Raw genomic sequence first — 111853 nt, 5'->3', positions numbered from 1 at the left:
CCCGGGATCCGATGATCACTTTCTGTCCGGCCCTCGCCAGCCGGTAGGCGAGCCCGCGCCCCTGGTCGCCGGTGCCGCCGAGTACGCCGACGACGAGACCTGAGACGTCCGGGAGGTCCCAGGGGTCCTTGGCGGGGGGCTTGGGGGTGCTGCCACTGTCCGTTGAAGTCATGGTCACGACCCTACTTGCCGGTACAAGGTCACGTTCGGGTGAGCCGCCTCCGACCGCCCACGCCGCGTATCCGACTGCGGCAGGATGCGGGCCCATGGATGCCGTACGCGTCGCACTGCTGCGTGAAGTACTCGCCGGAACGGAATGGCCGTCCGCGACCCGCCGGTTCGCGGGGGCGCTGCGTGCCTCCGTCGTGTCGCAGGGCGGCGGGCTGCTGCTCGTCGGGACGGAGGAGTACGAGCCGTGGCATCTCACCGCGCATCTCGTGGACGAGGCGGCGTGGTCGGGGCAGCCGGAGCTGACGCCCACGCTGGTACGGCACCGGGTGCGCTCCGGGGACCCGGCGCATCTGGCCATCGGCCTGGGCCGTCTTGAGGCGGCCGGCCGGGGCGAGACGCTGCTCGTCGTGGCGCCGGAGCGGCCGGACACCGGGCTGCTTGAGCGGGTCCACGGCGCGCGCCGGGCCGGGGCGACGGTGCTGTCGTTGGACGGCGGGGACGAGGAGGTGCGCGGGCTGGCGCACGACGCCCTGTCGGTGGACGCGGTGGCAGCCAACGGCGTGGATCTGGACACCGTGCAGCATCTGGTGAGCGCGGCGGCCGGGGAGAACAGCCTGCCGGGGCCGCGCGGGCGGCGGCGGTTCCGGGACCGGCTGTCCCGGCTGGCCGACCAGCTGACGGCGCCGCCGCCGGCCCGCTGGTGAGCCCCACCCGCCGGTAAGCCCCACCCGCTGATGAGGGCCGGCGGGACCTAATTCGGTTGCCCGATCCACGCGTCCGCACCGAGCATGGCCTCTCGTGACCAAGAAGCTCGGCGCGATACTGCCGGATCTCTCCCCGCTGCGTTCCTCCCGGGAATTCCGGCTGCTCTGGGTGCAGGGGCTGGTGACGAACTTCGGCAGTTTCATGGCGATGATCGCGCTGCCGCTCCAGATCAAGGACCTCACCGGATCGCCGCTCGCCGTCGGCGCGATGGGCGCGGTGGAGCTGGTGCCCCTGGTGGTCTTCGGGCTGTACGGCGGAGCGCTCGCCGACGCCGTCGACCGGCGCAAGGTCATCCTGCTCACCGAGGCGGGGCTCGGGGTGCTCGCCGCCGTCCTGCTGGTGAACGCGCTGCTTCCCGAGCCGCTGCTGTGGCCGCTGTACGTGGTGGCGGCCGGGGTGTCCGCGCTGGCGGGGCTGCAACGGCCGGCGCTGGACTCGCTGATGGCGCGGATCGTCCCGCACGACCAGCTCACCGCGGCCGCCGCGCTCAACGCCGTGCGCTGGCAGCTCGGCGCGATCGCGGGGCCCGCGCTGGCCGGGCTGGTCGTCGCGTACGCCGGTCACGGCACGGCGTACGGGGTGACGATCCTGGGCTTCGCCGTCTCCGTAGTGCTCTGTCTGCGGCTCTCGCCCGCGCCCGCCGCGCACGACGCGGAGGCGCCGTCCCTGCGGGGCATCGTGGAGGGGGCCCGGTACGCCTGGAGCAGACCGGTGCTGCTGGGGACGTACGCGATCGATCTGGCCGCCATGTTCTTCGCCTTCCCGAATACGGTCTTCCCGTTCCTCGCGGACGATCTGGACGCGGAGTGGGCGCTCGGTCTGATGTACGCGGCGGGGTCGGTCGGCTCGGTGGCGCTCAGTCTGACCAGCGGCTGGACCTCACGGGTCCGCAGACACGGCCTCTTCGTGGTGTTCGGCGCGGCGGGCTGGGGGCTGGCGATCACGGCCGCGGGGTGGTTCTCGAACATCTGGGTGGTGCTGGTCTGTCTGGGGCTCGCGGGCGCGGGCGACATGCTCAGCGGTCTGGGCCGCTCGACCATCTGGAACCAGACGATCCCGGAGGAGCTGCGCGGCCGGCTCGCGGGCATCGAGGTGCTCTCGTACAGCGTCGGACCGCAGCTCGGCCAGATCCGCGCGGGCGCGATGGCGGGCTGGACGGGCACCCGCCCCGCCATATGGGGCGGCGGGCTGGCCTGTCTGGCCTCGGTGGGGGTGCTCGCGGCGGTGCTGCCGAGGCTGGTGACATACGACGCGGAGACGGACGAGGACGCCCTGCGCCGCCGCGCCCAGAAGGAAGCGGCGAAGGCGACGGCGGCCTGATCCGGTGCCTCGTATCCCGTCAGGCGGGCGGGTTCGTGTCCTCCCCGGCCCCGGCCTCACCCTTGGACGCGTCGTGCCAGCGCGGATCCGTCTCCCACTCCAGATTGCGCTCCTGGGCCGTCTGCATCGCGTGCTCCGCCTCCTGGCGGCTCGCGTACGGCCCGAAGCGGTCCTTGGCGGGGCATTCGGGCCCCTCCTCGACCTTCTGGTGCTTCAGGCAGTAGTACCACTCGCCGGGCTTGCCGACCGTGCGCTTCTTGAACAGGGCCATCATCGGCTCCTTCCTCTGACGCCATGCTGCCCCACCGCCGCTCGTTAGACTCGCCGGCATGTCTGGCCAGTCACTGCTCGTACCAGGCGAGCTCTCTCCCGTCCGTTCCGTTCCCGGAAACATCAGGCGCCCCGAATACGTCGGGAAGCCCGCTCCCACCCCGTACACCGGGCCGGAAGTGCAGACCGCCGAAACCATCGAGCTGATGCGGATCGCGGGCCGCGTCGCCGCGCAGGCGATGGAGGAGGCCGCGAAGCACATCGCGCCCGGCGTCACCACGGACGAGCTGGACCGGGTCGCGCACGAATTCATGTGCGATCACGGCGCCTATCCGTCGACGCTCGGCTACCGAGGCTTCCCCAAGTCCCTCTGTACGTCCGTCAACGAGGTCATCTGCCACGGAATCCCGGACTCCACGGTGCTCCGCGACGGCGACATCGTGAACCTGGACGTGACCGCGTATCTCAACGGGGTGCACGGCGACAACAACGCCACCTACTTCTGCGGGGATGTCGACGAGGAGTCGAAGCTCCTGGTGGAGCGGACCCGCGAGGCACTGAACCGCGCCATCAAGGCCGTACGGCCCGGCCGGCAGATCAATGTGATCGGGCGGGTCATCGAGTCGTACGCCAAGCGGTTCGGCTACGGAGTCGTCAGGGACTTCACCGGGCACGGGATCAATGCGTCCTTCCACTCCGGGCTGATCATCCCGCACTACGACAGCCCGCACGCCACCACTGTCATCCAGCGGGGCATGACCTTCACCATCGAGCCGATGCTCACGCTCGGTACGTACGAGCACGACATGTGGGACGACGGCTGGACCGTCGTGACCAAGGACCGCAAGCGGACCGCGCAGTTCGAGCACACGCTGGTGGTGACGGAGACGGGGGCCGAGATTCTCACCCTGCCCTGAGGTTGCCGACCCGCTGGGGCGGGGTAGCGTTTTTACCGACAGGACGTCGGGAACTGGTTGACTTAGGTAAGCCTAAGTAAGAGTATCGGTCATGGCGGTCGCCCGTGCCGCCGGCGCCGGCACCCGCCTGCTCCCGTCCCCCTCGGTCCCCGGAGGCCCGCCTTGGACGCACCCGCCACAGCCACCCCGTTCTCCACGCTCATCCGCGTCGCCTCGCACGCACAGCACACGGAGGCGGAGACCTCGACATTCATGAGCGATCTGCTGGGTGGCAGGCTCGGGGTGGACGCGTACACGCGCTACACCGAGCAGCTGTGGTTCGTGTACCGCGCGCTGGAGGGCGCCTCGGAGGCGCTGCGGGAGGACCCGGTCGCCGGGCCCTTCATCCAGCGCGAGCTGGAGCGCACGCCCGAGCTGGAGCGCGATCTGGCGCATCTGCGCGGGGCGGGCTGGCGTACGGGCCTGGAGCCGCTGCCCGCGACCGCCGCGTACGCCGCGCGGGTCGAGGAGTGCGCGCGCTCGTGGCCGGGAGGCTTCGTGGCGCACCACTACACCCGGTATCTCGGGGACCTGTCCGGCGGCCAGATCATCCGTGCCAAGGCGGAGAAGACCTGGGGCTTCGCCCGCAAGGGAGACGGCGTCCGCTTCTATGTCTTCGAGGGGATCGCCAACCCGGCCGCGTTCAAGCGGAGTTACCGCGAGCTGCTCGACCGGGTGGCGGCGGACGATCTGGAGAAGCAGCGGATCATCGACGCGCCTGACCGCGTGAGCGCCTGACCGCGTGAGCGCCTGACCGCGTGAGCGCCTGACCGCGTGAGCGCCTGACCGCGTGAGCGCCTGACCGCGTGGGCGGCGTCAGTGGGCCGTGAGCAGCCGCACACGGCCGCCGATCTCGATCGATCCATCAGGGCCGGGGGCCGTGATCAACTGCGACCCGCGGCCCTGTGTGATGTTCAGGGCGCGGCCCAGCTCCGCCGTGAGCAGCAGCGCCGCCGCGCCGGTCGCCTCGTCCTCGGCGATGCCGTCGTCGCGGCGCGGGAAGGCGCGGGCCCTGACCCGCCCGGCGGCCTCGTCCTCCCAGGCCCAGGCGTAGAGCCAGCCCTCACCCGGCGGCGGGGCGGGCAGCGCGTCGACCTCGGCGGCCGTGGCGTACTGCCGGAGCGTGCGCGGCGGCGCCCATTCCGGGCGGGCGGTGATCCAGGTGAACTCGCCGTCCTGGCGCACCCACACCTCGCCCGCGGGCGGGTTCACGGTCTCCAGATCCAGCAGCCAGGCCGCACCGACGAGCGGATGCCCGGCGAAGGGCAGCCGCAGCCCCGGCGTATAGATATCGACCACACCGCGCTCGGGGTCGTCGACGAACACGGTCTCGCTGTAGCCGAGTTCGGCCGCGATGGCCTGCCGGGCCGCCCGGTCGGGGTGATGACGCCCCTCGCGGACGACACCGAGCGTATTGCCGTGCCGGCCGTCGGCCCCGCAGAAGACGCTGAGTACGTCGATGTCAGTCACGCAGGCATTTAAGCACCGCCGTTGAACGGCGCGGATTCGACCGGCGCGCGGCAGGGCACCGCGTGGTGCCCTGCCGTGGCGTGGGGGGCCTGGTTACTCGGCCCGCCAGCCCGTCGAGTTCTTCCCGCCCCCGCACCGGCGTTCCGCTGGTCGTCCCGAAGCGCAGGCCTTGACCTGCGCTTGACCTCGCCATGGGGCGCTCTGGGTGCCACCGTGACCTGCTCGTATCCGGGGCAAGGCAGTGAGAGCCGAATCACTGCGTGGACGGTCACGGCACAGGTAAGGCTCAGTTAAGTTAGGGCCGCCTCACTTCCGTACCAGCCGTATTCCCGACCTCTTTCCCGCCCGATTCCAGCCATCGTGGAGCCCCGCATGCGACCTGTCCGCCTCTCCGTCGTCACCGCCACCGCGGCGGTGGCCGCCCTGACCGCCGTGACGGGCTGCGCAGAGAAGAGCGACGCGAAGGCCGGTGACGGCGCCGTCCAGGTGACCGCCGCGGACGACTCCTGCGAGGTCTCCAAGAAGGAGTTCCCGGCGGGCCATGTGGAGCTGGCCGTCGAGAACAAGGGCACGAAGATCACCGAGGTCTATCTGCTCTTCCCTGACGACCGGATCGTCACCGAGCGCGAGAACATCGGCCCGGGTACGAAGGCCAAGATCACCGCCGAGGTGAAGGCCGGTTCGTACGAGATCGCGTGCAAGCCCGGGATGAAGGGCGACGGCATCCGCCAGAAGGTCACGGTCACCGGCGGCACCGCCGCCGCCAAGCGCAGCCCGGAGATGGACGCGGCCGTCGCCGCGTACCGCAAGTACGTCCAGACGCAGGCCGACGAGACGCTGCCGAAGGTCAAGGTCTTCACCGACGCCGTGCGCGCCGGTGACCTGGAAGCCGCGAAGAAGGCGTACGCGCCCTCCCGTATCGGCTGGGAGCGCACCGAGCCGGTCGCCGAGTCCTTCGGCGACATCGACCCGAAGGTCGACGTACGCGCCGACGGCCTGGAGACCGGGCAGAAGTGGACGGGCTGGCACCGGCTGGAGAAGGAACTCTGGCAGGACAAGAAGCTCGGCCCGGACGCCAAGGCGCTCGCAAACGCGCTCGACAAGGACCTCGCCGACTGGCAGCAGCGGGTCGGCAAGGCCGAGATCACCCCGACCTCGATGGCCAACGGCGCCAAGGAACTCCTCGACGAGGTCGCCGCCGGCAAGGTCACCGGCGAGGAGGAGCGCTACAGCCACACCGACCTGGTCGACTTCAAGGGCAACGTCGAGGGCGCGCAGCACTCGTACGAGCTGCTCAAGCCGGTCGCCTCGAAGAACGACCCGGCGCTGGTGACGGAGCTGGACAAGCGGTTCGCCGCGCTCAACAAGCTGCTGGACACATACCGCGACGGCCCGGACTCGTACGAGTTCACCTCGTACGAGAAGGTCGGCAAGGCGGAGCGCAAGGAGCTCTCGGACGGTGTGAACGCACTGGCCGAGCCGCTCTCCAAGCTCGCCGCCGCCGTCGTCAAGTAGGGCCGCGCACCATGCCTTTCGACGACAGCACGGACGACACCACACCGGACGAGAAGCCCGACAAAGAGCACGACGCGAAGACGGCACCGACTCCGCCGTCCCGCCGCGCGCTGCTCGGCTGGGGCGGTGCCGGGCTCGCGCTCGGCGCCGCCGCGGCCGGTGGCGCCATGGCGGCGGTACGGGACGGTGACACCGCCGCGCCCGCCGCCGAGTCCGGTGCGGCGGTCCCCTTCCACGGCCGTCACCAGGCCGGAATCGCCACCGACGTCCAGGACCGGCTGCACTTCGCCGCGTTCGATGTGACAACGGAGGACCGCGCGGAGCTGGTCCAGCTGCTCAAGGACTGGACGCGGGCCGCCGAGCGGATGACGGCGGGACACGCCGTCGGCGAGGGCGCGTACGGCGGTCTCCCCGAGGCCCCGCCCGACGACACCGGCGAGGCGCTCGGCCTCAAGCCGTCCCGGCTCACGCTCACCGTCGGCTTCGGTCCCGGCCTCTTCGCCAAGGAGCGGTTCGGGCTGGCGGAGCGGCGCCCGGCCGCGCTCGTCGAGCTGCCCAAGTTCCCCGGTGACAACCTCGATCCGGCACGCGGCGGCGGCGATCTCTGTGTCCAGGCGTGCGCGGACGATCCGCAGGTCGCCGTGCACGCGATCCGCAATCTGGCCAGGATCGGCTTCGGGAAGGTCGCGGTGCGCTGGTCGCAGCTCGGCTTCGGCAAGACGTCGTCGACCACGCCCGGCGCCCAGACCCCCCGTAATCTCTTCGGCTTCAAGGACGGCACCAGCAATATCGCCGGTACGGACACCGCCGCCCTGGACAAGCATGTCTGGGTGTCGGAGGCGGACGGCCCCGGCTGGCTGGCCGGCGGCTCGTATCTGGTCGCCCGCCGGATCTCGATGCGGATCGAGACCTGGGACCGTACCTCCCTCCAGGAGCAGGAGGACGTCTTCGGCCGGGACAAGGGCGAGGGCGCGGCGGTCGGCAAGGCGCGCGAGCACGACAAGCCCAACCTGAAGGCGATGCTGCCGACATCGCATGTACGGCTGGCGCATCCGGACTCCCACCACGGGGCGCGGATGCTGCGCCGCGGCTACTCCTTCACGGACGGTACGGACGGCCTCGGCCGGCTCGACGCGGGGCTGTTCTTCCTGGCGTACCAGCGCGACGTACGGGACGCGTTCATCCCCGTACAGCGGTCACTGGCGCGCTCCGACGCGCTCAACGAATACATCCAGCACGTGGGTTCAGCGGTCTTCGCGATCCCGCCGGGCGTCCGGGACAAGGACGACTGGTGGGGCCGGGCCCTGATCTCCTGATATCGGAAAGGGAGTTCCGACGTGTTCGGAAACTATCTGATCGGTCTGCGCGAGGGCCTTGAGGCCAGTCTCGTGGTCTGCATCCTGGTCGCGTATCTGGTCAAGACGGAGCGGCGCGACGCGCTGCGCCCCATCTGGCTCGGGATCGGCGTCGCGGTCGTCATCGCGCTCGGTTTCGGCTTCGGGCTCGAATTCGGCTCGCAGGAGCTGACGTTCGAGGCGAAGGAGGCGCTCGGCGGCTCGCTGTCGGTCCTCGCGGTGGCGCTGGTGACCTGGATGGTCTTCTGGATGCGGCGTACGGCGCGGCATCTGAAGACGGAGCTGCACGGCCGGCTGGACGCGGCGCTCCAGATGGGTACGGGCGCGCTGGTCGCGACGGCGTTCCTGGCCGTGGGCCGGGAGGGGCTGGAGACCGCGCTGTTCGTCTGGGCGTCGGTACGGGCCTCTTCGGACGGCAGCCACGCGCCGCTGATCGGGGTGCTGCTCGGTATCGCCAGCGCGGTGGTGCTCGGCTGGCTCTTCTACCGGGGCGCGCTGCGCATCAATCTGGCCAAGTTCTTCACCTGGACCGGCGGGATGCTGGTGATCGTCGCGGCCGGTGTGCTCGCGTACGGCGTCCATGACCTCCAGGAGGCGCGCTTCCTGGGCGGCCTGTCCAGCAAGGCGTTCGACATCAGCACGACGATCCCGCCGGACAGCTGGTACGGCACGCTGCTCAAGGGCGTGTTCAACTTCCAGCCGGACCCGACGGTCCTTCAGGTCATTGTCTGGTGCCTGTATCTGATCCCGACGCTCGCGCTGTTCCTGGCGCCGGTAGGGTTGGGGCCGGTCAGTGGGGGTCAAGGAGCAGAGGCGGCCGATGAGCAGGCTGGGAAGGCCGATTCGGGCAGCGGCGGGGCTCGCGACGGTGATGGTGCTGTCGCTGACGGCGAGCGGGTGCGTGACGGTGCACGGGGAGCTGGCGGTTCTGCCGTCGGCGGACCGGAGTGAGGCCGCGCGGGCGCTGAAGGATTTCACCGACGCGTACAACGCGGCGGACAAGGCGTACGATCCGGCGCTCGACGCGGGCCGGGTGACCGGCGCGCTGGGCGCGATCAACCAGGCGGGGCTCAAGGCGCGCAGCATCACGAGCCCGGACGGCAACCCGGCGCATCAGCCGCTGGAGCTGGCCGACGCGAAGTTCACCATCCCCAAGAAGGCGGGCTGGCCGCGCTGGTTCGTCGCGGACACCGACAGCAACCGCGACACGGACGACGGCGGCCCGCAGGACACACGCTGGGTGCTGGTCTTCGTGCGCAACGGGCCCGACGAGCGGTGGAAGGTGCCGTATCTGACGATCCTCGCCGCGAACGAGGTCCCGGACTTCGCGACCGACAAGGACGGCTGGGGCGAACCGGTGGCGCCGGACAGCGAGGGGCTGGCGTTGGCGCCGGGGAAGCTGAGCGCCGCGTACGCCTCGTATCTGCGCGACGGTACGGCGAAGACCTTCGCTGACGGGCCGCATACGAACGGATGGCGGGAGGCCCGGGAGAAGAACGCGCGGCTGCCCGGTCTGGTCACGCAGTATGTCGACCAGCCGCTGGCCGAGGGCGACTTCGCCCCGCTGGGGCTGGCGACGAAGGACGGCGGGGCGCTGGTCTTCTTCGCCACGCGGCACTTCGAGCGGCAGACGGGCGCGCAGGGTGTGACGCCGCGGGTGAACGCGGATGTCAAGGCGCTGCTGACGGGCGAGATACGGAACACGGTCACCAAGGAGTGGGTCTCCAGCCAGGTGGCGCTGGTCCCGCGCGCCGGGTCGGACACGCCGACGGTGGAGGTGGCGAGCCGCCTTCAGGGGGTCACGGGCGCGAAGGGGTCGTAGTCGGGCTCCGCTCGGCCGCTACAGGCCGAGGTCCTGTCACGCGCGCGGGTTCCGCCGGCTGGGCCGCCCCGTGTCAGCGGCCCAGCGGCCAGGCCACCGCGTGCGGGTCCAGCTCGCCGTTCTCGCCCGCGTACCGGGCACACGCGTCGGTCAGGGTCTCCAGCAGCGTCAGCGGATCCGGCAGCGGATGCTCGGGGCCGCGCAGCCACCGCACCGACAGCTCGCCGGGCAACTGGGCCGGGGGTACGAGCACATAGCTGCCCCGGCAGTGCCAGCGCAGCCCGGGGTGCTCGTCCATCGTCTCGGGGTGGCAGTCCAGCTCACAGGGCCACCACTCGTCCTCGTCCTCGGGGGTGCCCCGGGTCGCGGTGAAGAAGAGCATCCGGTCGCCGCCGGAGTCCGCCACGGGACCGACGTCGATGCCCTGTTCGAGCAGCCGCTCCAGCGCCCGGCTGCCCGCTTCGAGCGGCACGTCGAGAACGTCGTGGATCATGCCCGTCGCGGTGATGAAGTTGGCCTCGGGCTGGTTGCGCGCCCATCGCTCGATCTGTGCGCGATCGGTCGTGGACTGGGTCTGCCAGGCGAAGGAGAGGGGGTGCCTGGCCGGGGTGGGACAGCCGATCCGTTCACAGGAACATCGGTAGCCGACGGGGTGGGCGGCGGGCGAAATGGGCATACCGGCGTCCGCGACAGCGAGCAGCAGCGCCTCCCGGCCGGCCACGTCCCCGTCGAACGCGGAACCGTCGGCGCTCTTCTTGGGGCGCCTGCGCAGCCACTGGGGAATCCTGCTCTCCGTGCCGCGGTAGCGGCCGAAATCGTCGCCCATCGATCCCCTCACACCTCATGCTCGTCCCTGCGGACTCACCCCATGGTCCCACCATCCTGCTCCCCGGGTGGCCGCGAGCCCCCACCGGGGTATGGGGAGCCACCCGCCAGCACGGGGCGGATCGCGGCTTATGCGGCGATATATGGCCCCGCGCGGGGGCTCCGGGACCGGTGGCATTCACCACACCCGCCCCGTATGCATCGACGCGCCCCCGCGCGCCCCCCGGCGCTCGGGCGGCCCGGGGCGCCGAGAACCCCTCCTGGCACTCAGTGCCGCGCGGGCGGGCGCGGGGCCAGTCCATGCAGCGCGTACTCGACGATCGTGTCCGCGTACGCGTGCGTCAGCGGCAGCGTCCGCAGCAGCCAGCGATGGGCGACGGGACCGACCAGCAGCTCCAGGGCGATACGGGGATCGAGGTCCTGCCGTACCTCCCCGGCCTCCTGGGCGGCTCGCAGCCGCTTCACATAGAGCTGGAGCTGCGGTTCGAGCATCTTCCTGGCGAATTCGACGCCCAGTTCGGCGTCGACGATCCCCTCGGCGGCGAGCGCGCGGGAGGGCACGTCGTACTTCGGGTCGTTCATCTCGTCGACCGTGGCGCGCAGGACCAGCCTGAGATCGGCCTCCAGATCACCCGTGTCGGGGATCTCGTGGATCCCCTCCCCGCCGTCCGCCTCGCGCGCCGCCTGGTCGCTGAGGTCGAGGAACGCCTCCAGCAGCACGGCCCCCTTGGAGGGCCACCAGCGGTAGATCGTCTGCTTGCCTACTCCGGCGCGGGCCGCGATGCCCTCGATCGTCGTCCTGCCGTAGCCGACCTCGCTCACCAGCGCGAGGGCCGCGTCGTAGATCGCCCGGCGAGAACGCTCACTGCGCCGGGTGGAGTCGGGTGCCCTGCTGTCAGCCATGGCCTCAATCTACAACCGGGGAGGCGGTACGTATCGTCTCGTAGGCCGCGTATGGGAACCACCCGAACGGTTGACAGCGCGCGGGCCCCACGGAGCGGACCATGGCTTCACGCACACCACGCTTCACGTACAACGTGCTTCCCCCCACACACCCTGTGCGCCCCGCAGCTCGTGAGGAGCCCCCCTTGCCTCGTGACGCCTCGCCCCGCCGCTATCTCATGTGCCCGCCGCACCACTTCGCGGTGACGTACTCGATCAACCCCTGGATGAACCCGGCGAAGCCGGTGGACCTGCCGCTGGCCCTGGCCCAGTGGGAGGACCTCCGCGACCGCTACACGGCGCTCGGCCACACCGTCTCGCTGCTGGACCCCGACCCCGGACTGCCGGACATGGTCTTCGCCGCGAACGGCGCCACGGTCATCGACGGCCGCGTGCTCGGCGCCCGCTTCGCCCATCAGGAACGGCACGGCGAGGCGCGGGCGCATCTGGACTGGTTCCGCACCCATGGCTACACCGACATCCGCGAGCCGGTGCACATCAACGAGGGCGAAGGCGATTTCGCCGTCACCGCCACGTATCTGCTGGCCGGACGCGGCTTCCGGTCCAGCCCGCTCTCGCACGGCGAGGCACAGGAGTTCTTCGGCCGGCCGGTGATCGGCCTGGATCTGGTCGACCCGCTCTACTACCACCTGGACACGGCCCTGTGCGTACTGGACGACGCGGCCGACGAGATCATGTACTACCCCGACGCCTTCTCCCCCGGCAGCAGGACCGTACTCGCCCGGCTCTTCCCCGACGCCCTCATCGCCGAGGAGCCGGACGCGGCGGCGCTCGGACTGAACGCGGTGAGCGACGGCCGCCACGTACTGCTCCCCCAGAGCGCGGCCGGTCTCTTCGACTCGCTGCGCGACCGGGGGTTCGAGCCGCTGGGCATCGACCTCGGGGAGCTGCTCAAGGGCGGTGGCAGCGTGAAGTGCTGCACACAGGAGCTGCGCGTCTGAGGGGCACGGACGGTGGAAAGCGGCGGGCCGCCGCCCCCGAACCGCCGGTGACAGTGGCTCCTTGCTCGCGGGAACGCGCCCGTGACAGCCTCTCGGACGTGCGTGGAAACGGGGATGAGACATCAGGGCCGGACCGCCCGTCGAAACTGACCGAGTTGCTCGACTGGACGGAGGCGGAGCGGCCGACCGCGCGCCAGAAGGGACCCGGGCCGGCGCCCGGCGCCGAGGAACATTACTACTATGACCCATCCATGGATTGATCTGGTGAGAAATTCAGATCCGCTCACCGCCCTCTATTCAAAAGTCCCCCCTCTCAACTCCGTCAGACTGCGGTCAATCCATCTCAATTGGCGCGGCCCCACCCTGACGCTGCGGATCGACCTCCCCTCCTTTCCAGATAATGCACCGGCCGACTGGATCGAGTCAGGAAACGATACGTTCCAGTGCCACCTTCAATTCTTGGCGGTCGATCATTTCACAATGAGCACATGGGCGCCTCCTGCTCTTGCCGACATCTCTATTTCACCAACTCACGGCCACAGGATCTCCGTTAGCGCCACGGGAGACAGGGCCACATTTTCTTTCGACAGCAGCGACTCAATCCTTGTCGGCCACTTGAGCGCGTTCACTGCCTGTGAAACCGGGCGGGACAGCGGCCCGCGCAACTTCCTGGGGCGAGTCGACTCTCGACGATTCACATCCCTTCCCAACATTTACGAGAAGACCTTCTATGAGCACCTCTAACTGGCCTTCCTTTCTGGACGACCCGCAGAGCATCTACAACCTGTACGATCAGGAACCGGATCTCAATTCATGCGACCTGTTCTATTTCCTCATAGATGAACGCGGGACCAGCATCACTCTCGGATTCGAGACACCGCACATGCCACAACACGGACGCCACGAACGGGAGTCTCCAAGAGTCAATTCATTCGAGTTCTATCTCGCGTTCGTTGATGTGCGGCAACTGGACATCAAGGGATGGAACGGCCCCGCCGGCAAGGACATTACATTCACGCAAGGCCCTGACGGCGACATCCTGGCGAAAATTGAATCAAGAGGAACCTCCGTAGCCTTTCAGGCGAAATCGCTTTCACTCATCAAGTCGCACGTGAGCCTTGTATCAAGAAATGATTGAGAAATTAGGAGTCACGACGACAACTGGCAGCAATGGTCTGCGTTGGGCGGAAACCCTTGAAGCATGCGGTCTGACCGTCCTTGACAACGGGGTCCCGGCAACGGCCCCATCAGCCCTCGCCGCCATCCAAGCCGTAACAGGAATCGACGTCGAGCCAACCGTTGCGGTGCGAGAGTCACTGGCAGACGCGATGGGCGAATTGGACCGTCAATGGCATACACAGATTTCCAGATCACTTCAAACTTCAGACAATGACGAGTTTTTCATACTGCCACCCGTAAAAGGAGGCAGCAAAATCGGATGGGTCCGCGTCAAGGATTCCGGGGGAACCAACCTCCCCTCCCGCGTCGCAGCCGCAGCAGGCTCACCGGAATTCCTGACGCTCTCTACGGACGGCCATATTTTGTTTGCTGTTTCGGTCGAAGATGACGAATACTGGATTGTCGTCCACAAATTCAAGTGACGCGCGAACTTCCAGACGAGGCAACGGGAGCATTTCAGGCGGGTTCGATGGAGTTGAGCGAGAGCCAGTAGCTGGCGTTTCTCGTACTGCGTGTGTTCACCCGGTCCCGGCCGCGATATCGGGAGTGGTCGGGCGAGAGGGCCCACCAGTCCCCCGAGCGGCGGCGTGGGTGATTGCGGAGTTCGTCGTTCCAGTCCCGGACCATGCGGCTATTGCCGACGGCCCGTGCTTCCGCGCACGACCGGGGTTCGAACTGCTGGGCATCGACCTCGGGGAACTGCTCAAGGGCGGTGGCAGCGTGAAGTGCTGCACACAGGAGCTGCGCGGGCTACGCGCCTGAGCCACCGGGCTCGCGGTCGGCGTGTAGCCCGGCAACCGGAAGCCCCCACCGAGTCGGCGGCTTCACTCCGTTCAGCGCCTACGCCCCGCCGACGACATTACGCGGGTCATCCAGCCAGACCCGCTGACCGTCGCCACCGACCGACAGCCCGAAGCGCGACCGTTCCGGCTGCCCCAGGTCGTACCACCCCAGGAACGCCTTCCTCACCTCGGCCCACAGCGCACGGGGGCCGTACTGCTCCACCTCGTATGTCTCCGCATGCGGGATGTACTCCACCGTTGCCCACGACTTCCGGTCGTCAGCGAAGAGCCAGAGCGTCGCTTCCCCGCTGTCGTCGTCCGCCTCGTACCAGCGATACCAGGCGTCGGTGACACTGAGGCCGATGAAGAACGCGGGATGGTCCTGGATAACGTTCTGCGGCGCGATATCGGTCGTGCTCGTCTCGCCCTTCTCCTCGTGGTAGATATCCGTAACGCGTCCGGCCCCGCCCCGCTGCGTGCGGTCCCACATGAAGGCCGGATATCCGGAGAACGTGCCCCGGGCCTTCCCTCCCACCACGTCCAGCGTGGCGTACGAACCGCTGAAGAAACTGCTGCCCCACGGCGTGACGATCCGCCCCTCGGGACACTGCTCCAACCACGCTCTCGGGACATCCCGCATCGTGCACGTACAGAGAACACGGTCGTACGGAGCGCCCATTCGGTGCCCCTCGCGGCCGTTCCCGAGAACAGTGGCCGGGCTGAACCCCGCCCGCTTCAGATTCCCCCTTGCGGACGTGAGGACCGCCTCATCCAACTCCACGCTGGTCACGGCGCGTTCGCCCAGCCGGTGACACAGCCAAGCGGCGTTGTAACCCACTCCTGTGCCGATCTCCAGCACGCGTTGCCCTTCCCGCACATCGAGCAGGCCGAGCATCTCAAGCATGACCGACGGCATCGAAGAAGACGATGTGAAGAGCTTGAACTCCCCATCAGCCGTGGGCTTCCCGTCATTGACCTGCGTCACGACCGGCGCGTCCGAGTAGACCGCCCGCAACCATCCCTCGGGATCCGCGGTGAAGTCGCCACCCTCGAATACGTCGGGGATGAACAGCCCCCGGTCCACCGAGGCCACCGCCTCTCGCCACTCGGCCGACAGCGCCCCCTTGTTCTCAAGGGCCTGAACGAGTCCGTGCTGTCTCTGTTGCATCGTCATCCGACCTCACTTCTTCGGCGGCTCGTACGGCTTGGTCGGACCCGGCGGTTTGTCGCGGTGGCCGTCACTGCTGGAGGTGTCGGGCTTGCCGGAGTGGTCTCCGCCCTTCTTTCCCATTGCTGCCTCACCTTTCGTCGCTCCTTGTACGCCATCGGCGTGGAACCCATTGTTGTACCGAAAGCAGCCACTCGGTACCGTCAGTCGCGTTCCCGCATGGATTCGGCCCTGTAACCGTCGGCCCAGGACTCCAAGATGGCTCGTGCGTCCTCTTCACCCGCCGAGTGTTCAGCAAAGAAATCGAACAACTCTCGGTAATAGTCAGCGTCCTTGGGATCACGCAGGACAACTTGACCACTGAACAGTTCGACCGTGACGAGCCGGTTGTCGTAGGTGACGAACGTATGAAATGGCGCGTCCGTTACTCGGCGCGTCAAAGGCAGCACTGATAGGCGCACGTTGGGAAACCTCGAAACCGACACGAGGTGATCAATCTGCACGGCCATGACCGAGGCATCGCACAGCTGCCACCGCACTGCTGATTCCGTCAGCAGGAACTCGAATCGCTTGGACTGGTCGTGGAGTACGCCCTGCCGCTCCAGCTTCAGGGCCATGGCTCGGGAGATGTCACCTCCTGCGGGTTCCACGGCAGGGGACATGGCTTGCCGCATGTAGTCCGGGGTTTGGAGCAGGCCGGTGACCATGGCCGGCAAGAAGTGCCGCATATGGCGAGCACCCAATTCCAGGGCGGCGAGTTCCCGCTGACGATGGTGCAGGCCGCGTCTCACAGACGTTCTGACGTCCTCGTACTCGGCATTCGCGACCTGGGCCATGCTCAGCAGGTCCGCCGCCGTGGGGTCGTCCACGCCCAGTGCGCGAAGAATCTGCTGTACGTCCACGACAGACGGCAGGAATCGCCCCGTCTCTATTCGAGAGACCTTGCTCTGCGACATGCCACAGCGCACGGCCAACCGCTCACCCGAGAGGCCGGATGCACGGCGTAGCTCCTTGAGCGCTGTTGCGAGGTCGAGGCGGTCCTGCCCGGCCTGTTGCGGGTCTATCTTCAATCTGCGCCGTACTCCGAGAACGGAACCGACAGGGAAAGAGCCAATTCCTTCCATTGCCGGTACTGGTTGAGGTCCGGGACCTCAAGAAGGTCCCGGCTGATCTGTGTGCCATCGGACCGATAGTTCATGGCGACGACCTTGGAACTGTCGAACAGCCAGAAGTCTCGGTCAGGCAGTCCCGGGTTCTCACGGTCGGTGAGATCAAGGATGCGCACATCCTCTCCGGCCTCGACGTTGTAGCGATACGCCGCGAATTCGTACCGGAGGTAGTCCGAGAGTGGGCGGGTGACGACGTGCACTCGTCGAATCCGACGTCCGGAATCACGGAAGCTCCGAACCTTCACCAGCCATGGATCGTCCTCGGGGAGTTCCAGTTTTCCCGTGGCCTGGAACGTCTCGAACTCCTCCTCTTCACCCTCCATGGAATATGCAGGGAGGGTTTCGAGCCGGAACGCTTCCCGCTCGAACGAACCGAAGAAAGCGGTCCACTGATCACCATCCAAGTGCACGCATAGCCTCCCTCAACACGTCTTCGGGGATGGAGACCACCGCTTCACCCTCAGGCGTCGTGTGCTCGACGATGTAGCCCTGAACCGCTAGCGTCTTGGGCTTGTCCGTGCGGTAGACCGTGGGGCAGTCATCCGTCCGGCAATCAGGGTCTCCGCCGGAGATCCGCGTCAGCTGCATGATTGTTCCCCCTTGCCTCTATGCCGATATGCACCTAGGACGCTAGAGCGGTGATCGTTGGGGAGCATCAGTTACCCGCGTTCCTGCATAGACCCGCCCACCAGATGGTCGGGTTCGTCAGTGGGCGCTGAACGGTACTGCGCTTTCCAGGGCGAGATCTCGCCATGCGAGATACTTGCCGATGTCCGGGTCTTGGATCAGTTCCCGATTGATTTGCGTCCCGTCGGGGCGATAGTTCAGATGAACCACGGTCGCCTCGTCGAACAGCCAGAAGTCCTGCTCAGGCAGTCCGGGGTTCGGTTGGTCCGTCACATCAACTACTTGGTAGTGCTCCCCGGCTGCCACATTCCCCGGGATACACCACTCGAACAGGTAGCGGCTGTAGGGCGTGAGCGGCCGACGGACGACCTTGGCACGGGTCATCGTCCTTCCGGCCGCCGCATGATCCCGGATGGTCCGGTGCCACGGCACGTTGAAGCCGTCCGGCTTCGGCGCTCCGGCCAGGAAGTCGCGGACGGTCGCGTCCTCTGTCGGCATGGTGTACGTCTGGTGCACTTCCAGGCGGAACGCGGAGCGCTTGAAGTCGCGGAAGTACGCCTGCCACTCGTCGCCGTCCAGCAGCATGGGGCTAGAACCGTCCACGGGCACGGGCCGCCTCCTTCAAGACGTCTTCCTATCTGTGTGCTCAGCACGCTACGGATCGTCGCATCAGCTCGGCAAGGCGGGCGGATACTCAAGTCACGACGTCGCATAGAACGGTGTCAGCGGCCCTTCAGGCGTGTTCTGTGGAGGACGGCGAGCGCCAGTAGTTGGCGTTTCTCGTACTGCGTGGCCGGGCGGACCGAGATGTGGTGGACCCGCCAGTGGAGGCCGGTGGGGCGGGTCAGGAGGACCATCGGGTCGGCGAAGCCGCTGATCTCGGCCGGCATGTCGTAGTGGCGGTCGAACACCGCCATGCCGACGCGGAGTTCACCCGGTCCCGGCCGCGATACCGGGAGCGGTCGGGCGAGAAGGCTCACTTCCAGTCCCCCGAGCGGCGGTGCGGGTGATTGCGGAGTTCGTCGTTCCAGTCCCGGACCATGCGGCTGTTGCCGACGGCGCGTGCTTCCTCGCGCTGGCGGCAGAGCGCCGCGCACACGTCGCAGTCGGTTGCGGGGACGGGCTCAAGTTCCGGTAGCGATACGGTCATTGCTCGCCCTCGCCGTCGCCGAAGCGGGGTGCGGAGTCGGGGCACGACGGGTCGCCGCACTCGCACGGCGGCCACCTGAGCGCGTCCCCGGGGGCAAGGTCCGCGCCTTCGGCGCCAGGGTCGTACGTGTATGTCGGTACGACGAGCGAACCGTCCACTCCGTACGCGGCGATCAGCAGCGACAGACGCCTGCGCGCCTCACTTCGCTTCATCGGTCAGCCTCCGCAGTCCGCACGCCACACGCTCCGTCAACTCCGGTGTCGGCTCGGCGAAGTCGCGCGGTACACACCCGGGGACCAACCGGTCGACCCAGTCCTCGTCTTCGGTGTTCGCGACCGTGTCCGTGGCCGGTGTTTTCCGGTCATCCATCTACGCACCCCTACGTCGTCGGGCAACTACTGTCTGTGCCCAACAATCGGCATTCGCGCGTACGCTGACCAGAGTTGAGAGCACGACACCAGGTCTGGGGTGGAGGAGGGACGACACATGTCGGACGGTCTGAAGAGGGCGACGGGGCCGGTCAGCGGGGCCGCTTACTTCGGTGCCGAGGTGCGGGAGTGGCGGCTGGGCAAGGGGCTGAGCCAGCGCGAGGTGGGCGCTCCCGCGCGGTACGGGCAGCAGTACGTAGCGAAGGTGGAGGCCGGGGACCGGATGGCCAGTCCGGAATTCGCCGACGGGTGCGACCAGGTGTTTGGCACTCCGGGCATGTTCGCGCGGCTACGGGATCGGTGCGCCGAGAAGGGTGGGTATCCGGACTGGTTCGAGCCGTACAGGCTGCTCGAACTGCGGGCGTCCGCAGCCCTGACCTTCAGCAACGGGCTGATCGCCGGTCTGTTGCAGACCGAGGCGTATGCGCATGCGATGTTTCGGAAAGGGTGCCCGACCGACGACTTGGACGAGACCGCCGCGAAGGTTGCACGCCGGTTGAAACGGCGTGAGGTACTGGAGCGCGAGAACCCCCCACTGGTGTGGGTCGTCCTGGATGAGTCCTGTCTACGGCGCACGATCGGTAGTCCGGCTGTCATGGCTGAGCAGTTGGCGCACCTGATCAAGGAAGCAGAATCCCCTCGCTTCACGATTCAGTTGCTCCCGTTCAGTTCGGGGGCTATCTCGTGGCATTTGGGGTTTACGCTGCTGAAGTTCGACGATGATGAGCCGGACATGCTCTATCAGGAGACTCTGGGAGCGGGCCATGTCACCGACTCCCGGAAGGTCGTGGCGGAGGCGAGCTTGATCTACGATCGGATGCGTGCCGACGCGCTCTCCCCGGCAGCGTCACTCAAAAGGTTGCGCGAAGTGATGAAGGACTGGACACGATGAACACATTCGATCTCTCCGACGCGCAGTGGGAAAAGTCCAGCTACAGCAGCGGCCTGGGAGGCGAGTGCGTCGAGTTCGCCCGCAACCTCGTCCCCTCCGGCATCGTCCCCGTACGCGACAGCAAGACCCCCACCGGGCCCGTGCTCCTGCTCACCCCCACCGCCTGGAACGACTTCATCGCCTTCGCCGGGCGCACCCGTGAGGGGACGGTGCTCCCTCACGGGTGACGGCCCGGCCCTCGGCCCTGGTTAGTCCTGGTACACCTTGTTCTTGCCCGGGCCGCCGGAGAGCGTGTCGTTGCCCGGGCCGCCGTACAGCACGTCGTCGCCGCTGTTGCCGTACATCGTGTCGTTGCCTTCTTCGCCGTAGAGCGTGTCGTTGCCCCTGCCGCCGTAGACCTCGTCGTTGTCGCCGCCGGCGCGCAGGATGTCGTTGCCGTCGTCGCCGTACAGGGTGTTGATCTCGCCGGTTCCGGTGACGGAGTCGTTTCCGGCGCCGCCACGGCATATGTACTGGCAGGCGCCGGTGAGGATGTCGTCGCCGTTGCCGCCGTCGGCGCCGAGGCCGTTGCCGCCGTCGATGCGGTCGTTGCCGTCGCCGCCGTTGAACTGGTTCTGTCCGGTGCCCTTGAGGACATCGTTGCCCGAGCCGCCGTGGATCGCGGCGATCGCGCTGCTGTCGGAGGTGATCGTCGCCGTGTCGTCGCCGTCGCCGAGGTCGACCGCGTAGGTGGTCGAGTCGTCGGAGCCGAGAGGGGCGGCGATCGTGCACTGGACGACGGTGCGATCGGTCGCCGAGGGGTACGTGCAGCTGTCCCACTCGCTCGCGGACGCGTCGATGGCCATCTCGACCCGGTCGCGGAAGGTGATGAGGTAGTCGGACCCGAACTCGGAGGGGTCGACGTCGATGTCCTTCACGGAGACCTTCAGTCGGTTCTTCTGTCCGTCGGCGGCCTTGTACCAGAGCGCGCCGTCGTCGTGGACGAGAGTGGCCGGGCCGGTCGCGGCCGATGTGTCCGCCTGGGCGGCGGGCGCGATGAACACGCCCCCGCTCAACGCGAGGGCGAGGGTGGCGGCGGCGATGATTCCGTGCTTACGCATGCAGAAGTGTCCCTTCTCGGAACTGGTGGTGGTCAAGCACCTGGCGCAGCGGCGCCGGCGGTCCGGAGGTGGTCGGTTGCTGTCTCCGAACACACGCTTAGACGGCGCTTCAGGAACGGCGGTTGTGCCGAAGAGCCACTTCAGTTGCCTGGGGCGAACATGTCATCCCTGGGTTTCCTGGCGTTCCACTGGAGAGCACCGCGAGGCAACCCAAGCCCCGCTCAGGCACCCGCTTGCGGCCAGGCGTCGCCCCACGCCGTGTCCCTGGCCGCCCGGTAGAGCGGTCCGTGGCGCTTGGTGACCGTCTCCCGGCGCAGGCCGTCATCCTTCGTACACAGGTCCAGCAGCACCTGGCCCTTGCGGATCTGCGGCTTCCGCGTCACCCGGGCCTCCGCCGGGCGCGCCTCGAACCGCACCGCCGCGACATAGCTGAACTTCTCGTCCTCGTACGGCAGCGAGCCGCCCTTGACCTGGCGGTGCAGGGAGGAGCGGCTGACCCGGGCCGCGAAGTGGCACCAGTCCGTGCCCCGTTCGATCGGGCAGGCGCCGTCGTGGGGGCAGGGGGCGGCGACGCGGAAGCCCGCCGCGATGAGCTGATCGCGGGCCTCGATGATCCGCAGATAGCCGTCGGGCGTACCGGGCTCCACGATCACCACGGCCTGCCCGGCCCGCGCCGCTTCCGTGACGAGTGCGGTGCGGTCGCGTTCGGTGAGTTCCTTCAGTACGTACGAGACCGTGACGAGGTCGCTCTCCGGCAGATTCAGCTCCCCGCCGATCCTGGCCCGGCGCCAGTCCGTGGCACGCAGCGCGGGCGCTCCCGAGGCCGCCAGCTCACGCCCCAGGGCGAGTGCCGGCTCGGCCCAGTCCAGGACCGTGGTGGCGCGGCGATCCACCCACGTCGCGTCCGCCGCCCAGACCGCCGCCCCCGTACCGCCGCCCACATCGACATGGCTCCCGGGCGCCCAGCCGGGCGCCGCGTCCGCCAGGGCCGCCAGCGCGGCCCGTACCGCCTCGAAGGTGGCCGGCATCCGGTACGCGGCGTACGCGGCGACGTCGGAGCGGTCACGGAGTACGGGCGCGTCGGTCGGAGTCGTGCCCCGGTAATTGGCGATCAGCCGCTCGACGGCCCCTGCCGCCTGCTTGGGCGGCAGCCCGTCGAGCACTCCGGCGAGCGCGGCGCGCAGCGCTTCGGCGGCGGGGAGGGCGGCGGCCCCGGTGGCGGTCCCGGTGGCGGTCCCGGTGGCGGTCCCGGTGGCGGTCCCGGTGGCGGACTCGGTGGCGGACTCGGTGGCGGACTCGGACTCGGCGGGGTTCACCGTCGAATTCTGACATGCGGCCCGGTCCCGGCCGTGCGCGCCGAATCGGGCAACCTCACCCCCCGAAGCGGGCAGTCATAACGGTCATGCAAACTGCGGTGGGCACAGGCGCAGTTGCTACGCTGGCGCTCCTTGTCCGGCAGCCGCGCTCACGGGGGGACACTTGAGCCGGCTCGTGAGACAGCCGTGAGACAGCAGGGGAACCATGAAACAGAGGTTCGTGCGCCGGCCCCGACCGGACGACGTACCCAGCGGAGGACGCTTCTCCCGCGTAGGCCGCTTCTCCCGCGGCAGCGGTTTCTCTCGCGGGAGCCGTTTCTCGCGTGGAGGCGGCTACTCGCCCGGGGGTAGCCGCTTCCGTGGCGGCGGTCGCTTCCGTGGCGGCGGCGAGGGAACCATACGGCAGCGGATCGTACGTCTGACCCTGGTCGTCGGGGTGATCGTGCTGGCGCTGCTGCTCCTGCTCAGCACCTGCGGCGGGAACAAGGCCGCCAAGACGAAGGACGACGGCGCGGCCAAGAAGGCCGTCACGAATGTCGTGGACCGGGCGCCGCGGCTCAGCGTGCCGGACGGATACGACGCGGCGCGCGGCTGGGAGATCGTGGACGGCTCCCCCGACTTCGCCCTCGCCCATGACACGAACCGGCTCGCCTATCTGGAGCGGGCCGGCGCGGACCGGTTCCGGCTGCGGACGCTCGATCCCGAGACCGGGGAGCGCGGCTGGGACGGGGAGCCCTGGCGGCCGCTGTTCACCCCCGACCGGTTCCCCCGGCTGCTGTCCGTCGCCAAGGACGACCAGGAGTACTTCGTCACCTGGTCGTACGGGAAACTCGACCCGGACGAGCTGCGCCCCGCCGACTCCATCGTCTCCCTCGACATCTACAACGCGGCCGACGGCTCCCGCCTGCGGGTCGAGACCCCCTGGGTGGACGCGCCGAAGGTGAGCGCCGCGGGACCCGCCATTCTGATCAGCGACGGCAAGGCCACCAGCGCGGTCATCGATCCGGAGACCGGCGATGTGGTCAAGGTCCCGCCCGGCTCGCTCGGCTACCCCAAGGGCTGCAAGGAGTGCCGCAAGCTGACCGAGGTGCACGGGGTCACCGCGAAGGGGCTGCTGGTCGGCGGGGCCAAGGAGTTCTGGGTACGCGGCGGCTGGTTCAGCCGGCAGAGCGCGCCGAAGGACACCGACACCGCCTCGGGTGTGCCCGCCTCGATGGCGAGCGGCTACATCCTCGCCAAGTGGCAGAAGAAAAGAGCTGCCAAGGACGCTCGTACGCACGAGGTCTGGGCGGTGCACGACGCGGCGAACGGCAAGGTCGTGGCGCAGGTGCGGTGCCGTAAGCCGGCGATCAACCCGGCCGAGGACCCGCGCCTCATCGCCTCCCCCGACGGCCGCTTCCTGATCGCCGGGCGGCTCGCCTTCGACCTGGACGCGAAGAAGGCGTACTGCTTCGAGGAGGCGGACGGCACCCAGCCGCTGACCCTGACCACCGTGTCGGACGACGGCACGGCGTACGGCGCGGTGAGCGCCCGCAACACGGCGGACGCGCTGGCGGGCGGCGGCAACCCGGTCATGGTGGACCTCACGACCGCGACGCCCGAGGCCCTGGCCACCAATGTCCGGCTGCCCAGCGCGGAGGCGTCGGGAGTCGGGCTCTTCCGCTGGACAGACTCGAAGGACCGCCCGCATCTGATCGGCTACCCGCGCCGGGGCTGAGGGCCGAGGGCGCTGAGGGCCGAGGGCCCAGCCCCGGCGCGGGCAGGCAGCGAAGCGACCGTCAGGCGCCGGCGGCCGGGCGCTCCCTCGGCTGCTGGTGCTGCCACGGCCGTACGAAACCGAGGAAGCAGCCGAGCGAGCCGACCGCGCACACCAGCTGCACGACCGCCATCGGAACGGCCGTGTCCTCGCCCGCGATGCCCACCAGCGGCGAGGCGATGGCGCCGATCAGGAACGACGACGTACCGATCAGCGCGGACGCCGAGCCCGCGGCGTGCGGGGTCCGCATCAGCGCCGAGGCGTTGGTGTTGGGCATCGCGAGCCCCATCGCGGACATCAGCACGAACAGCGCCGCCGCGACCGGGAAGAGCCCCACGGAACCGAACACCCCGGAGGTCATCAGCAGCAGGGCCAGCGCCGCGACGGTGATGACCAGGAGCCCGAAGCCCAGCACCCGGTCCATGCTGACCCGGCCGACGAGCACCTTGCCGTTGATCTGGCCGACGGTGATCAGACCGATGGAGTTGACGCCGAAGAGCAGGCTGAAGGTCTGCGGCGAGGCGCCGTAGATCTCCTGCACCACGAACGGCGAGGCCGCGACGTACGCGAACAGCGCGGCGAAGGCCAGACCGCCCGCGAGCATGTAGCCGGTGAAGATCCGGTCCGCGATCAGCCCGCGCATCGTACGCAGCGCCGCGACGGTACCGCCGCTGTGCCGCCTCTCCGGCGGCAGCGTCTCGTGCAGCCACTTCCAGACGACCAGCGTGAGGATGACGCCGACCACCGTGAGGACGGCGAAGATGCCGCGCCAGTCGGTGAGGCGCAGCACCTGGCCGCCGATCACGGGCGCGATGACCGGCGCGACCCCGGAGATCAGCATCAGGGTGGAGAAGAAGCGCGCCATCTCCACACCGTCGTAGAGATCACGCACCACCGCGCGGGCGATCACGATGCCCGCCGCGCCCGCCAGCCCCTGCAAGAGGCGGAAGCCGATGAGGAGTTCGGTGGTGGGCGCGAGCGCGCAGATCGCGGTGGCGAGTACGTACACGATCATGCCGAGCAGCAGCGGCCGGCGCCGCCCCCACTTGTCGCTCATCGGTCCGACCACGATCTGGCCGAGCGCCATGCCCGCCAGACAGGCGGTGAGGGTGATCTGCACCGTCGCCGCAGGTGAGTTCAGCGAGCGGGTGACCTCCGGCAGGGCCGGGAGGTACATGTCCATGGACAGCGGGGGCAGCGCGGTGAGCCCGCCGAGTACGAGGGTGACCAGCAGCCCGGCACGGCGCGCGCCCGCCACCTGGTCCTGCGGGGGTGCCTGCTGGGGTGCCTGCCGCTGTTCCGGAATCGGTGCCGAGCGACGCTGCTCGGGCGGTATATGTCCTTTACGTCCTTCGGTGGTTCGGCCGCCGTCCGGCATTCCTGTCTCCATGTCGTTGAATCCGTACCTATGCTCTCAGCTCAGCGGGAGCGGTCGAGACCTTTATGTGGGGCAGCCATGACAACAGGACAGATGTCACAGCAGGTGTCGCAAGAAATGTCGCAAGGGATGTCGCAGGGGAGAGCCGTCCGGTGGGGCGTGCTGGCGACGGGCGGGATCGCCGCGCGGTTCACCACGGACGTACGGGAGCTGCCGGACGCCGAGGTGGTGGCGGTGGCCTCGCGCAGCGACGCGTCCGCGAGGGAGTTCGCCGGCCGGTTCGGGATCCCCCGGGCGTACGGCGACTGGTCCGGGCTCCTCGCCGACGAGGAGGTGGACGTCGTCTACGTGGCGACCCCGCACTCCGCGCACCGGTCCGCCGCCGGACTGGCCCTGGCCGCTGGGAAGCCGGTGCTGTGCGAGAAGGCGTTCACACTCAACGCGCGCGAGGCCGGGGAGTTGGTGTCGCTCGCCCGGGAGCGCGGTCTCTTCCTGATGGAAGCCATGTGGATGTACTGCAACCCCGTCGTCCTGCGGCTGGTGGAGCTGGTCCGGGACGGTGCGATCGGGAGCATCCGTACCGTCCAGGCCGACTTCGGCCTTCAGGGCCCGTTCGACGCCGGCCACCGGCTGCGTGACCCGGCGCTCGGCGGTGGCGCGCTGCTCGATCTCGGCGTCTATCCGGTCTCCTTCGCGCAGTTGCTGCTGGGCGAGCCCGACCGCGTCCAGGCCGACGCGCTGCTCTCGCCCGAGGGCGTCGATCTCAACACGGGGATGCTGCTGGGCTGGGACTCCGGGGCGACGGCGCTGCTGACCTGCTCGGTGACGGCCCGCACGCCGGTGACGGCGACGGTGACGGGCACGGCGGGCCGGATCGAGGTGCCGTCCGGTTTCTTCTCGACGGAACGGTTCGTACTGCACCGGGCCGGTGCGGAGCCCGAGGAGTTCACCGGTGACGGCGCGCTCCACGGCCTGCAGTACGAGGCGGCCGAGGTGATGCGCTGTCTGCGGGCCGGCGCGACCGAATCCCCGCTGGTGCCGCTGGACGGCACACTCGCGGTGATGCGGACGCTCGACGCGGTACGGGACCGTATCGGCGTCCGCTTCCCCGCGGACGACGCCAGAGCCGCCTGAGCCCCGGCAGTCCGGCCTGAGCTCCGGCAGTCCGGCCTGAGCCCGTCAGGCCGACCAAGCCCGGCAGTCCGGCCTGAGCCCGTCAGGCCGACCAAGCCCGTCAGGACGGCCTGAGCCCGTCAGACCGGCCTGAGCCCCGGGTTGCCCACCTCGGTCACGAAGGACGCCGCCGTCGTGACCGGGGCGCCGGGCGTCGTGATGACCTTGACCGTCTTGAAGTCCGCCCGCGCCTGCCGCTCGCCGAGCGTCACCGTGACGTATCCGCGCCGCCCGTTGTAGAACCTCATGTGCGGGTTGGCCTCCATGAACGTGGCCCAGTTGGACGGCCGGTCCGTGCCGTCCTTGCCGCTGGAGACGGAGGTCGCCACGATCTCGGTGCCCAGCGTGCGCGACCCCGGGTTGTCCCAGTCCTTCTTCAGGTCGTACGCGTAAGCGGTGTGCACATCCCCGGTCAGCACCATGAAGTTCTTGAGACCTGCCGCCTCGACCCCGTTCAGCAGCCGCTGCCGGGAGGCGGGGTAGCCGTCCCACGAGTCCATCGACAGCTTGTACCCGGCCGTCGGCAGATTGCGGCGCCGGGCGAAGGTCACCTGCTGCGGTACGACGTTCCAGGTCGCCTTGGACTTCTTCCAGCCGTCCAGCAGCCACCGCTCCTGGTTCGGGCCGGTCATCGTGCGCCCCGGGTCCTCGGACTCCGGGCCCGGCAGCTGCCAGCCGTCGCCGTACGCCTGGTCGTCGCGGTACTGGCGGGTGTCGAGGATGTCGAACTGCGCGAGCCGTCCGAAGTGCAGCCGACGGTAGAGCCGCATGTCGGGTCCGTCGGGCCGCTGCGGGGCGCGCAGCGGCTGGTTCTCCCAGTACGCGCGGTAGGCGGAGGCCCGGCGCAGCAGGAACTCCTGCGGCGGCACGTCGTTCTCGGGGACGTCCCCCGCGTAGTTGTTCTCGGTCTCGTGGTCGTCCCAGGTGACGACGAAGGGGTGCGCGGCGTGCGCGGCCCGCAGATCCGGGTCGGACTTGTAGAGCCCGTACCGCATCCGGTAGTCGTCGAGCGTGACCGTCTCGCGGTTGAAGTGAGCGGGCAGCTCGCGGTCCTGGTAGTTGCGGGCGCCGCCGGCGGAGTTGACGGCGTACTCGTAGAGGTAGTCGCCGAGATGGAAGACCGCATCGAGATCCTCGGCCGCGAGGTGCTTGTACGCGGTGAAGTAGCCGTCGTGGTACGCCTGGCAGGAGACGGCGGCGAACGTCAGCGCACTCGTCCTGGCGCTCGCGGCGGGCGCGGTACGGGTGCGGCCGACCGCGCTGATCCAGCTGCCGGTGCGGAAGCGGTAGTAGTACACGCGGCCGGACTCCAGCCCGGGGACCTCGACATGCACGCTGTGGTTGAACTCCGGGTGCGCGTCGGTCTCCCCGCGCTTGGCGATCCGGCTGAAGGCCGCGTCATGGGCCAGCTCCCACCGTACGGAGACCCTGTTGGCGGGCAGGCCGCCGTCGGCCTCGTACGGGCGGGGCGCGAGCCGGGTCCAGAGCAGCGCGCTGTCGGGGCTCGGGTCCCCGGAGGCGACGCCGAGGGTGAACGGGTCCTCGGCGATCTTCCTGGCGTCCAGCTCGGCGGCGCTCGCGACACCCGCCCGCGGCAGATTGACGGCGAAGGCGAGCGCGGCGGCGGCAGCGGTGCCGGTGAGGAGGCGACGGCGGCCGAGGTGCGCGGCGGCGGCTCTGAGCTCGGGGGAATGCGCGCTGCCCGGTGGAGGGCCGGCTGGTGCGTGGCGAAGTACAGGTGTCATGTGCCCCTCCCCTGACGGCGGCTGTCTCTCGCATTGCAGTCGGGGGCGAAGACGCCCTGCTGTCGTGTGCACAACATGCGCATGGCGGCTGGATGAGGACCGCGTGCTGCGCCACGTTGTACCCCACGTAACGCATTTACCCCGTCCGACCATGAACGCCATGCGGAACATCAACACCAAGGGGCGAATCGCCGTGAAGGAATGCACCGGACCGCCCGTGCTGTTGGGTGAGGCATGAGCCCGCACTTCGCATCCGCAGCCAATCCCGGAGCAGTCCTCCGGTACACCGCGTTCTCGACCGATCCCGAGGGCGGCAACCCGGCCGGTGTCGTCTTGGACGCGGCCGGGCTCGGTGATGACGCGATGCTCGCGATCGCGGCGGAGGTGGGGTACAGCGAGACCGCGTTTCTGACCGCGCCGCCGGAGGGGCTCGGTGAGCCGGGCCGGGCGTTCACCGTGCGGTACTTCAGCCCGAAGGCCGAGGTCCCCTTCTGTGGACATGCCACGGTCGCCACCGCCGTCGCGCTCGCCGAGCGGGCCGGCCCCGGCGATCTCGTCTTCGAGACCCGCGCCGGGACCGTCCCGGTGACGGTCACCGAGCAGGACGGCGCGCTGCGGGCCACGCTCACCAGCGTCGAGCCGTACGTCACCGAGGTCGGCAGCCAGGACGTACGGGAGGCGCTCGCCGCGCTCCGCTGGCCGGCGACCGATCTCGACCCGGCGCTGCCGTCCCGTATCGCCTTCGCCGGGGCCCGCCACCTCGTCCTGGCCGCCGCGACCCGGGCCCGGCTGGCGGATCTCTCGTACGACTTCGAGCGCCTCGAAAAGCTCATGACGCGGCTGGATCTGACGACCATTCAGCTTGTCTGGCGGGAGTCCGCGACCGTCTTCCATGTCCGCGACCCGTTCCCGGTGGGCGGCGTCGTCGAGGATCCGGCGACGGGAGCCGCGGCGGCGGCGTTCGGTGCGTACGCGCGTGAACTCGGCGTCGTACCGGGCGAGTCGGTGCTCACCCTCCACCAGGGCGCGGACATGGGCCGCCCGGGTGTGCTGACGGTGGAACTTCGGCCGGGCGACCCGCGCGTCCGGGTGGGCGGCGCGGGCGCCCGGATCCCGGAGCGGTCCCAGGGATAGCGCTACGCGGCCAGCAGGTCGCGGATCTCCTTCATCTGGCTGTCGCGCAGCGGCCCGTACGCGAGGGCTCCGGCGTTCTCCTCGGCCTGGGCGACCGAGCGGAAGCCCGGGATCGGCACCGTATGCGGGCTGCGCGCCCACAGCCAGGCCAGCGCGCCCTGCGCGAGGGTGCGGCCGTCGCTGGTGAGGACATCCCGTACGGAATCGACGCGCGCCGCCCACTCGGGGGCCGGCACCCCGCCCTCCCCGAACCAGCGCAGCCAGGCCGGGGGCACGGTCCGGATGTCCCGTCCGGCCTCGGACACACCCCGGGCGCCGACCCCGGACCGCCCGGCCAGCAGCCCCATCGCGAGCGGACTGCGGTTGACGCTCGCGAGGTCGCGCTCCGCGCACAGCGCGAACATCTCCGGCGCGTCCTCAAGCACATTGCAGGCGTGCTGCACGGCCGCGCAGTGCGCCCCCTCGGCGAAGAGCGCGGCGCGCTCCGCGTCGTCGGTGCTCCAGGCGTACGCGCGGATCAGCCCCTCGCGTACGAACTCCTCGCAGAGATCGCGGAGTTCGGTTGCCCGGTCGAGTGCGGCGTCGGACAGATGCAGCTGGTAGAGGTCGATGTGATCGGTGTCGAGCCGGCGCAGCGACGCGGTGAGCGCGCGCCGCGCGTACGCGGGTGTGTCATCGGTGCCCGTCAGGGTCTTGGTCGCCTCGTCGCACACGATCCCCCACTTGGTGGCGATGACGACCTCGTCCCGCCGCCCCCGTACCGCGCGCCCGAGCACCCGCTCGCTGTGGCCCGTGCCGTACGCGTCGGCCGTGTCGAAGAAGGTGACCCCAAGCTCGATCGCCCGCCGGATCGCAGCCACCGACTCCTCGTCGTCGACCGCGCCCCAGCCGAGCGGATTGCCGGCGGTGTCCTGCCACTCACCGCCGATCGCCCAGCACCCGAAGCCGAGCGCGCCGACGGTGATCCCGCTGTGTCCCAGTGTTCTGCTCTCCAAGGATTCCATGGAGGGAACGCTAGGAGTTGAAGCGCACACGAAGACAAGCGGCGCCCACGAAAACAAGCCCACGCGTGTGAGGGGGCCCGTCACGCCTGCCCGGTCTCGAACCGCTCGACCTTCCCGTCCTCGACCGTGAACCGCCACGCGGTCCGCATCTCGCCCCAGGTGTCATTGCTGTAGCGCGCGACCAGCGCCAGCCCGCTGTCCGACTGCGATTCGACGTCCATGCGCCCGCGCGAGGTGAAGATCTCCCGGTCGGTCCACTCGTCGAGATCCCGCTCGGACCCGTCGTCCGACATGGTCGCCCCGGGCGCGAGCGCGTCCCGGAACGCCTCACGGTCACCCTTGTTTACCGCACGCACGAACGCGCGGACCGCGGGGTCGCTGAGCTTGTCCACAGAGATGGTCATGGGCTCTCCCTCGATGCGTCGATGCCTGGGTGTCCGGATACCCGGGTGTCCGGATACCCGGATGCCTGGATACCCGGATGCCTGAATACCCGGATGCCTGAATACCCGGGTGCCCGGATACCCGGGTGCCTGGGTGCCTGGGTGCTGGAAGCGCTGCGGAGTCCTCTCCATCCCTACACCGTCCGGCGCCGCCCCGCCCCTCGGGCGTCACCCCCTTGGCCGCACCCCCGGCGTCATCCGAAGAACCGGCGCAGCAGCCAGTCCGGCATCACATCCGCCTCCCGGATGGGCGGCCCGAACTCGAATCCGTGCCGTCCCGCGTGCCCCTCCGGAAGACAGCAGCTCTCCTCCGACACATTCCCGGCCAGGAACTTCTCCGGACACGACTCCAGCCGAAGCAGCTCCCGCTCCGGCCCGTACTCCCCCGTATCCGGCCAGCGCGCCCACATGACCCATGGAGCCGCCGTCTCCGACCCGCGCACACACTGCGCGATCACATGATGCAACCCCTCATGCCCCGCCTCCAGCGCACACCACAACACCCGCTCGGACCGGAACCCGCCCTCCAGCCTGTCGAGCGCGGCCATCTCCTCGTCGAGAAAGAGAATCCGCTCCGGACACGACACCTGATGAATCGACACTGCCGACCACCTCCGGTCCGTCAGTGTGCCCCCGCCCCCCGCGCCCGTCAGCGAATCGTCCCCACGTCACCCCTGAGCGCGGCCCCTCGACAGCCCGTACGTGTGCTCACACAGCCGGCCCGCGGCGCCCGCGGTCCCAGCGGCGGCTATCGGGACACGCGCGTAAGCCGCACATACTCGTCCGCGACCACGGGCACGACTTCTTCGGCGACGGCCACGAGGGCATCCAAGGACGCCGCCCAGCCGGCCAGGTGCAGAGCCTCCGCGACCCAGCGCTCCGCCCGCGGGCCGGTGTGCGCTGCCTCTGCCAGCTCCGCGAAGGCGAAACCCTTGGCACGAGGGTTGGTGATGAGGCGGGCGCTGCGCTCGGCGAGGTCGAGGTCACCGGACTTCACGGCGGCTCGGGACAGCCGGGCGAAGGACCAGTTCCGCTGGTTGTGCCTGGTGACGGAGTTGGCCGTGGCCTCCAGATCGGCCAGCAGGCCCCGGGCGCGTTCCTGATCACCCGCCTCGGCGATTCCCTCGGCCACGGCCGCGAGAATACGGACCGCGTAGTCCGAGTCCCGGTCCGGATCCGCGTGGGTGGCGACATAGGCACGAGCCATGCCTTCGGCGCGATCCGCGTCGGACGACGCCACTGCCCGGACCAACTCCGCGAACCGCCACTTCTCTCCCCCAGCTCTCCCAGCACGACAGTTTTACCGCATCGGGAGCCTGGGGCGAGAGCGGCAGACGAGTCGGGCTGTACGCCGGATTTTGTCGCCGGTCGGCCTCGCGGCCGGCCGGGAGACGGCCATCCATCTAGGACCGGCGTTGCCACCGGTCTCGTGCGGTCTACCCGCGGACTCGGGCGGGCAGCCCTCGGTCGTCCGCGCAGGAGCACCGGGGTGCTCCCTTTTGACCTTGCTCCGGGTGGGGTTTACCTAGCTGCCCAGGTCACCCTGGGCACTGGTGGTCTCTTACACCACCGTTTCACCCTTACCGAGGCCCGTACGGATACGGTCCCCGGCGGTCTGTTTTCTGTGGCACTGTCCCGCGGGTCGCCCCGGGTGGCCGTTAGCCACCACCCTGCCCTGTGGAGTCCGGACGTTCCTCGGGAAGCCCCAGGGGGCTCCACGCGGCCGTCCGCCCGGCTCGTCTGCCGTGTCGGCCATGTTACCCGGCGGGAGGGAGGCCGAGCGCATCGGCGCCGGTGGGGGCCGGGGGCGGGGCGGCGGGTGGCTTGACCTTGCCGCGACGTCATGGTTTGTACTGGCTCCATGCGGATAGCGGAGATCGCCGCCCTCGTCGGGGTCACCACGCGGGCGGTACGGCACTACCACCACCTGGGCCTGCTGCCCGAGCCCGCCAGGCGGGCCAATGGCTACCGTGACTACTCGGTACGGGACGCCGTCCTCCTCGCCCGGATCAGGCGGCTGACCGAGCTGGGGCTCGCCCTGGACGAGGTGCGGGATGTGATCGCCGACGACGCCGGGCGCGAACTCACCGAGGTGCTCGGTGAGCTGGACGCCGATCTGGCGCGGCAGGAGGCCGAGATCCGGGCCCGGCGCGCCAGGCTGGCCGGGCTGATGGAGAGCCCGCCGTCCGCCGAGGGGCCGGTGTCCCCCGCGCTCGCACGGCTGCTGGGTGCCGCTCCGGTGATCGACTCCCCCATGGGTGCCAAGGACCGCGAACTGCTGATCTTGTTCGACACCGCCGGGGGCAGCGAACAGTTCTACGAGGCGCTGCACCCTCTCGCGGAGAGCGCGGAGCTCCACGGTCTCTACCGGCGGCTCGACGAGCTCGCCGACGCGGCGCCCGACGACCCCCGGATCGCGCCCCTCGCCGACGCCCTCATCGCCGCCATTCCGGACGAGGTGCTGGCCGCGATACCGACGGCACCGGGGCAGCCCGTCGTCACCGGGTTCGGGGAAGCCCTGCTCGCCGACTTCGCCCCGGCCCAGGCCGAGGTCGCCCGGCTGGTCATGGAGGCGCTGGTGGCGCAGACGCGGACAGGGGAAGGGGGATCGTCGTGAAGTGGGCCGTACCGCTCGTCATCGCGGGTGAACTCGGGCTCGTCAGCTGTCTGTTGGCGGGGGTAGCGGTCCCCGCCCCCGTGCTCCTCGGCGCCGAGGCCGTGGTGCTCGTGCTCCTCGCGCTGGAGGCCGTGGTCCTGCGCCGGCACTACGCGCGCGCCCGGCGGACCGGCGCCGCCCGCCGGGACGCGGTCGCCTCGGCGGTCCGTACCGGCGTGCCCGAGCCCGTACGGCGGCTGATCGCGCACGAGATACGGGCCCTGGCCAGCCTCGGGCGGTGGGTCACGGGCCGTACGCACGGCGTACGGGAGGGTGATCACGCCGCCCCGTACACCGGCCCGCAGACGGCGATGATGTACGGCCTGCTCTTCGTCGCCGTCGTCGAGACGGTGGCGCTGGCGGTGCTGATCCCCTGGCCGGTGGTGCATCTGATGGTGCTGGTGCTGGACGTCTATACGGTGCTGATGGTGCTGGCGTTGCACGCGGGCTGTGTGACCCGGCCCCATGTGGTGGGCGCGGACGGGTCGTTGAGGATCCGGTACGGCTCGCTCTTCGACCTGTCCGTAGATGCGGCGCGGATCGCCTCCGTACGGGTCGACCGGCGCTACCCGGAGAGCGGCGGGCTGATCGGATTCGATCCGGCGGACGACGGGGTCCTCGATCTCGCGGTGGGCGGCCAGACGACCGTACGGGTGGAGCTGACCGCGCCCGTCGCGTTCGTACGGCCCCTCGGGCGGCGCGGGCGGGCCCGGGTGGTCCGCTTCCACGCGGACGGACCCGCCGAGCTGGTCAAGGCCCTCACCCAGGCACTCACGCGGGCGCGAACAGCACCTTCGCAGACCCCGGACCGGCCCGGGTGAGCCGTACCCGCAGCCGCTCCCCCAGCGGGAGCGGGGTGGTGCCGCCCTCGATCCGGGCGATCACGGCCGGGTCCTCCAGATGGACCGTGCCGACGGCCGGGTCGTGCTCCCGCACCTCGATCACGTACCCGTCGAAGATCTCCCCGACCCGGTCCCTGAGCAGCGCCGCCTGCACGATGTCGACGCACTCGCGCTCCACCGTGTCGGCCCGTTCCGCCCCGTCGGCCATCTCCTTCGGCAGCCCGTCCAGGGCCGCGAGCACCCACTCCGGCGGGTCCTGGCCCGCCACCGCGCTCACACAGATCTCCCCCGTGTACCGGTCGACGAGCCGCCGCAGCGGGGCCGTGCAGTGGGTGTACGGGGCGGCGACCGCCGCGTGGACGGCGGGCCGCGGGATCCGGCCGCCGGTGAACACGGTGTAGCCCGCGCCGCGCAGCAGTGCCGTGCACTCCTGGAGGAAGGCTGCGTGGCGGGCGTTGTGGGGGTCGAGGGAGCGGACGGTCTCGGCGTACGCGACGTGGTGCGGCCAGTCGATGCCCAGTGCCTTCGCCGAGCGGCGGAGCCGGCCGACCGCGCCGCCCGGGGCGCTGGGCAGCGTACGGAGGATGCCGGTGCCGGCCGTCAGCATCAGCTGGGCGGCGGCCATGCCGGTGAGCAGGGAGATCTGGGCGCTCCAGCCCTCGACGGGGAGCGGGGCGCGGTACGCGACGGTGTACGAGACGCCGGAGGCGCTGTCCGCTTTCGGTGGGTGCTCCACGATCTCCTGCTCGGGGACGATGAGAGAGATGCCGCCGCGCTCCCGTTCCAGCCGTTCGCGCAGCACCCCGATCTCCTTCAGCAGGGCGAGGGACTCCGGGGCCGTCCCCGCGTCGATCTCCCGCTGCGCGCCCGCGTAGTCGAGCCTGGCCCTGCTCCGTACGAGCGCCCTGCGGACCTCGGCCGCGACGGTCCGGCCCTCCGCGTCCAGGTCGATCTGCCAGAGCAGGCCCGGCCTGGTCCGTTCCGGCAGCAGACTGGCCGCCTCCTCGGAGAGTACGGCGGGGTACAGCGGCACCCTGGCGTCGGGGAAGTAGAGGGTCTGTACGCGACGATGGGCCTCGGCGTCGAGCGCGCCGCCCCGGGTGACGAACGCGGCGACATCGGCGAGCGCGTAATGGACCCGGAAGCCGCCGCCCGGCCGCCGGGCCAGTCGCATCGCCCGGTCGAGGTCGGCGGCGGCGGGCGGGTCAAGGGTGAACAGTTCGACGGCGGTGGCGTCGTGGTCCGGCGCCCAGCCGTCGTCCGGCGGGCGTGGGGCGCGTACGGCCCGCCCCGTCTCGGCGAGGACGGCGGCCGAGAAGGCCCCGGGCACGTCGAGCGCCGTACGCAGCTCGCCCAGGGCGGCCCGCAGCGGAGCCTCGGCTGCGCCGGTCGTGTGCAGATGACGGCGGGGCATGAACCGAGCGTATGGCGGACGGAAGCGGGCGGCGCGGCGAGCGCGGGCGCGCCGCCCTCTCGGGCCTGTCTGCAAAAGTGCCGCCTGCCCGGCGACGCCCGAGCGGCTCGGCGCGGGCCGCCCGTCGCCTACGCTGGCGCGGGGGCCACGCCCCCTGTCCCCCCAGGTCGTCCGAGGAGAACCACCGTGCTCGTGCTGTTGCCGCCGTCGGAAGGAAAGGCCGCTTCCGGGCGCGGCGCTCCGCTGAAGCCGGAGTCCCTCTCCCTGCCGGGGCTGACCGCGGCCAGGGCCGCCGTGCTGGACGAACTCGTCGAGCTGTGCGCCGCCGACGAGGAGAAGGCGCGTCAGGTGCTCGGGCTCAGCGAGGGGCTGCGCGGCGAGATCGCGAAGAACGTGGAGCTGCGTACGGCGGGCACGCGCCCGGCCGGCGAGATCTACACCGGTGTGCTGTACGACGCGCTGGATCTGGCCACGCTCGACACCGCCGCGCGACGGCGGGCGGCGAAGACGCTGCTGGTCTTCTCCGGGCTGTGGGGCGCGGTACGGATGGGCGACCGTATCCCCTCGTACCGCTGCTCGATGGGCGTCAGGCTGCCGGGGCTCGGCGCGCTGGGCGCGTACTGGCGCGGGCCGATGGAGTCCGTCCTGCCGGAGGTGGCGGGCGGCGGGACCGTGCTCGATCTGCGTTCGTCGGCGTATGCCGCCGCGTGGAAGCCGAAGGGCGAACTGGCGGGGCGTACGGCGACGGTACGGGTGCTGCACGCGCAGATCGATCCGGTGACCGGGGCGGAGAAGCGGTCCGTGGTCAGCCACTTCAACAAGGCGACGAAGGGCCGGCTGGTACGGGATCTGCTGACGGCGGGCGCGCGGCCGAAGGGCCCGGCCGAGCTGGTGGAGACGTTGCGGGAGCTGGGGTACGTGGTGGAGGCGACCGCTCCGGAGAGGGCGGGGCGCACCTGGGCGCTGGATGTGGTGGTCACGGAGATCCACTGAGCCCCGCTGAGCCCCCGCACCTCCATCTCATTGCACCCTGCGCAACGGTCGTTGCGTGGAATGGCACGGGCGCGGCAGGATGTCGCCATGACCTCCGCGCCCGTGGCTTCCGTGCTGGACCTCGCCCCCGTCATCCCTGTCGTCGTCCTCGACGATGCCGCCGACGCCGTGCCCCTCGCCCGCGCCCTCGTCGCGGGCGGACTGCCCGCGATCGAGGTGACGCTGCGGACGCCGGCCGCGATGGAGGCGATCCGCGCGATCGCCTCCGAGGTGCCGGACGCGGTGGTCGGCGCGGGTACGGTCATCACGGCCGAGGCCGTGGCCGGCTCGGTGAAGGCGGGCGCGCGCTTCCTGGTCAGCCCGGGGTGGACGGAGGCGCTGCTGACCGCGATGCGGGACTCGGGCGTGCCGTTCCTGCCGGGGGTGTCGACCACCTCCGAGGTCGTGGCGCTGCTGGAGCGCGGGGTGACGGAGATGAAGTTCTTCCCGGCGGAGGCCGCGGGCGGCACGGCCTATCTCAAGTCCCTGGCGGGTCCGCTCCCGGGGGCCCGGTTCTGCCCGACGGGCGGCATCACGGCGCAGAAGGCACCGTCGTATCTCGCCCTGCCGAACGTCGGCTGCGTCGGCGGGACATGGATGCTCCCGGTGGACGCGCTGGCGGCCAAGGACTGGGACCGGGTCGAGTCACTGGCCCGCGAGGCGTCGGCCCTGCGCGAGCCGCGCCGCTCGTGAGAGTGCGCGCCGTCGGGTCCGCCAACGGCGCGCGCATCAGCGCAGATGCGAGGTGTCGTTCAGCAGCCGCACCGACACGTTGCCGTCCGCGTAATACGCCACCGCCGAGAGCGAGGCCGCCGACAGTTCCATCCGGAACAGGGACTCCGGCGGTGCGCCGAGGGCCAGCCGGACCAGGGTCTTCACCGGCGTGACATGCGTGACCACCAGCACCGTGCGGCCCCGGTAGCGCTCCAGCAGCCGGTCGCGGACGGCCGCGACGCGCCGTCCCACGGCCGTGAAGCTCTCGCCGCCGCCGGTCGGCGCGACATCGGGTGAGGCGAGCCAGGCACTCAGATCGTCGGGGTACCGCTCCCGTACCTCCGCGAACGTCAGCCCCTCCCAGGCGCCGAAGTCCGTCTCGCGCAGGCCCTCTTCGGCGGTGACGTCCAGACCGAGCCGGGCCGCCACCGTCCCCGCCGTCTCGCGGCAGCGCCTGAGCGGTGAGGAGACGATCTCCTGGATGGTGCCGCGCGCGGCCAGCGACGCGGCGACGGCCTCGGCCTGCCGGCGGCCGGCCGCCGACAGCTCCGGGTCGCTGCCGCCGCTGCCCGAGAAGCGCTTCTCCGGGGTGAGCGCGGTCTCGCCGTGCCGCAGCAGGACGAAGGTGACGGGGGCGCCGAGGTCGGCGGAGGATCCCCAGCCGACGGACGCGGAACTCGCAGGCGCGGAAACGGACGGCGCGGAGTCGGAAGACGCGGAAACGGAAGACGCCGCCTCCGTCCGCTCCGTCTGTGCCGCGCGCCCCACGGCCTCGCCCGCCTCCGCAGCCGTCGTCGCGGCCCGCGCCGCGCTCGCGTCCAGCGCCGCCGTGGACGCCGACGGGTCCCACTGACCGCCGTTCCTGCCCGCGTCCATCGCCTCGTTGGCCAGCCGGTCCGCGTGCTTGTTCCGCTCGCGCGGGATCCACTCGAAGGTGACCTGTCCGGCGGGGAAGATCCGCGCCGCCTCGGCGGCCAGCGGCTTCATGTCCGGGTGCTTGATCTTCCAGCGCCCCGACATCTGCTCGACGACCAGCTTGGAGTCCATCCGGACCCTGATCCCGGCGGCCGGGTCCAGCGCCTTGGCGGCGTTCAGACCGGCGATCAGGCCCTTGTACTCGGCGACGTTGTTGGTGGCGATACCGATGTACTCGGCGGCCTCGGCGAGCGGCTCACCGGTGCGGCCGTCGAGGACGACCGCACCGTATCCGGCGGGCCCCGGGTTGCCCCGGGAGCCGCCGTCCGCCTCGACGATGAACTGCCGCATTACAGACCCGAATCGGCGGTACGCACCAGAATGCGGCGGCAGTTCTCGCACCGAAGCACGGCGTCGGCGGGGGCCGCCTTGACCTCGTTGACCTCGGTGATGTTCAGCTCCAGCTGGCAGCCCTCGCAGCGGCGCCGGAACAGCCGCGCGGCGCCCACCCCGCCCTGCTGGACGCGCAGCTTCTCGTACAGCTTGAGCAGGTCGGCCGGTACGGACGCGGCGACGACCTCACGCTCCTTCGTCACCGTCGCGGCCTCGCGGTCGAACTCCGCGACGGCGGCGTCCCGGCGCGCGGCGGCGTCATCGGCCTTGGCCTGGACGGAGGAGACACGTTCCGTCAGCTCGGTGACCCGCTCCTGCGCGGACTCGCGGCGCTCCATGACTTCGAGGACGACGTCCTCCAGATCGCCCTGCCGCTTGGCGAGGGAGACGATCTCGCGCTGGAGGTTCTCCAGGTCCTTGGGCGAGGTGACCGCGCCGGAGTCCAGGCGCTGCTGGTCGCGTACGGCGCGCTGGCGCACCTGGTCGACGTCCTGCTCGGCCTTGGTCTGCTCGCGGGCGGTGTCGCTCTCCTCGGTCGTCGAGGCGACGAGCAGGTCGCGCAGCTGGGCGAGGTCCTTGGTGAGCGACTCGATCTCGGCGTGCTCGGGCAGCGCGGTGCGCTTGTGGGCGAGCTGCGACAGTCGTACGTCGAGGGCCTGGACGTCGAGGAGTCGGATCTGGTCGGCGGGCGCGGCGTTCAGTTGGGGGCTCCTGAGGAGTCGGAGGAGTGGTGGGCTGACCAGGGGTCGGTGACCGTCTTCGAGACATGGACCCGCAGGTCCCAGCCATGGCGGTCGGAAATCTCGTCGAGCTGGGCGGCGGCCTGCTCGCACCAGGGCCATTCGGTGGCCCAGTGCGCGGCGTCGACCAGCCCGAGCGCGGTCTGCTGGGTGGCCTCGGAGACCGGGTGGTGGCGCAGGTCGGCGGTGAGGAACGCGTCCACGCCCGCCGCTCTGACCTGGTCGAAGAGGCCGTCGCCCGAGCCGCCGCTGACGGCGATCGTACGGACGGGCGCGTCCGGGTCGCCCGCGATCCGGATGCCCTGGGCGGTGCCGGGCAGCCGGTGCGCGACGCGTGCGGCGAAGTCGCGGAGGGTCGCGGGGCGGTCCAGCTCGCAGATCCTGCCGAGGCCGCGCCGTCCTGCGGGGTCCGTGGGATCGGGTACGAGGGGCCGTACGACCCGCAGGTCGAGCGCGCCGGCGAGGGCGTCGGAGACGCCGGGGTCGGCGGTGTCGGCGTTGGTGTGCGCGACGTGCAGCGCGATGTCGTGCTTGATGAGGGTGTGCACGACGCGCCCCTTGAACGTGGAGGCCGCGACCGTCGTCGTACCGCGCAGATAGAGCGGGTGATGGGTGACGATCAGCTCGGCGCCGAGCTGTACCGCTTCGTCGGCGATCTCCTGGACGGGGTCGACCGCGAACAGCACCCGGGTGACCGTGGCTCCGGGGTCACCGCAGACCGTGCCGACGGCGTCCCACTGCTCGGCCCGCTCGGGCGGCCAGAGGGCGTCGAGCGCGGCGAGGACATCCGCCAGACGGGGCGCGGAGGGAGCGTCGGCGGGGACGGCTGAGGGGACAGGGGGCACGGTGCAAAGGCTACCTGCCCCAGGTGCCCCACCCACCATGGCTACGACGACCACCGGCCACCTCGACGGGGCTCGTTACTTGACGAGGTAGCCGCGCAGGTCGTCGAGGACCTGGTCCGCCGCCGTCACGCCCAGGCCCAGGTACCAGGTCTCGTCCTTGACGTCCTTCGCCTGCCCCGCCTCGACCGCCTTCAGGTTCTTCCACAGCGGGTTGGAGCGCGCGGTGTCCCGCTGGGTCTTCGCCGGGTCGCCGTACACGCCCGTGAAGATCCAGTCCGCGTCCGCGTCGTCGATCTTCTCCGGGCTGATCTCCACGGCCAGATCGTTGATCTGCTGGTTCTTGGGCCGCGGCAGGCCGACGTCGTCGAGGATCGTGCCGATGAAGGACGCCTTCGCGTACAGCCGCAGCCGGTCCGGCATGTAGCGCACCATCGAGACGGTCGGCTTGTCGGGGCCGATCTCCGTGCCGAGGGCCGCCGCCTTCTTGTCGTACGCGGCGAGTTCGGCCTTCGCCTCCGCGGTGCGGTCCAGCGCCTGGGCGTTGAGGAGGTAGTTCTCCTTCCAGGTGAAGCCGGGGCGGATGGAGAAGACCGTCGGGGCGATCTCCGCGAGGGCCTTGTACTTGTCGGCCGCGCGCAGTTGGCTGCCGAGGATGAGGTCGGGCTTGAGTCCGGCGATCGCCTCCAGGTTGAGGTTGTTGATCGTGCCGACGCTCTTGGGGCTGCCCGCGCCCTTCCGCAGATAGCTGGGGATGGACTCGTCGCCCTCGGTCGGCGCGTACCCGACCGGTTTCACGCCCAGGGAGACGACGTTGTCGAACTCGCCGACGTCCAGCACGACGACCCGCTCGGGGCGCTTCTTCAGCTCGGTCGTGCCCATGGCGTGGGTGATCGTGCGCGGGAACTGCCCCGGCCGCGCGTCGGTCCCGTAGGCGGCCGTCTTCTTGGCCGCTTCGGCGAAGTCCTTGCCGCCCGTGGCGACGGCGGCTTTCTTGTCGCCTCCGTCCGACGCGGCGGAACCGCTGTCGGAGGAGTCGCCGCTGCCGCAGGCCGCGAGGGAGAGCGCGGCGGCGAGAGCGACGGCGGCGGCTGTGCCACGGCGTCTTATGGACATGCTGTTGCTCCTGGGAGGCGGTACTCGGCGGTTAGTAAGGCGTGCCTTACTTTATCCACCGCCATCCCGGCCAGCACACCCGCCCCCGCGCTATCTGTGGAATCGCGCGATGGCCACCCTTATGTGTGAAGTGCGAGGTCTCGTGTTGTTCGGCAGGAAGTACGAAAACTAGCTTCGTCGCCGGAGGTGACAGACCGATGACGGCCTGTGCTATCGAGACGGCTACTACGGCTACTGAGGACGGGAGCGGAACGGAAGGAGCGGACGGGGCGGACGGAACGGGGCCGAACGGCCCGGGTGGTCCGGGTGGCCCGAGAGGAGGGGGCGACCCGGGCGGCCCGCGCCGGGCGGTACGGCATCCGGAGTTCGCGATCACGGCGGACGGTGCCTATGCGGCGCGGCTGACGCTCGGCGCGCCCCGCCAGGGCCATCCGGCCGCTCAGGGCGACGCGTGGTTCCCGGAGAGGTGGACCCTCGACGGACCCGAGCCCTATGCCGTGCCGCTCCCCCTCGACCAGCCCGAGGAGCCCGACACCGAAGTGCTGCCGCTGTCCGACGGCAGGGTGCTCATCCGCCGGCTGGTCGCGGACCGGCACGACTTCTCGCTGCTCTACCCCACCGGCCCCGGCACGGGCCAGCTGCCCGTGGGCGCGGTGGGCCGCACGGACGAGCACGCCGAGCTGACGCTGCTGCCGCCGTCGCCGGACGGCAGCCGCGCGTACGCCCTGTCGGCCGGCCCGCGCACCACCACGGTCTGGCTGGTGACGGGCGGCGCGTTCGGCCCCGAGCGGGTCGCCGAGGTGCCCGGCCGCTGCTCGGGCGGTGTCTGGCTGGACCGTACGGGCCGGATACTGGCCCTCGACCGGGAGACGGACGGCGTGGTGAAGGCCGTCGCCGTCGATCTGGGGCGGGGCGGCGAGGTGACGCCGCTGCTCCAGATCACCGAGGAGAGCAACGACCGGCTGCTGCTGGCGGACGCCGACAGCGGACTGCTGCTGATCCGCTCGGACGCGCCGGGCCACGACCGGCTGGGCTGGGGCGTCCTGGGAAGTCTGCGGCCGGTGCGGTTCCCGGAGTGCCTGCGGCTGGCGGACTGCGCGGTGACGCCGTTCGCCGTACAGCCGGGGCAGGTGCTGATGCCGGAGAGCTGCGCGGTGGCGCTGCGGATCGACGGGGCGGCGGGCAGCTGGCTCGGGGTGTGGCGTCCCGCGGGCCGCCGGCTGCATCAACGCCGGGCGCCCGAGGGATGGCTGGCCGGATCCGGCGTGTGGACCAGGGACGCCGTGCTCCAACTGCCGTATGCCACAAGGGCGGTGCCGTGCGGAGTGGCACGCCTCGACGCCCCCGCCGATGTGCTGCTTCCCGTACCGGACGGCCCTCAGGACCCGGAGCGGGACCCGGACCCGGCCTCGGACCAGGACCGGGCCGCGGACCGGGACGCGGACCGGGACGCGGGACCCTGCGCCGGACCGGATCCCGGACTGATCACAGAACCGGCACAAGCGGAATCCCCGGACGGGGAACCGCCCAACGCCCCCCGCACTCCTGTGATGTGCAGGCCGGTGCCGCTCCAGCAGGCTCCCCTCACCGGCCGTGTGGCACCTGGATAGACTTTCGGCCGGGGCTTCGCGGCCGTACCGACCGGATGTGTCGGTGACGGTGATGCGGACGCGTGACCGTAACGCTGTCGTGGCGGTACGGGGCGGCCGGAGTCCCTGCGCCACCACAAGCAGCGATCACGACGGGGTGACTTCCCACATGTCTGAAGCCCGAACCGACACGACCCAGGAGCGTCCGCGGGGAGCGGCGGCCGCCGACGGGGACGACAGCGGCGGTATCGGAACGCACGGAAAGCACCGGGGAGGTGCGGCATCGACGGAGGACTCGGCGTCCCCCGTCCACGGCCGTCACCGCCGCCCGGAGCAGAGCAGCTACGCGGCCTGACGATCTGACGCACCGTCCGATCGGAACATATCCGCACACATGAGGAGAGGCCGCCACCAAGTCCGTGGCGGCCTCTCGCCATGAGGCGGCGGGACTTTTGTCATGCGCGAGTTGGTACACGCGTAATCTGTCGCGGCGGTGGGTCGGATCCGTAGCGTCGTGGGCATGACGCAGACAGCCGGTACGCCGGCGACAGACACTCCGGACAGGGGCACGCACACCGCGAGCACGGGGCCCGCCCACGCGACGGACGCCGCCGCGACGGACGCCGTGAGCTTCACCGGTGTCGTCAAGGCCTTCGGCGCGGTCCGGGCCGTGGACGTCATCGATCTCCGTGTCCCGCGCGGGGAGGCCGTCGCACTGCTCGGCCGCAACGGCGCGGGCAAGTCGACCGCCATCGGGCTGCTCCTCGGCCTCGACGAGCCGGACAGCGGGACGGTACGGCTCTTCGGCGGCCCGCCCGCGCGTGCCGTCACGGCCGGACGGGTCGGGGCGATGCTCCAGGACGGTCGGCCGATCCGGCGGGTGACCGTAAGGGAGTTGCTCACGTTCGTCGCCAGTACCTACCCGCACCCGCTGCCCCTCGCCGAGTCGCTCGGCCTCGCCGGGCTCACGGAACTGGCCGGCCGCCGCGTGGACAAGCTCTCCGGCGGCCAGCTGCAACGGGTCAGGTTCGCGGTCGCGCTGGCCGGCGGCCCCGAGCTGCTCGTCCTCGACGAGCCCACCGCCGCCCTCGATGTGGAGGCCCGCCGCGCCTTCTGGTCCTCCATGCGCGCCTACGCGGACCGCGGCAACACCGTGCTCTTCTCCACCCACTATCTGGAAGAGGCCGACGACAACGCCGACCGGATCGTCGTCATCGACCACGGCCGGATCGTCGCAGACGGCACCAGCGAGCAGATCAAGGGCTCGGTCGGCGGCCATCTCGTCTGCTTCGACCTGCCGGAGGGCTTTACGGCGGAGCTGACGCGGCTGCCCGGCGTCGTCTCGGCGGAGGTACGCGCGGGCCGCGCCCGGCTCCGTACGGACGACTCGGACGCGACCGTCGTCGCCCTCGCCGGACTCGACGCGATCCGCCGGCTCGAAGTCGCCCCGGCGACGCTGGAGGACGCCTTCCTCGCGCTGACGCACACGACGCGCGACGCCAAGGACGAGATGAAGGACGACACGAAGGACGGCCTGTGATGCCCGCCATGCTGGAGTACATCAAGCTCGAAGTCCGCCGTACGCTGCGCGATCCCGGCTTCGTCATCTTCGGCACCGGCATGCCGGTCCTGATGTATCTGCTCTTCACCAATCTCGGCGGCGGCGCCGGTCCGGATGACATGGAGTGGAAGATCGCCTCCATGGTCGGCATGGCCGCGTACGGCGCGCTCGGCGCGGCCGTCGGTACGGGCACCGGGATCGCGGAGGACAAGTCGCTCGGCTGGCTGCGCCAGCTGCGGATCACCCCGATGCCGCCCCGCCAGGTGGTGCTGGGCCGGGCGTTGGCCGGTTCGGTGACCGTCCTGCCCGCGCTGCTCGCCGTACTGGCGGCGGGCGGTCTGGTCAACGGCGTACGGCTCGCCCTGTGGCAGTGGGCCGCCCTGGTCGCGCTGTTGTGGGCGGGCGCGCTCCCGTTCACCCTGCTCGGCATCGGCAACGGCTACCACCTCTCCGCGCAGACGACCGGCGTCGTGAACGTGGGCTGTCTGATGGTCCTGGCCCTGGCCGGCGGGCTCTGGTTCCCGATCGCCGCGTTCCCCGGCTGGTTGCGGACGATCGCGGAGTACACCCCCGCCAACCGCTTCGCCTACCTGGGCTGGTCCACCACGCAGGGCACGGCCCCGGGCGCGACGACGATCGCGGTGCTGGCCGGCTGGCTTGTCGTCTTCGGCTCGTACGCGGTGTTCTCGTACCGCAGATCGGCGAGGACCACATGAACGCGGCGAGGACCGTGCGAGGGCGGCGCGGGCCCCGGCCGCTTGACGAGCCGTACCCGGGGTGGTGGAATCCCGGCTCAGCGTCGCGGTGCATCCGGCGAAGAGACCGCCGTGGGCATGGAGGCGCCGAATCATGGGACAACCATGGACACAACCCCTGAATACCCTGAACCGAACAGCCGTCTGACGGCTCTCGGGAACCAGCTGATCGATACGCATATGTGGCTCCGCGAGGAGTTGGCCAGGATCCGTGAGGATCTCGCCGCCGCGGAGCCCCGGGGCCCGCGCGACACACGCGGCGCACGCCAACTGCGCGCCCACTGCCTGGCCTTCTGCTCGGCCCTGAGCCGGCACCACACCGACGAGGACGACGGAACGTTTCCCGCCCTGGCCGCGCGCCATCCCGGACTGCGCCCGGTCCTGGAGCTGTTGCGCCAGGACCACGAGGTGGTGAGCGGAATCCTGCGGAGCGTGGAGGACCTGCTCGCCAACGCCGACGCGGCCGGCCTCCCCGGAGTACTGCGCGAGCTGGACGGCCTGTCGGCCCTGCTGGAGTCGCACTTCACCTACGAGGAGAAACGGATCGTCACCGCCCTCAACGCGCCGGCCGCGCCGGACCGCGACGATGGCCGACTTACGTGGTCGAGGAGCCGCGCGGCAGCCACAGCAGCATCAGGACGACCCCCGCGAGCAGTACCCCGCTCCCCGTCCTGAACGCCAGCGCGTACCCCTCGGTCAGCGCCTCCGGGCTCATGCCGCCCGCCGTACGGGACGCCGCCACCGTGGAGAGGACCGCCAGGCCGAGCGCGCCGCCCATCGTGCGGGAGGTGTTGATGAGGCCGGAGACCAGACCGGCGTCGTCGGCCGCCGCGCCCGTCGTGGCCAGCGCCGCCAGCGGTGTGGCGGCCAGGCCCAGGCCGGTCATCATCAGCAGGCCGGGGCCGAGGATCGACGAGAGATACGTTCCGTCAGCGGTCATCGTGGACTGCCAGCCGAACCCCGCCACCGCCATCAGCGTGCCGGACACCGCCAGATTGCGGGCACCGACCCGTGGCATCAGCCGGGGCGCCAGTTTCGAGCCGAGCACGATGCTCAGCGAGCTGGGGATGAGCGCGAGCCCGGCGTCCAACGGCGTGTATCCCAGCACGTTCTGGGCGTAGACGGTCATGAAGAACCACATGGAGAACGACGCCGCGCCACAGACGAACATCGCCGCGTTGGCGGCGGACACGGCCCGTACCCGGAACAGCCCGAGCGGCATCAGCGGTGCCTTCGTCCGTGCCTCCACCGCCACGAACGCGCCGAGCAGCAGCGCTCCGCCGACCAGCGGCAGCAGCGTCGCCGCCGCTCCCCAGCCCTGCTCCTCGGTCTGCACGATCCCGTACGCGACCGTGGCGAGACCGGCCGTGACCAGCACCGCGCCGGGCAGATCGAGGCGCCGTACCCGCTCCGTACGGGACTCGGTCAGCCATACCGCCGCGCCGGCCAGCACCAGCACCCCGACCGGCACATTGATCAGCAGCACCCAGCGCCAGGACAGCAGATCGGTGAGCACACCGCCGACGAGCCCGCCGGCCGCGCCACCGCCCGCGCCGACCGCGGACCAGGTCCCTATGGCCCGGGTCCTGGCGACGCCTTCCGGTACGGCGGACGTCAGGATGGTGAGCGTCGCGGGCGCCAGTACGGCCGCGCCGAGCCCCTGTACGGCGCGGGCGGTGAGCAACTGCCAGCCCTCCTGGGCGAGTCCGCCCGCGAGGGACGCCAGGGTGAACACCGCGAGCCCGGTCAGGAACATCGCCTTGCGGCCGAAGAGATCGGCGGCCCGCCCGCCGAGCAGCATGAAGCCGGCGAACGCGATCGAGTAGGCGTTGAGCACCCACTGCAACCCGCTGCCGGAGAGCCCGAGGTCCGTGCGCATCGACGGCAGGGCGACATTCACCACGGACACATCGAGGACGACGAGGAACTGCCCGGCGCAGGCGGCGAGAAGCACCGCCCAGGTACGGGACGGTCCTGGGGGCGCGGATATGTGGACGGCGTCGGTTTCTGCGGGGGCTCGGACCATGGCGGTCATGGTCGCAGGCGTCGAGCGGCCCGTACATCGGGATTTCGGCGTAGGGCCTGTCTTCAAAGTCCCGCCTCCGGCGCGGGGCGGCGCGGCGCGGATTCCACGGCCGTGGTTCTCCCGGTGACCGTGGTTTCCGCGAATTCGCCGACGGCAGAACGCAGTTCCCTTCCCGTCGGGCGCGACGCTCCTACTCTGGGGAGGTGAGCAGCCACGCGACCGACCAAGCCCGCGTCATTCCCCTGCGCCCGGTGGCGGCGGCTGCCGCGCCGGCCCCGGACGCCGCCGCCTCGCCGCCCGCAGGGGCCGGGGAGCCGAGAGAGCCGCTCTGGCGGCACCTCGTGGGAGACGTCCTGCGGCGCGAGCGCCTCGCCCAGGAGCGCACACTCAAGGATGTCGCCGAGGCGGCCAGGATCTCGATGCCGTACCTCTCCGAGCTGGAGCGCGGCCGCAAGGAGGCTTCGTCCGAAGTCCTCGCGGCCGCCGCCCGCGCTCTCGGCCTCGGGCTGGCCGATCTGCTCGCCCTGAGCCACGGCGAACTGACCCGTCTCGGCCGGACGCACACGCGCCAGACCCGAATCGGTCAGGAGAGGCCGGGCATGGGACGCGGCGGCTCCGGGTCGTACGAGGCGCGTCTCCTCGCCGCCTGACGGAACCCGCTACGCGCCCCGGACAGCAAGCGCCCGCTTGCTCAGCACCTCGTCGGCCAGCCCGTACGCCACCGCCTCGTGCGCGGTGAAGACCTTGTCGCGGTCCATGTCGGCGCGGAGGGTCGCGGGGTCGTGGTGCGTGTGCCGGGACAGCACCTCCTCGATCTCCGAGCGGATCCTGAGCATCTCCTTCGCCTGGAGGCTGAGGTCCGAGACCGTCCCCTGCCGGCCGCCGCTCGCCGGCTGCCCCAGCAGCACCCGGGCGTGCTCCAGGACGAACCGCCGCCCGGGGTCGCCGCCCGCCAGCAGCACCGCCGCGGTCGAGGCCGCCTGTCCCACGCAGAACGTCGAGATCGGCGCGCCGACGAAGGTCATCGTGTCGTAGATCGCCATGAGTGAGGTGACCGAGCCGCCCGGCGAGTTGATGTAGATCGCGATCTCGCGCTCCGGGCTCGACGACTCCAGATGGAGGAGTTGGGCGATGACCACGTTGGCGACGCCGTCGTCGATCTCGGTGCCGAGGAAGATGACCCGCTCGGACAGCAGCCGGCTGTAGATGTCGTACGCCCGCTCCCCCTGCGGGGTGCGCTCCACGACGGTCGGGATCGTGTACTGGCTCATCTCAGAGTCCGATCCGTCGTCGCGTACCGGCCGGGCGGACGTCGTCGAGCGACTCGACCACGCGGTCGACCATCCCGTACTCCCTCGCCTGCTCGGCCGTGAACCACCGGTCGCGGTCGCCGTCGCGGGAGATCGTCTCCTCGGTCTGGCCGGTGTGCTCCGCGGTGATCCGCTCGATGGCCTTCTTCGTGAATTCGAGGTTCTCGGCCTGGATCGCGATATCGGCGGTGGTCCCGCCGATGCCGGCCGACGGCTGGTGCATCATGATCCGCGCGTTCGGCAGCGCGTAGCGCTTGCCCCGCTCGCCGACGCTGAGCAGGAACTGCCCCATGCTGGCGGCGAACCCCATGGCGAGTGTCGAGACGTCGTTGGGGATCAGCCGCATCGTGTCGTAGATCGCCAGCCCCGCCGTCACGGAGCCGCCCGGACTGTTGATGTAGAGGCTGATGTCGGTACGCGGGTCCTCCGCCGAGAGCAGGAGCAGCTGGGCGCAGACCCGGTTCGCGGAAACCTCGTCCACCTGGGTGCCGAGGAAGACGATCCGCTGCATGAGCAGCTGGGCCGCGAGCTGGTCGTCGAACCGGCTCGGAGGTGTGTCGTCGGCGGTGGCCCGCGGGTCGAGGGCGGGGTTCCCACCGGTGAGGAGTGCGGTCATCGGTCCTCCGGAAGTCGTCGGGTGGCGCGGCCGGTGTGGTGGCCGCGGTCATCCCACTCTCGGTCCGGCCGGGTGCCCGCCCAAGGGTTCTCGGCCCGTGGCAGATTCGCCCATGGCAGAGCCGGGGGGCGCGCGTCTCACTTCTGACGGTGCGTCAGGAACGTGCCCGGAAGAACCGGCGTCTTCTTCCGGTGCCGTTTGCGTCGCGTTCGCCGGAATATCGCGGCCGACTGGAAGGTTTCATACTGCATCCACCTGCCGTCACGCACTCTCAGCTGCCCTTACTTCCTGCCCGGAGGCCGCACGTATGCCACAGACGACGACCGATCAGTACGCCGGGGAGCTCCCGGATCCGTCGACCCGTAAAGCCGGCGGGATCGTTCCCGTCCTCGCCTTCGCGGGCATCACCGTCGCGGTGATGCAGACCCTGCTCGTTCCCGTCATCAAGGACCTGCCCGTCCTGCTCCACACGGCGCCCGCCAACGCCACCTGGGTCATGACCGCGACCCTGCTCGCCGGCGCCGTCTCCACCCCGATCATGGGGCGGCTCGGCGATCTCTTCGGCAAGCGGCGGATGCTGCTCGCCAGCCTCGCCGTGATGGTGATCGGCTCGCTGATCTGCGGATTCACCGATGACCTGGTCATCATGATCGTCGGCAGGGCGCTCCAGGGCTTCGCGATGGGCGCGATACCCCTCGGCATCGGCATCATGCGCGACGAGCTGCCGCGCGAGAAGCTCGGCTCGGCGATGGCGCTGATGAGCTCGTCCATCGGCGTCGGCGGCGGGCTCGCGCTGCCCGCCGCGGCCCTGATCGCCCAGAACGCCGACTGGCACGCGCTGTTCTTCGGCGCGGCCGGGCTCGGCGTGCTGTCGATGCTCCTGACCGTCCGGTACGTACCGGAGTCGTCGGTACGGGCCGACGGCACCTTCGACTGGCTCGGCGCGCTCGGGCTGTCCGCCGGACTCGTCTCCCTCCTGCTGCCGATCACCAAGGGCAGCGACTGGGGCTGGGGTTCGCCGACCACGCTCGGGCTGTTCGGCCTGGCGGTGGCCATCCTGCTGCTGTGGGGCGTGATGGAGCTGCGGAGCGCCGCCCCGCTGGTCGATCTGCGCACCACCGCCCGGCGTGAGGTACTGCTCACCAACCTCGCCTCGATCATGGTCGGTGTCGCCTTCTACGCGATCTCGCTCGTCCTCCCCCAGCTGCTCCAGCTGCCCGCCGCCACCGGCTACGGCCTGGGCCAGTCGATGCTGATGGCAGGTCTCTGCGTGGCGCCGCTCGGTCTGACGATGATGTTCACCGCGCCGGTCTACGCCCGGATCTCCGCCCGGCGCGGCCCCAAGGTCTCGCTGATGCTCGGCATGCTGATCATCGGGATCGGGTACGGAGCGGGCCTCGGCCTGATGAGCGCGGCCTGGCAGACCGTCGTCATCTCGGTCGTCGTGGGCGCCGGTATCGGCCTCGCGTACTCCTCGCTCCCCGCCCTGATCATCGGCGCCGTCGACCCGTCGGAGACCGGCGCGGCCAACGGTCTGAACACTCTGATGCGCTCCATCGGTACCTCGGTGTCGAGCGCGGTGATCGGCATGGTGCTGGCGCACACCTCGATCCGGACGGGAGGCGTGGACGTCCCCAGCATGGACGGATTCCGTATCTCGTTCCTCATCGCGACGGGCGCGGTGATCATCGGGCTGGTGCTGGCCGCGTTCCTGCCGTCGCAGCGGTCGGCGCAGCGGTTCGCGCCGGGGCCCACGTCCCTGGCGGGCGACGCCGAGCAGAGCCGGCAGCCGACGCTGGTCGCCGGGTCGGGCGGGTTCCGCGGGCGGGTGGTGGACACGGACGGTACGCCGGTCGCGCGGGCGAACGTCACGCTGATCGACCCCCGGGGCCGGCAGGCGGGCCGCACCACCGCCGACGAGGACGGCCGCTACGCGCTGCTGCCGCCGTCGAGTGGACCGTACGTACTGGCGGGCACGGCCACGGGGTACGCGCCGCACGCGCTTCCCGCGGAGTATCCCGGCGGCGGAGTGCCGGTCGATGTCGATCTGGTCCTCGCCCAGGGCGCGCGGGAGCGCCGTACCACCGTCGCCTCCTGACCCGCCCTCGCCCCCGGCGGCCGCCCGGCCGGGGGTGTACGGCAGCATGGGCGATCACGCTCCGTACCACGGTTCGTACCGCCCACCGCACCAGCACGAGGAGAGCCGATGCCCCCGGCACCCGCGCCGAAGATCCTCGCCGCCTTCGAGGCCGCCAAGGGCTTCATGCCCGTCCACGAGGGGCTCGCGCTGTACGCGGCGGCCGCCGAGGCGGGCGCGCTCGGGCTGCCGCTGCTGGAGATCGGCACGTACTGCGGGCGCTCCACCCTTCTGCTGGCCGCCGCCGCGCGTGAGGCCGGTACGGTCGCCGTCACCGTCGACCACCACCGGGGCAGCGAGGAGCAGCAGCCGGGCTGGGAGTACCACGACCCGTCCGTCGTCGATCCGGACACCGGCCTGATGGACACGCTCCCGGCGTTCCGCCGCACGCTCCGCGCGGCGGACCTGGAGGACTGGGTGATCGCGGTCGTCGGCCGTTCGCCGCAGGTGGCGAAGGTCTGGGGCGGCGCGCTCGGGCTCGTCTTCATCGACGGCGGCCACACCGACGAGCACGCCAACGGGGACTACGAGGGCTGGGCCCCGCGTCTCGCCGAGGGCGGGCTGCTCGTCATCCACGATGTGTTCCCCGACCCGGCGGCGGGCGGGCAGGCCCCGTACCGCGTCTATCTCCGGGCCCTGGCCTCCGGCGCCTTCACCGAGGTGTCGGTGACCGATTCGCTGCGCGTCCTGCGCCGTACGGCACCGGGTATCTGACCGCAGCCCCCCTGACCCGCGCCCTGGACGGCCTCGCGATCGGGGGACCGCGCCGCCCGCCCGTGTCTTCTGCCGCGCCCCGATCGCCGGACGGTCTACCATCGCGACGGTGTCGTACGACGAGAGCCAGCAGCCCACCCGCCGCCGTTCCGGCCGGAGCAATCTCACCGTCGCGGTCGCCGCACTCGTGCCGACCGCCGTGGCGGGATGGCTCGTCTGGCAGGGGATGAGCGGCCCGGACGGCGGTCCGGCCGCCGCGTCGGCGGCCGGAGTCTCCTCCTCCGCCTCGCCGGCCACCACGCCCGCCCCTTCCCCTTCCGGCAGCGCGCGGGACGACGACGTTCCCGGCGGCACCACCCCGGCCAAGCCCTCCGCCCCGGCCAAGCCCTCCGCCCCGGCCGGACCGCTCGCGGGCAAGGTCGTGGTCATCGACCCCGGTCATAATCCACGCAATCGCGACCACACCGCCGAGATCAATGAGCCGGTGGATATCGGAACAACCACCAAGGAATGTGACACCACCGGCACCTCCACCAACGCCGGTTACCCCGAAGCCGAGTTCACCCTCGATGTCTCCCACCGCCTGCGCGATCTGCTCAGGAAAGAGGGCGCGACGGTCACCTTCACCCACGACAACGAGCGCCCTTACGGCCCGTGCGTCGATGAGCGCGCCCGTATCGGGAACAAGGCGAAGGCCGATGCCGCGATCTCCGTCCACGCGGACGGATCGGCTCCCGGCAATCGCGGATTCCATGTCATTCTCCCCGCCCAGGTCAAGGGCGGAGGTGCGGACACCACGGCCATCGTCGGTCCCTCGCGCGATCTCGGCGAACACATCGTGGGCAATTTCGTCCGGGAGACCGGCAGCGCCCCCGCCAACTATCTGGGCGAGGGCACGGGTCTTGACGTACGCGCGGACCTCGGCGGGCTGAATCTGTCGACCGTGCCCAAGGTTTTCATCGAATGCGGCAATATGCGCGATTCGTCGGATGCCGAACTGCTCACCGATCCGGAATGGCGGCAGAAGGCGGCGCAGGGGCTGGCGGACGGGATCCGCGGATTCCTGAAGAAGTGAAAACGGCGGGGTGGGCGGGAGAGGTGAACCGGGCGGGGAACGTGAGACGGGAGTGGTGAACTCCGCCCGCGTACCCGCGTAACGGGCGTATACCGGCCCCCGATACCCGGCAGACGCCCGGAACGGGGAGACGATACATTCATCCGTACGATAGGGAGCCGCCCCCGAGCTTCGCACCGTGTACCGCCAGACCGGCGGCCGCGACGACCGCCCCGACTTAGACGACTGACGAAGGACTTTTCACGTGAACATCCGCTCCCTCACTCGAGGCGACGGCGTGGTGATCGGAGCAGCGGTGTTGCTCTTCATCGCCTCGTTCCTCAATTTCTACGAGTCCAGCTTCAGCAATGGCGTGAAAGCCTGGGACTTGCTGGGCGTCGTGATGAGCATCCATCTGGCCGGAGTCATCGCCGCGGCACTGATCGTCACCGCCCGCGCGCTGCCCCAGCCGCAGAAGGTCGCGGGACTCGACCTCGGTCAGTTCGGTGTCGCCCTGTCGGTCTTCGCTGCCTGGACGGGCCTCTGGTACCTGCTCGGTGACGGCAGCGCGGGCGGCGGTCTGATCCTCGGCTTCATCGCCGCGCTGATCCTGGCGGGCGCCGCCGTCGCCACGCCGGTCGTCCCGGCCCTGAAGGTCGCCCTCGTCGGCGCCCCGAAGCCGCAGACCCCGCAGCCGTACGGTGGCCAGCCGGGCATCCCCGGCCAGGGGTACGGCTACCCGGCCGGCCAGCAGCCGTACGGCACGCAGGGCCAGCCGCAGCCGTACGGCGCCCAGCCGGGCCAGCCCGCCGCCGCGGCCCAGCAGGGCGGGCCGGCGAACAGCGGCGCCGCTCCCGCCGGTGACTTCTCGCCGTTCTGGTTCGCCGTACCGGTGGCCCGGCCGCTGTTCGGGGAGGACGGCTCGCCGTCCCCGATCGCCGAGCTCGCCCCCGGCACCTGGTACCTCGCGGTCGAGCAGCGCGGTCCCGGTCTGGTGGCCCAGACGCAGGACGGCCGCCGCGGAGTCCTCCAGGACACGTCCGGCATACAGCGCGGCTGATCACGCGCCATCGCTTCACAGCGGTACGACGACGGCCCCCCGCCGGAAAGCGGGGGGCCGTCGTCGTACCACTGCCGTGGCCCTGCGCGGCCGTGTCCCACGCCCGCCGGTCAGCCGAACGAGGTGCGCGCCAGCCAGAAGTCCAGCAGCTTCGCGTCGCCCAGCACCTCGACCCGGTCGCTGTCCGCGGGCAGCCGCCGGTAGACGACCCGCAACACGTCGGTGAGCGGGCCGCGCACCGCGACCGTCGCCTTCTCGTGCCCGCGCCGCCAGCCGAAGCCCTCTTCCCCGAACTCGATCAGCCACTCGGCGTCCACTCCCCTCGGGGCGTCCGTGGCATGGAAGTGCAGGGTGCGTCCGGGGCCGCGCAGCTCGGCGGCCTCGGGATCCCCGGAGGCCGCGGCGAAGCCCACGCACTGGAGCAGTTCGTCGATCGTGTCCGCCGCGACGTCCGGCGCGACCTCGAACGGGACCCCGACGGCCAGCGCCGCGTCCGCCCGGTGGACCACCGTCTCGTGGGTCATCCGGCGCGCCCAGAAACCGGTCGTCCGCTCCCACCCCCAGCTCCACACTCCGGTGCCTGGCCCGGCCGCCCGCAGGGCGCCGACCAGCTTCGCCGCGCCCTCCGCGAGCCACGCGTCCAGCGCGGCCGGGTCGTCACCGGCGGGACCCCCGGCGTCGGGAACCTGCTCCTCGGGAATGTCCCGCTCCGCCCGGGTCCGTACGATCGCCTCGACCCAGCGGTGGGCTCCGCCCACATGACGCGCGAGCTGTCCGAGCGTCCACTCCGGGCAGCTCGGCACCGGCGCGGAGAGAGCGGCGCCGGCGATCACCGCCCGCAGCAGGTCGGTCTGTGCGGTGATCTCGTCGCAGTACCGGTCGTACCCCAGAAGCGTCATACGGCGCACCCTAAGCAGCCCGGTCACCGGCGGCCAGCCGGTTTCCTCCGGGTCAGCGGCAGCAGTCCGGCTCCAGGCCGAGCGGCAGCCGTTCGCCGCTGAACACCGCGGTGGTCGCCTCGTCCCCTCCCAGGGCGGCCACCGCCAGCAGCAGCGACCCCGCCGTCCAGGTGGTGAGCTCCTCCGGCCAGTAGGCCCGATGGCCCTCGAACACGTACCCCGTCCAGTACATCCCGCCGTCGGCGCGCAGATGCTGAATGGACTGGAGGACCTCAAGCGCCCGGTCGGACTCCCCCATCACCCAGAGCGCCAGGGCGAGTTCACAGCTCTCGCCGCCGGTCACCCAGGGGTTGGGCAGTACACAGCGCACGCCCAGGCCCGGTACGACGAAGCGGTCCCACTCCGCCGCTATCCGCGCCGTGGCCCGCGCTCCCGTCACCGCGCCGCCGAGCACGGGGTAGTACCAGTCCATCGAGTAGGCGCTCTTGTCGAGGAACCGCTCGGGGTGGTCGCGTATCGCGTGCCGCAGCGCGCCGGCCGCCAACTCCCAGTCGGGCTGCGGCTCTTCCCGCTCCTCGGCGATCGCGAGCGCGCAGCGCAGCGCCTGGTGCACGGACGAACACCCGGTCAGCAGCGCGTCGTTGACGGCCGTGCCGTCCGCCTCGCGCTTCCAGCCGATCTGGCCGCCGGGCTGCTGGAGTGCGAGGACGAACTCGATGGCCGCGTGGACGACGGGCCACATCCGGTCGAGGAACGCGTCGTCGCCGGTGGCCAGATAGTGGTGCCAGATGCCGACGGCGACGTACGCGCAGAAGTTGGTCTCGCGGCCGCGGTCGCCGGGCGGCATGGCCGCGGTGTCGGTGTGGGGCGTGCCGTCGGTGTACGACGCGTACCAGGAGCCGTCCTCGTTCTGGTTCCTGGCCAGCCACTCGTACGCCCGCGCCGCCGCCTCGGGTTCGTCCGCGGCGTCCAGCGCCATGGCCGCCTCGGTGTGGTCCCAGGGGTCGAGATGGTGTCCGCGGAACCAGGGAATCGCGCCGTCCGGACGCTGCGCCGCCAGGATGCCCGCGACCGTCTCGGCGGCCTGCTCGGCGGTGAGGACTCCGGGCAGGACGAGATGTTCCGTGGCGTCGGGGCCACGGCCGGCCAAGGTCACTTGGCGGCCGTCGCGGACGCGGCCGGCAGGTGCGGCTTCGTCGCGTAGGCCACGAAGCTCTTTCCCACGACGGGGTTGAGCAGCTGTTCGGTGAGCCGGGTCGCGAGGGGCTTCTTCATGATGTCCCAGACCAGCAGCTTGTGGTACGCGCGGACGGGCAGCGCCTTGTCGTTGTCGACACCGAACGCGCACTTGAGCCACCAGTACGGCGCGTGCAGCGCGTGCGCGTGGTGCGTGCCGTACGGCTTGAGCCCGGCCTCCCGCATCCTGCCGAGCAGTTCATCGGCCTTGTAGATACGGATATGGCCGCCCTCGACCTCGTGGTACGCGTCCGAGAGCGCCCAGCACACCTTCTCCGGGCCGTACCGGGGCACGGTCACCGCGATCCGGCCGCCGGGACGCAGCACGCGCACCATCTCCGCCAGGACGCCCTTGTCGTCCGGGATGTGCTCCATGACCTCGGAGATGATGACGACGTCGAACGACGCGTCGGGGAAGGGCAGGTTGAGCGCGTCGCCCTCCATCGCGGTGGCGGTGGCGCCCTCCGGGGCCTCCCCCGCCTCCTTCATCGCGGCGAACCACTTGGCGACCTCGCGGATCTCCTCGCCGTTCCGGTCGAGGGCCACGACCTGGGCGCCGCGCCGGTAGCACTCGAAGGCGTGCCGGCCCGCGCCGCACCCCAGATCGAGCACACGGTCACCCGCGGCGAGCGGGAAGCGGGTGAAGTCCACGGTCAGCACAGGGTCGTCCTGCTTTCGCGGTCGGAGGGGCGGACGTTCGAGGAGCGGGCGTTCGACGGGCCGGCTTTCGCGGCACCTGCTTTCGCGGAGCGGGCGATCGCCGCGCGGTACAGCTCGGCCGTGCCCTGCGCGGCCCTGGCCCAGGTGAAGCGTTCCAGCACCCGCTCGCGGCCCGCCGCGCCCAGCCTGGCGCGCAGTTGCGGGTCGTCCAGCAGCCGGCCGAGGGCGAGGGCCAGCGCGCCCGCGTCGCCCGGGGGCACGGCCAGACAGGTCTCGCCGTCCACGCCCGCGACCTCGGGGATCGCGCCCCCGGTGGTGGCGACGAGCGGGGTTCCGGTGGCCATCGCCTCGGCGGCGGGCAGCGAGAACCCCTCGTACAGGGACGGCACGCACGCGATCCGCGCGCCGCGCACCAGATCGACCAGCTCGGCGTCGGAGACGCCCTTGACGAACTCGACGGCGCCTTCGAGTCCGTACCGTTCGATGGCCTGCGCCACCGGGCCGTCCTCGGCCCGTCTGCCGACCACGACCAAGTGGGCGCCGGGGTGTTCGGTGCGGAGCTTGGCGAGGGCCTCGATGAGATGGATGAGGCCCTTGAGGGGAACGTCCGCGCTGGAGGTCGTGACGATCCGGCCCGGGATCTCGGGCACGGCCGGGTCCGGCGAGAACAGCTCCGTGTCCGCGCCGATATGAACGACCTCGATACGGTCGGCCCGTACCCCGAGATGGTCGGTGATCTCCTGCTTGGAGGAGCCGGAGACGGTGAGCACCGAGGGCAGCCGCCGCGCGACGCGCTTCTGCATGCGGGTGAAGCCGTACCAGCGGCGTACGGAGGCCCGGCGCCGCCAGTTCTCGGCCGCGTCCAGATCCAGCCGCCGGTCGACGGTGATGGGGTGGTGGATGGTGGTGACGAGCGGGGCGCCCAGGTCGCCGAGGAGGCCGTATCCGAGCGTCTGATTGTCGTGGACGACATCGAACTGCCCTGCGCGGGCGGCCAGATGGCGCCGGGCCCGGAGCGAGAACGTCAGCGGCTCCGGGAAACCGCCGGTCCACATCGTCGCGACTTCGAGGCCGTCGATCCAGTCGCGGAACTCGTCGCGCTTCGGCGTACGGAACGGATCGGGCTGCCGGTAGAGGTCGAGGCTCGGCAGCTCGGTGAGCGGTATGCCCTCGTCGAGTACGGGGTAGGGCTGGGCGCCGATGACCTCGACGCGGTGTCCGAGGCGGGCGAGTTCACGGGACAGGTGGCGGACGTAGACGCCCTGGCCGCCGCAGAACGGGTTTCCCTTGTAGCTGAGAAGGGCGATACGGAGGGGCCCCGTTCCCGTGCCCGCCGCCATGGCCTCAGCGGTCACTCTCGGCCCCCTTCTCACTGCGCTCTCCGCGTTTTCGCCGGAGCGTAACCGCTGTCCACAATCTAGAACAAGTTTCAGAGTTGTTCGTCCACGGCTTCGAATCTACCGGCAGGTAGCGTCGCGGCATCCGCCGGAGCAGGTGATTCGTGCCACGGCGGGTGTCTGCCATGCTGTGCGGTCCCGAGGCGGCCAAACATTCAGACGCGTTCAGTGGAGTGGGACAGATGGCAGCGGAAGTCAGACCGGCGTCACCCCCGCTGACGCGCCGCCAGGAGGCCCGGCGCCGCCGGATCCTGGACGCCACCACCCTGCTGGCCTGCCGGGGCGGTTTCGACGCCGTACAGATGCGTGAGGTCGCCGAGGAGGCCGGGGTCGCCCTCGGGACTCTCTACCGGTACTTCCCCTCGAAGGTGCATCTGCTGGTCGCGACGATGCAGGATCAGCTGGAGCATCTGCACACCACGCTGCGCAAGCGGCCGCCCGCGAGCGACAGTCCGGCCGAGCGGGTGGCCGAGACGCTGCTGCGGGCCTTCCGGGCGCTCCAGCGGGATCCGTATCTGGCCGACGCGATGGTACGGGCGCTGACCTTCGCGGACCGTGGGGTACGCGACGAGGTGGACCGGGTCATCGGGCGGACGACCGCGATCATCCTCGACGCGATCGGCCCGTCCATCGGTCCGCAGGGCCCCACGCCCGAGCAGCTCTCCGCCGTACGCGTCGTGGAACACACCTGGCACGCGGCCCTGATCACCTGGCTCTCGGGCCGGGCCACCATCGCGCAGGTGAAGTCGGACATCGAGACGGTCTGCCGGCTGATCGACCTGACGGTCTGACGGTCTGACGGTCTGACGGCACCCGCCGGGCCTGTTGCTCCATCCGGTGGTCATCGCTCAAGCAGCGCGCGTGTTGTGGACGAAGGACGGGTGTTCATACCTCGCGGGTCCACGCCGACCGCGATCGATTCCCGTCATCCAAGGAGCATGTATGCGTCTCAGCGCGCGCTGGGCATCCGCCGCCGTTCTGCTGCTCGCCCCCCTGATCAGCGGCACCAGCGGCACCGACGCCACGGCCGACCCCCGGGAGAACCTCGTCCCGGTCGAGCGTTCCTCCAACGCGGTCCCCGGCCAGTACATCGTCACCCTCAAGCCCGGGTTCTCGCCGGCCACCGTCCTGCGGCAGTTCGGTCTCAGCCCGCTGTTCACCTACGAGAAGGTCCTGCACGGATTCACCGCCACCTTCTCCGCGACCCAGCTGTCCCAGGTGCGCGCGCTCCCGGCCGTCCGGGCCATCGAGGAGAACAGCAGGGTCACCGTCAACCCGACATCGACCCGGCCCGGACAGTGGCGGGCCGAGCAGGCGGCGTCGGAACAGGCGCAGTCGGAACAGGCGCAGGCCCGGGTACCGGCGCAGAGCTGGGGACTGGACCGGATCGACCAGCGCCGACTGCCGCTCGACGGCCGGTTCACGGTGAACGGCACCGGCAAGGGCGTCACGGCGTACATCGTCGACACCGGAATCGAGACCGCCCACAGCGAGTTCGGCGGTCGCGCCACCGTCGGCTTCGACGCCATCTCCGACGGACGCATGGGCCAGGACTGCAACGGCCACGGCACCCATGTCGCGGGCACCACGGGCGGCGCGACCTATGGCGTGGCCCGCGCCGCCTCCCTCGTCGCCGTCCGTACGCTCGACTGCAAGGGCAGCGGCACCTGGGCCGGGGTCATCGCGGGCTTCGACTGGGTGGCCAAGAACGCCAGACAGCCCGCGGTCCTCAACGCCTCCCTCGGCGGCCCCTCGTCCAGCGCGGTCGACAGGGCGGTCAACGCCGTCGCGGCCCAGGGCGTGCTGCCCGTCGTCGCGGCCGGCAATGACGCGGTGGACGCCTGCACCATCTCCCCCGCGGGTGCCGAGAGCGTCTACACCGTCGGCGCGACCGACCGCGAGGACCAGGAGGCCCGGTTCAGCAACCGCGGCACCTGTCTGGAGACATACGCCCCGGGCGTCGCCATCGTCTCCGCCAGGCTCGGCGGCGGCTCCGTCGCGCTGAACGGCACCTCCATGGCCAGCCCCCATGTCGCCGGGGTCGCGGCCCTCTACAAGGAGTGGGACCCGTCCGCCACCCCGAAGGAGGTGGCGAACTGGCTCACCGCGCAGAGCACCAAGGACGTGGTGTTCCCCATCAGCGCCGGCTCCCCCAACCGTCTCCTCTACACCGACGCTCTCTGAGAGCGGTGGTCCGAAGACGGTCTGACGGCGATCCGAACGCGGCCGTGGCGTGTACGCGAGATGCGTACACGCCACGGTGCGGTTAAGCCCGGAAAACGGCTCACTTGATGCGGACGACCTGCGGGTCGTGGTCGCTCGCCTGGTCGGCGAACTCCGCGTTGATGTGCACCACGTCGTACGCGGGCTTCTTGATGGCGGGGCTGACCAGGATGTGGTCCAGCGTCTGCGAGTTGCCGTCGTAGACGTAGCTGTAGCGCTCGTTCTTCGGCAGCGCGTCCATCAGGTCGGTGAGGATCTTGCCCTGGGTGAGGGTGGTGACCGGCTTGGAGAACTGGTAGTCGTTCAGGTCACCGAGGACGACGACCTTGGCCTGCTTGTCCTTGGCGAGCAGGTCGGCGACGAAGTCGTGGACCTCCTTCGCCTGGGTCAGCCGCTGGGTCTCGGAGCCGAGGGTCGGCGGCTGGAAGGCGCCGTGCGTCGGCTGGTCGCCGCCCTTGGAGTTGAAGTGGTTGCCGACCACGAAGACCTGCTCGCCGCGGAAGGTGAACTCCCCGACCAGCGGCTTGCGGCTGCTCTTCCAGGCGGTCGACGTCGGGTTGATCCGGCCCGGGGACACGGACAGCGTGATGTCCTTGCCGTTCTTGCCGGTGGTGACGACCTTCGTGGCGGTGGTGGCGTCGCCGCCCGGCCGGTCCACGAAGCCGACGCGCTTCGGGTTGAAGAGGAAGACGTTACGGATGTTGCCGCCCGGCTCACCGCCGTCGGCCTTGTCCGCCGGGTCGACGGAGCGCCAGTCGTACGCCGGGCCGCCCGCCGCCTGGATCGCGGCGACGAACTGCGCGAGGGTCTTGTCCGCGGCGACCGTACCGTCGTCCTTGGCGCCGTTGTTGTCCTGGATCTCCTCCAGGCTCACGATGTCCGGCGTGGCGAGGTTCTTGACGATGCCCTCGGCGAGCCGGTCGAACTTGGCCTGCGGGTCGGTCGGGTCGAGGTTCTCGACGTTGTACGTGGCGACCGACAGCTCGTCGGTCTTGCCCTTCGTGGCCACCTCCGGCTTGAGACCGCCGGACTTGACCGTGCCCAGGGTGGTCGCCTGGAGGCCGTACCCACCGTAGTTGGCGTAGTCCAGCGGGCCGGTGGTCGTACCCGCGAGGGTGTCGCCCACATTGGCCGCGGGCTTGTCGCCGGTCAGCGAACCGATCAGCAGACGGCCCGAGTTCACCTCGGCGTACGAGGGGTAGACGGTGCCGCCGCGCGGGGTCGGGTTCTGCTTGGGCTTGGTGGTGACCCACGTCTCGCCGTACGCGTTGGAGGCACCCACCACCCGGCTGTCGCCGATCTGGACGAGCATGCCCTCACGGGACTCGAACCAGTCCAGCGCGTAGCTGCCGGGCTTCAGCGGGAGCGACTCGATGCTGAGCCCCTTCGCGTCCGGCGCGTACGTCTCGGGCAGCGTCGTGGCGTCGATCAGCTCGGCCGCCGGCAGCGGGTTGCCGGAGGACAGGACGACCGTGGTCGCGCCGGTCAGCTCGGTGACGGACTGGCTGCCCGAGCTCTGGCCGCCCGGGTAGTACTCGGTGACCTTGGCGGTGACCAGGACCGAGTCGCCGGCCTTCACCTGCGGGGTGGAGGAGCCGGTGAAGACGAAGACGCCCTCGCTGGTGGCGGGGTTGTCGTCCGGCGCGGTGTCCTGGATCCAGAAGCCGCGCGAGGAGCCGGTGCCGCGGACCGCGGTGACCACGCCCGGGACGTTGGTGACGGTCTTTCCGGCCTGCGGGGAGATCCGAGTGGCGCCCTGGATGTCGTGGATCCGCAGCTCGCCGGGGGTGGTGTTGGTGGGCGAGGGGGTGGGGGACGGCTCGCCGCCACCGCCGCCCGCGCCCGTGCTGTTGCGCGGGGTCGGCGTCGCGCCGGAGAAGTCGGCGGAGTTGTTGTCCGTGTCGGTGAGCGCCGCGTCGCGGGCCACCGAGTGGGTGTTGTCGGCGCCGGTGGCGGGAGAGGTCTCCCGGACGGCGGCGGTGCCGAAGCCGACCAGGTCCTTGACGTTGGTGTCGGCCGCGCAGTCCGCCGCGGTCAGGCAGGTCAGCGGGGTGGTGGAGCGAACGAGCGCGATGGTGCCGCTGCTCGCCGACATGGCGATGGTGCCGGCCGCGTCGGGGGCGGGCAGCGCGGTGTCGCCGCCGGATCCCTTCGCCTCCTCGATGAGATAGCTGCCACCCGCGGGGATGGCGCCGTTGATCTCGGTGACCTGCCACTTGGAGGTGGAGGTGGGCGAGCCGCTCAGGTACTGGACGGACCAGCCGGTGAGGTCGAAGGGACCGTCGCCCGCGTTGCCCAGCTCGATGAAGTCGTTGGTGAGGGTGGCACCGGAGTTCCCGCCGCCGCCGAACACCTCGGAGATGACGGCGTCCGGGGACGGCGTCGCCTGCGCGGTGAACGGAAGCACGATGAGCGATCCGGCCAGGCCGACGGGGAGCGCCACGGCGATCGCCTTGGCACGCCGGCCACGCAGGGCCGGGGGTATGGATGGGGACACGGTGAGCTCTTCCTTGCGAATGTGACGTGTGGGATACGTGCGAGTCGTACAAGCAGCGCACGAAGTGTGAGAACCCTGAAAGTCGGCTCAAGATACGCGCGTAGATAGAGCGACAACAAGAGTCCGTGTCCAGGAAATGGCAAGTGTTTCCCGACTGTTCGCCGGATTTAACCTGGTTGTCGGAGAAGAGAGTCGTACGAAGGTCCGGCAGCCGAGTGCGTGGCAGGCAGAGTACCGGCGTCGCGGGCCGTTCGCGAAGGCCCCCTCCCGGGGCATCCGCCCGGAGCGGGCCGCGTCAGGGCCGGTAGAGTGAGCGAGTCGTCATCATGCCCGTATGGAGGGAAGCCGGTGCGAAACCGGCGCTGACCCGCAGCCGTGAGCCGCCTTTCCCGGTGGCGAGCCGGAATGCTCCGTACGCGGTCGTGACCGGCTCGTGCCATCGGAAGCCGCCGGTGGCCGGCATCGTCGAGGAATACGTTGCCGGGAGGGGCCGCTGGTGTGCCCGCGCCCGGCTCCCGCAGGAGAGGCCCCGCCCGCCATGACCACCGTCCGCCGCTGCGCAGCGGCGCTCGCCGCATCCGCCGTGCTCTGTGTGGCGCTCGCCCCGGCCGCCGTCGCGGGGGGCGATGTGCCGGCCGCCCCCGGCGCGTCCCCGTCCGCCGATCCCGCCCCCGAACCCTCTCCGGCCGAGCCCGCGCCGGTCGTGATCCCGCCGGGTCTGTACGGCGAGAAGGACCCGACATACGACGGGGTCTGGCGGCAGTCGCTGGCGATGATGGGCCAGTTCGCGGCGCACGTCCGGCCCGCGAACCAGGCGGTGGCCTGGCTGAAGGGCCAGCAGTGCGCCAACGGCGCGTTCCCCGCGTACCGTCCCGCTCCCGCGACGCCCTGCGACGCGAAGACGATGGTCGACTCCAACGCCACCGCCGCGGCCATCCAGGCGCTCTCCACGCTGGGCGGGCAGCGGCCCGCCATGGACAGAGCGATCGCCTGGCTGCGGTCCGTACAGAACAAGGACGGCGGCTGGAGCTACACCCCCGGCACCCCGAGCGACGCCAACTCCACCTCGCTGGTGATCGGCGCGCTGACCGCCGCGGGGGTACGGCCCACGGCGGTACGGTCCCCCGAGGGGAAGAACGCCTACGACGCGCTGGTGGGTCTCGCGATCCCGTGCACCACCGCGTCGGGCGCGGACGCCGGTGCCTTCGCGTACCAGCCGGACACCGCCGGGAAGCTGTCCGCCAACGACGACGCCACCGCGGCGGCCGTGCTCGCCGGGGTCGGCAAGCGGCTGGTGAGCGGTCCCGTGAAGGCGGGCCCCGCGCCGGAGTGTGTCCCCGCGGCGGACCTCTCGCCGGAGCGCGCGGCCCGTAACGGCGCCGCCTATCTGGCCTCCGCGCTCGCGGCCACCGGCCATCTCGACCTGCCGCCGATGCCCGGCGCCGACGACAGCGCGCCCCAGCCCGACATCGGGAACACGGCGGAAGCGGTCCTGGCCCTGACGGCCACCGGTTACGGGGACCAGGCCAACCGGGCGCTGGAGTGGCTGAAGCAGAACAGCGGCGCGTGGGCGCAGGAGAACGGCCCGGCCGCCTACGCGCAGTTGATCCTCGCCGCCCATGCCACGGACACGGATCCGCGCAACTTCGGCGGTATCGATCTCGTGGAGCGGCTGAACGCGACCGGGCCCGCGCCGAAGACCATCGCCGTACCGGCCTCGCCGGCCGCCGCGGCGAACACGAGCGTCGACGACGGCGGGCGCGCCGTGCTGTGGCTCATCGTGATGGGGCTGGTCGTGGCCGGCTACATCGGCTTCCGGATCAGCATCCGCAGGAAGACCGCCCGGCCGTGATCCGCACCCGCGCCTCCGCCCTCATACGCACCTTCGCCTGTCTGGTGGTTGTGGCGCTCGGCGCCGTCGTCGCAGGGGCGGGGACGTCCCAGGCGGCCGGTTACCGCTACTGGTCGTTCTGGGAGAGCGACGGCGCGACGTGGACGTACGCCACCCAGGGCCCGGCCATGGCGCGGCCCGCCGACGGCGCGGTCAACGGCTTCCGCTTCGCGGTGAGCGCGGACAGCGGGGACGCGGACCGGCCGCGCGAGACACCGGACTTCGCGGCGGTCTGCGGCGCCACGCCCGCCAGGGACGGCCACAAGCGGATCGCCGTCGTCATCGATTCCGGAACGTCCGCCGACGCCCCGGACGGGGAGAAGCCGCCCGCGCTCCGGGCGGAGTGCGCCCGGGTGGGCGAGGACGCGACGAGCGCGGAGGCGCTCGCGGCGGTGGCGAAGCCGCTGCGCTACAACAGCGAGGCGCTGCTCTGCGCGATCGCCGGGTATCCGGCGTCGGGGTGCGGCGAGCAGGTGGCGGCGGACGGAGGGGCGGAGCCGACGCCGACTCCGCCGCCCACGGGGACACTGACGCTGCCTCCGGCGTACCCCACGGAGCTGACAGCCGGCGGCATGACCGGCAGCGACAGCCGGACCGCGGTCGCCCACCGCACCACGAGTGACGGCGACGGTCCGTCCTTCGGCCTCTTCACCGGGATCGCCGCGGTGGTCGTCCTCGCCGCCGCCGCTTTCTGGCGGGCCCGCCGCGAACGCGGATGAGCCGCGCCGTCAACCGCGCCGCCACCTTCCGCGCGCCCGAGGCGAACCGCTCCAACGCCCTGCACGCCGGGGCCTGGTGGCTGTGGGCGCTCGGGCTGGCCGTCGCCGCGTCCCGTACGACCAATCCGCTGCTGCTCGGGCTGCTGGTCGGGGTCGCGGGCTATGTGGTGGCGGCCCGCCGTACCGACGCGCCCTGGGCCCGTTCGTACGGCGCGTTCATCAAGCTGGGGCTGGCGGTGATCGTCATCAGGCTGCTGTTCTCGGTCTTCCTCGGCTCGCCGGTGCCCGGCGAGCGTGTCCTGATCACCCTGCCCGAAGTGCCGCTCCCCGACTGGGCGGCGGGGGTACGGATCGGTGGCCGGGTGACGGCCGAGCAGCTGGTCTTCTCGCTGTACGACGGCGCGAAGCTGGCCACGCTGCTGATCTGCGTGGGCGCGGCGAACGCGCTCGCCAGCCCGGCCCGGCTGCTCAAGTCGCTGCCGGGCGCGCTGTACGAGGCCGGGGTCGCCGTCGTCGTCGCCATGACCTTCGCACCGAACATGGTCGCCGATGTCGGGCGGCTGCGCACCGCCCGCAGGCTGCGCGGCCGGCCCACCGGCGGGGTCCGGGCGGTGCTCCAGATCGGACTGCCGGTCCTGGAGGGCGCGTTGGAGCGTTCGGTGGCGGTCGCCGCCTCGATGGACGCCCGCGGCTACGGACGTACGGCCGAGGTCCCGCGCGCCGTACGCACCACCACCACCGCGCTCACGCTCGGCGGGCTGCTGGGCGTCTGCGCCGGTTCGTACGCGCTGCTCGCCGCCGAGGGCGCGGGCTACGGGCTGCCGCTGCTGGGCGCCGGGGTGGCCGCCGCGCTGGCCGGGCTGCGGCTCGGCGGCCGGCGCTCGGTCCGTACCCGCTACCGCCCCGACCGCTGGGGCGTCCGCGCCTGGCTGGTGGCGGGGTCGGGCGCGGCCGTCGCGGCGCTGATGATCCGGGCGGGCGCCGTCGATCCGGCGGCGCTGCATCCCGGGGTCGTACCGCTGGAGGCGCCGGTGCTGCCGCTCTGGCCGGCGGCGGGGGCGCTGCTCGGACTGCTGCCCGCGTTCGTCGCGCCCGTACCCGCCCCGTCCCCGGCGGCACTTCCCTCACAGAGAAAGACAGCGTCGTGATCCGGTTCGAGCAGGTGTCGGTGACGTACGGCGATGCCCCCGCGCCCGCGATCGGCGGGGTCGATCTCACCGTGCCCGAGGGCGAACTCGTCCTGCTCGTCGGCCCCTCCGGGGTCGGCAAGTCGACTTTGCTGGGGACGGTGTCCGGTCTCGTCCCGCACTTCACCGGCGGCCTGCTGCGCGGCCGGGTGACCGTCGGCGGCCGGGACACCCGTACCCACAAGCCGCGCGAACTCGCCGATCTGGTCGGCACGGTGGGCCAGGACCCGCTGGCGCACTTCGTCACCGACACCGTCGAGGACGAGCTGGCGTACGGCATGGAGTCGCTCGGCCTGGCGCCCGATGTGATGCGGCGCCGTGTCGAGGAGACGCTCGATCTGCTGGGCCTGGCCGAGCTGCGCGACCGGCCGATCGCCACGCTCTCGGGCGGGCAGCGGCAGCGGGTCGCGATCGGTTCCGTACTGACCCCGCACCCCAGGGTGCTGGTGCTCGACGAACCGACCTCGGCGCTGGACCCGGCGGCGGCCGAGGAGGTCCTCGCCGTACTGCAACGGCTGGTGCACGACCTCGGTACGACGGTCCTGCTCGCCGAACACCGGCTGGAACGGGTGGTGCAGTACGCGGACCAGGTCATCCTGCTGCCGGGCCCCGGACTGCCCCCGGTGGTCGGGGACCCGGAGCGGATCATGGCGGTCTCGCCGGTGTATCCGCCGGTGGTGGCGCTGGGCCGGCTGACCGGCTGGCAGCCGCTGCCCCTGTCCGTACGGGACGCGCGGCGCCGGGCGGCGGGTCTGCGGGAGCGGCTGGCGGGCCGCGAGCCGGAGCCGGTGGACGGTACGGGGACGGCCGCGCCCCCGGCGGCGACGGCCGCCCGTACCCCGCTCGGCAGACTCCTGCGCCGCCGCGCGACGACGGCGAAGGACGGCGCCCCCGACCGCACGGGACCACTCGCGGTCGTTTCCGGTCTCGGGGTACGGCGCGGCCGGACCGAGGCGCTGCGCGAGGTGTCGCTGACCGTCGCGCCGGGCGAGACCATCGCGCTGATGGGCCGTAACGGCGCGGGCAAGTCCACGCTGCTCTCCGCCCTCGTCGGGATGGTCGCCCCGGCCGCCGGATCCGTCCTCGTCGGGGACCGCGCCCCGCACCGTACCCAGCCGGGCGAGCTGATCCGGCACGTCGGTCTCGTACCGCAGGAGCCGCGCGATCTGCTGTACGCCGACACGGTCGCGGCCGAGTGCGCGGCGGCGGACAGCGACGCGGGCGCGACGGACGGCAGTTGCCGCGCGCTGGTCCATGAGCTGCTGCCCGAGGTGGCGGACGCGACCCACCCGCGCGATCTGTCCGAGGGGCAGCGGCTGGCGCTGGCCCTCGCGGTCGTCCTGACCGGACGGCCGCCGCTGCTGCTCCTGGACGAGCCGACGCGGGGCCTGGACTACGCGGCGAAGGCCCGGCTCGTCGGGGTGCTGCGCGCGCTGGCGGCCGAGGGACACGCGATCGTTCTGGCGACCCACGATGTGGAGCTGGCCGCGGAGCTGGCGCACCGGGTGGTGATCCTGGCCGACGGCGAGATCGTGGCGGACGGCCCGACGTCCCGGGTGGTGGTCTCGTCGCCGGCCTTCGCGCCACAGGTGGCGAAGGTCATGGCCCCGCAGGAGTGGCTGACGGTGACTCAGATACGTACGGCGCTCGCGGCTACGGCCGCTACGGCTCCGGCGCGGGAACCGGAGGGGACGGAATGACGGCGCCGGCCCCCCGGGCTCGCGCCATGCGGCTCGGCCCGCGCGCGGTCTGCGCCCTCGCCCTCATCAGCGCGATCGGGGTGGTCGCCTTCGGCTGGCCGCTGCTCGCCGACTCCGCGTCCGGACTCGCGCACTCCCAGGACGCGCCCTGGCTCTTCGCCGCGCTGCTCCCGCTCCTCGTCGGCGTCGTCGTCGCGACGATCGCCGATTCCGGGCTGGACGCGAAGGCGGTGGCGATGCTGGGGGTGCTGGCCGCCGTCGGGGCGGCGCTGCGGCCACTGGGAGCCGGTACGGCGGGACTTGAGCCGATGTTCTTCCTGATGGTGCTGAGCGGCCGGGTCCTCGGGCCGGGGTTCGGTTTCGTGCTCGGCTCGGTCACGATGTTCGCGTCCGCGCTGCTGACGGGCGGGGTCGGGCCGTGGATGCCGTTCCAGATGCTGGCGATGGGCTGGTTCACGATGGGCGCGGGGCTGCTTCCGGGCCCCGGCCGGCTGCGGGGGCGGGGCGAGCTGCTGATGCTCGCGCTGTACGGGGCGTTCGCGGCGTTCGCGTACGGCACGGTCATGAACCTCCAGGGGTGGACGTATATCGGCGGGCTCTCCTCCGGGGTCTCCTTCCATCCGGGCGATCCGGTCCACGACAATCTGGCGCGTTTCCTGGCGTACTGCGCGGCGACGTCCCTCGGCTGGGACCTCGGCCGGGCGGCGCTGACGGTCGTCCTGACCCTGACCATCGGCGCGACGGTGCTCAAGGCTCTGCGGAGGGCGACGCGCCGGGCCGCATTCGAGGCGGAGGCGCGGTTCGAGGACCCGGCGACCGGCGCCTGAGACCTGATCTGCCGCTAGGGCCTGTCTTCAAAGTAGCCCCGGGCAGGCGGGACTTTGAAGACAGGACCTAGGGCCTGGCCGGTGTCCGCTCCGCGGCGCCGCCCGTGTCACGGGTACCCGCGCCCTTCTCCCCCTCCGGGAACGGATCGGCCTTCACGAGCGCGCCCGCCCGTGGCAGCAGCTTCCGCGGGCCCGCCAGCAGATACGTCAGGCCGAAGCCGGCCCCCACCACCGCCGCGCCGCCCACCGCGTCGAGCACCCAGTGGTTGGCGGTGGCGACGATCGCGCACACCGTGAAGAGCGGGTGGAGCGCCCCGAGCAGTTTCATCCACGCCTTGGGCGCCAGGACGACGATCACCACACCGCACCACAGCGACCAGCCGAAGTGCAGCGACGGCATCGCCGCGTACTGGTTGGTGAGTGAGGTCAGCGCCCCGTAGTCCGGGTTGGTCAGATCCTGCGGGCCGTGCGCGGTGTCGATGAAGCCGAGGCCGGGCATCAGCCGCGGCGGGGCCAGCGGGTAGAGCCAGAAGCCGACCAGCGCGAGCACCGTGGCGAAGGCGAGGGAGGAGCGCGCCCAGCGGTAGTCCGCCGGGCGGCGTACGTACAGGACGCCGAGGATCGCCAGCGGCACCAGGAAGTGGAAGGACGAGTAGTAGAAGTTGAAGAAGCTCTCGGCCCACTTCAGGTCCACGACCGTGTGGTTGACCCAGCGCTCGATGTCGATCCCGAGCGCCCGCTCGATCGAGTGGATCTGCCGGCCGTGTTCCTCGGCGGCCTCGCGACCGCCCGTCGCGGCGAGCCGGATCTGGGTGTACACGGAGAAACCGACCCGGATGGCGAGCACTTCGAGCAGCAGGTTCGGCCGGCTGAACAGCCGCTTCCAGAACGGTGCCAGCGGTATCCGGCCCCAGCGCGCGGGCACGGGCCGCGCGTACTCGGTCGGGACGGGCTTGTCGAAGTACGGCGCGGTACGCGTCAGGAACGGCACCGCGCAGGCCGCCGCCAGCGCCGCGACGAGTGGGGCGTTCTCCCGCAGGGGCACGAGCACCCCCACGTTCGGCAGGAGCATCGTCCCCGGCAGCGTCATCACCAGCACCACGACCACAGGCCACACCAGCCGGTCCCTGGCCTGTGTTCCCACCCGGCCGACCAGCGCCAGCAGCACCCACAGCAGTTGGTGCTGCCAGGCCGTCGGCGAGACGGCGATCGCGACACAGCCGGTCAGCGCCACCGCGAGCAGCAGCTGGCCGTCGCGCGCGTAACGGACCGCGCGCCGCAGCCCGAGAAAGACGACGACCGCGGCCAGCGCGACGAACAGCACCACTTCCAGGGGCCCTTCCAGGCCGATCCTGAGCAGCGCGCCGTGCAGGGACTGGTTGGCGAGACTGTCGGGGCGCTCACCGAGGCCCGCGCCCGCCACATGGTGCACCCAGTACGCCCACGAGTCGCCCGGCATCGCGAACCACGCCACCGCCGTACTGGCGGCGAAGACCCCGGTCGTCGTCACGGCGGCCCGCTTGCGGCCGGTCAGCCAGAGCAGCGGTACGAAGAGCAGCACGGCGGGCTGGAGCGCCGCGCCGATGCCTATCAGCACCCCGGAGCCGCGTCCGCCCCGCGCGACGAAGCAGCCGAGCAGCACCAACAGGACGGGAATGATGCTGGTCTGGCCGAGCGAGAAGCTGTTGCGTACGGGCAGCGACAGCATCAGCAGACTGATCGCGACCGGCGCGGCCAGCAGTCCGGTACGGCGTGACACCCGGCCGGGGAGGGCACGGGCCGCGACGAGACCGAGGGCGACGACCAGCAGGAGCGTCCCGAAGGTCCACGCGATCCCGAGGCTCTGTTCGGCCGAGCGCGCCAGCGGTTTGAGCACGAGGCCGGCGAACGGTGTCCCGGTGAACCTCCCGGTGTCGTACAGCGAACCCGTCACATGCAGCACGCCGTTCTCACCGATCCAGGTCTCCAGATCGGTCAGCCGTTCACCGGGCGGATGGCGGAGCACCGCCGCCGCCTGTCTGACCGCCAGTACGGCGGCGACCAGCCAGAGAACCGCGCGGGCCGTACCGAAACCGGTCCCCGCCGTCCCCGCCGCCGCACCGCCGTGCACGCTGTGCTCCGCATTCACCACGCCGCGCCGACCCTCCGTCCGTTAACGCCGTCCCCGGGGCTTAGAGCCTCGCATTGCCCCGTCGTAAGGACTCAGGCAACCCCCACTTCGCCTGACTGTCATCCACGTTTTGTCCTGATGCCCCTGATTTCCGGACGTGCGAGGACCCCGAGACGGCCCGGCGACGGACAATAAGTCCGGTATCCCCTGTCCCCTCTCTCCCATCCCCTCTCTCCCATCCCCTCTCTCCGTCACCTCCCGTACCGACGAAAGGCCCTCATGTCCCAGGAGCAGTGGAACGCGGTCGACCGCTACTTCACCGATCAGCTCGCACCCGCCGACGAAGCGCTCTCGGCCGCCCTCGCCGCGAGCGACGCGGCCGGCCTGCCCGCCATCAACGTCGCGCCCAACCAAGGCAAGTTGCTGCACCTGCTGGCCCGTATCCAGGGCGCGCGCACGGTCCTCGAAATCGGCACACTCGGCGGCTACAGCAGCATCTGGCTGGCCCGCGCGCTGCCGGAGGACGGAAAGCTGATCTCGCTGGAGTACGACCCCGCCCACGCCGAGGTGGCGCGCGCCAATCTGGCGCACGCGGGTCTCGACAGGATCGCCGAGGTCAGGACCGGGGCCGCGCTGGAGACGCTGCCCGTGCTCGCGGCCGAGGACGCGGGCCCCTTCGATCTCGTCTTCATCGACGCGGACAAGCAGAACAATCCGCACTATGTGGAGTGGGCGCTGAAGCTCACGCGTCCCGGCAGCGTCATCATCGTCGACAACGTCGTACGGAACGGGGCGGTCACCGACGCGGACAGCACCGACGCCTCCGTACAGGGCACGCGGCGCGTGATCGAGCTGATGGCGGAGCACCCGCGGCTGTCCGCGACGGCGGTGCAGACGGTGGGCTCCAAGGGGTACGACGGCTTCGCGCTCGCCCGCGTACTCGCCTGACCCGCCCGGACCGCCGGGGCTCACGCCACCCTGAAGCCAGACCCTAGGCGGCGTGATCCCTGGGCGGCCCCGGGACGCGTGGCCGTTCGCTGTCGGAGCCGCACAGCTCGCTGGTGAGCTCGTGCACCAGCCGCACCAGATCCGTCGGCCGGTCGGGCCCCCACCAGTCCCCCAGCAACTCCGCCAGAGAGTCCTCGCGCGCCTTCGCCAGCACCTCGGCCATCTCCGCGCCCCGTTCACTGAGCGTCAGCCCCAGCCCCTCGCGCCGCGCCAGCCCGCGCACCTCCAGCTGCCGGGACGCGTCGGTGATGGTCCTGAGCGGTACGGGCGTGACGTCCGCGAGCAGGCCGGGTTCGACCGAGCCATGGCGTCGGATGCGCAACAGCAGCCAACTGGCCGCCGGGAGCAGGTCGTACCCCGCCTTCGCGGTGATCGTCTCGTAGATCCGCCGACGGCCCTCGCGGGTGCCGAGGACCGACAGGGCGCGGGCGCACTCGTCGCGCGAGGAGCGCTCGACCGGGTTGGACGCCAGGGTCTCGGTGATCTCCGGGGCGGTCACCGAGCCGCGCAGCTTGTCCTCCTTGAGGAACCACGCGACGAGGAAGCCGAGGAGCACGACCGGCACGGCGTACAGGAAGACATCGGTGATGGAGGTCGCGAACGCGTTCAGGACGGGGGGCCGCAGCGCGGCGGGCAGCCGGGCGATGGCATGCGGATCGGCCGTGATGTCGGCCGGCGCCACACCCGGCGGCAGCGTCTTGCCGGCCAGCGCCGCGCTGATCTCGCCGCTGAGCAGATTGCTGAAGATCGTCCCGAAGATGGCGACGCCGAAGGAGGCGCCGATCGAGCGGAAGAAGGTGGCGCCCGAGGTGGCGACGCCCAGATCCTGATAGCTGACGGAGTTCTGGACGGCCAGGACGAGGATCTGCATGACCAGTCCGAGCCCGGCGCCGAAGACGAAGAGATAGGCGCTCATCTCCCAGGTGCCGGTGAACTCGGTGAGCTGGTGGAGCAGCAGCAGTCCGATGGCGGTGATGCCGGTGCCGAGGATGGGGAAGACCTTCCAGCGGCCGGTGCGGCTGACGATCTGCCCGGAGAGGGTGGAGGTGATCAGCAGCCCGAGCACCATGGGCAGCAGATGCACCCCGGACAGGGTCGGGCTCACGCCCTGCGCCACCTGGAGGAACGTCGGCAGATATGTCATCGCGCCGAACATCGCGAAGCCGACGATGAAGCTGATGACCGCGACCAGCGTGAAGGTCCTGAGCCGGAAGAGCCGCAGCGGCAGTACGGGTTCGGCCGCGCGCCGCTCGACCCGTACGAAGACGGCGAGGAGCAGCAGTCCGAGGACGGCGAGTCCGATGATCTCGGGCGAGCCCCAGGCCCAGGTCGTGCCGCCGAGCGAGGCGACGAGCACGAGACAGATGGCGACGGACGCGATCAGGAACGTGCCGAGATAGTCGATGGTGTGCTTGGTCCTGTGCACCGGGATGTGCAGGACGGTGGCGATGACGACCAGGGCGACGACGCCGACGGGCAGATTGATGTAGAAGACCCAGCGCCAGCTGAGGGACTGGGTGAAATAGCCGCCGAGCAGCGGGCCGAGCACGCTGGTCGCGCCGAAGACCGCCCCGAACAGGCCCTGGTACTTGCCGCGTTCGCGCGGCGAGACGATATCGCCGACGATCGCCATCGACAGCACGATCAGCCCGCCGCCGCCCAGTCCCTGGAGCGCGCGGAAGCCGATGAGCTGGGGCATGTTCTGGGCGATGCCGCAGAGCGCGGACCCGATGAGGAAGATGACGATCGCGGTCTGGAAGAGCTTCTTGCGGCCGTACTGGTCACCGAGTTTGCCCCAGAGGGGCGTGGCGGCGGTCGAGGCCAGCAGATAGGCGGTGACCACCCAGGACAGATGCTCCAGGCCCCCGAGGTCGCTGACGATGGTCGGCAGCGCGGTGGAGACGATGGTCTGGTCGAGCGCGGCGAGCAGCAGGCCGAGAAGCAGGGCGCCGATGGCGACGAGCACACCGCGCGGGTTCTGGCCCTCGCCGGGGGCCGGGCTCAGGGCAGGGGTGCTCACTTCCTGGACCATGGGGGTATCTCCTTCTGAGCCATGCGCCGAGCCATGGGCGGAGCCATCGGGCATCTCCTCGGGTTCGCCCAATCTCCATCCTGGCCGCTTCGCACCGTTCTGTCCCGTTGTGCCGTACGAGGCACCCGTCTCCTCCCGCGCCTCTCGCGCACGGCGGACCCGCCGGGATGCCCGGGCGTCGTACTCCGTTCGAATACGGGCTGCATAATCGGCGGCAGTTCAAGGGGAGGGAACCCACGTTGACCGGACAGCTCTGTCCCGAATGCGGTACGCCGCGGGCCGCGGAAGACGGACCCGGCTGCGACTGCGGGGAACGCGGCGCGCGATCCGGGACCTACGCGCGAGGATCCGAGAAGAGCGCGACAGAGCGGGCCGCCGCGATCGCGGCGGCCGAGGACTTCGATCCGCTGCGGATACGGCCGTACGTGACGCTCGACGCGGGGCCCGAGGCGCCGAGGTCGTTCCGCACGGCGGGCCCGCTGCCGCCGCTCGCGCCGACGAGTACCCCCGCGGCAACCCCGGTCCCGGCCGGAGGCGGCGAGGACCACCCGGCGCCGCGGCGGTGGCGGTGATCGGTACGGTGGCGTTCGCCGGGAAGGTCCTCTCGCAGGACGCCGGGGCGGAACGCGCACGGCCCGACAAGGCGCACACCTGGCTGCCGTCGATGAGCCCGCGGGACACCTCGCCGCCCGCGGTGACGCCCACCCCGGCCCCTACCCCGTCGCCGACACCGCCGGCCGCAGCGCCCCCGCCGCGTACCCCGACCCCGACTCCAAGTGTGTCGCGGTCGGCCATCGCGAAGGCACCGTCGCCCTCCGCCCCGAAGACCATGAACGAGCCGCCCCGGGAACCCGACCGGGCGCCGGCGGGCAACTCGCTCGGTCCGGGCGACTCCGGGCCCGAGGTCGTGGAGCTTCAGCGGCGGCTGGCGGAGATCCGGCTCTTCTACGGCAGCCCCGACGGCCGGTACGACGACCGCGTTGCGGGTGCCGTCGGGCTCTATCACGGCCGGACAGGACCTAGGTCCTGCCGGGCCCTACGGGACGGCCGGGTTCGAATCGCTACGCTGTGGCGCGTGGCAGGCATGCGCGTGGAGCGTCTCGATCATCTCGTCCTCACCGTCGCCGATATCGACGCGACCGTCGATTTCTACACCCGGGTCCTCGGCATGGAGCCGGTCACGTTCGGCGGCGGGCGGCGCGGGCTGGCCTTCGGGCAGAGCAAGATCAATCTGCATCGGGCGGGCCATGAGTTCGAGCCGAAGGCCGAGCGGCCGACGCCGGGCAGCGCGGACCTCTGTTTCGTGGTCGCGGACCCACTCGAACGGGTGATCGCCGAGCTGGCGGCCCAGGGGGTCCCGGTCGAGGAGGGCCCGGTGGAGCGTACGGGGGCGCTGGGGCCGTTCGTCAGCGTGTACGTACGCGACCCCGACGGCAATCTCGTGGAGCTCAGCAAGTACCCCGGCTGACGGACCGCGCGTGCCGACGTGGTGAGAGACCGGCGCCTGTGGGCGCACACTGGGGCCATGAGTAACTACCAGGGGCCCGCGACTCTTGTCGCCGGTGACTCCGAGATCGCGGTCGAGGCCACACTGAGCGCGAGCCTGTCGGGTGAGGTGCGCCAGTGGGGCGGCAGCGTACAGACCGGGGACGCGGGGGAGGCCCTGCGTGCGGCGCTGGACAGCGGAGACGTACGCATCCGGTTCCCCGACGGCCAGGAAGGCGCCGTCGTGGCCACGCATACGGCCATCGGCAGTGGCCGGCTGCGGGTCTCGGGGAGCGGCACGATTCCGTTCTAGCCGGGCCGTGCCGGGCCGGGCCCGCCCGGCTCGGGGGCCTGACGGGCGCGCACCGCATCGGTCACACTGGAAACATGTGCCGCAGTATCAAGACCCTCCGCCCGCCCGTACTCCCCGAAGAGGCCACCGAGGAGGACATCCGCGCCGCCGCCCTCCAGTACGTACGCAAGGTCTCCGGTTTCCGTGCGCCCGCCACGCACAATCGCGAGGTCTTCGAACAGGCCGTCGCCGAGATCGCGGAGTCGACCGCGAAGCTCCTCCGGGGCATCGAGGTCCGGGGAGGAGCGGCCCGTACCGCGCCCCGGGCCGTCTCCTGACGGTCTCGCGCGCCCACACGTTCGCTCAGGTGCGACGGAGGTCGGCGGGCCGGTAGCGGGCTTTGATGTGGAAGCGCTCGCCCGCGCACTCTGGCCGGCGCGGCGCGGCACGGCCGGCAGGTCACCGCGGTCGACATCTCCCGGGCCGCCCCACGACACCCCTGCCGGCGGGCAGGCCTACTTGTCGGGGCGCTGGTTGAAGCGCAGCATGTTGCCCGCGGGATCGCGGAAGGCGCAGTCGCGGACGCCGTACGGCTGGTCGACCGGCTCCTGCAGCACCTCGGCGCCCGAGGCCTGGATACGTTCGAAGGTGGCGTCGCAGTCGTCGGTCGAGAAGATCACGCCGCGCAGCATGCCCTTGGCCAGCAGCTCCGCCATGGCCTGCTTGTCGGCCGGCGAGGCGTTCGGGTTCGCGGCGGGGGGTTCGAGCACGATCTCCACGTCGGGCTGCGACGGCGAGCCCACCGTCACCCAGCGCATCCCCTCGAACCCGACGTCGTTGCGCACCTCGAATCCGAGCACGTCCCGGTAGAAGGCGAGCGCCTTGTCGTGGTCGTCGACGGCGATGAAGCACTGCGAAAGTCTGATGTCCATGCGGTTCACGCTACGGGCGGGCCGCGCGCTCCGCCTCCCCGGTCCTGACCTCCTCCCCGGTCCTGACCTCCTCCCCGGTCCTGACCTCCTCCCCGGTCCTGACCGGGTCCGCGTTCCTGACCGGTCGCGTGAAGATCTTGGCGACGCAGGGCGGGATGGCCGCGCTCTCGTCATGGCGGCGGGCCCGGTACGCGCTCGGGCTCTCGCCCACCAGCTCGGTGAACCGCGAGCTGAACGACCCCAGCGACGTGCACCCGACCGCGAAGCAGACCTCCGTCACCGACAGATCGCCACGCCGCAGCAGGGCCTTGGCCCGCTCGATCCTGCGGGTCATCAGATAGCGGTACGGCGTCTCCCCGAACGCGGCGCGGAAGCTGCGGGAGAAGTGGCCGGACGACATATGGGCCGCGCGTGCCAGCGCGGGGACATCGAGCGGCTCCGCGTAGTCGCGGTCCATCTGGTCGCGGGCCCGGCGGAGCCGAACCAGGTCCGATAGCGTCACCGGACCAGCATCGCACGACCGCCCTGCGGCGTATCGCCGTCGCGGCGTGACAGGGCTTACGCCAGCAGGAGCTGGGCCCAGGGCCCGTCCGGACGGGCCCTAGGCGGTCGCCGGTGCCGGGCTCGGGCGCCGTATGACGTACGCGGCGAGCGCGCCCGCCGCGAACAGGGCCAGTACGGATACGCCCGCGCCGATCCAGGTCGTCCCGAGCCACCGGCCGCCGTAGTAGCCGAGGCCCGCGCTGTAGCCCGTCCACGCGACGGCCGCCAGCGCCGACCAGGGGAGGAACTCCTTCACCTTGCGGTGGGCCGCTCCCGCGCCCAGGGAGACCACCGAGCGTCCGGCCGGTGCGAACCGGGCGATGACGACCAGGATTCCGCGGCCCCCGCTGAGCGCCCCGCCGAGACGTTCCTGCGCGGTGGTCAGGCGGCGGGAGCGGGCGATGGCCCGGCCGAGCCGGTCACCGCCGCGCCGGGCGAGCCGGAAGGCGACCAGGTCGCCGAGTACGGACGCGCTGAACGCGCAGAGCATCAGCAGCAGCAGCGAGGGCACTTCGTCCGGCACCTGCGCCACCTTGCCCGTCGCGCCCGCGACCGTGGTCGAACCGGCCGCGGCCGCGGTGGCGGCCGTGATCACCAGAACGCCGCTGGGCAGCACCGGAAGGAACACGTCGAGCAGTACGGAGAGGGCCACGACAGCGTAGATCCATGGGCTGCCCGTCAGCGACCCCAGACTCTCCAGCACCTACGTCACTTCCCGCCCGGTCCCGTTGACAGCGCCTCGATGTCGCAGGGGAGCGGCAGTTGGCGGCTGCGGCCTGCCAGCGTACGCGTGTGCGGGAGCGGGAGGCCGGCCGGGGCCCGACCTGTCGGTGCCCGGACCTGGCTGGGGCGGGGTCCGGGCACCGGGGTACCGGTACGGATCAGGCGGCCACGGCCGTGCGCTGATCCCGCCTCTCCTCCCCGGACCCGCCCCGGGAGCCGCGCTCTCCGAACAACTGGTCCAGGGCGAACGCCCCTGGCCCGGTGAAGACGATCAGCAGGAACGCCCAGCAGAACATGGCCGCGGGTTCGCCGTTGTTCTCTATGGGGAAGAGGCCATCGCCCTGGTGCACGTTGAAGTACGCGTACGCCATGGAGCCGGAGGCCACCAGCGCCGCCACCCGGGTGCCGAGACCGAGCAGTACGAGGGCCCCGGCCACGAGCTGGATGACGGCGGCGTACCAGCCCGGCCAGGCGCCGGTGGAGACGGTGTCCTTGGCGAAGTACCCGAAGAGCGAAGCCGCGCCGTGGCAGGCGAAGAGGAGCCCGACGACCACGCGGAACAGGCCGAGTGCGTAGGGCTGGGCGCGATTGAGGCGTGTGTACATGGGGGGTTGTACTCCTTCGATCATTGGTCTGGACCGATGAGAAGCTCCTTCCTCACGTTATGTATGCCTAATCAATGCTTGCAAGTTCAACATTCAGCTGGGGATCAATTCGCGTCGCGTATTCGGGCCGCAGGATGTCCGGTGTGCGCAGGGTGGCACGTGCCACCGCGTCGGAGTCCGAGAGCATCACCGAGTCGACGCCAGGGCGCGCGCCCGCCGCCGTCACCCAGTGGACTCCTTCCGTGGGCACCCCGAGCGCGAACCTCCGTGGGTGGGCTTCCCCCCGACGGTCTATCAGGCGGTATGGACGGCGCGTTACATCCAGCCCACCGGTTTCGTAACCGCCGACCTGGTGCGGCCGGCACTGGCCGGTCTTCAGGAGCCGTGAGAGCAACGGATCGCAACTGCGTCTGAGATCCGGTTCCGGAAGCCGGGCTTCCACGAGCGTCGTGGCATGGATCAGCGACCCCGGGACGTCGGGGGACTCGGCGGTGAACATGCCGTCCCAGGTCCGTACGGTCGTGCGCGGGCCGATCACATCCAGCACCCCCGCCTCGATCAGGGCCGCCATCTCCTCGATACGGCGGCGCGGCGGCCCGATGGAGAGGAAAGCGTTCAAAGGCGTGTACCAGCGGTCGAGATGGTCGCGCCGGGAGGTGCCGGAGAGACCGGTGTGGTCCACGATCTGCCGTATCTCATTACGGAGATCACGCAGCACGTCCAGGGCCGCCTTGACCGGGCCCGCGACATTGCCGAGCGCCGCCTGGGCCGCGTCCTCGCGCAGATGGGCGAGGAGCCAGGCGCGGTGATCGGCGGGATCGCGGAAGGTCACGCCGTCGTACGGGCGCGAGATCCGGTCCCAGGACCAGCGGTCGGCGGGGGCGATCCCGGCCTCGTCGAGGACGGCGGCCTCCTGCGGGCTGCCATGGGGCGCGGCGAGGAACCGGTCGAGGACGCGTTCCCACGAGGCCGCCGGGCGGTGGGCCGCCGTCGCTGTCGGGCCCGAAGGAGAGCCGGTGCCGGAGCCGGAACCGGTGCCGGTGCCGGTGCCGGAGCGGTCTTCCCGGGAGGCCGCGCGGAGAGTCGCCTCGTAGAAGACCGCCTCCACCTCCTTGGCGACCAGCGGCCATATCTCCTGGAGGAAATCCGCCGGGTCGCCCTCGTCCGCGCGCTTGCGGAACACCGCGATCACATCCGGGGTCAGCAGCAGCGGGCGGTGCCGGCCGGACGGTCCCTTCGCGTTGTCCCCGCGCGCCTGGTACGGGACGCCGCGCCGCGACCCCGCGTACAACTGCGGCTCACGCCCCGACGGGTGGTATACGAGAACGCCGTCGGCGTCGCGCGTGAAGAGGCCGCCCCGGCCCGCCGTCAGCAGCGCCATGTGGTCGAAGAAGTTCAGCCCGAGTCCGCGCAGCAGAACCGGTTCGCCCGGAGTGACAGCCGAGAGATCGGCATCCGCGGGGTTGGCGGGCCGCAGATAGCGGAGCCGGTGGCGGACCGCGTACTCCGCGAGGGACGCCTGGGTCTGGCCGGAAACCACCGGTAGATGGCCCTGCGCGAGCACCACGGCGCTGAGGCCGGAAATTGTCGTGCCATCGTCGAGAAAGACCGTCTGGGTGGGGCGGTGCGCGGTGGAGCTACCGGGTGTTTGGGGTGAACCGGTTGAGGTGGGTGGGGCTGACGGGTCGAGAGCCGCGCTGTCGGTGTCGTCATCGAGCCGGATCGCGCGGGCCCGGTGAACGATGACCGTCACGCTCTCCGGAGCGTTCTCTACCGTTCTGCGGAAGGCCCATTCCAGATATCGGCCATAGGTGGCGCGGCTCGGGTAGTCGTCGGGTCCGAGGCGCTCATCCGGCCGGGTAGCGGCCCACTCGTACAGGCTCGGCCCCGGGCGTATCGGGCCCTCGCACTCGACGCTGTCATCGGTGAAGACGGTCACCTGTGAGGCGACGGTGTTCATCAGCAACTCGGCGGGCTGGTCGGTGCGCCAGACGAGCCCCGCGCCCGGGGGCGCGGGGTCGATGAGATGGACGGTGAGGGGGACGTCCGGGGCCAGTTCGGGCACGGACGCGCAGAGTCTTTCGAGGACCGAGGTGCCACGGGGGCCGGCGCCGACGACTGCGAGAGAGCGGGGCAGGGGCTGCCGTACATCGCACAAAGCTGTGACTCCCGGGACGGGTGGGGTGCTGGAAGCGAATAGTCCGCTCATCATGCCGCTCGTGCATGGCGAGTTCGAACCCTTGGGTGAAGGATCACGCCGTGTGGGAATGATCACGGCAACGTTGTCGGAGGCGAGGAAGCCGCCGTCAGGAGCGCGACCGGGCTGGTCAGGCGCGCCGTCAGGGCGTCAGAGACCGTTCCTGTACGGTCACCAGCTCCGCGCCGGGCGTCGGGCCGGCCTCCGGGGCGCGCCCGCGCGCGCGGGCCTGTTCCAGTCGCAGATCGGCGGAACGGCCGCGCAGCGTCAGGGTCATCAGCTGATTACCGAACCAGGGACCGCCCGTTTTGCGCCAGTTGACGGATGACCGGGCGACCCGTCCATGCCGGATCAGCGCATGCCCCAGCCGCCGGGCCGGTCCGCTCCAGCTGAAGCGGAAGCCCAGCTTCATATAGCCGGGGACGGAGTTGTGCACGGGCGAGCAGGTCAGCTGCACGATCCGCGCGTCCGGGCCGTCGCCCGCCGTCCAGGAGGGCTCGGCCACATACGCGTGATGCACATCGCCGGACAGTACGCACACCGTCGCCGGGGCGTCGGGGCCACTGCCCGCCTCCGCGATCAGCGCCGCCAGCTCCTCGAAGGAGTCGGGGAAGGCGGCCCAGTGCTCCAGATCGGCGGCCCTGCGCAGCCGCTCGCCGAACCGCGCCCAGCGGGGGCCGCGTTCGCCGCCGCAGAGGGCGGAGTCCCAGGACTCCACGTCATGGATGAAGGGCGGCAGCAGCCAGGGCAGTGAGGTGCCGATCAGAAGATGGTCGTACGGTCCGCGTCCGGGCGGACCGCCGGGGCCCCCGCCGGCCGCGCCCCTGTCCTCCGTGCGCCGGCCGTCCAGTACCTGGTCGCGTACCCAGCGCGCCTCGGCCTCGTCCAGCATCGCGCGGTCCCTCTCCGCCAGCACCCGGGCGGCGCGGGAGTCGACCATCACGAGCCGCGTGCGCCCGAAGTCGCGCCGGTAACTCCAGCGCGCGCACGCCGGATCGCGGTCGGCCTCGGAGGCGAAGCGCCGCAGCAGCTCCGTGCCGTCGGGCTCCGCGCGTACCGACGCGTACAGCTTGTCCGCCGCCAGTTCGCCGGGGGAGAGATTGCCGAGGTGCTGATAGACCCAGTACGACATCAGGCCGCCGAGCACCCGCTCCTGCCACCATGGCTTCGCCCGCATGTCGGCCAGCCAGGAGGCGCTGGTGTTCCAGTCGTCGATCAGATCGTGGTCGTCGAAGATCATGCAACTGGGGACGGTGGAGAGCAGCCACCGTACGGCGGGGTCGCTCCAGGACTCGTCGTAGAGGTGGGTGTACTCCTCGTAGTCCGCGACCTCCGCGCCCGGCGGCTCGCTCAGATCACGGCGTTCGGCCAGCCTCCGCCGGGTCGCCTTCGACGTCTCGTCCGCGTACACCTGGTCGCCCAGGAGCAGCAGGACGTCGGGCCGCGCGGCGGCGGGATCGCCCGCGATCCGGGTGGCCAGGGTGTCGAGCGCGTCCGGTCCGATCGGGTCGGGCTCGTCGTGCGGCGGTGACGCCCAGCGGCAGGAGCCGAAGGACACCCGCAGTTCGGGGTCGGGGACGGCGGGGGTGCGGATCGTGCTCGGCGGGAACCGGGAGTCCTCGGGCGGCCAGACGCGGCGGTCGTCGAGCAGCACTTCGTACGGGGTGTCGGTGCCGGGGGTCAGACCGGTCACCGGGATCAGCGCGTAGTGGTGGCCGGCGATCCGGAACGTACGCGAGGTGCCGTACGCGCCGTCCCCGCAGCGGACCTCCGCCGTGGACGGGCGGTCGGCCTCGACCCATACGGTCGCGGTGCCGCCGCCGTCCCCGTCGACGTAGCGCAGCAGTGGTCCCAGGCGCAGCCGGGTCATAAAAGCCTCCTCCGTCGCCCCGTACGGTACGGAACGACCGTACGGAGTCGACGGGAGGGACCCGTGGGACCGGGGAAGTGGTTGCTCAGCAGCCGTTCAGGGTGCTCTGGAGCGCGCTCTTCTCGGCGGAGTCGACCTTCAGGTTGTAGTAGTACTTCACCTGCACCCAGGCGCGGACGTAGGTGCACTTGTACGCGGCGCGCGGCGGCATCCACACGGCCGGGTCCTTGTCGCCCTTGGACTGGTTCACATTGTCCGTGACGGCGATGAGCTGCGGACGGGTCAGGTCGTTGGCGAACGCCTGGCGCTGCGCCGTGGACCAGCTGTTCGCGCCCGACTTCCAGGCCTCGGAGAGCGGCACCATGTGGTCGATGTCCACGTCGGACGCGGCGCTCCAGGTGGCGCCGTCGTACTCGGAGTACCAGGTACCGCTGACGGCGGCACAGCTGGAGTCCTGCTGGACGTTCGAACCGTCGCGCTTGAGCACGACCTCACGGGTGTTGCAGGTGCCGGACTGGGTGATCCAGTGCGGGAACAGGTCGCGGCTGTAACCGCTGGAGGAACCTTCCGCCTGAACGGTCAGCTGGCTGAGGTAGCTGCGCGCTGTGGCGGCGCTGACCGGGGTGGGCATGGCGGCCTGCGCCGTGGGCGCGGTGAGCAGCGTGGTGGCGGCGGCGAGGGCGGCCGTGGCGGCGAGGACGCCGGCACGGGACATTCGACGCGCGTAGACACCGGACATGTGAACTCCCTTGGAGTGGGGGGAACCTGACGAGACCGTGCGAGCAGTGCGAGTGGAGCCGTGGGGGGCTGGACCGTGCGGGGCCGTGGGCCCGGCCGCCATCGTGGTCGTGGTGGGTTTCCGGAAGGTGGGCTTCAGGTAACAGAGTGACGACATGAGCACGTCACATCAAGGGGGTCAGCGGAATCGTCTCTTCCTGAGGGGTGGGCAAATGTGTTCTATCCGGGCGAGGTTGGTGAGATCGGCGCGGGACGGTACGTCGGGGGGCCACCGGGCGCGGCATAGGGTGGGCCCGTGCTGCTGCGGGTCGATATCACGTTCGGGGTCGTACTCGGCGCGCTGCTGATCGTGGCCGTGGCGGTGGCCGCGCTCGCCCATCTGGGCCGGGCCCGCGAGATCGCCGTCGCGGGGGTCAGGGCCGCCGTCCAGCTCGGCGTGGTCTCCCTGGTGATCGGCTGGGTGGTCGGCGCCGTACCGCCGCTGCTGGGTTTTGTCGCCCTCATGTACGCCGTCGCCGTACGGACCGCCGGCCGCCGGGTCACCGGCAACAGGACCTGGTGGTGGGCGGCCGTGCCGATCGGGGCGGGGGTGGCGCCCGTCATGACCGCGCTGCTGCTCACGGGGGTCGTGCCGGCCAAGGGCATCGCCGTCATCCCCATCACCGGCATCCTCATCGGCGGCGCGCTCACCGCGACGGTCCTGGGCGGCCGGCGGGCGCTCGACGAACTGCACGCGCGACGCGGAGAGGTCGAGGCGGGGCTCGCCCTGGGGCTGCTGGAGCGTGATGCCCGGATGGAGGTGGCGAGACCGGCCGCGGCGGACGCGCTGCTGCCGGGGCTCGATCAGACGCGGACGGTGGGGCTCGTGACGCTGCCGGGCGCGTTCGTGGGCATGCTGCTGGGCGGCGCGTCACCGGTGCTGGCGGGGGCGGTCCAACTGTTCGTCCTGGTGGCGCTGATGGCGGTGCAGGCGGTGGCGGTGAGCGTGGTGCTCGAACTGGTGGCGCGGGGGCGGCTGCACCGGGAGGAGTGAGTTCAGCTCACGCGGACGGCTCCCGCGTGCTCTCGCGGGCCACCCGGCCGTCGGCGACCTCGATCAGACGGCCGGCGCAGCGCGTGGCCAGCTGCGGATCATGGGTGACGATCAACAGGGTCTGGCCGATCTGGTTGAGATCTATCAGCAGATCCATCACCTGCTCGCCCGAGCGGCTGTCCAGGGCGCCGGTCGGCTCGTCGGCCAGTAGCAGGGCCGGACGGTTCATCAGTGCCCTGGCGACGGCGACCCGCTGACGCTCCCCGCCGCTCAGGGCCGCCGGGTAGGTGTCCTTGCGGCCGGCGACGCCGAGTTCGTCGAGGAGTTCCAGTGCGCGGCGGCGCGCTTGCCGGGCCGAGGTCCCGGTCAGCTGCCCGGCCAGCGCCACGTTGTCCAGCGCCGGCAGATCGTCGAGCAGGTTGAAGAACTGGAAGATCATGCCGATGTGGCGGCGCCGGAAGAGGGCGAGTCCGGTCTCGTTCAGCTCTCCCAGATCCTGGCCGTTGACCTCGACCGTGCCCGAGGCCGGCCGGTCCAGACCGGCGACCATGTTGAGCAGGGTGGACTTGCCGCAGCCGGACGGCCCCATCACGGCGACCGCGTCTCCCGCGCGGATCTCCAGCGACATGCCGTCCAGGGCCTTCGTGTCGCCGTACTCCTTGCGTACACCGTCCAGCCGCACGACGACCCGCTGCGAACTGGCGTGATCAGTAGTCATGGCACGAACCTAGAAGGGGTACGCGATCCGGGCGTCACCCCGCGGATGTACCTGTCCGGGCCCGTCATCCCGGGGATGTACGGACCGCCGGATCAGCTGAAGCGCAGCGCGATCTCGCCCGTCGGCAGTGCCTCCACCCGCAGTTGGGTGAGGTCCTCGACATGCGCGTCCGGGGACATCGCCCTCGCTCGCGGGCCCACGCCCACCACGCGCATGCCCGCCGCCCGTGCCGCCTCGATGCCGGCCTCGGAGTCCTCGAAGACCACGCAGTCCTCCGGCGCGAAGCCCAGAGTCGACGCGCCCAGGAGGAAGCCCTCCGGGTGGGGCTTGCTTGCGGTGACGTTCTCGGCGGTGACGCGGGTCCTGGGCATCGGGAGGGCCGCCGCCGTCATACGGGCGTCGGACAGGGCGACGTCCGCCGACGTGACCAGGGCGTGCGGGAGTTCGGCGATGGCGGACAGGAAGGCCGGGGCGCCGGGGATCGGGACGACGCCCTCGGTGTCGGCGGTCTCCTGGGCGAGCATGACGCGGTTGTCGGCGTAGTTCTGCTCCATGGGGCGGTCCGGGAGCAGGACGGCCATCGTGGCGTACCCCTGGCGGCCGTGGACGACCTTGAGGACTTCCTCGGGGTCCAGGCCGTGCTCGCTCGCCCAGAGGCGCCAGCAGCGCTCCACGGAGGCGTCGGAGTTGACGAGAGTGCCGTCCATGTCGAGCAGGAGGGCGCGGGCGGTCAGGACGGACGTCGTGGTGGAAGCGGTGGCCGTCATCGGCGGACTCCAGAGCGCGTGAGCGGAGACATGCGAGGCAAGCGGGACAGGCAGGGCAAGCGGGACGGGCGAGACAAGTGGCTCCGCCCGTCGGTCAGGGGGAACGGGCGGAACCACTTTGTTTCGTCATTATACAAAGCGGGTCAGTGGCGGCGACCGGTACCCCGGGTATCGGCCTCCAGGGCCTGCCGGGTGTGCGGTCCGTAGACGCCCTGAGGATCACCGTCGATCTTTTTGTACGAGGACAGGACCTAGCTGACCATGGGGCTGCGGCGCTCGATGAGCTGTACGTCCCGCCAGACCCCGTGATGACGGCCGACGCGCTCGCGGGTGCCGATGATCCGGAACCCCGCGCGCTGGTGCAGCACCAGACTCGCGGCGTTCTCGGGGAAGATGCCGGCCTGGATGGTCCAGATCCCGGCCGCCTCGGTCGAGGCGATCAGCGCGTCGAGCAGTGAGCGTGCGACCCCCTGGCCACGGGCCTCGGGGCGGACATAGATGGAATGCTCGACCACCCCGGCGTAGGCGGACCGCCCGGACACCTTGGCAACGGCGACCCAGCCCAGCACCCGTTCGCCGTCCGGCGCCAGCGCCACGAAGCGGTGTTCGGCCAGTTTCCCCGCGTCGAACGCGTCCCAGGAGGGGGCGGCCGTCTCGAAGGTCGCGTTGCCCTCCTCGATGCCCGCCTGGTAGATCGCCAGCACCTGAGCGGCGTGCGCGGCGGTCAGCGGCCGTACGAGAACCCCGGCTCTCGTACTCACGCGACGGACCGCTTCAGCGACTGGCACACGGCGATCGGACCCTTCGTCCGCGTTCGTCCTGACCGGCCGGGGCCGGTGACGTGTTACTGGTGGGCGCGGACGGTTTCGAACCGCCGACATCTGCTTTGTAAGAGCAGCGCTCTACCCCTGAGCTACGCACCCGTGGATGAGGCAACAGCGTACATGGCCCACCGGGCGGAACCGCAAACCGTATCCCGGGCGCGGTACCGGAGCGCGCGGCGTACGGGGGGTATCCCCACCACGGAGACGGTGGGCGGCCGGATCGGCTTCGGCGGTCTCCGTTCGTACGGTGGTGGGACAGCCAGGACGCAGCACAGCCAGGACGCGCCGGGAGATATCGGCCGGCGGGCTCCGACGGCACTACAGGACTCTCTGGGGGACGATCACCGTGGCCGCACGCCATCACCGCTCTCGTACGCTTCTCGCCGCCGGCGGAGCCGTGCTCATCGCACTCACCGTCAGCGGGTGCGGCAGCGCGGACGCCTCCGACGCCCCCGTCGAGACCAAGTCGTTCCCCTTCAAAGGGAGGACGCTGACGGTCGACACCGGGAACGCGGCGGTCGAACTCGTCCCCGCCGATGTGAAGGACGTCGAGGTGACCCGGCAGGTCGCCGGCTGGGTGTTCATGGGGAGCGGGCCCAACGCCAGCTGGAAGATGACGGACAACACGCTCACGCTCAAGGTGAAGTGCAAGGCGGTCGCGAGCAATTGCGAGTCGCTGCACAAGGTGAAGGTGCCGCGCGGGGTGGCGGTGACGCTGAAGGGCGACAACGGGCGGGTCACCGCCACCGGGTTCACCACCGCGCTGAAACTGACGTCGGACAACGGCGCGCTGACGGTACGGGACTCCAGCGGGCCGCTCGACCTGGAGAGCGACAACGGAGGGATCACGACGGAGGACGTCTCCGCCAAGACCGTGGCCGCGAAGTCGAGCAATGGCGCCATCCGGCTCGGGCTCACCGCCGTGCCGGACAGCGTGGACACCACCACGGACAACGGGCGGATCGACATCGATCTGCCCAGCTCGGACACCTCCTACGCGGTGACCACATCGACCGACAACGGCTCGGTCGATGTCGGCGTACGGACGGACAAGAGCAGCGCCCATGTCCTGAAGGCCCGCACCAGCAACGGGAAGATCACCATCAAAAGCGCGAACTAACCGACCCGTGTGTTCGTCTCTACCTGGTGGGACAATGAACCAGGCAGGGCGAACTCGGCACGGGAGAGGGATGTGACGGCGACACACGCGCAGCCGCACGCAAGAGCGAAAGCGAGTGCCGTCCGTGATGTCCTCACGCTGATGCTGTTGCCGGTGCCCCTGGTGGTGGCGGCGCTGCCGGCCGCCTTCGCCGGCGGGGGTACGCGGCGGTGGTTCGGCGGCCGGGGCGAGAGCCAGCGCGCGGACGCGCAGGCGGCGAAGGATGCCGCGGCGGCCGCTTTCTACGAGCTGGACACGGCCCAGCGCGATCTGCGGATCTCGATAGAGACGATCACGGCGGTGGACAGCTCGCCGGGAGCCCGCAGGGCCGTGGAGGGTTTCGCGGCGCTGGGGCAGCGGATCGACGAGGTGAGCCACGGCTATATCGAGGCCGTCGACGCGCACGACCTCGACCGCGACGATCTGGAGCCGTCCGCCGCGTCCAGGGCCCGCAACGAGCTGACGAAGGCCAAGGACGAGCTGATCCGGGTCAAGGGCGACCTCGACCGGTTCGAGCAGGGGCTCGGGCCGCTGCTCGACAAGGCCGAGACACAGCTGGCGCGGCTCGCCCCGGCCGTGGAGCGGGCGCGGCAGGCGCTGCTCGCCGCGAGCAACGCCCTCGACGCGGTGCGCGCCTCGGGGCTGCGGGCGGACGATCTCGCCGCCCGGCTCGCCGCGCTCGGGCCCGATCTGACGAAGCTCAACCAGGGCGCGGGACAGCATGGCGTGGCGGAGACGCTCCAGCGCGCCGACCGGGTCCTGCGCGATGCGGAAGCCGTACGGGCCGAGGCCGCCCAGCTGCCGGAGCGGGCCCAGGAGATCGACCGCCGGCTGGTGTCGCTCCGTACCCGCGCGCAGGCCCTGACGACCCGGGCGGGGACCGTGGAGCCGGTGCTCAGCGAGTTGCGCCGCCGGTTCGCCGCGGCGTGCTGGCAGGACCTTCAGCAGGTCCCGGACCATGCGGCGACCAGCGTTCACCAGGCCGAGGAGAAGCTCAAGGAAGCCGGCAAGGCACGCGAGGAGCAGCGGTGGGCCGACGCGACCTCGCTGCTCAGCACCGCGCGGGCGCTGCTGAACGGTACGGACGAGGCGGTCTCCGCCGCCGGTGACCGGCTGCGGCGGCTGAACGCCGTGTCGAAGGACCCGCAGCAGGAGATCGACCGCACCCGGTTCGCGATCCGGGACGCCCAGCGGCTGGCCATGACCGGACGGAACACCCCCGAGCCCCGTCACGCGCGCCCGCTGGACCAGTCCGTGGCCAGGCTGGACCGGGCGGTGGCCGCGCTGGAGGGCCGCCATCCCGATTACTGGCACTTCCTGACCGAGACCGAGGCGGTACGGCACACCGTGGCCCGGGTGGTCTCGGAGATCCGCGAGGAGCGGGGCGCCGGGCACGGCGGCTGAGTTGTCCGCGGGTCGTGGTGGGCGGATGCTGGAGTGAAGAGCCGCCACCGCCGAAGGAGGCCGCCCCATGGCTACGCGAGTGCTCCGTCCGCCGGCCCGGCGGCATGTCACGCTCGACGCACAGCTCCCCGTCGATCACCGGCTCAACCAGGTCTATCGCGTCGGGGCCGGGCTGATGGGGCTCGTACTGATCGTCTTCGGCATCCTCGGACTGATCGACAAGATCGGTTTCTTCGATACCGGCGGCGCCACGGTCGCGGGCCTGAACACCAATGGCGCGCTGAGCGTGCTGTCCATCTGCGTCGGGCTGATCCTTTTGGCCGGCATGGTGATCGGCGGAAATACCGCGTCGACCCTGAATATGGTCCTCGGTGTCCTCTTCATCGCCAGCGGATTCGTCAATCTCGCACTGCTGGACACCAGTTACAACTTCCTCGCCTTCCAGCTCCAGAATGTGCTCTTCAGCTTCGTGGTCGGTCTGCTGCTCATGTTCTTCGGGATGTACGGAAGAGTCAGCGGCGGATTGCCGCACGACAATCCGTACTGGCGTGCCCGCCATCCGGAACAGGCGGAGCGCGAACAGCGCCTCAGGGCCCGGGGCCGTCAGGGCCAGGTGGGCGTCGGCTGGGACAGGCCCTAATCTGAGCGCATGCCTCGCTACGAGTACCGCTGCCGCCCCTGTGGTGACACCTTCGAGCTCAGCCGGCCGATGTCGGAGTCCGCGGCCCCCGCCTCGTGCCCCGAGGGGCACGACGACACCACGAAACTCCTCTCCACCGTGGCGGTCGGCGGCTCCGCGAAGGCCGGCGCCTCCGCTCCGGTGACCGGTGGTGGCGGAGGCTGCTGCGGTGGTGGCTGCTGCGGCTGATCGCGATTCCGGGCTTCGTGGGCGCGCGCCTGGTCAGGCCGGGTCCGGGGCAGCGGCGCGGGTGAGGCGCCGGAGGATCTCCTCTCCCGCCGCGACACCCGTCTGCGGAAGCACGTCGACATGCGGGGCGTTCCAGCCGCTGTCCGCGAGTTCGCCGTGGCCGGGGCGCCAGGCGCGGTCCGCGGCGAGCAGCAGGTCGGCGTCGAGCAGCGAGTCCCCCGCGGCGAGGGTGAGTTCGGCGCCGGTCCTGCGGGCCACCTCACGCATCGCGGCGCTCTTGGTGAGCGGTCGCGGTACGGCATAGATCTTGCGGCCCTGGAGGGAGACGGTCCAGCCCCGGCCGTCCGCCCATTCGGCGAGTTCCTTCGCCCAGCCCGCGGGCAGCAGGGCGCGGTCGACCACGAGATAGGCGAAGAGGTCTTCGGCGATCCGCTCCTTGAGGAGCCACGCGGGGTCGGCGGCGGCGAGCAGATGGGCGCGGACCTCGGCGAGAGGGGCGCACTCTTCGGCCAGCCGGTCGGTCACCCGGTCCCGCCAGACCGGGTCGGACACCCCGTCCACCAGGAGATGGCCGCCATTGGCGCAGATCGCGAACCGCGGTGCGGGGCCCGGCAGATGGATACGGCCGTACTGCTCGCGGGTGCGGGTCGTCGTCGGGACGAAGACGGTGGCGCGGGCGAGTCCGTCGAGCAGTCCGGCGGCCGTCTCGGTCAGATACGACAGCGGTCTGCTCTCGTACACCTCGACGCAGAGCAGCCGGGGGGCCTCGGCGTCCGGCATCGGGAGCTGGAGCGCGGCGGCCGAATAGATCAGGGTGCGGTCCAGATCGCTGGCGACCAGGACCGGCGGCTTCGCGGGGGTGTCCGGGGTGTGGGAGAAGGTCACGGCGCGACGACCGCCTTGCCGTCCGCGCCGGTGGCGCCCCGGGTGTATCGCGGGTGGATCAGGCCGACGCAGGTGTACGGGAGGTCGTCGACCTCCTCGACGGGCACGCCGCGTTGCTCGGCCAGCAGCCGGACATGATCGAGATCGGCGCCGGCGTCGCGCTGGGCGAGGATCTTCCAGGGGACGCGGCGCAGCAGGACGCGGGTGGTCTCGCCGACGCCGGGCTTGACGAGGTTCACATCGTGGATGCCGTACTCCTCACTGATCCGCTCGACGGCCGCCCAGCCCTCCCAGGTGGGTGCGCGGTCCGCCGCGAGCAGTTCCTTGACCTCGGCGTCCACGGCGTGGGTGACCTCGTCGAAGCGGGCCGCGACGGTGTCCAGGAAGTGGCCGGAGACATCGGCGCCGGCGAGTTCGCGATAGTGCTTCGCGCCGTGGAAATCGTTGGGGCCGACCAGATCGGATCGGAGGACGGTACGGGAAATCAGTCCGGAGACAGTCGAGTTGAGACAGGCGGAGGGGATGAGGAAGTCCTCTCGGGTGCCATAGGTCCGCACACAGCCGCCCGGATCGGCGAGGACCGCGATCTCGGGGTTGAATCCGCCGAACGCGTCGAGGGCCTGGGCGAGTTCGCGGGTGATCGCGCCCTTGCCGGTCCAGCCGTCGACGAAGACGACATCGGCGGGGTCGTGGTGGGCGGCGAGCCAGCGCAGGGCGTTGGCATCGATACCCCGGCCGCGCACGATCGAGACCGCGTAGTGCGGCAGGTCCAGGCCGTGCCGGTGCTGGGCCCAGCGGCGCATCAGGACGCCGACCGGCGTGCCGGCGCGGGCCAGCGAGACCAGGACGGGGCGGGGGGACCGCTCGGCGAGCACCGTCTCGGTGACGGTGCCGACGGCTCGCGCGATCCGGGCCGCCGAGGTCTCCAGGGCGGCTTTGAAGAGCTCCTGGTACTGGGTGCTCGGCTGGTATTCGACAGGAAGGGATTCGGCGTAGTGGGCGCCACCGCTCTGTATGGCCTCCTCGCGCTCCTCCGTCGGGGCCTCCAGCTCCACTTCGGACAGGTCCTGGAGGAGCCAGCCCACCTCGTCGGGCGCGTAGGAGGAGAAGGCGGGGCCGCGGAGGGGCTCGGGCAGCATGGAGGGTTCCTGCCGTTCGGGGTCGTGCGAGGAGTGCGGGAGGCGCGCGGAGGAGGGGAGATACGAGGGGACCACAGCCAGGACCACCCGGGGTATGTGCGCCGCGAGCTGGGCCAGCAGACCGCCGGGGGCGTGCAGCTCGGAGGAATCGGCTATGGAGTCGACAACCGCCACGACGGCGTCGAAACCGGCGCCGGCGACGTTGTAGGCATACCGGTCTCCGGTGCCATCGCCCTCGGGGAAGGCCGCGGTGTCATGGGCCGGGAAGACGAGGCGGCTGCGGATCGCGTATCCGGGGTCGTTCACGGCCAGCACCGGCGACCGCGTGGTGGTGGAGTACCTCACCTCGGCGTCGCAGGAGCGTTCCAGCGCTTCGGCGAGCCGCAGGGGGGCGTACATAAGCTCCTCGAAGCCGAGGACGAGGACGCGCCGGGCGTCGCCCAGCTGTGCGGCCGCGCCGGCCGCCATGGCGGGCAGCGCGGCCTCCAGGGCGGCCCGGTGGGCGGGGGTGAAGCCGTGGCGGCCCCCATCCGGGATTCCGGCCGGCCATTCCAGGGCCACGCGAGCCACGCCGGCCGCGAGGACTGCGGGCGACCCAGTGGCCGACGTGCCGTCCATGGGGCGCGGCACGGGGGCCTCGGTCTCGTGCTCCGCCACCAGCGCCCGGCCCTTCTCCAGGACGCCGTCCGGGAGCCGGACCGTGCCGGAGGCCAGGGTGACCAGGTCGACGCGGGCCCCGATCTCCTGGGCGAACTCCGCCAGTCGGCCCTGGTCGGCCGCCGAGCGCATATCGACCAAGGCGACGATGACGTACCAGGCACGGGGATAGCGCTCATGCAGGCTGCGGATGGTGTTGAGGATGGTGTTCCCGGTGGAGAATTCGTCGTCGACGAGGACCAGCGGACCGCCGGAGGAGAGCAGCTCCGGGTCCTCGGGGAGCAGCAGATGGGAGGTGGCGTGCGAGTGCGACTCCTCGAAGCCGCCCGCCCTGGCGACTCCCGGGACCGGGCGCCGGGTGGAGTGGAGATACGGGGCGTGGCGCACCCCGTCGGCGACCGAGTGGCCGAGTCCGGTCGCGGTCTCCGCGTAGCCGAGCACGACGGCGCGGTCCACGTCCGCGCCGAGCAGTTCGCGTACGCGCTCGCCCAGCTCGACGCCCGTTCCGTATACGACCCGGGGGTGCTGCGGGATGTGTTTGCCCAGCACATTTGAGACAAGGAGGTGGGCCCGCTTGGGGTTGCGGCGCAGCGCCAGGCCCAGCAGATCCCGCAGTCCCGCGCCGCCGGCGAGTTCGACGCCGAGCCGCTCGGCGACCCATGTGCCCGACCACACCATAGTGACGATCTCTTCCTTCGACGACGGTCCGGTCTGTCCGGTCCGAGTGGTCCGTTCCAGGGTGCTCACGCGCCGAGGCCGGCGGTGAGCAGCTCCACGAAGCCGATGTCCTCCCGGGCGACGCCGAAGACCTCGGCCCGCAGAAGGGTGCGCTCGGCCCAGGCGCGGTGAGGCTTCACCTCGTTCATCTTGTTCGTGTACGCGGAGCGCAGCACCCCGCCGCCGTCGCGCTCCGGCCGCAGGATGTCCTGGGCGTCACTGAACTCCTCGTGGCTGACCACGGAGAGTGCGTGCACCGGCGGGACATGGGAGGGGTGGATACAGGTCTTGCCGAGCAGTCCGTTGGCCCGGTCCAGCTCGATCTCGCGCAGCAGCCCGTCGAGGTCGTGCTCGATCAGCGCCGTACGCAGCTCCTCGGCCCGGCCCTCAAGGAACGGGCTGCGCCTGAGCTGTGGCTTGAACATGCGCTCCTGGAGCCGGAAGTACTCCCAGACCGGCCCGGTGATCGTAAAGCCGGAGCCATCGGCACGTCCGAGCACATTCACCACGTCCGCGATGACCCCGGCCACGATGCGTACGTCGTACGCCGTCATATCGGGCGACCGGCGCAGGCCGTACGCCGAGCAGAAGTCGGTCACGCCCAGTCGCAGCGCGAGTACGCGGTCGCGGTACTTGTCGACGGCGGTCGCGATCCCGGTGAGTGTCCGGGTCCTGGTCTCCAGATGCAGCAGCTCGGGCGATTCGAGCACCGGCATCGCGTAGAGCGCGCGGCCACAGGCGCTCTCCGCTTCCGTGAGCGCCTCCAGGAAGGCCGTCCCGCGCTCCTCGGTGAACTTGGGCAGTACGAATCCGGACAGCAGCCGGATCGAGTCCCCCAGGCGCCCGACCAGGTCGGATATCTGTCCCGGCTCACGGACTCGGATGAAGAGCAGCGGCGTGGTGACGCCCCGCCCGGCGAGGTCGGCGAACTGCCTGACCAGATTGGTCTCGGCGGCCTCGACCTCGGCGTCATGGATGGAATCCTCCAGGCAGAGCACCATGGAGACCACTCCGCGCCCCGCCTGCTTCAGCACGTCGTCGGCGAGCCGCGGCCGGGTGGCCGGGCTGTAGAGCGTGGCCCCCAGAGCGGCCGAGAGCAGCCGGGCGGGCGAGTCCGCGGTGAACTCGCATGGCTCCTGATGGAACAGGGCCTGCCGAGCAGCGGTCGGGATATGCCCGAAATGACGCATGTGAATCCCCCGTACTGCCGAGATGGCCCGTCGGTCATGTGGCCGGTAATAGTACGTATGGGCGGGTGTCAAGAGTTCCCCCGGTACATGAAATCCTGGTTACTCGTCCGCTTCTCGTCCATGGCCCGGACGGGGCGGATCTGGGCCCGCGTTGTCCCCGCGGGCGGCGGGAAGGCAGGATGGCAGATATGACGCACGCGATGCTCAAGGGCTCGAACGTCCCCCTCGACGCCATGGCCGTACGAGCCGTGCTGCGCTGGTCCCCGGGCGCCGGGGTCCCGGATGTGGACGCCTCCGCCCTGCTGCTCGGGCACAGCGGCCGGGTCCGCTCCGATGAGGACTTCGTCTTCTACAACCAGCCGCGCCATCCTTCCGGGCTGGTGCGGCGACTGCCCAAGAAACAGGTCGGAGACGAGCTGACCGACACCGTCGAGGCCAATCTCGCGGCGCTCGACCCCTCGGTCGACCAAGTGGTGCTCGCCGCCTCCTCGGACGGCGCGAGCTTCCGGCATGTGACCGATCTGCGGATCCTGCTCTACGACGCGGCAGCGGCCGACGGCGAGCCGCTGGCCGTCTTCGAGGTCCGGCCGGAGACCGGCGAGGAGACGGCGATCATCTGCGGCGAGCTGTACCGGCGCGGGGGCGGCTGGAAATTCCGCGCGGTGGGGCAGGGATATCCGACCGGTCTGGACGGTCTGGCCACCGCGTTCGGCATTCTGGTGGACGAGACGGAAGAGGCCGCGGCGGACGAGTCGCCCGAGGCATCCGAGGGCCCCACGGTGGCCGCCCCGAGGCAGCTGCCGCCGCCCCCGCCGCTGCCGCCCACCCAGCCGGTCGCGCAGCCCGCGTACGGCTACCCGCAGCCTCCCCTGCCGTCGGGCCGGCCTCCCTACGGCTATCCCCAGCCGGTGTCGTCCCCGCGGCCCGCGTACGGCTATCCGCAGCCGGCCGCGGCCGCCGCGCCCGCCCCCGATCCGAACTTCCGGCTGCCCCCCATGGGGCCGCAGTTCATCCGCCCGTAGCAGCCGGTTCGAACACCGGGGCGGGGACAGGCACCGGGCCCGGTTCAGGTCTTCGTCTTGTAGCCACGCCCCCACTGGAGCCCCCAGCCGTACAGCCGGTCCAGCTCCGCCTGGAAGCCGTAGACGAACTTCACCTCGCGGCGCACGACCAGCTCGCCCTTGACGTTCTCCACCGAGAACACCGCGCAGGAGCGGGCCTGCGGTGCGTGCTCGTCGAGATCGATCTCGATGCGCGGGCCATTGCTCGGGTACAGCGTCACATGCGCGCGCGTACGGTCGAAAGCGGGCGTCTGGTCGTAGATGTAGACGAAGAACAGCAGCCGCTTGATCGACTCCCAGTGGTCGAGATTGACGTAGACGGTCTCACCCGAGGCGGCGCCGAACCGGTCGTCGCCGCTGAGCTTGACGTACGGCGGATCGTTCAGATCCCCGAGGAAGTTGCCCAGCGGCTGGACGACGCCCTTGCTGCCGTCGGTCAGCTCGTACATGCAGCCGAGGTCGAGGTCCACATTGACCATGCCCTGCGTATGGGCCTGCACCACCTCGGGCTTGAAGAGCTTGAGGGGGTTCGCCAGCAGCCGCCCGCTCTGCCTGGAACGTCCCTCGATATCGGAGGTGCGCATCTGCCAGGAGAGGTTCACCCGCAGATTGCCGGTGGCCGCGCCCTGCTTGGTCAGCGAGACCGTCGGCCGCCGCTTGGTCAGCTCGATGGAGTTGGACGCGGCATTGCCCGAATCGAATTGCGATGCCCTTTGTCCCTGCCACAGGTTGTCCCAGAAGGACATGCCCACCCCACTCCTGTCGTCAACTCGCCACTATCACACGGAAGAACGGGGCGGCCGGCAGGCTTCCGCCTCTCGGCCGCCCCGTTCAGAGCGTTCCCTGATTACCCTCCGCGTCACCCTCCGGAGGACCGGCTCACCAAAGGCTCACCGGAGCATTGGCTCAGACCTGGACCGCTGCCTTGTCGTCGTCGGCGTCCTTGTCGCCCTCCTCGGCCTCGATCGCCTTGTTGCGGCGCACCGAGGACCAGAAGGAGGCGGCGATGAGAATCACGCCGATCAGACCGGTGATGATCTCGTTGATCGAGTGCTCGATGGTGATCAGCAGGATCGCGGCGAGCGCGCCGATCGCGTAGTGCGCGCCGTGCTCCAGGTAGACGTAGTCGTCCAGGGTGCCCTGACGGACCAGGTAGACCGTGAGCGAACGTACGTACATCGCGCCGATACCGAGGCCCAGCGCCATCCAGAAGATCTGGTTCGTGATGGCGAAGGCGCCGATGACACCGTCGAAGGAGAAGGACGCGTCCAGGACCTCCAGGTACAGGAAGAGGAAGAACGCGGCCTTGCCGGCGAGACCGATCGCGGAGACCTGCTTGCCCTCGGCCTTGGCCTTCTCCTCCGCTTCGTGCTCCTGCTCCTCCTGCTCCTCAAGACGGTGCTCGAAGAAGCCCGAGAGACCGCCGACGACGAGGTATGTGACCAGACCGGCGACCCCGGCGAGCAGCACGGTGGCCGACTTGTCCTGGTAGCCGGTGCTGGTGTGAGCGTGGGTGGCGAAGGTCAGCGCGGTGATGAGCAGCACGATCAGCGCGACGCAGACCGACAGCATGTCGACCTTGCCGAGCTTGGCCAGCGGACGCTCCAGCCAGCCCAGCCACTTGATGTCCCGCTCCTCGAAGATGAAGTCGAGGAAGATCATCAGCAGGAACATACCGCCGAAGGCGGCGATGCCCGGGTGGGCGTCGGTGACCAGGGCCTCGTACCGGTCGGGGTTGTCCAGCGCGATCTGGACGGCCTCGATGGGCCCGACCTTGGCGCTGATGGCGACGATCACGACGGGGAACACCAGTCGCATACCGAACACCGCGATGAGGATGCCGACGGTGAGGAAGATCTTCTGCCAGAAGGCATTCATCTTCTTCAGGACCCCGGCGTTGACGACCGCGTTGTCGAAGGACAGCGAGATCTCAAGGATGGACAGGATCAGTACGATCCCGAACGCCTCCCACCCCCACTGCCAGGCCGCGAAGGCGAGGCCGAGCGCCGTGATGGCGAACGACCAGCCGAAGGTTTTCAGGATCACTGGCTACCCCATCTGGTGATTAACGGGTTTTCCCCCGCGCAGCGCACTGCTTTACGAAACGTTGACCCCGAAGTCTAGAGCGATGCCCCGAAGCCCCGACGCGTACCCCTGGCCCACGGCCCTGAACTTCCACTCGGCGCCATAGCGGTAGAGCTCGCCGAAGATCATCGCGGTTTCGGTGGAGGCGTCCTCGCTGAGGTCGTAGCGGGCGAGCTCCTGACCGTCGGCCTGATTGGCCACTCGGATGAAGGCGTTGCTGACCTGCCCGAACGTCTGACCGCGATTGTCGGCGTCATGGATCGAGACAGGAAAGACGATCTTGTCGCAGTGGGCAGGCACCTTGGAGAGGTCGACCAGCAGGGACTCGTCGTCGCCTTCGCCCTCACCGGTCAGATTGTCACCGGTGTGCTCGACGGATCCGTCCGGGCTGGTCAGATTGTTGTAGAAGATGAACCATTCGTCACCGAGCACCCGGCCCGACTGGCAGAGAAGCGCGCTGGCGTCGAGGTCGAAGTCGGCTCCGGTGGTGGAGCGCGCGTCCCAGCCGAGCCCTACCAACACCTGGGTGAGGTTGGGTGCGGCCTTGGAGAGGGAGACATTGCCTCCCTTGGCGAGTGTGACGCCCATGATGGTGAGTCCTCCCCGAGATGATGTGCTGCCGTCCTGCGGGCAGGACGCGCCTGACGTCCTGCCCGTTCAAACCCTGTTCATGCGGCTCGTTCCCGTACCGATGCGGGACTCCCGTACCGATGCGGGACTCCCGTACCGATGCGGCTCGTTCCCGTACCGATGCGGGACTCCCGTACCGATGCGGGACTCCCGTACGGATGCGAGTCGTTCCCGTACGGATGCGAGACGCGTACGGCGCCGCACTGAAGCGTGCGGCGCCGTGCTCGAAGATACCCAGGCGCTGTCCGGTGGGGACAGGGCCCGGCGGTTCAGACGTTGACGCCGAAGTCCTGCGCGATACCGCGCAGACCCGAGGCGTACCCCTGACCGATGGCGCGGAACTTCCACTCCGCGCCATTGCGGTACAGCTCGCCGAAGACCATGGCGGTCTCCGTCGAGGCGTCCTCGCTCAGGTCGTACCGGGCGAGTTCATTGTTGTCGGCCTGGTTGACCACGCGGATGAACGCGTTGCGCACCTGGCCGAAGGACTGCTGGCGGCTCTCCGCCTCGTAGATCGAGACGGGGAATACGATCTTCTCCACATCGGCGGGGACCGCGGCCAGATTGACCTTGATCGCCTCGTCGTCACCCTCGCCCTCGCCGGTGAGGTTGTCACCGGTGTGTTCGACGGATCCGTCGGGGCTCTTGAGGTTGTTGAAGAAGATGAAGTTCCCGTCGACGGCGACCTTGCCCTCGGCGTTCGTCAGCAGGGCGCTGGCGTCGAGGTCGAAGTCACTGCCGGTGGTCGTACGGACGTCCCAGCCCAGACCCACGGTGACCGCGGTCAGGTTGGGCGCGGCCTTGGTCAGCGAGACGTTTCCGCCCTTGCTGAGGCTGACTCCCACGAGTCCTCCCTTTGGTTTCTCGGGGCCGGCGGCCCGGCTCGGCGGCTGCTGCCGCGGGTCGCGCGTCCCCTGAGGCGTTGGCATCGGATCAACGACTGGATCCTAGTGACCGGTTCCCTATTGCTGTGCGATTTCGGGGGGCCGGTCCGGATTCCACGGACCGGCCGTCCGGATTCCACGGACCGGCCGGAGCTGGACCGGTCAGAGCGCGGCGAGCGCCTTGACGTACTCGTCGAGGTCCCTGGCGTCCGGCAGGCCGTTGACGACCGTCCAGCGCACGATGCCGTCCTTGTCGATGATGAAGGTCCCGCGCACCGCGCACCCCTTCTCCTCGTCGAAGACGCCGTACGCGCGCGAGACCGCGCCGTGCGGCCAGAAGTCCGACAGCAGCGGGTACTCCAGCCCCTCCTGCTCGCCGAAGACGCGCAGGGTGTGGATGGAGTCGTTCGAGACCGCGAGCAGCTGGGTGTCCTCGTTGACGAACGAGGGAAGCTCGTCGCGCAGGGCGCACAGCTCACCGGTGCACACACCGGTGAAGGCGAAGGGGTAGAAGAGCAGCACCACGTTCTTCCCGCCGTCCGCACCGTCCTCGGACCGGCGGAAGTCGGACAGTCGCACGGTCCGCCCGTGGTTGTCCTTCAGTTCGAAGTCCGGGGCGGGGGCGCCGACCTCGATCGCCATGGTGCACGTCCTTTCGAAGGCTGTGGCTGTGTCTGTCTCCCGACCACCCTACGCACAGGGCCCCCGCCGATCGGAGTCGGCGGGGGCCCTCAAGGCTGCTTGCTTTCGGCTGCTGCGTCTTGCGCGCTCGGCGCTCGGAGTCAGCGCTTGGTCTTCGCCGCCTTGGGGGTGACGAGACGGCCGCCGGTCCAGTCCTTGCCGGCGCTCACGCTCTTGGTCTGGGACAGGCCCGAGGTCTGGGCCGCCTCGCTGATGTCGCTCGGTTCGACGTAGCCGTCACGGCCGGTCTTGGGCGTCAGCAGCCAGACCACTCCGCCGTCTTCGATCAAACCGATGGCGTCCACCAGCGCGTCCGTAAGGTCGCCGTCCTCGTCACGGAACCACAGGACGACGGCGTCGGCCACGTCGTCGTAGTCCTCGTCGACAAGGTCCTGGCCGATGACGGCCTCGATGGACTCGCGGAGCTCCTGGTCGACGTCGTCGTCGTAACCGAGCTCCTGGACCACCTGTCCGGGTTCGAACCCAAGCCGTGCGGCAAGGTTGGTTCGTTCCTCCGCGTGGTCCGCGGTCGCGCTCACGGATTGCCTCCTGATCATGTTTCGGATAAATGCTTCGGCCGCGCGTACGCGGGGCATTGGCCATTGTCCACACGGGCGGGGCGGATCGCGCAAGTACCCGGCCGCCGAGACCGCCGAAACGGTGACGTTCCGGGCTCCTTCGCCGCATCTCCTGTCACTTCGACCTCGCACCCTGTGACACAGGCCGTACGTTTTCTTGTCCTCTGCCATGTTATGCCGCTTCGGTACGTCAATCAGGTCCGAACGCCCGAACGAAACGCATGGACGGAGTGGGCGTAAGGTTGCGATTTGACCGGTGCGGAAGCCGGACTCGGGCGCGGTATTTTCCGCGGAGTACGGGTTACCCCTCGGTAGAGATGACGTTTGCGCCGCCGCGGTACACGATGGAGGCGGCGTACGTGCCCGTGCCCCGGGGGCTCCGGTGAGACACCCCGGATCCCGGGCCCGCGTAGCAGCAGTAACCGACGGCGTGCACCGCAACGATCGCGTGCAGGGCACGATACGACCCAAACAGCGAAGGAAAAGCGTGGCTTCCGGATCCGATCGCAACCCGATCATCATTGGCGGCCTTCCCAGCCAGGTCCCGGACTTTGATCCCGAAGAGACCCAGGAGTGGCTCGACTCGCTCGACGCCGCTGTCGACGAGCGCGGCCGTGAGCGCGCCCGTTATCTGATGCTCCGGCTGATCGAGCGCGCACGCGAGAAGCGTGTGGCTGTGCCGGAGATGCGCAGCTCGGACTACGTCAACACCATCGCCACCAAGGACGAGCCGTTCTTCCCCGGCAACGAGGAGATCGAGCGCAAGATCCTCAACGCGACCCGCTGGAACGCGGCCGTGATGGTGTCGCGCGCGCAGCGCCCGGGGATCGGCGTCGGCGGCCATATCGCCACCTTCGCCTCCTCCGCCTCCCTCTACGACGTGGGCTTCAACCACTTCTTCCGGGGCAAGGACGGCGGCGACGGCGGCGACCAGATCTTCTTCCAGGGCCATGCCTCCCCCGGTATCTACGCCCGCGCCTTCCTGCTCGACCGGCTCAGCGAGACGCAGCTCGACGCGTTCCGCCAGGAGAAGTCGAAGGCCCCGTACGGGCTGTCCAGCTATCCGCACCCGCGGCTGATGCCGGACTTCTGGGAGTTCCCGACCGTCTCGATGGGCCTCGGCCCGCTCGGCGCGATCTACCAGGCCCGGATGAACCGCTATATGGAGGCGCGCGGCATCGCCGACACCTCCGCCTCGCATGTCTGGGCGTACCTCGGCGACGGCGAGATGGACGAGCCCGAGTCGCTGGGCCAGCTGTCCATCGCCGCCCGTGAGGGCCTGGACAATCTGACCTTCGTCGTGAACTGCAATCTGCAGCGTCTCGACGGCCCGGTGCGCGGCAACGGCAAGATCATCCAGGAGCTGGAGTCGCAGTTCCGCGGGGCCGGCTGGAACGTCATCAAGCTCGTCTGGGACCGCTCCTGGGACCCGCTGCTCGCGCAGGACAGGGACGGCGTCCTGGTCAACCGGCTGAACACCACGCCGGACGGGCAATTCCAGACGTACGCCACCGAGACCGGCGCGTATATCCGTGAACACTTCTTCGGCGACGACCAGCGGCTGCGCGCCATGGTCGAGAACATGACCGACGACCAGATCCTGCATCTGGGCCGCGGCGGTCACGACCACAGGAAGGTCTACGCGGCGTACGCGGCGGCCAAGGCGCACAAGGGCCAGCCGACCGTGATCCTGGCGCAGACCGTCAAGGGCTGGACGCTGGGGCCGAACTTCGAGGGCCGCAACGCGACCCACCAGATGAAGAAGCTGACGGTCTCCGACCTCAAGGGCTTCCGCGACCGGCTGCATCTGCCGATCGCGGACAACGAGCTGGAGGACGGCGCGCCGCCGTACTACCACCCCGGCCGGGACTCGGAAGAGATCCAGTACATGCACGACCGCCGTAAGTCGCTGGGCGGGTACGTACCGACCCGGATCGTACGGGCGAAGCCGCTGAACCTGCCCGGGGACAAAACCTACGAGCCGGTGAAGAAGGGCTCGGGCCAGCAGTCGATCGCCACCACCATGGCGTTCGTCCGGCTGCTCAAGGACCTGATGCGGGACAAGGAGATCGGCAGGCGCTTCGTGCTGATCGCCCCCGACGAGTACCGCACGTTCGGTATGGACTCGTTCTTCCCGAGCGCCAAGATCTACAACCCGCTGGGCCAGCAGTACGAGTCCGTGGACCGTGAGCTGCTGCTCGCGTACAAGGAGTCGCCGACCGGCCAGATGCTGCACGACGGCATCTCCGAGGCGGGCTGTACGGCCTCGCTCATCGCGGCGGGCTCGGCGTACGCCACCCATGGCGAGCCGCTGATCCCGGTCTATGTCTTCTACTCGATGTTCGGTTTCCAGCGCACCGGCGACCAGTTCTGGCAGATGGCCGACCAGCTCGCGCGTGGGTTCGTACTGGGTGCGACCGCCGGACGTACGACTCTGACCGGTGAGGGGCTTCAGCACGCGGACGGCCACTCGCATCTGCTGGCGTCGACCAACCCGGGCTGTGTCGCGTACGACCCGGCCTACGGCTTCGAGATCGCGCATATCGTCCAGGACGGTCTGCGCCGGATGTACGGCCCCGACAGCGAGGACGTCTTCTACTACCTCACCGTCTACAACGAGCCGATCCAGCACCCGGCGGAGCCCGCCGATGTGGACGTGGAGGGCATCCTCAAGGGGATCCACCGCTACAGGCGCGGCGAGCACGGCTCGATCCCGGCGCAGATCATGGCGTCCGGCGTGGCCGTGCCCTGGGCGCTGGAGGCCCAGCGGATCCTCGCCGAGGAGTGGAACGTACGGGCCGATGTCTGGTCGGCGACGTCCTGGAACGAGCTGCGCCGTGAGGCCGTCGAGGTGGAGCGGCACAATCTGCTGCACCCGGAGGAGGACCAGCGCGTTCCGTATGTGACCCGGAAGCTGTCCGGCGCCGAGGGACCGTTCGTGGCGGTGTCCGACTGGATGCGATCGGTTCCGGATCAGATCTCGCGCTGGGTGCCCGGCACGTACCAGTCGCTGGGCGCGGACGGCTTCGGCTTCGCGGACACGCGCGGCGCGGCCCGTCGCTTCTTCCACATCGACGCGCAGTCGATCGTGCTCAGTGTGCTCACCGAGCTGGCCAAGGAGGGCAAGGTCGACCGTTCGGTGCTGAAGCAGGCGGTGGACCGCTACCAGCTACTGGACGCGTCGGCGGCCGACCCGGGCGCGGCCGGCGGCGACGCCTGACGGCTCACGTCGCGTAAGGCATGAGGAGGGCGGCGGGACCCATGGGTTCCGCCGCCCTCCGGCGTTACGCGCCGTCCGGCGGCCTGTCCCGGTCCGGTCAGCGCTCCCAGATCTTGAAGGCCCGTACCCGGTACGGCGACTGCGGCATCCAGCTGCCCTTGCCCGGATACGTCTCGAACTCCCCCGTCTCCGCGCACTCGGCGGACTGATAGGTGGTCACGTTCCGTCCCGTGCGGTTGGCCAGTGACTGCGCGCTGGTGCCCGCCGGGAGCGGCACACAGCTGTCGATATCGGTGGCCGACAGTTCGTGCGTCTGCCGTGCGCCCCGGAAGTCCTCCTTCTGCCAGAGGCACAACTCGCCGGTGGCGCACTCACCGAGGCGGGGCGGCGCCGCCTCGGCGACGGTCGCCGGCAGCAGGGCGGCGACGGCCAGCGCCCCGACGGACATGGCGGTGAGTGTGGTCCTGCCCATGGTGAGTGTGGTGTTGCGCATATGGATCGGTCCCCGTGTCTGGTGCGAAATCGGTCAACCACACTCTGACCTGCGGCGCTTGGCCACGGGAAGGGGGCGCGGCAGCCTCCACCCGGATAGGCGACAGCCCCGCCGGAACCTTCCGGCGGGGCTGTCGCGGGCACTGAGTTGACGTCGGGTCAGCCGGGGGCTGACGTCAGATGTGCACCCCTCCGCCCGCGGCGTCCGCGTTGCTGCCGCGCTTCGTCAGCAGCGCGACGAAGACCGCCACGACCGCGACACCGGCCGCGACCAGACAGGCCAGGCCCATGCCCGACATGAAGGTGTCGTGCGCGACGCCCGTGATCTTCTCGGCGATCTCGGCGGGGGTGTCCGGCGCCACCGGAGCCACCCCGACCTGGACCGCCTCGGCGGCCTGGTCGGCCTGCGCGGGGGTGAGCGGCGGCAGCCCGGCCCCGGTCCAGTTGCCCGGCAGGTCGTTGGAGACCTTGGAGGCCATGACCGCGCCGAGCACGGCCGTACCGAGGCTGCCGCCGATCTGCATGGCGGACTGCTGGATTCCGCCGGCCACCCCGGACAGCTCCATCGGGGCGTTGCCCACGATGACCTCGGTCGCGCCGACCATGACCGGCGCCAGGCCGAGGCCGAGCAGCGCGAACCAGATGGACATGGTGAAGCTGCTGGTGCCGGTCTCCAGGGTGGACATGCCGAACATGGCGACCGCGGTCAGCGCCATGCCGCCGGCCAGCGGGATCCGCGGCCCCACCTTGGTGATCAGGATGCCCGCGAGGGGCGAGCCGACGATCATCATGCCGGTGAGCGGCAGCAGATGGAGACCGCTGTCGACCGGGCTCATGCCGTGCACGTTCTGGAGATAGAAGGTGACGAAGAAGAGGCCGCCCAGGAAGGCGATCGCCATCAGCGCCATCAGCACCACACCGGCGGAGAGCGGTACGGAGCGGAAGAGCGCCAGCGGTACGAGCGGTTCCTTGACCTTCGTCTCCCAGAAGGCGAAGAGCACGAAGGAGAGCACGGCGGCGCCCATGAAGAGCCAGGTCTTGCCGTCGCCCCAGCCCCAGACCGGCGCCTTGATGATCGCCCAGACCAGACAGAACATGGCGGCCGAGAGCAGCACGATGCCGAGGATGTCGAAGGACCTCGGGGCGTTCTCCGCCCGGTGGTCCCGCAGGATCAGCCCGCCGACGATCAGGGCGACGACGCCGACCGGCACATTGATGAAGAAGACCGACTGCCAGCTGACGTGCTCGACCAGCACACCGCCCAGGATCGGGCCGCCCGCCGTGGAGGCACCGATGACCATGCCCCAGATACCGATGGCCATATTGAGCTTCTCGGCGGGGAAGGTGGCGCGCAGCAGACCGAGCGCGGCCGGCATCAGCAGGGCGCCGAAGAGCCCCTGGAGCACCCGGAAGGTGATCACGAGGGAGATGCTGTGGGACAGCCCGATGGCCCCCGAGGCGGCGGCGAAGCCGACGACGCCTATGAGGAAGGTCTGCCGGTGACCGAACCGGTCACCGAGCTTGCCCGCGGTGATCAGCGCCACGGCGAGCGCGAGGAAGTAGCCGTTGGTAATCCACTGCACATCGGCGAAAGTGGCGCCGAGGTCCTTCTGGATGGCAGGGTTCGCGATCGCGACAATGGTGCCGTCGAGCGCCACCATCATGACGCCGATCGCCACGGAGAACAGCGTGAGCCAGGGGTGGCCGCGCAGCCCCTTGGAAGGCTTCGGCTCCGGGGGTTCCGGCAGCGGCGCCTTGTCGACAGTGGTCTGACTAGTCATACCGTGAACGTTAGTGTCAGCCACTGACAGTTGACAAACCATTTCTTAAGCAAGTAACTGTCACGTGGCTCACAGCTAGACTGAACAACATAAAGTAGTTAAAAGCGGTGGAATGAGGACATTGCATTGACCTCCGGGCAGAACACGACCATCGGGTTGCGTGCCCGCAAGAAGCGCCGCACCCGCGACGCCCTGTTGCGTGTGGCGCTCGAACTGTTCACCACCCAGGGGTACGAACAGACCACCATCGACGAGATCACGGACGCCGTGGAGGTGTCCCAGCGCACCTTCTTCCGCTATTTCGCCAGCAAGGAGGAGGCCGCCTTCGCCGTCGTGGACATGGTCGAGAACAAGTTCCTCGACTCGCTGCGCGCCCGGCCCGCCGAGGAGACCCCGTTCGAGGCGATGCGCAACGCCGTCGAGTCGGCCTGGGATTCCGTCAGCGAGGCGCTCGAAGCCGTCGTTCCGGTCGAGCTCTATATGCGGACCTATCTGTTGATCGAGTCGACTCCGGCCCTGGTCGCCGTCCATCTGCGCCGCACCGCGGAGCTGGAGGAGGAGGTCGCCCAACTGATCGCCGACCGCGAGGGCCTGGATGTGAACACCGATCCACGGCCGCGGGTCGCCGTCGCCTCGTTCACCGGCGTCATGCGGGTGACCGGCAAGATCTGGGGGCGGGGCCGGGTCGCGAGCGTGGAGGCGCTCCAGGAGATGACCAGGGCCTATCTCGACCACTTGGGCCCCGCGCTCGCCGGGGACTGGCGGACGCCGGTGTGTGACAAAGACCGCAGACCCGCCTGAGCGGACCCGCCTGATGACAGCTCAGCGACGCGCCGGAGCGTAGACACCGCCCGCGCGCTCGGTGCGGTTACCCTCGGTCCCAATCCTCCTTGGCGCGTGATCTGACTCACCCTCGTCACGAGGGCCCCCGCGCTCGTCCTAGGCTGAGCGGTAGTGACTTCCTTCGACTCCTCACCCACCCTCAACGCATGGCGCGCTCTCCTCGCTCTCGCCGTGGTGTTCGTGATGCTCACATCCACCGGCTGGACAGCGGTGGCGAACCAGCGCGGTCCCGGCGAGCCCCTGAAGCTCGCCCTCAGCGCGTGGGAGAGGGGCCGGATAGGCGTCCGTCACCTGCCGAGCCCCGACGCGTCGCCGAAGCGGCTGGCCGCCTTCTTCGCCTCCCTCACCCGAGGTCAGCAGGAACGGCTGGCCGCCAAGTACCCGCTGGTCGTGGGCAATCTCAACGGCGCCCCGGTCTCCCTGCGCTACCGCGCCAACCGGCTGGCCCTGATGCAGGCGCGCACGGTGGAGGAGCGCCGTATGCGTGACACCAGACTGTCGGCCGACGGCCGTCAACAAGCGGGCCGCCGGATGAACCGTTACGAGTCGATGCTCGGCGGCGGCCGGCAGATCCTCGCGTTCGACCCGTCGGGCAAGGGCCGGGCGGCCGAGGTCCTCGGCGACCTCGACCGCGCCGAGCGTGTCTCCGTCGTCGTCCCCGGAGTCGACACCAATGTGCTGACGTTCGAGCGGACCAGCCGCTGGTACAGCGCGCCGGCGGGCATGGCCGAGTCGCTGTACGCCGCGGAGCGGACCGCCGACGCCGACACCAGTACCGCCGTCATCGCCTGGGCCGACTACACCGCGCCCGCCGGTCTCGGTGTGGACGCGGCGATCGGCAAGCTCGCGGAGGACGGTGCCGTACGGCTCACCGCGCTGACCGCCGCGCTGCCGGGGACGTCACGGGTCTCGCTCTTCTGCCACAGCTACGGCTCCGTGGTGTGCGGCGTCGCCGCGCACGCGCTGCCGGGCAGGGTCACGGACGTGGCGGTCGCGGGCAGCCCCGGTATGCGGGTCGGAAACGCCGCGCAGCTACGCACGGACGCGTATGTGTGGGCCATGCGGGACCGTGACGACTGGATCCAGGACGTCCCGTACATGGCGGTCGGCGGCCTCGGCCACGGCGCCGATCCGGTGGCCCGGGGCTTCGGCGCGCGGGTGATCTCGGCGCGCGGGGCGATCGGTCACGCCGGCTACTTCCAGCCGGGTACGGAGAGCCTCGACAACTTCGCGGAGATCGGGGTGGGTTCCTACCCCGCGGTGAGCTGCGCGGACAGCGTCGACACCTGCCGGAACGGCATCCCGGACACCGACTGAGAACCGGGGGCCGGCGGCGGCGCGGGGGCGGGGCCCCGGTCTGACGCGCGTAGAATTCCCGCGCTGCGGCAGGCGACGCACGGGCGCCCGCCGCCTACGATGAAGCACATGGGTGATGTGCTTCAGGGGATTCATGCCACCTGGGAGTTCGAAAGCGACTCCGTGCTCATCCGCTTCGAACGGGGGATCCGGACGCCGAAGCTCTTTCAGGCGCTGGGCGAACGCCGCATCCCCCACGAGGCGTTGTCATCGGTGACGCTCACTCCCGGCAGACGCGGGACGGTGGTGCTGCACGCTGTGCCGCGAACCGGCGCCGACCCTCTCACGGAGGCGGCGGCCGGGCAGCTCAAGGACAGCGGCGATCCGTACCGGCTGGTGCTTCCCGCCGAGCGCGAGACCCTCGCGGAGTACTACGCCGACGAGTTGCGGGCCGCGCTCGCCCGGGTCCGCCGGAGCAGGACCGGGTCCATACGGGACGAGCAGGAGCCCGCCGAGCGCTATCTGGTGACCGCGCCGGAGCCGCCGCTCCAGTTCAAGGCGTACGACGCCAAGGCGTCCTTCGACGGGGACCGGGTGTCCTTCCGCTGGTTCTGGACGGGTGCCTCCTCCGCCAAGTGGAAGGCGGGCGACCAGAGTCTCCCGGTGGGCGAGCTCCAGGGCGTCGAGTGGCGCTCCCCCGAGCTCTTCGACGGCTATCTGCGGCTGCTGCGGCGCGACGGGCCGGGCTCGGCGCAGGGGCGGCCCGCCCCGGCGGACCACGACCCGGCGGCCGTCGTCTTCGGGCTGGGCTACGGACCGGTGCATGAGTCGCTGCCGTTCGCGGCGGCGGTTCTGGAGGCGGTCCAGGGCGCGGCGACGGGCCGCGCCGCCGTCCCGGTCCACGCCGTGGTCCCCGCCCGCCGCGATCCGGCCGAGGTGGCGGAGCGGATCCGGCACCTCGGCGAGCTGCACAGCGCGGGCCTGGTGACGGACGACGAGTTCAGCGCGAAGAAGGCGGAGCTGCTGGCGGAGCTGTGACCTACCCCGGTTCCCGGGCCGGGACGTCATACTGCGGTATGACCTTCGGACCGACTCCTCGGTATGACGCCGGACCGTGCGGTGCTGCCTAGGCTGAGCAGGTCATGAGTACCCCACCACCGCCGCCGTCGCCGCCCCGGCCGGCCGCCCCGCCCCGGCCGTCGTCGCCGCCCTTGCCATCGCGCCCCGCCCTGTGGCGCGACGGGGCGCGCGCGCTCCTCGGCGCGCTGCGTACGCCGTCGCAGTCCACCGAGCCGCTGTTCGCGCGGGCGCCCAAGCGATGGCAGCGGTTCGCGCCGTATGTGGTGCTCTTCGGCTTCGCCGTGACCCTGCTGCCGACCACCACCACGGTCCTCATCCAGGACTACGAACTGGGCGGCGGCTGGTCCGGGGCGCTGGCCACCGCGCAGACCGCGCCTCTGCTGCTCGCCGTGAGCCGGCCGCTCCAGGCCTGGTGGATCATCTTCACCGCCGATGTCGTGGGCGGGATCCTGCTCCAGAGCGCGGACGGTCTCGCGGGCCGCCCCTGGCCATGGACCCCCATGGTGATCGTCGGCTATCTGGCGCTGATGATCTGTCTGGGGCTGCGCGAATCGCGTCGTACCCTCCTCGCGGTCTGGCTGGCGACCGGCGCCGCCGGGTTCTTCTTCGAGCTGATCTCGCAGAACCGCAGCGACGGCACCCATCTGCTGCTGTTCGTCCTCAGCGGCGTCTTCCTCGTCGTGACGGCGGCCCTGCGCGAACGGGGCGACGCCCAGCGCAGACTCGTGGAGCAGGAGACCATCAGCGAGGCCGAGCGCTCCCGGCGCACGCTGCTGGAGGAGCGCGCCCGTATCGCCCGTGAGCTGCACGATGTGGTGGCGCACCACATGTCGGTGATCACGGTCCAGGCGGACTCGGCGCCGTACCGCATCGACGGCCTGCCGGACTCCGCGCGCGAGGAGTTCTCCACCATCGCGGCGAGCGCGCGGGAGTCCCTGACGGAGATGCGGCGGCTGCTCACGGTGCTCCGCAGCGACGGTACGGACAGCGAGCGCACCCCGCAACCGGGGCTGGACCGGGTGCAGCAGCTGGTGGAGGCGACCGTACGGGCGGGGGTACCGGCCGAGGTGTCGCTCCCCGCCGAGCTGGGGCCCGTCCCACCGGCCGTGGATCTGTCCGCGTACCGGATCGTGCAGGAGGCGCTGGCCAATGTGGTGCGGCACGCGTCCGGCGCGCCGACCCGGGTCTCGGTGGTCTCCGACGGCGACTGGCTGACCGTCCTGATCGTCAACGGTCCGGGCGCCGAGCGCACTTCACCGCTGGAGACCGGCGGAACGGGCCACGGCCTGGTCGGTATGCGTGAGCGCGTACGGTTGACCGGCGGCACGCTCGACACCGGACCGCTGCCGGACGGTGGCTTCCGGGTCGCCGCGAGGCTCCCGCTGACCGACGCGAACGCCCCGCCGGCCGCATCCGCCCCCTCTGCCTCTCTCGGCTCCACGGACTCCACCGGCACCACAGATTCCACCGATGTCACCGGCCCGGCCGGTCCGGCCCAGAAGGACGCTCCTTGACCATCCGCGTGATCATCGTCGACGACCAGGCCATGGTGCGCGCGGGGTTCGCCGCTCTGCTGTCGGCGCAGGCCGATATCGATGTGGTGGGTGAGGCGCCCGACGGCCGCCGGGGCATCGAGGTGAGCCGCTCCGTCCACCCGGATGTGGTCCTGATGGACGTCCGGATGCCGGAGATGGACGGACTCGCCGCCGCCCGCGAGCTGTTGAACCCGTCGGTGGGAGTGGCGCGTCTGCCGAAGGTGCTGATGCTGACCACCTTCGACGTCGACG

At 70.6% G+C, this 111853-nt stretch carries 113 protein-coding genes, 1 tRNA gene, 1 other RNA gene, 1 pseudogene and 1 riboswitch (2 of these 117 only partly in view); of the genes and pseudogenes, 56 read left to right on the top strand and 60 right to left on the bottom strand.

The annotated features are described in order from the left end of the window. A protein-coding gene (gene npdG / locus IF11_RS0118250; RefSeq protein ID WP_030352686.1) for an NADPH-dependent F420 reductase crosses the window boundary here: on the bottom strand, positions 1-172 show its 5' end (the start). Its footprint begins 539 nt before the window's first position; the window shows 172 of its 711 coding nt (coding positions 1-172); it begins with the start codon at positions 170-172; its stop codon lies off the left edge, out of view. 94 nt (positions 173-266) lie between these two features. On the opposite strand from npdG, the gene IF11_RS0118245 reads away from it, so the two are divergent. Together IF11_RS0118245 and IF11_RS0118240 are read left to right on the top strand one after the other, a co-directional pair. Then, on the top strand, positions 267-875 hold the full coding sequence (locus tag IF11_RS0118245) for a hypothetical protein (protein WP_030352685.1): 609 nt from the start codon (positions 267-269) through the stop codon (positions 873-875). 94 nt (positions 876-969) lie between these two features. After that, a complete protein-coding gene (locus IF11_RS0118240; protein WP_030352684.1) occupies positions 970-2256 on the top strand; it encodes an MFS transporter in 1287 nt (428 codons plus the stop codon). A gap of 19 nt (positions 2257-2275) precedes the next feature. Here IF11_RS0118240 and IF11_RS0118235 read toward each other — a convergent pair whose 3' ends face one another. Further along, positions 2276-2527, bottom strand: a complete 252-nt coding sequence (locus IF11_RS0118235) for a hypothetical protein (protein ID WP_206300571.1) — start codon at positions 2525-2527, stop codon at positions 2276-2278. Between the two features lie 58 nt (positions 2528-2585). Between IF11_RS0118235 and map the strand changes: the two genes are divergently transcribed. Both map and IF11_RS0118225 read left to right on the top strand, forming a co-directional pair. Continuing rightward, on the top strand, positions 2586-3443 hold the full coding sequence (gene map / locus IF11_RS0118230; RefSeq protein WP_030352682.1) for a type I methionyl aminopeptidase: 858 nt from the start codon (positions 2586-2588) through the stop codon (positions 3441-3443). A gap of 162 nt (positions 3444-3605) precedes the next feature. Next, the gene (locus tag IF11_RS0118225) at positions 3606-4220 is read left to right on the top strand and encodes a biliverdin-producing heme oxygenase (RefSeq protein ID WP_051746031.1); all 615 of its coding nucleotides are present in this window, start codon (positions 3606-3608) and stop codon (positions 4218-4220) included. A 78-nt stretch (positions 4221-4298) separates the two neighbouring features. Here the strand turns inward: IF11_RS0118225 and IF11_RS0118220 are convergent, their stop codons facing one another. Beyond that, a complete protein-coding gene (locus IF11_RS0118220) occupies positions 4299-4952 on the bottom strand; it encodes a PhzF family phenazine biosynthesis protein (protein ID WP_030352680.1) in 654 nt (217 codons plus the stop codon). A 372-nt stretch (positions 4953-5324) separates the two neighbouring features. Here IF11_RS0118220 and efeO point away from each other — a divergent pair, with 372 nt between their 5' ends. From efeO to IF11_RS0118200, 4 genes are read left to right on the top strand one after another with little or no spacing between them, the layout of a single operon-like run. Continuing rightward, positions 5325-6467 (top strand): iron uptake system protein EfeO, encoded by a 1143-nt coding sequence (gene efeO, locus IF11_RS0118215; RefSeq protein WP_030352679.1) that lies wholly within the window; start codon positions 5325-5327, stop codon positions 6465-6467. 11 nt (positions 6468-6478) lie between these two features. Continuing rightward, on the top strand, positions 6479-7783 hold the full coding sequence (gene efeB / locus IF11_RS0118210) for an iron uptake transporter deferrochelatase/peroxidase subunit (RefSeq protein ID WP_051746030.1): 1305 nt from the start codon (positions 6479-6481) through the stop codon (positions 7781-7783). 21 nt (positions 7784-7804) lie between these two features. Beyond that, positions 7805-8773, top strand: coding sequence for an iron uptake transporter permease EfeU (efeU, locus tag IF11_RS0118205; protein WP_030352677.1), 969 nt, complete (start codon positions 7805-7807; stop codon positions 8771-8773). Then, entirely contained in the window at positions 8694-9644 is a 951-nt protein-coding gene (locus IF11_RS0118200) for an SCO2278 family lipoprotein (RefSeq protein ID WP_240627617.1), read from the top strand. The genes efeU and IF11_RS0118200 overlap by 80 nt, the downstream gene beginning before the upstream one ends. 73 nt (positions 9645-9717) lie before the next feature. Here the strand turns inward: IF11_RS0118200 and IF11_RS0118195 are convergent, their stop codons facing one another. Both IF11_RS0118195 and IF11_RS0118190 read right to left on the bottom strand, forming a co-directional pair. After that, positions 9718-10470: a bifunctional DNA primase/polymerase gene (locus tag IF11_RS0118195; RefSeq protein WP_030352675.1), complete on the bottom strand. Its 753-nt coding sequence runs from the start codon at positions 10468-10470 to the stop codon at positions 9718-9720. A gap of 266 nt (positions 10471-10736) precedes the next feature. Continuing rightward, the gene (locus IF11_RS0118190; protein WP_030352674.1) at positions 10737-11372 is read right to left on the bottom strand and encodes a TetR/AcrR family transcriptional regulator; all 636 of its coding nucleotides are present in this window, start codon (positions 11370-11372) and stop codon (positions 10737-10739) included. 101 nt (positions 11373-11473) lie between these two features. Between IF11_RS0118190 and ddaH the strand changes: the two genes are divergently transcribed. From ddaH to IF11_RS43210, 5 genes and pseudogenes are all read left to right on the top strand, one after another. Next, positions 11474-12373: a dimethylargininase gene (gene ddaH, locus IF11_RS0118185; protein WP_338119896.1), complete on the top strand. Its 900-nt coding sequence runs from the start codon at positions 11474-11476 to the stop codon at positions 12371-12373. Positions 12374-12613: 240 nt separating this feature from the next. Beyond that, positions 12614-13117 carry an Imm50 family immunity protein gene (locus IF11_RS43215; RefSeq protein WP_078490756.1) on the top strand — a complete coding sequence of 168 codons (504 nt, stop codon included), beginning with the start codon at positions 12614-12616 and terminating at the stop codon, positions 13115-13117. Beyond that, positions 13104-13511 (top strand): Imm50 family immunity protein, encoded by a 408-nt coding sequence (locus IF11_RS38985; RefSeq protein WP_078490755.1) that lies wholly within the window; start codon positions 13104-13106, stop codon positions 13509-13511. The genes IF11_RS43215 and IF11_RS38985 overlap by 14 nt, the downstream gene beginning before the upstream one ends. Continuing rightward, a complete protein-coding gene (locus IF11_RS40925; protein WP_133243227.1) occupies positions 13504-13974 on the top strand; it encodes a hypothetical protein in 471 nt (156 codons plus the stop codon). The genes IF11_RS38985 and IF11_RS40925 overlap by 8 nt, the downstream gene beginning before the upstream one ends. A gap of 244 nt (positions 13975-14218) precedes the next feature. Beyond that, positions 14219-14314 (top strand): annotated as a pseudogene (locus IF11_RS43210) (amidinotransferase); the annotation flags it as partial. Positions 14315-14392: 78 nt separating this feature from the next. Here the strand turns inward: IF11_RS43210 and IF11_RS0118175 are convergent. The 9 genes from IF11_RS0118175 to IF11_RS40910 all read right to left on the bottom strand — a co-directional run bounded on the left by IF11_RS0118175 (position 14393) and on the right by IF11_RS40910 (position 18817). Then, positions 14393-15508, bottom strand: a complete 1116-nt coding sequence (locus tag IF11_RS0118175; protein WP_030352672.1) for a methyltransferase domain-containing protein — start codon at positions 15506-15508, stop codon at positions 14393-14395. Between the two features lie 197 nt (positions 15509-15705). Beyond that, positions 15706-16572, bottom strand: coding sequence for a helix-turn-helix domain-containing protein (locus IF11_RS0118165; protein WP_030352671.1), 867 nt, complete (start codon positions 16570-16572; stop codon positions 15706-15708). Then, positions 16569-17081, bottom strand: coding sequence for a DUF6879 family protein (locus IF11_RS0118160; protein ID WP_030352670.1), 513 nt, complete (start codon positions 17079-17081; stop codon positions 16569-16571). The genes IF11_RS0118165 and IF11_RS0118160 overlap by 4 nt, the downstream gene beginning before the upstream one ends. Further along, positions 17065-17259 (bottom strand): hypothetical protein, encoded by a 195-nt coding sequence (locus IF11_RS0118155; protein WP_030352669.1) that lies wholly within the window; start codon positions 17257-17259, stop codon positions 17065-17067. The genes IF11_RS0118160 and IF11_RS0118155 overlap by 17 nt, the downstream gene beginning before the upstream one ends. Before the next feature lie 117 nt (positions 17260-17376). Further along, a complete protein-coding gene (locus tag IF11_RS0118150; RefSeq protein ID WP_030352668.1) occupies positions 17377-17883 on the bottom strand; it encodes a DUF6879 family protein in 507 nt (168 codons plus the stop codon). Between the two features lie 137 nt (positions 17884-18020). Next, positions 18021-18278: a hypothetical protein gene (locus IF11_RS0118145; RefSeq protein ID WP_244888237.1), complete on the bottom strand. Its 258-nt coding sequence runs from the start codon at positions 18276-18278 to the stop codon at positions 18021-18023. After that, positions 18275-18448, bottom strand: coding sequence for a hypothetical protein (locus IF11_RS41345; RefSeq protein ID WP_165840634.1), 174 nt, complete (start codon positions 18446-18448; stop codon positions 18275-18277). Before IF11_RS41345 ends, IF11_RS0118145 begins: the two co-directional genes overlap by 4 nt. Continuing rightward, entirely contained in the window at positions 18445-18660 is a 216-nt protein-coding gene (locus IF11_RS40915) for a hypothetical protein (protein WP_030352666.1), read from the bottom strand. Before IF11_RS40915 ends, IF11_RS41345 begins: the two co-directional genes overlap by 4 nt. Beyond that, on the bottom strand, positions 18647-18817 hold the full coding sequence (locus IF11_RS40910) for a hypothetical protein (protein ID WP_157848440.1): 171 nt from the start codon (positions 18815-18817) through the stop codon (positions 18647-18649). The genes IF11_RS40915 and IF11_RS40910 overlap by 14 nt, the downstream gene beginning before the upstream one ends. Positions 18818-18934: 117 nt before the next feature. Here IF11_RS40910 and IF11_RS0118125 point away from each other — a divergent pair, with 117 nt between their 5' ends. Beyond that, a complete protein-coding gene (locus IF11_RS0118125; protein ID WP_030352665.1) occupies positions 18935-19768 on the top strand; it encodes a helix-turn-helix domain-containing protein in 834 nt (277 codons plus the stop codon). Next, positions 19765-19995 (top strand): DUF397 domain-containing protein, encoded by a 231-nt coding sequence (locus IF11_RS0118120; RefSeq protein WP_030352664.1) that lies wholly within the window; start codon positions 19765-19767, stop codon positions 19993-19995. The genes IF11_RS0118125 and IF11_RS0118120 overlap by 4 nt, the downstream gene beginning before the upstream one ends. A gap of 21 nt (positions 19996-20016) precedes the next feature. On the opposite strand, the gene IF11_RS0118115 is transcribed toward IF11_RS0118120, so the two are convergent. Both IF11_RS0118115 and IF11_RS0118110 read right to left on the bottom strand, forming a co-directional pair. Continuing rightward, complete coding sequence (locus IF11_RS0118115) at positions 20017-20868, bottom strand: calcium-binding protein (RefSeq protein ID WP_030352663.1); 852 nt, start codon at positions 20866-20868, stop codon at positions 20017-20019. Between the two features lie 221 nt (positions 20869-21089). Then, positions 21090-22052, bottom strand: a complete 963-nt coding sequence (locus IF11_RS0118110; RefSeq protein WP_030352662.1) for a small ribosomal subunit Rsm22 family protein — start codon at positions 22050-22052, stop codon at positions 21090-21092. Between the two features lie 529 nt (positions 22053-22581). Here IF11_RS0118110 and IF11_RS0118105 point away from each other — a divergent pair. Beyond that, positions 22582-23901, top strand: coding sequence for a hypothetical protein (locus IF11_RS0118105; protein WP_030352661.1), 1320 nt, complete (start codon positions 22582-22584; stop codon positions 23899-23901). 61 nt (positions 23902-23962) lie between these two features. On the opposite strand, the gene IF11_RS0118100 is transcribed toward IF11_RS0118105, so the two are convergent. Then, complete coding sequence (locus IF11_RS0118100) at positions 23963-25318, bottom strand: multidrug effflux MFS transporter (protein WP_051746029.1); 1356 nt, start codon at positions 25316-25318, stop codon at positions 23963-23965. A 129-nt stretch (positions 25319-25447) separates the two neighbouring features. Here IF11_RS0118100 and IF11_RS0118095 point away from each other — a divergent pair, with 129 nt between their 5' ends. Next, positions 25448-26452, top strand: coding sequence for a Gfo/Idh/MocA family protein (locus IF11_RS0118095; RefSeq protein WP_106979196.1), 1005 nt, complete (start codon positions 25448-25450; stop codon positions 26450-26452). Positions 26453-26571: 119 nt separating this feature from the next. On the opposite strand, the gene IF11_RS0118090 is transcribed toward IF11_RS0118095, so the two are convergent. Then, entirely contained in the window at positions 26572-28236 is a 1665-nt protein-coding gene (locus IF11_RS0118090; protein ID WP_030352658.1) for an alkaline phosphatase D family protein, read from the bottom strand. 234 nt (positions 28237-28470) lie between these two features. Between IF11_RS0118090 and IF11_RS0118085 the strand changes: the two genes are divergently transcribed. Then, positions 28471-29370 (top strand): PhzF family phenazine biosynthesis isomerase, encoded by a 900-nt coding sequence (locus IF11_RS0118085; RefSeq protein WP_030352657.1) that lies wholly within the window; start codon positions 28471-28473, stop codon positions 29368-29370. 2 nt (positions 29371-29372) lie between these two features. Here IF11_RS0118085 and IF11_RS0118080 read toward each other — a convergent pair whose 3' ends face one another. The 5 genes from IF11_RS0118080 to rnpB form a co-directional block, all read right to left on the bottom strand. Then, complete coding sequence (locus IF11_RS0118080) at positions 29373-30374, bottom strand: aldo/keto reductase (RefSeq protein WP_030352656.1); 1002 nt, start codon at positions 30372-30374, stop codon at positions 29373-29375. Between the two features lie 80 nt (positions 30375-30454). Further along, complete coding sequence (locus IF11_RS0118075; RefSeq protein ID WP_030352655.1) at positions 30455-30778, bottom strand: nuclear transport factor 2 family protein; 324 nt, start codon at positions 30776-30778, stop codon at positions 30455-30457. A gap of 233 nt (positions 30779-31011) precedes the next feature. Next, positions 31012-31419, bottom strand: coding sequence for a hypothetical protein (locus IF11_RS40205; RefSeq protein ID WP_030352654.1), 408 nt, complete (start codon positions 31417-31419; stop codon positions 31012-31014). A gap of 146 nt (positions 31420-31565) precedes the next feature. After that, positions 31566-32024 carry a hypothetical protein gene (locus IF11_RS0118065; protein WP_133243226.1) on the bottom strand — a complete coding sequence of 153 codons (459 nt, stop codon included), beginning with the start codon at positions 32022-32024 and terminating at the stop codon, positions 31566-31568. A gap of 124 nt (positions 32025-32148) precedes the next feature. Continuing rightward, positions 32149-32556, bottom strand: an RNA gene (gene rnpB / locus IF11_RS37840) — RNase P RNA component class A. 122 nt (positions 32557-32678) lie between these two features. On the opposite strand from rnpB, the gene IF11_RS0118060 reads away from it, so the two are divergent. Together IF11_RS0118060 and IF11_RS0118055 are read left to right on the top strand one after the other, a co-directional pair. Continuing rightward, positions 32679-33434 carry a MerR family transcriptional regulator gene (locus tag IF11_RS0118060; protein ID WP_030352652.1) on the top strand — a complete coding sequence of 252 codons (756 nt, stop codon included), beginning with the start codon at positions 32679-32681 and terminating at the stop codon, positions 33432-33434. Beyond that, on the top strand, positions 33431-34294 hold the full coding sequence (locus IF11_RS0118055) for a hypothetical protein (RefSeq protein WP_037728000.1): 864 nt from the start codon (positions 33431-33433) through the stop codon (positions 34292-34294). Before IF11_RS0118060 ends, IF11_RS0118055 begins: the two co-directional genes overlap by 4 nt. On the opposite strand, the gene IF11_RS0118050 is transcribed toward IF11_RS0118055, so the two are convergent. Then, entirely contained in the window at positions 34245-35729 is a 1485-nt protein-coding gene (locus IF11_RS0118050) for an RNB domain-containing ribonuclease (protein WP_030352650.1), read from the bottom strand. The genes IF11_RS0118055 and IF11_RS0118050 overlap by 50 nt on opposite strands. Before the next feature lie 186 nt (positions 35730-35915). Here IF11_RS0118050 and yaaA point away from each other — a divergent pair, with 186 nt between their 5' ends. Both yaaA and IF11_RS0118040 read left to right on the top strand, forming a co-directional pair. Continuing rightward, the gene (yaaA, locus tag IF11_RS0118045) at positions 35916-36722 is read left to right on the top strand and encodes a peroxide stress protein YaaA (RefSeq protein WP_030352649.1); all 807 of its coding nucleotides are present in this window, start codon (positions 35916-35918) and stop codon (positions 36720-36722) included. An 87-nt stretch (positions 36723-36809) separates the two neighbouring features. Further along, positions 36810-37454: a bifunctional 4-hydroxy-2-oxoglutarate aldolase/2-dehydro-3-deoxy-phosphogluconate aldolase gene (locus IF11_RS0118040; RefSeq protein ID WP_030352648.1), complete on the top strand. Its 645-nt coding sequence runs from the start codon at positions 36810-36812 to the stop codon at positions 37452-37454. A 36-nt stretch (positions 37455-37490) separates the two neighbouring features. Here IF11_RS0118040 and IF11_RS0118035 read toward each other — a convergent pair whose 3' ends face one another. The 4 genes from IF11_RS0118035 to IF11_RS0118020 form a co-directional block, all read right to left on the bottom strand. Continuing rightward, positions 37491-38741 (bottom strand): bifunctional RNase H/acid phosphatase, encoded by a 1251-nt coding sequence (locus tag IF11_RS0118035; protein ID WP_030352647.1) that lies wholly within the window; start codon positions 38739-38741, stop codon positions 37491-37493. Continuing rightward, the gene (locus IF11_RS0118030; protein WP_240627616.1) at positions 38741-39484 is read right to left on the bottom strand and encodes a zinc ribbon domain-containing protein; all 744 of its coding nucleotides are present in this window, start codon (positions 39482-39484) and stop codon (positions 38741-38743) included. The genes IF11_RS0118035 and IF11_RS0118030 overlap by 1 nt, the downstream gene beginning before the upstream one ends. Continuing rightward, a complete protein-coding gene (locus IF11_RS0118025) occupies positions 39481-40368 on the bottom strand; it encodes a Nif3-like dinuclear metal center hexameric protein (RefSeq protein WP_051746028.1) in 888 nt (295 codons plus the stop codon). The genes IF11_RS0118030 and IF11_RS0118025 overlap by 4 nt, the downstream gene beginning before the upstream one ends. A 75-nt stretch (positions 40369-40443) precedes the next feature. Further along, on the bottom strand, positions 40444-41481 hold the full coding sequence (locus tag IF11_RS0118020; protein ID WP_030352644.1) for an ABC transporter substrate-binding protein: 1038 nt from the start codon (positions 41479-41481) through the stop codon (positions 40444-40446). A 197-nt stretch (positions 41482-41678) separates the two neighbouring features. On the opposite strand from IF11_RS0118020, the gene IF11_RS0118015 reads away from it, so the two are divergent. From IF11_RS0118015 to IF11_RS0118000, 5 genes are all read left to right on the top strand, one after another. Next, entirely contained in the window at positions 41679-43091 is a 1413-nt protein-coding gene (locus tag IF11_RS0118015) for a hypothetical protein (RefSeq protein WP_051746027.1), read from the top strand. A 148-nt stretch (positions 43092-43239) separates the two neighbouring features. Continuing rightward, the gene (locus IF11_RS38975; RefSeq protein WP_078490750.1) at positions 43240-43425 is read left to right on the top strand and encodes a hypothetical protein; all 186 of its coding nucleotides are present in this window, start codon (positions 43240-43242) and stop codon (positions 43423-43425) included. A 270-nt stretch (positions 43426-43695) separates the two neighbouring features. Continuing rightward, a complete protein-coding gene (locus IF11_RS0118010) occupies positions 43696-44610 on the top strand; it encodes an ABC transporter ATP-binding protein (protein ID WP_030352642.1) in 915 nt (304 codons plus the stop codon). 8 nt (positions 44611-44618) lie between these two features. Beyond that, on the top strand, positions 44619-45347 hold the full coding sequence (locus IF11_RS0118005; protein WP_030352641.1) for an ABC transporter permease: 729 nt from the start codon (positions 44619-44621) through the stop codon (positions 45345-45347). Between the two features lie 144 nt (positions 45348-45491). Continuing rightward, complete coding sequence (locus IF11_RS0118000) at positions 45492-46061, top strand: hemerythrin domain-containing protein (RefSeq protein WP_063759187.1); 570 nt, start codon at positions 45492-45494, stop codon at positions 46059-46061. Here IF11_RS0118000 and IF11_RS0117995 read toward each other — a convergent pair. After that, positions 45982-47421 (bottom strand): MFS transporter, encoded by a 1440-nt coding sequence (locus IF11_RS0117995; RefSeq protein ID WP_030352639.1) that lies wholly within the window; start codon positions 47419-47421, stop codon positions 45982-45984. The genes IF11_RS0118000 and IF11_RS0117995 overlap by 80 nt on opposite strands. 194 nt (positions 47422-47615) lie before the next feature. On the opposite strand from IF11_RS0117995, the gene IF11_RS0117990 reads away from it, so the two are divergent. After that, entirely contained in the window at positions 47616-48062 is a 447-nt protein-coding gene (locus tag IF11_RS0117990) for a helix-turn-helix domain-containing protein (protein ID WP_030352638.1), read from the top strand. A gap of 9 nt (positions 48063-48071) precedes the next feature. Here IF11_RS0117990 and IF11_RS0117985 read toward each other — a convergent pair whose 3' ends face one another. Together IF11_RS0117985 and IF11_RS0117980 are read right to left on the bottom strand one after the other, a co-directional pair. Then, entirely contained in the window at positions 48072-48683 is a 612-nt protein-coding gene (locus IF11_RS0117985) for a ClpP family protease (RefSeq protein WP_030352637.1), read from the bottom strand. A gap of 1 nt (position 48684) precedes the next feature. Beyond that, positions 48685-49338 carry a ClpP family protease gene (locus IF11_RS0117980; RefSeq protein WP_030352636.1) on the bottom strand — a complete coding sequence of 218 codons (654 nt, stop codon included), beginning with the start codon at positions 49336-49338 and terminating at the stop codon, positions 48685-48687. 307 nt (positions 49339-49645) lie between these two features. Between IF11_RS0117980 and IF11_RS0117975 the strand changes: the two genes are divergently transcribed. The 4 genes from IF11_RS0117975 (at position 49646) to IF11_RS0117960 (ending at position 54303) form a co-directional block, all read left to right on the top strand. After that, positions 49646-51436 carry an MFS transporter gene (locus IF11_RS0117975; RefSeq protein ID WP_030352635.1) on the top strand — a complete coding sequence of 597 codons (1791 nt, stop codon included), beginning with the start codon at positions 49646-49648 and terminating at the stop codon, positions 51434-51436. A gap of 108 nt (positions 51437-51544) precedes the next feature. Continuing rightward, positions 51545-52189 (top strand): class I SAM-dependent methyltransferase, encoded by a 645-nt coding sequence (locus IF11_RS0117970; RefSeq protein WP_030352634.1) that lies wholly within the window; start codon positions 51545-51547, stop codon positions 52187-52189. A 109-nt stretch (positions 52190-52298) separates the two neighbouring features. Beyond that, positions 52299-53264: an N-acetylmuramoyl-L-alanine amidase gene (locus IF11_RS0117965; protein WP_030352633.1), complete on the top strand. Its 966-nt coding sequence runs from the start codon at positions 52299-52301 to the stop codon at positions 53262-53264. 244 nt (positions 53265-53508) lie between these two features. After that, positions 53509-54303 carry a DUF5336 domain-containing protein gene (locus IF11_RS0117960; protein WP_030352632.1) on the top strand — a complete coding sequence of 265 codons (795 nt, stop codon included), beginning with the start codon at positions 53509-53511 and terminating at the stop codon, positions 54301-54303. A gap of 110 nt (positions 54304-54413) precedes the next feature. Here the strand turns inward: IF11_RS0117960 and IF11_RS0117955 are convergent, their stop codons facing one another. From IF11_RS0117955 to IF11_RS0117940, 4 genes are read right to left on the bottom strand one after another with little or no spacing between them, the layout of a single operon-like run. Beyond that, positions 54414-55202: a maleylpyruvate isomerase family mycothiol-dependent enzyme gene (locus IF11_RS0117955; protein WP_030352631.1), complete on the bottom strand. Its 789-nt coding sequence runs from the start codon at positions 55200-55202 to the stop codon at positions 54414-54416. Between the two features lie 52 nt (positions 55203-55254). Next, positions 55255-56352: a prenyltransferase/squalene oxidase repeat-containing protein gene (locus IF11_RS0117950; RefSeq protein ID WP_106979201.1), complete on the bottom strand. Its 1098-nt coding sequence runs from the start codon at positions 56350-56352 to the stop codon at positions 55255-55257. Between the two features lie 2 nt (positions 56353-56354). Further along, on the bottom strand, positions 56355-57098 hold the full coding sequence (locus IF11_RS0117945) for a class I SAM-dependent methyltransferase (protein WP_030352629.1): 744 nt from the start codon (positions 57096-57098) through the stop codon (positions 56355-56357). After that, complete coding sequence (locus IF11_RS0117940; protein WP_037727999.1) at positions 57092-58453, bottom strand: glycosyltransferase family 4 protein; 1362 nt, start codon at positions 58451-58453, stop codon at positions 57092-57094. The genes IF11_RS0117945 and IF11_RS0117940 overlap by 7 nt, the downstream gene beginning before the upstream one ends. A gap of 224 nt (positions 58454-58677) precedes the next feature. On the opposite strand from IF11_RS0117940, the gene IF11_RS0117935 reads away from it, so the two are divergent. Then, positions 58678-59286: a TetR family transcriptional regulator gene (locus tag IF11_RS0117935; RefSeq protein WP_030352627.1), complete on the top strand. Its 609-nt coding sequence runs from the start codon at positions 58678-58680 to the stop codon at positions 59284-59286. A gap of 151 nt (positions 59287-59437) precedes the next feature. After that, positions 59438-60679, top strand: coding sequence for a S8 family peptidase (locus IF11_RS0117930; RefSeq protein WP_030352626.1), 1242 nt, complete (start codon positions 59438-59440; stop codon positions 60677-60679). Between the two features lie 100 nt (positions 60680-60779). Here IF11_RS0117930 and IF11_RS0117925 read toward each other — a convergent pair whose 3' ends face one another. Beyond that, positions 60780-63215, bottom strand: a complete 2436-nt coding sequence (locus IF11_RS0117925; RefSeq protein WP_078490749.1) for a lamin tail domain-containing protein — start codon at positions 63213-63215, stop codon at positions 60780-60782. 340 nt (positions 63216-63555) lie between these two features. Then, a riboswitch (cobalamin riboswitch) is annotated at positions 63556-63624 on the top strand. 129 nt (positions 63625-63753) lie between these two features. Between IF11_RS0117925 and IF11_RS0117920 the strand changes: the two genes are divergently transcribed. Genes IF11_RS0117920 through IF11_RS0117900 form a run of 5 tightly spaced genes read left to right on the top strand, consistent with a single transcriptional unit; the run spans position 63754 to position 69539 of the window. Further along, positions 63754-65067 (top strand): SCO2321 family membrane protein, encoded by a 1314-nt coding sequence (locus tag IF11_RS0117920; protein ID WP_030352624.1) that lies wholly within the window; start codon positions 63754-63756, stop codon positions 65065-65067. Then, a complete protein-coding gene (locus IF11_RS0117915; RefSeq protein WP_051746025.1) occupies positions 65064-65825 on the top strand; it encodes an SCO2322 family protein in 762 nt (253 codons plus the stop codon). The genes IF11_RS0117920 and IF11_RS0117915 overlap by 4 nt, the downstream gene beginning before the upstream one ends. Beyond that, positions 65822-66973, top strand: a complete 1152-nt coding sequence (locus tag IF11_RS0117910; RefSeq protein WP_051746024.1) for an energy-coupling factor transporter transmembrane component T — start codon at positions 65822-65824, stop codon at positions 66971-66973. Before IF11_RS0117915 ends, IF11_RS0117910 begins: the two co-directional genes overlap by 4 nt. Then, positions 66970-68712 (top strand): ABC transporter ATP-binding protein, encoded by a 1743-nt coding sequence (locus IF11_RS0117905; RefSeq protein ID WP_051746023.1) that lies wholly within the window; start codon positions 66970-66972, stop codon positions 68710-68712. The genes IF11_RS0117910 and IF11_RS0117905 overlap by 4 nt, the downstream gene beginning before the upstream one ends. Beyond that, positions 68709-69539 (top strand): ECF transporter S component, encoded by an 831-nt coding sequence (locus IF11_RS0117900; RefSeq protein WP_030352620.1) that lies wholly within the window; start codon positions 68709-68711, stop codon positions 69537-69539. The genes IF11_RS0117905 and IF11_RS0117900 overlap by 4 nt, the downstream gene beginning before the upstream one ends. Positions 69540-69606: 67 nt before the next feature. Here IF11_RS0117900 and IF11_RS0117895 read toward each other — a convergent pair whose 3' ends face one another. Then, positions 69607-71670 carry a bifunctional glycosyltransferase 87/phosphatase PAP2 family protein gene (locus tag IF11_RS0117895; RefSeq protein ID WP_078490748.1) on the bottom strand — a complete coding sequence of 688 codons (2064 nt, stop codon included), beginning with the start codon at positions 71668-71670 and terminating at the stop codon, positions 69607-69609. A 258-nt stretch (positions 71671-71928) separates the two neighbouring features. Here IF11_RS0117895 and IF11_RS0117890 point away from each other — a divergent pair, with 258 nt between their 5' ends. Next, on the top strand, positions 71929-72597 hold the full coding sequence (locus IF11_RS0117890) for an O-methyltransferase (RefSeq protein WP_030352618.1): 669 nt from the start codon (positions 71929-71931) through the stop codon (positions 72595-72597). A 43-nt stretch (positions 72598-72640) separates the two neighbouring features. On the opposite strand, the gene IF11_RS0117885 is transcribed toward IF11_RS0117890, so the two are convergent. Beyond that, complete coding sequence (locus IF11_RS0117885; RefSeq protein ID WP_030352617.1) at positions 72641-74689, bottom strand: MDR family MFS transporter; 2049 nt, start codon at positions 74687-74689, stop codon at positions 72641-72643. A gap of 239 nt (positions 74690-74928) precedes the next feature. On the opposite strand from IF11_RS0117885, the gene IF11_RS0117880 reads away from it, so the two are divergent. The 4 genes from IF11_RS0117880 (at position 74929) to IF11_RS0117865 (ending at position 76804) form a co-directional block, all read left to right on the top strand. Then, positions 74929-75261 (top strand): hypothetical protein, encoded by a 333-nt coding sequence (locus IF11_RS0117880; RefSeq protein ID WP_030352616.1) that lies wholly within the window; start codon positions 74929-74931, stop codon positions 75259-75261. Continuing rightward, positions 75258-76157, top strand: coding sequence for a VOC family protein (locus IF11_RS42125; RefSeq protein ID WP_240627857.1), 900 nt, complete (start codon positions 75258-75260; stop codon positions 76155-76157). Before IF11_RS0117880 ends, IF11_RS42125 begins: the two co-directional genes overlap by 4 nt. 57 nt (positions 76158-76214) lie before the next feature. Further along, positions 76215-76487, top strand: a complete 273-nt coding sequence (locus IF11_RS0117870; RefSeq protein ID WP_030352614.1) for a DUF4873 domain-containing protein — start codon at positions 76215-76217, stop codon at positions 76485-76487. 74 nt (positions 76488-76561) lie between these two features. Next, positions 76562-76804: a DUF2277 domain-containing protein gene (locus tag IF11_RS0117865; protein WP_030352613.1), complete on the top strand. Its 243-nt coding sequence runs from the start codon at positions 76562-76564 to the stop codon at positions 76802-76804. A 177-nt stretch (positions 76805-76981) separates the two neighbouring features. Here IF11_RS0117865 and IF11_RS0117860 read toward each other — a convergent pair whose 3' ends face one another. The 7 genes from IF11_RS0117860 to IF11_RS0117830 form a co-directional block, all read right to left on the bottom strand. Beyond that, on the bottom strand, positions 76982-77398 hold the full coding sequence (locus tag IF11_RS0117860; protein WP_030352612.1) for a VOC family protein: 417 nt from the start codon (positions 77396-77398) through the stop codon (positions 76982-76984). A 10-nt stretch (positions 77399-77408) separates the two neighbouring features. After that, positions 77409-77900: a helix-turn-helix domain-containing protein gene (locus tag IF11_RS0117855; protein ID WP_051746022.1), complete on the bottom strand. Its 492-nt coding sequence runs from the start codon at positions 77898-77900 to the stop codon at positions 77409-77411. 99 nt (positions 77901-77999) lie between these two features. Then, entirely contained in the window at positions 78000-78644 is a 645-nt protein-coding gene (locus tag IF11_RS0117850) for a DedA family protein (RefSeq protein WP_030352610.1), read from the bottom strand. A gap of 178 nt (positions 78645-78822) precedes the next feature. Then, complete coding sequence (locus IF11_RS0117845; protein WP_030352609.1) at positions 78823-79269, bottom strand: DoxX family protein; 447 nt, start codon at positions 79267-79269, stop codon at positions 78823-78825. A gap of 67 nt (positions 79270-79336) precedes the next feature. Beyond that, positions 79337-81478 carry an FAD/NAD(P)-binding protein gene (locus IF11_RS0117840; RefSeq protein ID WP_078490762.1) on the bottom strand — a complete coding sequence of 714 codons (2142 nt, stop codon included), beginning with the start codon at positions 81476-81478 and terminating at the stop codon, positions 79337-79339. Positions 81479-81608: 130 nt separating this feature from the next. Then, positions 81609-83336, bottom strand: coding sequence for an alkaline phosphatase D family protein (locus IF11_RS0117835; RefSeq protein ID WP_030352607.1), 1728 nt, complete (start codon positions 83334-83336; stop codon positions 81609-81611). 85 nt (positions 83337-83421) lie between these two features. Further along, positions 83422-84075, bottom strand: coding sequence for an HNH endonuclease family protein (locus IF11_RS0117830; protein ID WP_030352606.1), 654 nt, complete (start codon positions 84073-84075; stop codon positions 83422-83424). 294 nt (positions 84076-84369) lie between these two features. Between IF11_RS0117830 and IF11_RS0117825 the strand changes: the two genes are divergently transcribed. After that, a complete protein-coding gene (locus tag IF11_RS0117825) occupies positions 84370-85107 on the top strand; it encodes an ABC transporter permease (protein WP_030352605.1) in 738 nt (245 codons plus the stop codon). A 7-nt stretch (positions 85108-85114) separates the two neighbouring features. Here IF11_RS0117825 and IF11_RS0117820 read toward each other — a convergent pair whose 3' ends face one another. The 4 genes from IF11_RS0117820 to IF11_RS0117805 all read right to left on the bottom strand — a co-directional run bounded on the left by IF11_RS0117820 (position 85115) and on the right by IF11_RS0117805 (position 87515). Continuing rightward, positions 85115-85825 (bottom strand): ABC transporter ATP-binding protein, encoded by a 711-nt coding sequence (locus IF11_RS0117820; RefSeq protein WP_030352604.1) that lies wholly within the window; start codon positions 85823-85825, stop codon positions 85115-85117. Between the two features lie 92 nt (positions 85826-85917). Continuing rightward, positions 85918-86592, bottom strand: coding sequence for an HAD family hydrolase (locus tag IF11_RS0117815; RefSeq protein ID WP_030352603.1), 675 nt, complete (start codon positions 86590-86592; stop codon positions 85918-85920). Between the two features lie 251 nt (positions 86593-86843). After that, positions 86844-87353: a GNAT family N-acetyltransferase gene (locus IF11_RS0117810; protein ID WP_030352602.1), complete on the bottom strand. Its 510-nt coding sequence runs from the start codon at positions 87351-87353 to the stop codon at positions 86844-86846. 87 nt (positions 87354-87440) lie between these two features. Further along, positions 87441-87515 (bottom strand) — tRNA-Val (locus IF11_RS0117805). A gap of 247 nt (positions 87516-87762) precedes the next feature. Here IF11_RS0117805 and IF11_RS0117800 point away from each other — a divergent pair. The 4 genes from IF11_RS0117800 to IF11_RS0117785 all read left to right on the top strand — a co-directional run bounded on the left by IF11_RS0117800 (position 87763) and on the right by IF11_RS0117785 (position 90847). Then, the gene (locus IF11_RS0117800; RefSeq protein WP_030352601.1) at positions 87763-88536 is read left to right on the top strand and encodes a DUF4097 family beta strand repeat-containing protein; all 774 of its coding nucleotides are present in this window, start codon (positions 87763-87765) and stop codon (positions 88534-88536) included. Positions 88537-88608: 72 nt separating this feature from the next. Further along, positions 88609-89979, top strand: coding sequence for a hypothetical protein (locus tag IF11_RS0117795; RefSeq protein ID WP_030352600.1), 1371 nt, complete (start codon positions 88609-88611; stop codon positions 89977-89979). Positions 89980-90046: 67 nt separating this feature from the next. Then, positions 90047-90619 (top strand): DUF4383 domain-containing protein, encoded by a 573-nt coding sequence (locus tag IF11_RS36755; protein WP_051746020.1) that lies wholly within the window; start codon positions 90047-90049, stop codon positions 90617-90619. A gap of 9 nt (positions 90620-90628) precedes the next feature. Continuing rightward, positions 90629-90847 carry an FmdB family zinc ribbon protein gene (locus IF11_RS0117785; protein WP_030352598.1) on the top strand — a complete coding sequence of 73 codons (219 nt, stop codon included), beginning with the start codon at positions 90629-90631 and terminating at the stop codon, positions 90845-90847. 33 nt (positions 90848-90880) lie between these two features. On the opposite strand, the gene IF11_RS0117780 is transcribed toward IF11_RS0117785, so the two are convergent. The 3 genes from IF11_RS0117780 to IF11_RS0117770 form a co-directional block, all read right to left on the bottom strand. Beyond that, positions 90881-91732: an HAD family hydrolase gene (locus IF11_RS0117780; protein ID WP_030352597.1), complete on the bottom strand. Its 852-nt coding sequence runs from the start codon at positions 91730-91732 to the stop codon at positions 90881-90883. Beyond that, the gene (locus IF11_RS0117775) at positions 91729-94206 is read right to left on the bottom strand and encodes a phosphoribosyltransferase (RefSeq protein ID WP_037727996.1); all 2478 of its coding nucleotides are present in this window, start codon (positions 94204-94206) and stop codon (positions 91729-91731) included. Before IF11_RS0117775 ends, IF11_RS0117780 begins: the two co-directional genes overlap by 4 nt. A 65-nt stretch (positions 94207-94271) precedes the next feature. Continuing rightward, the gene (locus tag IF11_RS0117770; protein ID WP_030352595.1) at positions 94272-95435 is read right to left on the bottom strand and encodes an HpcH/HpaI aldolase/citrate lyase family protein; all 1164 of its coding nucleotides are present in this window, start codon (positions 95433-95435) and stop codon (positions 94272-94274) included. A gap of 188 nt (positions 95436-95623) precedes the next feature. Between IF11_RS0117770 and IF11_RS0117765 the strand changes: the two genes are divergently transcribed. After that, positions 95624-96457: a TerD family protein gene (locus tag IF11_RS0117765; protein WP_030352594.1), complete on the top strand. Its 834-nt coding sequence runs from the start codon at positions 95624-95626 to the stop codon at positions 96455-96457. A 44-nt stretch (positions 96458-96501) separates the two neighbouring features. On the opposite strand, the gene IF11_RS0117760 is transcribed toward IF11_RS0117765, so the two are convergent. From IF11_RS0117760 to IF11_RS0117735, 6 genes are all read right to left on the bottom strand, one after another. Beyond that, positions 96502-97242 carry a TerD family protein gene (locus IF11_RS0117760; RefSeq protein ID WP_030352593.1) on the bottom strand — a complete coding sequence of 247 codons (741 nt, stop codon included), beginning with the start codon at positions 97240-97242 and terminating at the stop codon, positions 96502-96504. Positions 97243-97402: 160 nt separating this feature from the next. Continuing rightward, positions 97403-98542, bottom strand: coding sequence for a DUF475 domain-containing protein (locus IF11_RS0117755; RefSeq protein WP_030352592.1), 1140 nt, complete (start codon positions 98540-98542; stop codon positions 97403-97405). Positions 98543-98593: 51 nt separating this feature from the next. Beyond that, positions 98594-99169, bottom strand: a complete 576-nt coding sequence (locus IF11_RS0117750; RefSeq protein WP_030352591.1) for a TerD family protein — start codon at positions 99167-99169, stop codon at positions 98594-98596. Positions 99170-99480: 311 nt separating this feature from the next. After that, a complete protein-coding gene (locus tag IF11_RS0117745; RefSeq protein WP_030352590.1) occupies positions 99481-100056 on the bottom strand; it encodes a TerD family protein in 576 nt (191 codons plus the stop codon). 201 nt (positions 100057-100257) lie between these two features. Next, a complete protein-coding gene (locus IF11_RS0117740; RefSeq protein WP_030352589.1) occupies positions 100258-100737 on the bottom strand; it encodes a peroxiredoxin in 480 nt (159 codons plus the stop codon). 140 nt (positions 100738-100877) lie between these two features. Beyond that, positions 100878-101315, bottom strand: a complete 438-nt coding sequence (locus IF11_RS0117735; protein ID WP_030352588.1) for a DUF3052 domain-containing protein — start codon at positions 101313-101315, stop codon at positions 100878-100880. A gap of 526 nt (positions 101316-101841) precedes the next feature. Between IF11_RS0117735 and aceE the strand changes: the two genes are divergently transcribed. Further along, positions 101842-104574: a pyruvate dehydrogenase (acetyl-transferring), homodimeric type gene (aceE, locus tag IF11_RS0117730; protein WP_030352587.1), complete on the top strand. Its 2733-nt coding sequence runs from the start codon at positions 101842-101844 to the stop codon at positions 104572-104574. Between the two features lie 97 nt (positions 104575-104671). On the opposite strand, the gene IF11_RS0117725 is transcribed toward aceE, so the two are convergent. Both IF11_RS0117725 and IF11_RS0117720 read right to left on the bottom strand, forming a co-directional pair. Beyond that, complete coding sequence (locus tag IF11_RS0117725) at positions 104672-105067, bottom strand: peptidase inhibitor family I36 protein (protein ID WP_030352586.1); 396 nt, start codon at positions 105065-105067, stop codon at positions 104672-104674. A gap of 175 nt (positions 105068-105242) precedes the next feature. Continuing rightward, positions 105243-106847: an MFS transporter gene (locus IF11_RS0117720; RefSeq protein ID WP_030352585.1), complete on the bottom strand. Its 1605-nt coding sequence runs from the start codon at positions 106845-106847 to the stop codon at positions 105243-105245. A gap of 126 nt (positions 106848-106973) precedes the next feature. On the opposite strand from IF11_RS0117720, the gene IF11_RS0117715 reads away from it, so the two are divergent. The 5 genes from IF11_RS0117715 to IF11_RS0117695 all read left to right on the top strand — a co-directional run. Beyond that, positions 106974-107648, top strand: a complete 675-nt coding sequence (locus tag IF11_RS0117715; RefSeq protein ID WP_030352584.1) for a TetR/AcrR family transcriptional regulator — start codon at positions 106974-106976, stop codon at positions 107646-107648. A 153-nt stretch (positions 107649-107801) separates the two neighbouring features. After that, positions 107802-109007 carry an alpha/beta hydrolase gene (locus tag IF11_RS0117710; RefSeq protein ID WP_030352583.1) on the top strand — a complete coding sequence of 402 codons (1206 nt, stop codon included), beginning with the start codon at positions 107802-107804 and terminating at the stop codon, positions 109005-109007. A 108-nt stretch (positions 109008-109115) separates the two neighbouring features. Next, entirely contained in the window at positions 109116-110024 is a 909-nt protein-coding gene (locus tag IF11_RS0117705; RefSeq protein WP_030352582.1) for a DUF4429 domain-containing protein, read from the top strand. A gap of 104 nt (positions 110025-110128) precedes the next feature. Next, the gene (locus IF11_RS0117700; protein ID WP_078490744.1) at positions 110129-111580 is read left to right on the top strand and encodes a sensor histidine kinase; all 1452 of its coding nucleotides are present in this window, start codon (positions 110129-110131) and stop codon (positions 111578-111580) included. Next, on the top strand, positions 111577-111853 hold the start of the coding sequence (locus IF11_RS0117695; RefSeq protein ID WP_030352580.1) for a response regulator. 410 nt of this gene lie beyond the right edge of the window; 277 of the gene's 687 nt are visible here — the first part of the coding sequence; it begins with the start codon at positions 111577-111579; its stop codon lies off the right edge, out of view. Before IF11_RS0117700 ends, IF11_RS0117695 begins: the two co-directional genes overlap by 4 nt.

This window comes from Streptomyces scopuliridis RB72 (assembly GCF_000718095.1).
GTDB lineage: Bacteria > Actinomycetota > Actinomycetes > Streptomycetales > Streptomycetaceae > Streptomyces > Streptomyces scopuliridis.
This window is presented reverse-complemented; position numbering and strand designations above follow the sequence as displayed.

What these genes read in the sequence shown, in the direction of transcription:
- IF11_RS0118245 (WP_030352685.1), top strand. Translation starts at nt 267, where the DNA reads ATGGATGCCGTACGCGTCGCACTGCTGCGTGAAGTACTCGCCGGAACG.
- IF11_RS0118235 (WP_206300571.1), bottom strand. Translation starts at nt 2,527, where the DNA reads ATGGCCCTGTTCAAGAAGCGCACGGTCGGCAAGCCCGGCGAGTGGTAC.
- map (WP_030352682.1), top strand. Translation starts at nt 2,586, where the DNA reads ATGTCTGGCCAGTCACTGCTCGTACCAGGCGAGCTCTCTCCCGTCCGT.
- efeO (WP_030352679.1), top strand. Translation starts at nt 5,325, where the DNA reads ATGCGACCTGTCCGCCTCTCCGTCGTCACCGCCACCGCGGCGGTGGCC.
- efeB (WP_051746030.1), top strand. Translation starts at nt 6,479, where the DNA reads ATGCCTTTCGACGACAGCACGGACGACACCACACCGGACGAGAAGCCC.
- IF11_RS0118200 (WP_240627617.1), top strand. Translation starts at nt 8,694, where the DNA reads ATGGTGCTGTCGCTGACGGCGAGCGGGTGCGTGACGGTGCACGGGGAG.
- IF11_RS0118195 (WP_030352675.1), bottom strand. Translation starts at nt 10,470, where the DNA reads ATGGGCGACGATTTCGGCCGCTACCGCGGCACGGAGAGCAGGATTCCC.
- IF11_RS0118190 (WP_030352674.1), bottom strand. Translation starts at nt 11,372, where the DNA reads ATGGCTGACAGCAGGGCACCCGACTCCACCCGGCGCAGTGAGCGTTCT.
- ddaH (WP_338119896.1), top strand. Translation starts at nt 11,474, where the DNA reads ATGGCTTCACGCACACCACGCTTCACGTACAACGTGCTTCCCCCCACA.
- IF11_RS43215 (WP_078490756.1), top strand. Translation starts at nt 12,614, where the DNA reads ATGACCCATCCATGGATTGATCTGGTGAGAAATTCAGATCCGCTCACC.
- IF11_RS38985 (WP_078490755.1), top strand. Translation starts at nt 13,104, where the DNA reads ATGAGCACCTCTAACTGGCCTTCCTTTCTGGACGACCCGCAGAGCATC.
- IF11_RS40925 (WP_133243227.1), top strand. Translation starts at nt 13,504, where the DNA reads ATGATTGAGAAATTAGGAGTCACGACGACAACTGGCAGCAATGGTCTG.
- IF11_RS0118175 (WP_030352672.1), bottom strand. Translation starts at nt 15,508, where the DNA reads ATGACGATGCAACAGAGACAGCACGGACTCGTTCAGGCCCTTGAGAAC.
- IF11_RS0118155 (WP_030352669.1), bottom strand. Translation starts at nt 17,259, where the DNA reads ATGCAGCTGACGCGGATCTCCGGCGGAGACCCTGATTGCCGGACGGAT.
- IF11_RS0118150 (WP_030352668.1), bottom strand. Translation starts at nt 17,883, where the DNA reads ATGCTGCTGGACGGCGACGAGTGGCAGGCGTACTTCCGCGACTTCAAG.
- IF11_RS41345 (WP_165840634.1), bottom strand. Translation starts at nt 18,448, where the DNA reads ATGACCGTATCGCTACCGGAACTTGAGCCCGTCCCCGCAACCGACTGC.
- IF11_RS40915 (WP_030352666.1), bottom strand. Translation starts at nt 18,660, where the DNA reads ATGAAGCGAAGTGAGGCGCGCAGGCGTCTGTCGCTGCTGATCGCCGCG.
- IF11_RS40910 (WP_157848440.1), bottom strand. Translation starts at nt 18,817, where the DNA reads ATGGATGACCGGAAAACACCGGCCACGGACACGGTCGCGAACACCGAA.
- IF11_RS0118125 (WP_030352665.1), top strand. Translation starts at nt 18,935, where the DNA reads ATGTCGGACGGTCTGAAGAGGGCGACGGGGCCGGTCAGCGGGGCCGCT.
- IF11_RS0118120 (WP_030352664.1), top strand. Translation starts at nt 19,765, where the DNA reads ATGAACACATTCGATCTCTCCGACGCGCAGTGGGAAAAGTCCAGCTAC.
- IF11_RS0118115 (WP_030352663.1), bottom strand. Translation starts at nt 20,868, where the DNA reads ATGCGTAAGCACGGAATCATCGCCGCCGCCACCCTCGCCCTCGCGTTG.
- IF11_RS0118100 (WP_051746029.1), bottom strand. Translation starts at nt 25,318, where the DNA reads ATGCCGGACGGCGGCCGAACCACCGAAGGACGTAAAGGACATATACCG.
- IF11_RS0118095 (WP_106979196.1), top strand. Translation starts at nt 25,448, where the DNA reads ATGTCGCAGGGGAGAGCCGTCCGGTGGGGCGTGCTGGCGACGGGCGGG.
- IF11_RS0118090 (WP_030352658.1), bottom strand. Translation starts at nt 28,236, where the DNA reads ATGACACCTGTACTTCGCCACGCACCAGCCGGCCCTCCACCGGGCAGC.
- IF11_RS0118085 (WP_030352657.1), top strand. Translation starts at nt 28,471, where the DNA reads ATGAGCCCGCACTTCGCATCCGCAGCCAATCCCGGAGCAGTCCTCCGG.
- IF11_RS0118080 (WP_030352656.1), bottom strand. Translation starts at nt 30,374, where the DNA reads ATGGAATCCTTGGAGAGCAGAACACTGGGACACAGCGGGATCACCGTC.
- IF11_RS0118075 (WP_030352655.1), bottom strand. Translation starts at nt 30,778, where the DNA reads ATGACCATCTCTGTGGACAAGCTCAGCGACCCCGCGGTCCGCGCGTTC.
- IF11_RS0118065 (WP_133243226.1), bottom strand. Translation starts at nt 32,024, where the DNA reads ATGGCTCGTGCCTATGTCGCCACCCACGCGGATCCGGACCGGGACTCG.
- IF11_RS0118060 (WP_030352652.1), top strand. Translation starts at nt 32,679, where the DNA reads ATGCGGATAGCGGAGATCGCCGCCCTCGTCGGGGTCACCACGCGGGCG.
- IF11_RS0118050 (WP_030352650.1), bottom strand. Translation starts at nt 35,729, where the DNA reads ATGCCCCGCCGTCATCTGCACACGACCGGCGCAGCCGAGGCTCCGCTG.
- IF11_RS0118040 (WP_030352648.1), top strand. Translation starts at nt 36,810, where the DNA reads ATGACCTCCGCGCCCGTGGCTTCCGTGCTGGACCTCGCCCCCGTCATC.
- IF11_RS0118035 (WP_030352647.1), bottom strand. Translation starts at nt 38,741, where the DNA reads ATGCGGCAGTTCATCGTCGAGGCGGACGGCGGCTCCCGGGGCAACCCG.
- IF11_RS0118020 (WP_030352644.1), bottom strand. Translation starts at nt 41,481, where the DNA reads ATGTCCATAAGACGCCGTGGCACAGCCGCCGCCGTCGCTCTCGCCGCC.
- IF11_RS0118015 (WP_051746027.1), top strand. Translation starts at nt 41,679, where the DNA reads ATGACGGCCTGTGCTATCGAGACGGCTACTACGGCTACTGAGGACGGG.
- IF11_RS38975 (WP_078490750.1), top strand. Translation starts at nt 43,240, where the DNA reads ATGTCTGAAGCCCGAACCGACACGACCCAGGAGCGTCCGCGGGGAGCG.
- IF11_RS0118005 (WP_030352641.1), top strand. Translation starts at nt 44,619, where the DNA reads ATGCTGGAGTACATCAAGCTCGAAGTCCGCCGTACGCTGCGCGATCCC.
- IF11_RS0118000 (WP_063759187.1), top strand. Translation starts at nt 45,492, where the DNA reads ATGGACACAACCCCTGAATACCCTGAACCGAACAGCCGTCTGACGGCT.
- IF11_RS0117995 (WP_030352639.1), bottom strand. Translation starts at nt 47,421, where the DNA reads ATGACCGCCATGGTCCGAGCCCCCGCAGAAACCGACGCCGTCCACATA.
- IF11_RS0117985 (WP_030352637.1), bottom strand. Translation starts at nt 48,683, where the DNA reads ATGAGCCAGTACACGATCCCGACCGTCGTGGAGCGCACCCCGCAGGGG.
- IF11_RS0117980 (WP_030352636.1), bottom strand. Translation starts at nt 49,338, where the DNA reads ATGACCGCACTCCTCACCGGTGGGAACCCCGCCCTCGACCCGCGGGCC.
- IF11_RS0117975 (WP_030352635.1), top strand. Translation starts at nt 49,646, where the DNA reads ATGCCACAGACGACGACCGATCAGTACGCCGGGGAGCTCCCGGATCCG.
- IF11_RS0117970 (WP_030352634.1), top strand. Translation starts at nt 51,545, where the DNA reads ATGCCCCCGGCACCCGCGCCGAAGATCCTCGCCGCCTTCGAGGCCGCC.
- IF11_RS0117955 (WP_030352631.1), bottom strand. Translation starts at nt 55,202, where the DNA reads ATGACGCTTCTGGGGTACGACCGGTACTGCGACGAGATCACCGCACAG.
- IF11_RS0117935 (WP_030352627.1), top strand. Translation starts at nt 58,678, where the DNA reads ATGGCAGCGGAAGTCAGACCGGCGTCACCCCCGCTGACGCGCCGCCAG.
- IF11_RS0117930 (WP_030352626.1), top strand. Translation starts at nt 59,438, where the DNA reads ATGCGTCTCAGCGCGCGCTGGGCATCCGCCGCCGTTCTGCTGCTCGCC.
- IF11_RS0117920 (WP_030352624.1), top strand. Translation starts at nt 63,754, where the DNA reads ATGACCACCGTCCGCCGCTGCGCAGCGGCGCTCGCCGCATCCGCCGTG.
- IF11_RS0117910 (WP_051746024.1), top strand. Translation starts at nt 65,822, where the DNA reads ATGAGCCGCGCCGTCAACCGCGCCGCCACCTTCCGCGCGCCCGAGGCG.
- IF11_RS0117900 (WP_030352620.1), top strand. Translation starts at nt 68,709, where the DNA reads ATGACGGCGCCGGCCCCCCGGGCTCGCGCCATGCGGCTCGGCCCGCGC.
- IF11_RS0117890 (WP_030352618.1), top strand. Translation starts at nt 71,929, where the DNA reads ATGTCCCAGGAGCAGTGGAACGCGGTCGACCGCTACTTCACCGATCAG.
- IF11_RS0117885 (WP_030352617.1), bottom strand. Translation starts at nt 74,689, where the DNA reads ATGGTCCAGGAAGTGAGCACCCCTGCCCTGAGCCCGGCCCCCGGCGAG.
- IF11_RS0117870 (WP_030352614.1), top strand. Translation starts at nt 76,215, where the DNA reads ATGAGTAACTACCAGGGGCCCGCGACTCTTGTCGCCGGTGACTCCGAG.
- IF11_RS0117865 (WP_030352613.1), top strand. Translation starts at nt 76,562, where the DNA reads ATGTGCCGCAGTATCAAGACCCTCCGCCCGCCCGTACTCCCCGAAGAG.
- IF11_RS0117860 (WP_030352612.1), bottom strand. Translation starts at nt 77,398, where the DNA reads ATGGACATCAGACTTTCGCAGTGCTTCATCGCCGTCGACGACCACGAC.
- IF11_RS0117845 (WP_030352609.1), bottom strand. Translation starts at nt 79,269, where the DNA reads ATGTACACACGCCTCAATCGCGCCCAGCCCTACGCACTCGGCCTGTTC.
- IF11_RS0117840 (WP_078490762.1), bottom strand. Translation starts at nt 81,478, where the DNA reads ATGAGCGGACTATTCGCTTCCAGCACCCCACCCGTCCCGGGAGTCACA.
- IF11_RS0117835 (WP_030352607.1), bottom strand. Translation starts at nt 83,336, where the DNA reads ATGACCCGGCTGCGCCTGGGACCACTGCTGCGCTACGTCGACGGGGAC.
- IF11_RS0117830 (WP_030352606.1), bottom strand. Translation starts at nt 84,075, where the DNA reads ATGTCCGGTGTCTACGCGCGTCGAATGTCCCGTGCCGGCGTCCTCGCC.
- IF11_RS0117820 (WP_030352604.1), bottom strand. Translation starts at nt 85,825, where the DNA reads ATGACTACTGATCACGCCAGTTCGCAGCGGGTCGTCGTGCGGCTGGAC.
- IF11_RS0117815 (WP_030352603.1), bottom strand. Translation starts at nt 86,592, where the DNA reads ATGACGGCCACCGCTTCCACCACGACGTCCGTCCTGACCGCCCGCGCC.
- IF11_RS36755 (WP_051746020.1), top strand. Translation starts at nt 90,047, where the DNA reads ATGGCTACGCGAGTGCTCCGTCCGCCGGCCCGGCGGCATGTCACGCTC.
- IF11_RS0117785 (WP_030352598.1), top strand. Translation starts at nt 90,629, where the DNA reads ATGCCTCGCTACGAGTACCGCTGCCGCCCCTGTGGTGACACCTTCGAG.
- IF11_RS0117775 (WP_037727996.1), bottom strand. Translation starts at nt 94,206, where the DNA reads ATGGTGTGGTCGGGCACATGGGTCGCCGAGCGGCTCGGCGTCGAACTC.
- IF11_RS0117770 (WP_030352595.1), bottom strand. Translation starts at nt 95,435, where the DNA reads ATGCGTCATTTCGGGCATATCCCGACCGCTGCTCGGCAGGCCCTGTTC.
- IF11_RS0117765 (WP_030352594.1), top strand. Translation starts at nt 95,624, where the DNA reads ATGACGCACGCGATGCTCAAGGGCTCGAACGTCCCCCTCGACGCCATG.
- IF11_RS0117760 (WP_030352593.1), bottom strand. Translation starts at nt 97,242, where the DNA reads ATGTCCTTCTGGGACAACCTGTGGCAGGGACAAAGGGCATCGCAATTC.
- IF11_RS0117750 (WP_030352591.1), bottom strand. Translation starts at nt 99,169, where the DNA reads ATGGGCGTCACACTCGCCAAGGGAGGCAATGTCTCCCTCTCCAAGGCC.
- IF11_RS0117740 (WP_030352589.1), bottom strand. Translation starts at nt 100,737, where the DNA reads ATGGCGATCGAGGTCGGCGCCCCCGCCCCGGACTTCGAACTGAAGGAC.
- IF11_RS0117725 (WP_030352586.1), bottom strand. Translation starts at nt 105,067, where the DNA reads ATGCGCAACACCACACTCACCATGGGCAGGACCACACTCACCGCCATG.
- IF11_RS0117720 (WP_030352585.1), bottom strand. Translation starts at nt 106,847, where the DNA reads ATGACTAGTCAGACCACTGTCGACAAGGCGCCGCTGCCGGAACCCCCG.
- IF11_RS0117705 (WP_030352582.1), top strand. Translation starts at nt 109,116, where the DNA reads ATGGGTGATGTGCTTCAGGGGATTCATGCCACCTGGGAGTTCGAAAGC.
- IF11_RS0117700 (WP_078490744.1), top strand. Translation starts at nt 110,129, where the DNA reads ATGAGTACCCCACCACCGCCGCCGTCGCCGCCCCGGCCGGCCGCCCCG.